107 protein-coding genes (1 of these 107 running past the window's edge) are annotated in these 115343 nt (G+C 59.8%); 46 read left to right on the plus strand and 61 right to left on the minus strand.

Translation table 11 applies throughout. The features are described from left to right. Window positions 1–199 precede the first annotated feature (199 nt). On the minus strand, window positions 200–1420 hold the full coding sequence (locus tag HB675_RS09250) for a CaiB/BaiF CoA-transferase family protein (RefSeq protein ID WP_213877934.1): 1221 nt from the start codon (window positions 1418–1420) through the stop codon (window positions 200–202). A gap of 13 nt (window positions 1421–1433) precedes the next feature. Next, the gene (locus HB675_RS09255; protein WP_213877936.1) at window positions 1434–2615 is read right to left on the minus strand and encodes an acyl-CoA dehydrogenase; all 1182 of its coding nucleotides are present in this window, start codon (window positions 2613–2615) and stop codon (window positions 1434–1436) included. A gap of 151 nt (window positions 2616–2766) precedes the next feature. Between HB675_RS09255 and HB675_RS09260 the strand changes: the two genes are divergently transcribed. The 10 genes from HB675_RS09260 to HB675_RS09305 all read left to right on the plus strand — a co-directional run bounded on the left by HB675_RS09260 (window position 2767) and on the right by HB675_RS09305 (window position 12597). Beyond that, on the plus strand, window positions 2767–3723 hold the full coding sequence (locus HB675_RS09260; protein WP_213877938.1) for a LysR family transcriptional regulator: 957 nt from the start codon (window positions 2767–2769) through the stop codon (window positions 3721–3723). Window positions 3724–4099: 376 nt separating this feature from the next. After that, window positions 4100–5221, plus strand: coding sequence for a Re/Si-specific NAD(P)(+) transhydrogenase subunit alpha (locus HB675_RS09265; protein ID WP_213877940.1), 1122 nt, complete (start codon window positions 4100–4102; stop codon window positions 5219–5221). Between the two features lie 11 nt (window positions 5222–5232). Then, a complete protein-coding gene (locus HB675_RS09270; RefSeq protein ID WP_213877942.1) occupies window positions 5233–5559 on the plus strand; it encodes an NAD(P) transhydrogenase subunit alpha in 327 nt (108 codons plus the stop codon). Continuing rightward, window positions 5556–7004 carry an NAD(P)(+) transhydrogenase (Re/Si-specific) subunit beta gene (locus HB675_RS09275; RefSeq protein WP_213877944.1) on the plus strand — a complete coding sequence of 483 codons (1449 nt, stop codon included), beginning with the start codon at window positions 5556–5558 and terminating at the stop codon, window positions 7002–7004. The genes HB675_RS09270 and HB675_RS09275 overlap by 4 nt, the downstream gene beginning before the upstream one ends. A gap of 223 nt (window positions 7005–7227) precedes the next feature. Beyond that, complete coding sequence (locus HB675_RS09280; RefSeq protein ID WP_213877946.1) at window positions 7228–8721, plus strand: acetyl-CoA hydrolase/transferase family protein; 1494 nt, start codon at window positions 7228–7230, stop codon at window positions 8719–8721. Between the two features lie 318 nt (window positions 8722–9039). Further along, window positions 9040–9255 carry a DUF1127 domain-containing protein gene (locus HB675_RS09285; protein WP_213877948.1) on the plus strand — a complete coding sequence of 72 codons (216 nt, stop codon included), beginning with the start codon at window positions 9040–9042 and terminating at the stop codon, window positions 9253–9255. A gap of 318 nt (window positions 9256–9573) precedes the next feature. Beyond that, the gene (locus HB675_RS09290; RefSeq protein WP_213877950.1) at window positions 9574–9891 is read left to right on the plus strand and encodes a DUF2388 domain-containing protein; all 318 of its coding nucleotides are present in this window, start codon (window positions 9574–9576) and stop codon (window positions 9889–9891) included. Window positions 9892–10001: 110 nt separating this feature from the next. Beyond that, window positions 10002–10292: a DUF2388 domain-containing protein gene (locus HB675_RS09295; protein ID WP_213877952.1), complete on the plus strand. Its 291-nt coding sequence runs from the start codon at window positions 10002–10004 to the stop codon at window positions 10290–10292. 26 nt (window positions 10293–10318) lie between these two features. Beyond that, a complete protein-coding gene (locus HB675_RS09300) occupies window positions 10319–10639 on the plus strand; it encodes a DUF2388 domain-containing protein (protein ID WP_213877954.1) in 321 nt (106 codons plus the stop codon). Beyond that, the gene (locus HB675_RS09305; protein WP_213877955.1) at window positions 10636–12597 is read left to right on the plus strand and encodes a DUF4105 domain-containing protein; all 1962 of its coding nucleotides are present in this window, start codon (window positions 10636–10638) and stop codon (window positions 12595–12597) included. The genes HB675_RS09300 and HB675_RS09305 overlap by 4 nt, the downstream gene beginning before the upstream one ends. A gap of 120 nt (window positions 12598–12717) precedes the next feature. Here the strand turns inward: HB675_RS09305 and HB675_RS09310 are convergent, their stop codons facing one another. The 3 genes from HB675_RS09310 to HB675_RS09320 all read right to left on the minus strand — a co-directional run bounded on the left by HB675_RS09310 (window position 12718) and on the right by HB675_RS09320 (window position 13860). Then, on the minus strand, window positions 12718–13098 hold the full coding sequence (locus HB675_RS09310; protein WP_213877957.1) for a helicase: 381 nt from the start codon (window positions 13096–13098) through the stop codon (window positions 12718–12720). Window positions 13099–13202: 104 nt separating this feature from the next. Continuing rightward, entirely contained in the window at window positions 13203–13475 is a 273-nt protein-coding gene (locus HB675_RS09315; RefSeq protein ID WP_213877959.1) for an HU family DNA-binding protein, read from the minus strand. A gap of 217 nt (window positions 13476–13692) precedes the next feature. Further along, a complete protein-coding gene (locus HB675_RS09320; RefSeq protein ID WP_002555879.1) occupies window positions 13693–13860 on the minus strand; it encodes a rubredoxin in 168 nt (55 codons plus the stop codon). 199 nt (window positions 13861–14059) lie between these two features. On the opposite strand from HB675_RS09320, the gene HB675_RS09325 reads away from it, so the two are divergent. Both HB675_RS09325 and ubiA read left to right on the plus strand, forming a co-directional pair. Then, on the plus strand, window positions 14060–14617 hold the full coding sequence (locus HB675_RS09325; protein ID WP_213877960.1) for a chorismate lyase: 558 nt from the start codon (window positions 14060–14062) through the stop codon (window positions 14615–14617). After that, complete coding sequence (ubiA, locus tag HB675_RS09330; RefSeq protein ID WP_213877963.1) at window positions 14617–15507, plus strand: 4-hydroxybenzoate octaprenyltransferase; 891 nt, start codon at window positions 14617–14619, stop codon at window positions 15505–15507. The genes HB675_RS09325 and ubiA overlap by 1 nt, the downstream gene beginning before the upstream one ends. A 52-nt stretch (window positions 15508–15559) precedes the next feature. On the opposite strand, the gene HB675_RS09335 is transcribed toward ubiA, so the two are convergent. Further along, window positions 15560–15934: a hypothetical protein gene (locus tag HB675_RS09335; protein WP_213877965.1), complete on the minus strand. Its 375-nt coding sequence runs from the start codon at window positions 15932–15934 to the stop codon at window positions 15560–15562. 188 nt (window positions 15935–16122) lie between these two features. On the opposite strand from HB675_RS09335, the gene phoB reads away from it, so the two are divergent. The 3 genes from phoB to HB675_RS09350 all read left to right on the plus strand — a co-directional run bounded on the left by phoB (window position 16123) and on the right by HB675_RS09350 (window position 19654). Next, window positions 16123–16812, plus strand: a complete 690-nt coding sequence (gene phoB / locus HB675_RS09340; protein WP_213877967.1) for a phosphate regulon transcriptional regulator PhoB — start codon at window positions 16123–16125, stop codon at window positions 16810–16812. Window positions 16813–16850: 38 nt separating this feature from the next. Next, a complete protein-coding gene (phoR, locus tag HB675_RS09345) occupies window positions 16851–18212 on the plus strand; it encodes a phosphate regulon sensor histidine kinase PhoR (RefSeq protein ID WP_213877969.1) in 1362 nt (453 codons plus the stop codon). Between the two features lie 101 nt (window positions 18213–18313). Next, window positions 18314–19654 (plus strand): hemolysin family protein, encoded by a 1341-nt coding sequence (locus tag HB675_RS09350; protein WP_213877971.1) that lies wholly within the window; start codon window positions 18314–18316, stop codon window positions 19652–19654. Between the two features lie 11 nt (window positions 19655–19665). Here HB675_RS09350 and HB675_RS09355 read toward each other — a convergent pair whose 3' ends face one another. The 8 genes from HB675_RS09355 to HB675_RS09390 all read right to left on the minus strand — a co-directional run bounded on the left by HB675_RS09355 (window position 19666) and on the right by HB675_RS09390 (window position 29679). Beyond that, window positions 19666–20544 (minus strand): M23 family metallopeptidase, encoded by an 879-nt coding sequence (locus HB675_RS09355; RefSeq protein WP_256737513.1) that lies wholly within the window; start codon window positions 20542–20544, stop codon window positions 19666–19668. A gap of 25 nt (window positions 20545–20569) precedes the next feature. Then, window positions 20570–21466, minus strand: coding sequence for a response regulator (locus tag HB675_RS09360; RefSeq protein WP_213877975.1), 897 nt, complete (start codon window positions 21464–21466; stop codon window positions 20570–20572). Window positions 21467–21637: 171 nt separating this feature from the next. Next, window positions 21638–22396, minus strand: a complete 759-nt coding sequence (gene phoU / locus HB675_RS09365) for a phosphate signaling complex protein PhoU (protein ID WP_213877977.1) — start codon at window positions 22394–22396, stop codon at window positions 21638–21640. Between the two features lie 118 nt (window positions 22397–22514). Continuing rightward, window positions 22515–23330 carry a phosphate ABC transporter ATP-binding protein PstB gene (pstB, locus tag HB675_RS09370; RefSeq protein ID WP_213877979.1) on the minus strand — a complete coding sequence of 272 codons (816 nt, stop codon included), beginning with the start codon at window positions 23328–23330 and terminating at the stop codon, window positions 22515–22517. After that, complete coding sequence (gene pstA, locus HB675_RS09375; RefSeq protein ID WP_213877981.1) at window positions 23330–25000, minus strand: phosphate ABC transporter permease PstA; 1671 nt, start codon at window positions 24998–25000, stop codon at window positions 23330–23332. Before pstA ends, pstB begins: the two co-directional genes overlap by 1 nt. Window positions 25001–25014: 14 nt before the next feature. After that, window positions 25015–27288, minus strand: coding sequence for an ABC transporter permease subunit (locus tag HB675_RS09380; RefSeq protein WP_213877982.1), 2274 nt, complete (start codon window positions 27286–27288; stop codon window positions 25015–25017). A gap of 45 nt (window positions 27289–27333) precedes the next feature. Beyond that, window positions 27334–28293, minus strand: a complete 960-nt coding sequence (locus HB675_RS09385) for a phosphate ABC transporter substrate-binding protein PstS family protein (protein ID WP_213877984.1) — start codon at window positions 28291–28293, stop codon at window positions 27334–27336. 96 nt (window positions 28294–28389) lie between these two features. After that, a complete protein-coding gene (locus HB675_RS09390; RefSeq protein WP_213877986.1) occupies window positions 28390–29679 on the minus strand; it encodes an MFS transporter in 1290 nt (429 codons plus the stop codon). 229 nt (window positions 29680–29908) lie between these two features. On the opposite strand from HB675_RS09390, the gene HB675_RS09395 reads away from it, so the two are divergent. Together HB675_RS09395 and HB675_RS09400 are read left to right on the plus strand one after the other, a co-directional pair. Then, window positions 29909–30310, plus strand: coding sequence for an acyl-CoA thioesterase (locus tag HB675_RS09395; protein WP_213877988.1), 402 nt, complete (start codon window positions 29909–29911; stop codon window positions 30308–30310). Window positions 30311–30370: 60 nt separating this feature from the next. Further along, on the plus strand, window positions 30371–31282 hold the full coding sequence (locus HB675_RS09400; RefSeq protein WP_213877990.1) for a D-hexose-6-phosphate mutarotase: 912 nt from the start codon (window positions 30371–30373) through the stop codon (window positions 31280–31282). Window positions 31283–31384: 102 nt separating this feature from the next. On the opposite strand, the gene HB675_RS09405 is transcribed toward HB675_RS09400, so the two are convergent. From HB675_RS09405 to HB675_RS09420, 4 genes are all read right to left on the minus strand, one after another. After that, complete coding sequence (locus tag HB675_RS09405; RefSeq protein ID WP_213877992.1) at window positions 31385–31633, minus strand: GlsB/YeaQ/YmgE family stress response membrane protein; 249 nt, start codon at window positions 31631–31633, stop codon at window positions 31385–31387. 109 nt (window positions 31634–31742) lie between these two features. Beyond that, window positions 31743–32825 carry a 5-(carboxyamino)imidazole ribonucleotide synthase gene (locus HB675_RS09410; protein ID WP_213877994.1) on the minus strand — a complete coding sequence of 361 codons (1083 nt, stop codon included), beginning with the start codon at window positions 32823–32825 and terminating at the stop codon, window positions 31743–31745. Window positions 32826–32834: 9 nt separating this feature from the next. Further along, window positions 32835–33326, minus strand: coding sequence for a 5-(carboxyamino)imidazole ribonucleotide mutase (gene purE, locus HB675_RS09415; protein WP_213877996.1), 492 nt, complete (start codon window positions 33324–33326; stop codon window positions 32835–32837). Window positions 33327–33529: 203 nt separating this feature from the next. Then, window positions 33530–34435 carry a LysR substrate-binding domain-containing protein gene (locus tag HB675_RS09420; RefSeq protein ID WP_213877998.1) on the minus strand — a complete coding sequence of 302 codons (906 nt, stop codon included), beginning with the start codon at window positions 34433–34435 and terminating at the stop codon, window positions 33530–33532. 169 nt (window positions 34436–34604) lie between these two features. On the opposite strand from HB675_RS09420, the gene HB675_RS09425 reads away from it, so the two are divergent. From HB675_RS09425 to HB675_RS09435, 3 genes are all read left to right on the plus strand, one after another. Beyond that, window positions 34605–36029, plus strand: coding sequence for an aspartate ammonia-lyase (locus HB675_RS09425; RefSeq protein ID WP_213878000.1), 1425 nt, complete (start codon window positions 34605–34607; stop codon window positions 36027–36029). A 248-nt stretch (window positions 36030–36277) separates the two neighbouring features. Next, on the plus strand, window positions 36278–37672 hold the full coding sequence (locus HB675_RS09430) for an alanine/glycine:cation symporter family protein (protein ID WP_213878002.1): 1395 nt from the start codon (window positions 36278–36280) through the stop codon (window positions 37670–37672). 15 nt (window positions 37673–37687) lie between these two features. Continuing rightward, window positions 37688–38665, plus strand: a complete 978-nt coding sequence (locus HB675_RS09435) for an asparaginase (RefSeq protein ID WP_213878004.1) — start codon at window positions 37688–37690, stop codon at window positions 38663–38665. A 28-nt stretch (window positions 38666–38693) separates the two neighbouring features. Here the strand turns inward: HB675_RS09435 and HB675_RS09440 are convergent, their stop codons facing one another. Together HB675_RS09440 and HB675_RS09445 are read right to left on the minus strand one after the other, a co-directional pair. After that, entirely contained in the window at window positions 38694–39593 is a 900-nt protein-coding gene (locus HB675_RS09440; protein WP_213878006.1) for a bestrophin family ion channel, read from the minus strand. 80 nt (window positions 39594–39673) lie between these two features. Beyond that, window positions 39674–41203: a PLP-dependent aminotransferase family protein gene (locus HB675_RS09445; protein ID WP_213878008.1), complete on the minus strand. Its 1530-nt coding sequence runs from the start codon at window positions 41201–41203 to the stop codon at window positions 39674–39676. A 94-nt stretch (window positions 41204–41297) separates the two neighbouring features. Here HB675_RS09445 and HB675_RS09450 point away from each other — a divergent pair, with 94 nt between their 5' ends. Genes HB675_RS09450 through HB675_RS09460 form a run of 3 tightly spaced genes read left to right on the plus strand, consistent with a single transcriptional unit; the run spans window position 41298 to window position 43069 of the window. After that, window positions 41298–41927 (plus strand): FMN-binding negative transcriptional regulator, encoded by a 630-nt coding sequence (locus HB675_RS09450; RefSeq protein ID WP_213878010.1) that lies wholly within the window; start codon window positions 41298–41300, stop codon window positions 41925–41927. A gap of 9 nt (window positions 41928–41936) precedes the next feature. Beyond that, complete coding sequence (locus HB675_RS09455; protein WP_213878012.1) at window positions 41937–42395, plus strand: GNAT family N-acetyltransferase; 459 nt, start codon at window positions 41937–41939, stop codon at window positions 42393–42395. Beyond that, window positions 42392–43069 (plus strand): GNAT family protein, encoded by a 678-nt coding sequence (locus HB675_RS09460; protein ID WP_213878014.1) that lies wholly within the window; start codon window positions 42392–42394, stop codon window positions 43067–43069. Before HB675_RS09455 ends, HB675_RS09460 begins: the two co-directional genes overlap by 4 nt. A 110-nt stretch (window positions 43070–43179) precedes the next feature. On the opposite strand, the gene oadA is transcribed toward HB675_RS09460, so the two are convergent. Together oadA and HB675_RS09470 are read right to left on the minus strand one after the other, a co-directional pair. Next, window positions 43180–44988, minus strand: coding sequence for a sodium-extruding oxaloacetate decarboxylase subunit alpha (gene oadA / locus HB675_RS09465; protein WP_213878016.1), 1809 nt, complete (start codon window positions 44986–44988; stop codon window positions 43180–43182). Window positions 44989–44999: 11 nt separating this feature from the next. Continuing rightward, window positions 45000–46415, minus strand: coding sequence for an acetyl-CoA carboxylase biotin carboxylase subunit (locus tag HB675_RS09470; protein WP_213878018.1), 1416 nt, complete (start codon window positions 46413–46415; stop codon window positions 45000–45002). Window positions 46416–46570: 155 nt separating this feature from the next. Between HB675_RS09470 and HB675_RS09475 the strand changes: the two genes are divergently transcribed. After that, entirely contained in the window at window positions 46571–47533 is a 963-nt protein-coding gene (locus HB675_RS09475; RefSeq protein WP_213878020.1) for a LysR family transcriptional regulator, read from the plus strand. Here HB675_RS09475 and HB675_RS09480 read toward each other — a convergent pair. The 3 genes from HB675_RS09480 to HB675_RS09490 all read right to left on the minus strand — a co-directional run bounded on the left by HB675_RS09480 (window position 47475) and on the right by HB675_RS09490 (window position 51668). Further along, on the minus strand, window positions 47475–47684 hold the full coding sequence (locus tag HB675_RS09480) for a hypothetical protein (protein WP_213878022.1): 210 nt from the start codon (window positions 47682–47684) through the stop codon (window positions 47475–47477). The two genes, HB675_RS09475 and HB675_RS09480, sit on opposite strands and share 59 nt — an antisense overlap. A gap of 97 nt (window positions 47685–47781) precedes the next feature. Next, the gene (gene hexR / locus HB675_RS09485) at window positions 47782–48648 is read right to left on the minus strand and encodes a transcriptional regulator HexR (RefSeq protein ID WP_213878024.1); all 867 of its coding nucleotides are present in this window, start codon (window positions 48646–48648) and stop codon (window positions 47782–47784) included. Window positions 48649–48773: 125 nt separating this feature from the next. Beyond that, on the minus strand, window positions 48774–51668 hold the full coding sequence (locus HB675_RS09490; protein ID WP_213878026.1) for an EAL domain-containing protein: 2895 nt from the start codon (window positions 51666–51668) through the stop codon (window positions 48774–48776). Between the two features lie 139 nt (window positions 51669–51807). Here HB675_RS09490 and uvrD point away from each other — a divergent pair, with 139 nt between their 5' ends. The 3 genes from uvrD to HB675_RS09505 all read left to right on the plus strand — a co-directional run bounded on the left by uvrD (window position 51808) and on the right by HB675_RS09505 (window position 55547). Next, a complete protein-coding gene (uvrD, locus tag HB675_RS09495; protein WP_213878028.1) occupies window positions 51808–53988 on the plus strand; it encodes a DNA helicase II in 2181 nt (726 codons plus the stop codon). Between the two features lie 188 nt (window positions 53989–54176). Beyond that, on the plus strand, window positions 54177–55031 hold the full coding sequence (locus HB675_RS09500; RefSeq protein ID WP_213878029.1) for a TIM44-like domain-containing protein: 855 nt from the start codon (window positions 54177–54179) through the stop codon (window positions 55029–55031). Between the two features lie 108 nt (window positions 55032–55139). Beyond that, entirely contained in the window at window positions 55140–55547 is a 408-nt protein-coding gene (locus HB675_RS09505; RefSeq protein WP_213878031.1) for an SMI1/KNR4 family protein, read from the plus strand. On the opposite strand, the gene HB675_RS09510 is transcribed toward HB675_RS09505, so the two are convergent. Then, complete coding sequence (locus HB675_RS09510; RefSeq protein ID WP_213878033.1) at window positions 55544–57292, minus strand: cation:proton antiporter; 1749 nt, start codon at window positions 57290–57292, stop codon at window positions 55544–55546. The two genes, HB675_RS09505 and HB675_RS09510, sit on opposite strands and share 4 nt — an antisense overlap. A 228-nt stretch (window positions 57293–57520) precedes the next feature. Between HB675_RS09510 and HB675_RS09515 the strand changes: the two genes are divergently transcribed. Together HB675_RS09515 and HB675_RS09520 are read left to right on the plus strand one after the other, a co-directional pair. After that, on the plus strand, window positions 57521–58006 hold the full coding sequence (locus tag HB675_RS09515; protein ID WP_213878035.1) for an acyl-CoA thioesterase: 486 nt from the start codon (window positions 57521–57523) through the stop codon (window positions 58004–58006). Between the two features lie 100 nt (window positions 58007–58106). Further along, window positions 58107–58499: a DUF3301 domain-containing protein gene (locus HB675_RS09520; protein ID WP_213878037.1), complete on the plus strand. Its 393-nt coding sequence runs from the start codon at window positions 58107–58109 to the stop codon at window positions 58497–58499. 6 nt (window positions 58500–58505) lie between these two features. Here the strand turns inward: HB675_RS09520 and HB675_RS09525 are convergent, their stop codons facing one another. Further along, window positions 58506–59477, minus strand: coding sequence for a CobW-like GTP-binding protein (locus HB675_RS09525; RefSeq protein WP_213878039.1), 972 nt, complete (start codon window positions 59475–59477; stop codon window positions 58506–58508). Between the two features lie 28 nt (window positions 59478–59505). On the opposite strand from HB675_RS09525, the gene HB675_RS09530 reads away from it, so the two are divergent. Beyond that, window positions 59506–59898, plus strand: coding sequence for an NADH:ubiquinone oxidoreductase (locus HB675_RS09530; RefSeq protein WP_213878041.1), 393 nt, complete (start codon window positions 59506–59508; stop codon window positions 59896–59898). Here HB675_RS09530 and HB675_RS09535 read toward each other — a convergent pair. Together HB675_RS09535 and HB675_RS09540 are read right to left on the minus strand one after the other, a co-directional pair. After that, on the minus strand, window positions 59862–60989 hold the full coding sequence (locus HB675_RS09535) for a GTP-binding protein (RefSeq protein WP_213878043.1): 1128 nt from the start codon (window positions 60987–60989) through the stop codon (window positions 59862–59864). The genes HB675_RS09530 and HB675_RS09535 overlap by 37 nt on opposite strands. A gap of 86 nt (window positions 60990–61075) precedes the next feature. After that, a complete protein-coding gene (locus HB675_RS09540; RefSeq protein ID WP_213878045.1) occupies window positions 61076–61603 on the minus strand; it encodes a DUF3617 domain-containing protein in 528 nt (175 codons plus the stop codon). A 154-nt stretch (window positions 61604–61757) separates the two neighbouring features. On the opposite strand from HB675_RS09540, the gene cls reads away from it, so the two are divergent. Together cls and HB675_RS09550 are read left to right on the plus strand one after the other, a co-directional pair. After that, a complete protein-coding gene (cls, locus tag HB675_RS09545) occupies window positions 61758–63197 on the plus strand; it encodes a cardiolipin synthase (protein ID WP_213878047.1) in 1440 nt (479 codons plus the stop codon). A 137-nt stretch (window positions 63198–63334) separates the two neighbouring features. Further along, window positions 63335–63646 (plus strand): hypothetical protein, encoded by a 312-nt coding sequence (locus HB675_RS09550; protein WP_213878049.1) that lies wholly within the window; start codon window positions 63335–63337, stop codon window positions 63644–63646. An 8-nt stretch (window positions 63647–63654) separates the two neighbouring features. Here the strand turns inward: HB675_RS09550 and HB675_RS09555 are convergent, their stop codons facing one another. From HB675_RS09555 to HB675_RS09650, 20 genes are all read right to left on the minus strand, one after another. After that, entirely contained in the window at window positions 63655–66852 is a 3198-nt protein-coding gene (locus HB675_RS09555) for a transporter substrate-binding domain-containing protein (RefSeq protein WP_213878050.1), read from the minus strand. Then, a complete protein-coding gene (locus tag HB675_RS09560; protein WP_213878052.1) occupies window positions 66852–67478 on the minus strand; it encodes a response regulator transcription factor in 627 nt (208 codons plus the stop codon). Before HB675_RS09560 ends, HB675_RS09555 begins: the two co-directional genes overlap by 1 nt. A gap of 68 nt (window positions 67479–67546) precedes the next feature. Then, window positions 67547–69382, minus strand: coding sequence for a glutamine--fructose-6-phosphate transaminase (isomerizing) (gene glmS, locus HB675_RS09565; RefSeq protein WP_213878054.1), 1836 nt, complete (start codon window positions 69380–69382; stop codon window positions 67547–67549). Between the two features lie 2 nt (window positions 69383–69384). After that, window positions 69385–70161, minus strand: a complete 777-nt coding sequence (locus HB675_RS09570; RefSeq protein WP_213878056.1) for a DeoR family transcriptional regulator — start codon at window positions 70159–70161, stop codon at window positions 69385–69387. A 100-nt stretch (window positions 70162–70261) separates the two neighbouring features. Then, window positions 70262–71629 (minus strand): bifunctional UDP-N-acetylglucosamine diphosphorylase/glucosamine-1-phosphate N-acetyltransferase GlmU, encoded by a 1368-nt coding sequence (gene glmU, locus HB675_RS09575; RefSeq protein WP_213878057.1) that lies wholly within the window; start codon window positions 71627–71629, stop codon window positions 70262–70264. A 128-nt stretch (window positions 71630–71757) separates the two neighbouring features. Continuing rightward, window positions 71758–72183 carry a F0F1 ATP synthase subunit epsilon gene (locus tag HB675_RS09580; RefSeq protein ID WP_213878059.1) on the minus strand — a complete coding sequence of 142 codons (426 nt, stop codon included), beginning with the start codon at window positions 72181–72183 and terminating at the stop codon, window positions 71758–71760. Window positions 72184–72227: 44 nt separating this feature from the next. Then, complete coding sequence (gene atpD / locus HB675_RS09585) at window positions 72228–73607, minus strand: F0F1 ATP synthase subunit beta (protein ID WP_213878061.1); 1380 nt, start codon at window positions 73605–73607, stop codon at window positions 72228–72230. A 27-nt stretch (window positions 73608–73634) separates the two neighbouring features. Beyond that, window positions 73635–74495: a F0F1 ATP synthase subunit gamma gene (gene atpG, locus HB675_RS09590; protein ID WP_213878063.1), complete on the minus strand. Its 861-nt coding sequence runs from the start codon at window positions 74493–74495 to the stop codon at window positions 73635–73637. Between the two features lie 50 nt (window positions 74496–74545). After that, the gene (gene atpA, locus HB675_RS09595; RefSeq protein WP_213878068.1) at window positions 74546–76090 is read right to left on the minus strand and encodes a F0F1 ATP synthase subunit alpha; all 1545 of its coding nucleotides are present in this window, start codon (window positions 76088–76090) and stop codon (window positions 74546–74548) included. Window positions 76091–76111: 21 nt separating this feature from the next. Further along, window positions 76112–76648: a F0F1 ATP synthase subunit delta gene (locus HB675_RS09600; protein ID WP_213878069.1), complete on the minus strand. Its 537-nt coding sequence runs from the start codon at window positions 76646–76648 to the stop codon at window positions 76112–76114. Window positions 76649–76660: 12 nt separating this feature from the next. Beyond that, window positions 76661–77131 carry a F0F1 ATP synthase subunit B gene (locus HB675_RS09605; protein WP_213878070.1) on the minus strand — a complete coding sequence of 157 codons (471 nt, stop codon included), beginning with the start codon at window positions 77129–77131 and terminating at the stop codon, window positions 76661–76663. A gap of 57 nt (window positions 77132–77188) precedes the next feature. Next, the gene (gene atpE / locus HB675_RS09610) at window positions 77189–77446 is read right to left on the minus strand and encodes a F0F1 ATP synthase subunit C (protein WP_002555987.1); all 258 of its coding nucleotides are present in this window, start codon (window positions 77444–77446) and stop codon (window positions 77189–77191) included. 140 nt (window positions 77447–77586) lie between these two features. Beyond that, window positions 77587–78456 carry a F0F1 ATP synthase subunit A gene (gene atpB / locus HB675_RS09615; RefSeq protein WP_213878071.1) on the minus strand — a complete coding sequence of 290 codons (870 nt, stop codon included), beginning with the start codon at window positions 78454–78456 and terminating at the stop codon, window positions 77587–77589. Window positions 78457–78472: 16 nt separating this feature from the next. After that, window positions 78473–78880 (minus strand): F0F1 ATP synthase subunit I, encoded by a 408-nt coding sequence (locus tag HB675_RS09620; protein WP_213878072.1) that lies wholly within the window; start codon window positions 78878–78880, stop codon window positions 78473–78475. A gap of 147 nt (window positions 78881–79027) precedes the next feature. After that, on the minus strand, window positions 79028–79900 hold the full coding sequence (locus HB675_RS09625) for a ParB/RepB/Spo0J family partition protein (RefSeq protein WP_213878073.1): 873 nt from the start codon (window positions 79898–79900) through the stop codon (window positions 79028–79030). Window positions 79901–79908: 8 nt separating this feature from the next. Continuing rightward, complete coding sequence (locus HB675_RS09630) at window positions 79909–80700, minus strand: ParA family protein (RefSeq protein ID WP_213878074.1); 792 nt, start codon at window positions 80698–80700, stop codon at window positions 79909–79911. 18 nt (window positions 80701–80718) lie between these two features. Beyond that, window positions 80719–81357 (minus strand): 16S rRNA (guanine(527)-N(7))-methyltransferase RsmG, encoded by a 639-nt coding sequence (gene rsmG / locus HB675_RS09635; RefSeq protein WP_213878312.1) that lies wholly within the window; start codon window positions 81355–81357, stop codon window positions 80719–80721. 5 nt (window positions 81358–81362) lie between these two features. Then, a complete protein-coding gene (gene mnmG, locus HB675_RS09640) occupies window positions 81363–83255 on the minus strand; it encodes a tRNA uridine-5-carboxymethylaminomethyl(34) synthesis enzyme MnmG (protein WP_213878075.1) in 1893 nt (630 codons plus the stop codon). A gap of 409 nt (window positions 83256–83664) precedes the next feature. After that, window positions 83665–84351, minus strand: a complete 687-nt coding sequence (gene msrA / locus HB675_RS09645) for a peptide-methionine (S)-S-oxide reductase MsrA (RefSeq protein WP_213878076.1) — start codon at window positions 84349–84351, stop codon at window positions 83665–83667. A 62-nt stretch (window positions 84352–84413) separates the two neighbouring features. Further along, window positions 84414–84689, minus strand: coding sequence for a pentapeptide MXKDX repeat protein (locus HB675_RS09650; RefSeq protein ID WP_213878077.1), 276 nt, complete (start codon window positions 84687–84689; stop codon window positions 84414–84416). Between the two features lie 161 nt (window positions 84690–84850). Between HB675_RS09650 and HB675_RS09655 the strand changes: the two genes are divergently transcribed. Continuing rightward, a complete protein-coding gene (locus tag HB675_RS09655; RefSeq protein WP_213878078.1) occupies window positions 84851–85573 on the plus strand; it encodes a response regulator transcription factor in 723 nt (240 codons plus the stop codon). Beyond that, window positions 85570–87027: a HAMP domain-containing sensor histidine kinase gene (locus HB675_RS09660; protein WP_213878079.1), complete on the plus strand. Its 1458-nt coding sequence runs from the start codon at window positions 85570–85572 to the stop codon at window positions 87025–87027. The genes HB675_RS09655 and HB675_RS09660 overlap by 4 nt, the downstream gene beginning before the upstream one ends. A 15-nt stretch (window positions 87028–87042) precedes the next feature. Here the strand turns inward: HB675_RS09660 and mnmE are convergent, their stop codons facing one another. The 5 genes from mnmE to rpmH form a co-directional block, all read right to left on the minus strand. Then, a complete protein-coding gene (gene mnmE, locus HB675_RS09665; protein ID WP_213878080.1) occupies window positions 87043–88413 on the minus strand; it encodes a tRNA uridine-5-carboxymethylaminomethyl(34) synthesis GTPase MnmE in 1371 nt (456 codons plus the stop codon). Between the two features lie 108 nt (window positions 88414–88521). Next, a complete protein-coding gene (gene yidC / locus HB675_RS09670) occupies window positions 88522–90201 on the minus strand; it encodes a membrane protein insertase YidC (protein WP_213878081.1) in 1680 nt (559 codons plus the stop codon). A gap of 2 nt (window positions 90202–90203) precedes the next feature. After that, window positions 90204–90449, minus strand: a complete 246-nt coding sequence (gene yidD / locus HB675_RS09675; RefSeq protein WP_213878082.1) for a membrane protein insertion efficiency factor YidD — start codon at window positions 90447–90449, stop codon at window positions 90204–90206. Continuing rightward, a complete protein-coding gene (gene rnpA, locus HB675_RS09680; protein ID WP_213878083.1) occupies window positions 90442–90843 on the minus strand; it encodes a ribonuclease P protein component in 402 nt (133 codons plus the stop codon). The genes yidD and rnpA overlap by 8 nt, the downstream gene beginning before the upstream one ends. Before the next feature lie 16 nt (window positions 90844–90859). Continuing rightward, entirely contained in the window at window positions 90860–90994 is a 135-nt protein-coding gene (gene rpmH / locus HB675_RS09685) for a 50S ribosomal protein L34 (protein ID WP_043192020.1), read from the minus strand. A 608-nt stretch (window positions 90995–91602) separates the two neighbouring features. Between rpmH and dnaA the strand changes: the two genes are divergently transcribed. The 6 genes from dnaA to HB675_RS09715 all read left to right on the plus strand — a co-directional run bounded on the left by dnaA (window position 91603) and on the right by HB675_RS09715 (window position 99608). Continuing rightward, on the plus strand, window positions 91603–93108 hold the full coding sequence (gene dnaA / locus HB675_RS09690; RefSeq protein WP_213878084.1) for a chromosomal replication initiator protein DnaA: 1506 nt from the start codon (window positions 91603–91605) through the stop codon (window positions 93106–93108). 38 nt (window positions 93109–93146) lie between these two features. After that, the gene (gene dnaN, locus HB675_RS09695) at window positions 93147–94250 is read left to right on the plus strand and encodes a DNA polymerase III subunit beta (protein WP_213878085.1); all 1104 of its coding nucleotides are present in this window, start codon (window positions 93147–93149) and stop codon (window positions 94248–94250) included. Between the two features lie 19 nt (window positions 94251–94269). Beyond that, window positions 94270–95373 (plus strand): DNA replication/repair protein RecF, encoded by a 1104-nt coding sequence (recF, locus tag HB675_RS09700; RefSeq protein ID WP_213878086.1) that lies wholly within the window; start codon window positions 94270–94272, stop codon window positions 95371–95373. 4 nt (window positions 95374–95377) lie between these two features. Beyond that, a complete protein-coding gene (gyrB, locus tag HB675_RS09705; protein ID WP_213878087.1) occupies window positions 95378–97795 on the plus strand; it encodes a DNA topoisomerase (ATP-hydrolyzing) subunit B in 2418 nt (805 codons plus the stop codon). 171 nt (window positions 97796–97966) lie between these two features. Next, window positions 97967–99019: an AAA family ATPase gene (locus HB675_RS09710; RefSeq protein WP_213878088.1), complete on the plus strand. Its 1053-nt coding sequence runs from the start codon at window positions 97967–97969 to the stop codon at window positions 99017–99019. Next, window positions 99012–99608 carry a hypothetical protein gene (locus tag HB675_RS09715; protein ID WP_213878089.1) on the plus strand — a complete coding sequence of 199 codons (597 nt, stop codon included), beginning with the start codon at window positions 99012–99014 and terminating at the stop codon, window positions 99606–99608. Before HB675_RS09710 ends, HB675_RS09715 begins: the two co-directional genes overlap by 8 nt. Before the next feature lie 239 nt (window positions 99609–99847). Here HB675_RS09715 and HB675_RS09720 read toward each other — a convergent pair whose 3' ends face one another. Beyond that, window positions 99848–100732 (minus strand): LysR family transcriptional regulator, encoded by an 885-nt coding sequence (locus HB675_RS09720; protein WP_213878090.1) that lies wholly within the window; start codon window positions 100730–100732, stop codon window positions 99848–99850. A 126-nt stretch (window positions 100733–100858) separates the two neighbouring features. Here HB675_RS09720 and HB675_RS09725 point away from each other — a divergent pair, with 126 nt between their 5' ends. Together HB675_RS09725 and HB675_RS09730 are read left to right on the plus strand one after the other, a co-directional pair. Next, window positions 100859–102517: a GMC family oxidoreductase N-terminal domain-containing protein gene (locus HB675_RS09725; protein WP_213878091.1), complete on the plus strand. Its 1659-nt coding sequence runs from the start codon at window positions 100859–100861 to the stop codon at window positions 102515–102517. Between the two features lie 96 nt (window positions 102518–102613). Next, complete coding sequence (locus HB675_RS09730; protein ID WP_213878092.1) at window positions 102614–104236, plus strand: MFS transporter; 1623 nt, start codon at window positions 102614–102616, stop codon at window positions 104234–104236. Window positions 104237–104410: 174 nt separating this feature from the next. On the opposite strand, the gene HB675_RS09735 is transcribed toward HB675_RS09730, so the two are convergent. From HB675_RS09735 to glyQ, 4 genes are read right to left on the minus strand one after another with little or no spacing between them, the layout of a single operon-like run. Next, window positions 104411–105196, minus strand: coding sequence for a lysophospholipid acyltransferase family protein (locus tag HB675_RS09735; RefSeq protein ID WP_213878093.1), 786 nt, complete (start codon window positions 105194–105196; stop codon window positions 104411–104413). 15 nt (window positions 105197–105211) lie between these two features. After that, window positions 105212–105745 (minus strand): D-glycero-beta-D-manno-heptose 1,7-bisphosphate 7-phosphatase, encoded by a 534-nt coding sequence (gmhB, locus tag HB675_RS09740; RefSeq protein WP_213878094.1) that lies wholly within the window; start codon window positions 105743–105745, stop codon window positions 105212–105214. A 3-nt stretch (window positions 105746–105748) separates the two neighbouring features. Continuing rightward, a complete protein-coding gene (glyS, locus tag HB675_RS09745) occupies window positions 105749–107803 on the minus strand; it encodes a glycine--tRNA ligase subunit beta (RefSeq protein ID WP_213878095.1) in 2055 nt (684 codons plus the stop codon). After that, complete coding sequence (gene glyQ, locus HB675_RS09750; protein ID WP_213878096.1) at window positions 107800–108747, minus strand: glycine--tRNA ligase subunit alpha; 948 nt, start codon at window positions 108745–108747, stop codon at window positions 107800–107802. Before glyQ ends, glyS begins: the two co-directional genes overlap by 4 nt. Before the next feature lie 82 nt (window positions 108748–108829). Between glyQ and HB675_RS09755 the strand changes: the two genes are divergently transcribed. From HB675_RS09755 to HB675_RS09770, 4 genes are all read left to right on the plus strand, one after another. Continuing rightward, entirely contained in the window at window positions 108830–109381 is a 552-nt protein-coding gene (locus HB675_RS09755; protein WP_213878097.1) for a DNA-3-methyladenine glycosylase I, read from the plus strand. A 39-nt stretch (window positions 109382–109420) separates the two neighbouring features. After that, complete coding sequence (locus HB675_RS09760) at window positions 109421–110308, plus strand: lysophospholipid acyltransferase (protein WP_213878098.1); 888 nt, start codon at window positions 109421–109423, stop codon at window positions 110306–110308. Window positions 110309–110787: 479 nt separating this feature from the next. After that, a complete protein-coding gene (locus HB675_RS09765; RefSeq protein ID WP_213878099.1) occupies window positions 110788–111273 on the plus strand; it encodes a type VI secretion system tube protein Hcp in 486 nt (161 codons plus the stop codon). Window positions 111274–111282: 9 nt separating this feature from the next. Then, window positions 111283–112260 carry a hypothetical protein gene (locus tag HB675_RS09770; protein WP_213878100.1) on the plus strand — a complete coding sequence of 326 codons (978 nt, stop codon included), beginning with the start codon at window positions 111283–111285 and terminating at the stop codon, window positions 112258–112260. A 1365-nt stretch (window positions 112261–113625) separates the two neighbouring features. Here HB675_RS09770 and rsmB read toward each other — a convergent pair. Then, window positions 113626–114933, minus strand: a complete 1308-nt coding sequence (gene rsmB / locus HB675_RS09775; RefSeq protein ID WP_213878101.1) for a 16S rRNA (cytosine(967)-C(5))-methyltransferase RsmB — start codon at window positions 114931–114933, stop codon at window positions 113626–113628. Next, on the minus strand, window positions 114930–115343 hold the final stretch of the coding sequence (gene fmt / locus HB675_RS09780) for a methionyl-tRNA formyltransferase (RefSeq protein WP_213878102.1). 519 nt of this gene lie beyond the right edge of the window; 414 of the gene's 933 nt are visible here — the last part of the coding sequence; its start codon lies beyond the right edge, outside the window; it ends in the stop codon at window positions 114930–114932. Before fmt ends, rsmB begins: the two co-directional genes overlap by 4 nt.

Genomic DNA, 115343 nt, shown 5'->3' on the forward strand with positions numbered 1-115343 from the left:
GACTTCGGACTGAACCGACATCGAAACCCTACCTCGCTGCTTACTTCGGTTAACTTCTTGATTTACAAGAGGTTTTCCGTTTCGTCTGCGCCGGAAGTGGGGCGAATTATAGAGAGATCTACAGGGCCGTCAACCCCCTGTTTCCGTTATTTGGCAAATCGGCCGGAAATGTCATTTTCCCTCTCTATATAGGTAGCCCTCAGACCACCCCGGCCTCCCGCAATTGCACCACCTGCTCGCCAGTCAAGCCCAGCAGCTGCGCCAGCACCACCTCGGTGTGCTCACCGAGCAAAGGTGGCGCGCTGCGATATTCCACCGGACTCTCGGAGAGCCGCAACGGGCTCGCCACCTGCGGCACACTCCCCGCGAGCCCATGGGGAAGCTCCACCCGCAATCCTCGCGCCAGCACCTGGGGATCTGCAAACACTTGGGCAAGGTCATTGACCGGTCCGCACGGCACCCCTGCCGCCTCCAACTGACTGACCCATTGCGCTGTAGTCTTGAACACCGTGGCCTGGCGAATCAGCGGTATCAACGCCAGCCGGTTCGCCACCCTTAACCCGTTGGTACGGAAGCGCGGATCGCCAGCCCAATGTGGGTGGCCCGCCACTTCGGCAAAACGCCGAAATTGAGCGTCATTGCCTACCGTAAGAATGAAGTCACCGTCGGCCGTGGGGAAGTCCTGATAAGGGACGATGTTCGGGTGCGCGTTACCCAGCCGCTGGGGTGCGATGCCCGTGGTCAGGTAATTCATTGCCTGATTGGCCAGGCAGGCCACCTGGACGTCCAGCAACGCCATGTCGATGTGCTGCCCCTCTCCAGTCCGATCTCGATGAGCGAGTGCTGCCAGCACGGCCACACTGGAATAGAGCCCGGTCAGGATATCCGTCAATGCCACCCCCGCCTTGACCGGCCCGCTGCCGTCCTCGCCATCGGCACGCCCGGTCAGGCTCATCAATCCGCCGAGCCCCTGGATCATGAAGTCATAGCCGGCGCGCTTTGCATAGGGCCCCGTCTGACCAAAGCCGGTGATCGAGCAATAGATGAGCCGCGGGTTGATTACCTTGAGCGCGGCATAGTCCAGCCCATAGGCCGCCAGCCCGCCCACCTTGAAGTTCTCGATCAGAATGTCCGACTGCAGGGCCAAATCACTTACCAACCTCTGACCCGCCGCCTGAGTGAAGTCGATCGTCACCGAGCGCTTGTTCCGATTGGCCGACAAGTAATAAGCCGCCTCAGTGGTGTCCTCGCCATCGGCACCACGCAGAAAAGGCGGCCCCCACTCACGGGTATCATCCCCCTTGCCTGGCCGCTCGATCTTTATGACGTCGGCACCCAGGTCGGCCAGAATCTGCCCTGCCCAAGGACCCGCCAACACCCGGGACAAATCCAGCACGCGAAGATGCGACAGCGCTCCCATACCTTACCGCCTATTAATAGAAGGCCTGCAGACCGGTCTGTGCGCGCCCCAGAATCAAGGCATGGACATCGTGGGTACCCTCATAGGTATTGACCACTTCCAGGTTGACCAGATGGCGAGCCACACCGAATTCATCGGAGATACCGTTCCCGCCGAGCATGTCCCGCGCCATCCGCGCGATGTCCAAGGACTTGCCGCACGAGTTGCGCTTCATGATCGAAGTGATCTCCACCGCCGCCGTCCCTTCATCTTTCATCCGCCCCAGGCGCAGGCAACCTTGCAGCGCCAGAGTGATCTCGGTCTGCATGTCGGCGAGCTTCTTCTGGATCAATTGGGTCGCCGCCAACGGACGGCCAAACTGCTGACGATCCAAGGTGTACTGGCGAGCGGTGTGCCAGCAGAATTCCGCCGCTCCCAGCGCCCCCCAGGAAATCCCGTAGCGCGCCGAATTGAGGCAGGTAAAGGGCCCCTTCAAGCCGCGCACGTCAGGGAATATGTTTTCTTCCGGCACAAAGACGTTGTCCATGACAATCTCGCCAGTGATAGACGCCCGCAAACCAACCTTGCCATGGATCGCCGGAGCGCTCAGTCCCTGCCAGCCTTTTTCCAGCACGAAGCCGCGAATGTCGCCGGCATCGTCCTTGCCCCACACCACGAACACATCGGCGATGGGACTGTTGGTGATCCACATCTTGGTGCCGTTCAGACGGTAGCCGCCATCGACCTTGCGCGCCCGAGTGAGCATGTTGCCCGGGTCTGAGCCATGGTCAGGCTCGGTCAGGCCGAAGCAGCCAACCCATTCGCCCGACGCCAGCTTGGGCAGATACTTCTGTTTCTGCGCCTCGGTTCCGAACTCGTTGATGGGAACCATCACCAGCGACGACTGCACGCTCATCATTGAACGGTAGCCAGAGTCTACCCGCTCGACCTCACGTGCAATCAGCCCGTAGCAGACGTAGTTCAGGCCGCTGCCGCCATATTGTTCGGGGATGGTTGCACCCAGAAGCCCAACCTCACCCATCTCGCGGAAAATCGCCGGATCGGTGTGCTCATGGCGAAAGGCTTCCAGCACACGGGGCGCCAGCTTATCAGCGGCGAACTGCTCGGCACTGTCGCGCACCATGCGCTCTTCTTCCGTGAGTTGCTGATCAAGCAGCAGGGGATCAATCCAATTGAAGCGGGCCTTGTCACTCATGAGCGAATCCTCGGATCGGGGCAGACAGTCTCTAAATGCTAGGCCCGCTCCGGAGATCACACAAACGAGGATTTCGCACCCACTTGTGCTAGTTTCTCACTCGATAACAACTATTTCGCCGCTTGCACGTCGGCTGGAGTGAGGTCCACACATGCGTCGCAAGATCCCCAGCACGACTGGCCTGATCTGTTTCGAAGCCGCTGCACGCCACGAAAGCTTCACTAAGGCAGCCCAGGAGCTTTCCTTGACCCAAGGTGCCGTGTGTCGACAGATCGCCAGTCTTGAAGAGTTCCTCAACGTGGACCTGTTTCGACGCTCACGCCGCGGAGTGGTCCTGACCGAGGCGGGCCTGTCCTATAGCCGTCGCGTCGCGGCTCAACTGGATGCCGTGGAGCGCGACACCTTGTCGGTCATGGGACAGCAAGGGGCCAGTACCCTGGAATTGGCAGTCGTTCCTACCTGGGGTACACAGTGGTTGCTCCCACGCCTGAGGGATTTTCAGACGCTGCACCCCGACGTCACCATCAACCTGACCAACCGCACCCGGCCCTTTCTGTTTGCCGACACCGAGTTTGACGCGGCTGTCTATTTTGGCGATGCCGACTGGTCGGGTACCCAGTCCTGGCGGCTGATGGACGAGAGCCCGGTTCCGGTGTGCAGTCCCAGCCTGCTGGGAGAACAGACGCTCCTCTCACCCCAGGCATTGGCAGCACTGCCATTGCTGCAGCAGAGCACCCGCCCCTATGCCTGGCGCCAGTGGTTCGGAGCCCAGGGAATCAGCGTCCCCCGCGACATGACCGGCCCGCGACTCGAACTTTTCTCGATGCTGGCGCAGGCGGCGATGCACGAAATGGGCGTGGCGCTGATCCCGCCCTTCCTGATTTTCGAGCCGCTGGCCGTAGGGCGACTGGTGATCGCCAACCCCCAGCCACTGCACAGCGACAAGGCGTATTACCTCATGGTGCCTGACCGCAAGGTCGAATCTGCCTCTCTGGCCGCATTCCGGCAATGGCTGCTCGTTCAGGCAGCGGCCTATTTGCCCGGATTTACCGGGGGACAAGCGTTACCTGACCCTGTAGTCAGAATAAAAAACAACCTACAGATATAACTTTATGGCGCATACAGGAAAACTGTATTGCATGTGTTCGAAATTCGCTACAGGCACCAGTGGGCGGGCTCTGTAGCCATTTCCCAGGTACTTGGGCGGCCAAGTTGTAACAAACCACGGAAATTTATTTATACCACCATCGAGGCACTCAAAGCCTTACAGTACAGGGGTTTGAGCGCTCATTGTGCGTCAAAGGGTCACAGGGTGACTTGTAGTTAATTATCCGTCACGCGTCATATCTTCTTGAACCCCCCCGTAAAAGGCCTGCAAAATGCCGCGCCCCGCCTGTAGTCAGGCGGTGTCGTGCTGATCGGCGCCCCAGCGAACCATCCGCAGCTCGCTGGTTAATTCAACAAGATCACGCAGGAGAATTGACGTGCACATTGGTGTTCCTCTCGAAACACAAACGGGCGAGACACGGGTTGCCGCCACCCCGGAAACCATCAAGAAATTGATCGGCCAAGGGCACAAGGTCACTGTCCAGAGTGGCGCAGGCGTACTCGCCAGCGTGACTGACAGCGCCTATGAAGCGGCCGGAGCTACCATCGGGAGCGCCAGCGATGCATTCGCGGCCGAACTGGTCCTCAAGGTCAACGCACCCTATGAAAACGAGCTGAGCTTGATCAACCCCGGCACTGTGCTGGTGGGCATGCTCAACCCGTTCAACAACGACGTGATTGCCCGGATGGCCGAGCGCGGTATCACCGCCTTTGCCCTCGAAGCCGCGCCGCGGACATCCCGCGCGCAGAGCCTCGACGTGTTGTCGTCGCAAGCCAACATTGCCGGCTACAAAGCCGTGCTGCTTGCCGCGCACCACTATCCCCGCTTCATGCCCATGCTGATGACCGCCGCCGGCACCGTAAAGGCCGCTCGCGTCCTCATTCTGGGTGCCGGCGTAGCGGGCCTGCAGGCCATCGCCACGGCCAAGCGCCTGGGCGCAGTCATCGAAGCCTCGGACGTGCGTCCGGCGGTGAAGGAGCAGATCGAATCCCTTGGCGCCAAGTTTCTCGACGTCCCTTACGAGACCGATGAAGAGCGCGAGTGCGCCGTCGGTGTCGGCGGTTACGCGCGCCCCATGCCAGCCACCTGGATGCAACGCCAGGCACTGGCCGTACACGAGCGCGCCAAACAGGCCGACATCGTCATCACCACCGCGCTGATCCCCGGCCGCAAGGCGCCGACGCTGCTCAGCGCCGACACCGTGGCACAGATGAAGCCGGGCTCGGTGGTCATCGACCTGGCCGCCCTGCAAGGTGGCAACTGCCCACTGACCGTGGCTGATGAAGTGGTTGTCAGCAACGGCGTGACCATTGTCGGCCCGACCAACCTGCCAGCTCAGGTCGGTGCAGACGCCTCGGCGTTGTATGCCCGCAACCTGCTGGACTTCATGAAGCTGCTGTTCGACAAGGACGCGCAGTTCCAGATCAACCTTGAAGACGACATCGTCGCCGCATGCTTGATGTGCCGCGACCATCAGGTCATCCGCAAGAACGGCTGAGGATAACAACAATGGAAGACATGCTGATTTCTCACGGCATCTACAACCTGATCATCTTCGTGCTGGCCATCTATGTTGGCTACCACGTGGTCTGGAACGTGACACCCGCGCTGCACACTCCGCTGATGGCCGTGACCAACGCCATTTCGGCCATCGTCATCGTCGGCGCGATGCTGGCGGCGGCGCTGACCGTGACGCCGCTGGGCAAGACCATGGGCACCCTGGCGGTCGCGCTGGCGGCGGTCAACGTCTTCGGTGGCTTCCTGGTCACCCGGCGGATGCTGGAAATGTTCAAGAAAAAAGCTCCAAAAGTGAAGGATGAGGCGGCCAAACAATGAGCATGAACCTGGTTACTCTCCTTTATCTGATCGCCTCCGTGTGCTTCATCCAGGCGCTCAAGGGGCTGTCGCACCCGACCACATCGCGGCGCGGCAACCTCTTCGGCATGATCGGCATGACGTTGGCGGTGCTGACCACTGTCGGCCTGATCTACAAGTTGGCGGCTATGTCCGTCGGCGCTGGTGGTGCCACGGCCGGCATCGGCCATGTCATCGTCGGCCTGCTGGTGGGCGGCACCGTGGGCTCGATCATGGCCAAGCGTGTCGAAATGACCAAGATGCCCGAGCTTGTGGCCTTCATGCACAGCATGATCGGCCTGGCCGCCGTGTTCATTGCCATCGCTGCTGTGGTTGAACCGCAGTCCCTGGGGATCGTCGCGCAACTGGGCGACGCCATCCCAACCGGCAACCGCCTGGAGCTCTTCCTGGGGGCGGCCATTGGCGCGATCACCTTCTCCGGTTCGGTCATCGCCTTCGGCAAGCTCTCGGGCAAGTACAAGTTCCGCCTGTTCCAGGGTGCACCGGTACAGTTCGCAGGCCAGCACAAGCTGAACTTGGCGATTGGCCTGGGCGCGTTGGTGTGCGGGCTGACCTTCATGTTCACCGGCAGCTACGAGGCCTTCGGCATCATGCTGGCGCTGGCCTTCGTACTGGGCGTGCTGTTGATCATCCCGATCGGTGGTGCCGACATGCCGGTGGTGGTGTCGATGCTCAACAGCTACTCGGGCTGGGCAGCAGCCGGCATCGGCTTTTCACTCAACAACTCGATGTTGATCATTGCAGGCTCCCTGGTCGGTTCGTCCGGTGCCATCCTCTCGTACATCATGTGCAAGGCGATGAACCGCTCGTTCTTCAACGTGATCGGCGGCGGTTTCGGTGCCGTGGCCGATGCTGGCCCCGCAGGCGCGAAAGAGGCCCGTCCGGTAAAATCCGGTTCGGCTGACGACGCCACCTTCCTGCTGACCAACGCTGACACCGTGATCATCGTGCCTGGGTACGGCCTGGCCGTGGCCCGAGCGCAGCATGCGCTCAAGGAGCTGACCGAGAAGCTGACCCATGCGGGCGTGACAGTGAAGTACGCCATCCACCCCGTCGCAGGTCGCATGCCCGGCCACATGAACGTGCTGCTGGCCGAAGCCGAGGTGCCTTACGATCAGGTGTTCGAAATGGACGACATCAATTCCGAGTTCGGCCAGGCCGATGTGGTGCTGGTGCTGGGCGCCAACGACGTGGTCAACCCGGCGGCAAAGAACGATCCGAAGTCGCCGATTGCCGGCATGCCGATCCTGGAAGCCTTCAAGGCCAAGACCATCATCGTCAACAAGCGCTCCATGGCCAGCGGCTATGCAGGGCTGGACAACGAACTGTTCTATCTCGACAAAACCATGATGGTGTTCGGTGACGCCAAGAAAGTGATCGAGGACATGGTCAAGGCAGTGGAATAACGCCTCGACAGCCACACACACGCGAAGCCCGCGATGGCATACCCCTTCTTGATGAGGGGTGATGTTTTCGCGGGCTTCGCGCGTTCTCACAGTGCTGTTTTCTTACGGTATCCGTAAAACTGTTTTACCCCCTGCCCCCCGCCGTTACGACCTTGGTCCAAGGCCCCGCCCCGCTCGAACTCTCTAGACTCTCCAGCTGGCTTCCTGAGACCGAGACACTCCCATGTATCAAGACCGTATTCGCCTCGCATCCCTGCACAGCAAAATCATGACGGCAGCTGATGCCGCCGCACTGATCGAAGATGGCATGACTGTCGGCATGAGCGGCTTCACTCGCGCGGGCGAAGCCAAGGCCGTGCCTCAGGCCCTCGCCGTCCGTGCCCGACTGCATCCGCTGCAGATCAGCCTGATGACCGGCGCCAGCCTGGGCAACGACCTGGACAAGCAGTTGACCGAAGCCGGGGTTCTCGCCCGGCGCATGCCGTTCCAGGTGGACAGCACACTGCGTCGCGCCATCAACGACGGTCAGGTCATGTTCATCGACCAGCATTTGTCCGACACCGTGGAGCAACTGCGCAACCGACAGATCAAGGCGGTGGATCTGGCCGTCATCGAATGCGTGGCCATCACTGCGGAGGGCCATCTGGTACTCAGCACCTCCGTCGGCAACTCGGCGAGCTTTGCCATCCTTGCCAAACAGGTCATCGTCGAGATCAACCTGGCCCAGCCGCTGGAGCTTGAAGGTCTGCACGACGTCTATATCCCCAGCTACCGGCCCACGCGCTTGCCTATCCCGGTGCTCAAGGCCGACTCACGGATCGGCAACACTGCAGTACAGATCGACCCGGCAAAAATCGTTGGTATTGTCATCAGCAATCAAACCGACTCGCCCTCGACTGTACTGCCGCCGGACGCAGATACGCAGGCCATCGCCGGTCATCTGGTGGAGTTTTTCAAGAGCGAAGTCAGCGCCGGACGCCTGGAGAACAACCTGATGCCGTTGCAGGCCGGCATCGGCACCATCGCCAACGCTGTGATGCACGGCCTGCTGGACTCGCCCTTCCACGATATGACCATGTATTCCGAAGTCCTCCAGGACTCGACCTTCGACCTGTTCGACGCCGGCAAGTTGAGCTTCGCTTCCGGCAGCTCGATGACCCTGTCAGCCAGCAAGCATGCCGAAGTGTTCGCCGATTTCAGCCGCTACAAATCCCGGCTGGTGCTGCGTCCCCAAGAGATCTCCAACCACCCCGAAGTGATTCGCCGGCTGGGCATTATCGGTATTAACACGGCCTTGGAGTTCGACATCTATGGCAACGTCAATTCCACGCATGTATGCGGTACTCGCATGATGAACGGCATTGGTGGCTCGGGTGACTTCGCCCGCAACGCCCACCTGGCGATTTTCGTCAGCAAATCCATCGCCAAGGGCGGTGCGATCTCCAGCGTGGTGCCCATGGTCAGCCACGTCGACCACACAGAGCATGACGTCGACATCCTCGTGACCGAACAGGGCCTGGCCGATCTGCGCGGCCTGGCCCCCCGAGAGCGGGCGCGGGTGATCATCGACAACTGTGTGCACCCCAGCTATCGCACAGCCTTGCAGGACTACTTCGAGGCCGCCTGCGTCCGTGGCGGGCACACACCACACCTGCTGCGTGATGCACTGGCCTGGCACAGCAACCTCGAAGAAACCGGATATATGCTTGCCCTGTAATCTCGCCGATGGACAGATCGCTGCAATACAGTTTGTGACGACGGACGGCTCATGGCTGAATTTTTATAAAACTGTACTTCTGTACTGGTGAAAACCTGAGTTTTCCCCTCATCGTTCTAACGCCACTCAGCAAAAATGCACCACTTGGGCGCAGACCCATACAGTTTGGTCAATAACAGGTCAAACAGTGGTGCAAAACACTTAACTGGAGCATCGCAATACAAGTGAACTGTGTATAGGGAAAAGCTCGCTTGAGGAGGATCATTAGCTCCAGACAAACCACTCCTCAATCCCGCCATAAGCGGAAGGATGTACACCATGGAACGTACCCTCAGTTCCGACTCGCTTTTTCAAGACAGCTCTGTTTCGTCAAAATCCGCTCTGCCGCTGCGCGTTCTGGCCAACTTGATGCTTTGGCAGCGCCGCCTCTCCAGCCGCCATCAACTGGCGCGTCTGGATGCTCGCCTGCTGGCAGATGCCGGTATCAGCGAATCGCAGCGTTTCGAAGAGCTGAGCAAGCCGTTCTGGCGCTAAGGCACGTCGCTGTAGCAAAACGTGTGGAAACACCTGCAACACCCCGCTGGCTTTAGGCTACGTGCTTTACCGCCAGCAACCGAATTCAAGAAACCCGTCGTGGCAACGCTGACGGGTTTTTTTTCGTGTCGGGCTCAGACAAGCGCGGCGGGTCAAATCAAGACCATTACAGTTATAAGAATTTTTATTTCGACAGGTACAGCTTGAGTAGAGGGGAACTTCGCTTCATGACATTGTCTGAACTCGGTTGCCCAAGACGGACAAGCGCACCTATGGCGCTGTACCATCACTCTTTGTCCTTAGAATCCAGGAGTTTCCATGCGTCGTTCCCGCCTGTTCGGCACAGCATTGCTGCTTGCCCTGGCCTCTAATGCCCATGCATCCAGTTTCGTCGTGACCACCAACGCCATTGTCGACGCCGTGGATGCGTCGAGCCGCGCCACCTCGAAGGCTTCGTCGTCACTGCACGACAACAAGATCGTCCAGGCCGCCAAAGACGATGCAGCCAGTTTCGTCGCCAGCAATGGCGAGATCCGCGGCGCCAAACTGGAAAGCGCGCTGGCCTACCTGCGTCAGCAGATGCCGCAGAGCAAAGCCACCGACGGCCAACTGGCTCAGGCTATTCTCGCGAGCTGATCAGGCTTCGCACGTATTTGTATGAAAATTGCGACATCTGGCACAGCGCTATAGTCCTGACCGGGCGGTTCCGCTAGCCTTGGCCGCTGGTTTTTTCGGCCGGACGTATCATGCGCTATTTGCCTTTGCTGTTTGTCATCTGCTGGACCGGGCCAGCCTTGGCCTTCGACCTGAGTACTCAGAGTCTTGTGGCAACTGGCTACGTCACCAGCCAGGTGACGACGGCCCCCTTCGACAGAAAGTTAGTACTTGCCGCACAGGACGATGCGGCGGCGTTTGTGGCCAGTGACGGTCAGATGCGCTCGGCACGACTGGAGTCGGCATTGGCTTATCTGCGCAATGCCCATCCAGGTCTGCAAGCCAGCGATCTTGAGCTGGCCCAGGCAATCCTCGTTCAATAAACCTACGTTCCTTCTGGAGACATGCAATGCGTACCCCGCTGATCGCCGCCGCTCTCGGCCTGTTAGTACTGACCGACGTGGCCCAGGCGCACACCCTGGAGCAGACCAGTAACATTATCGTTCGCGCATTCGGCCGCTCGATCAATTTCACCTCCGACACCACCACTTCGGTACGCGACTCCAAGGTCGTACGCGAAGCCCATGACGACGCCGCCAGCTACGTCGCCAGCGCCGGTGACATCCACGGGGCGCAACTGGACGCCGCGTTCAACACCCTGCGTGCCCGCCTGCCCGAAGCTCGCAATGCCAGCGATCAGGATCTCGCCGAAGCCATCCTCGCACTGTGAGGCCATGGCGTGCCTGGCTGCTTGCCTGCAGTCTACTGCTGACCGGCAGCCCGGCGTTCGCCGGGTTGCAACTGGATCTGCAAGGCAGCGACCTCAGCCCGGCCCAGCGCCAGGCCAGCCAGGCATTGCTTGACGAAGCCATGACCCGCCTGCCGCCCAGCTTCGTCGCGCGGCTGGACCGGCGCATCGCCGTCAACTGGTCCAGCAATATGCCGGACAACGCCTATGGCGAAGCCTCACCCGTGTCCAGCCTTGAACTCAACCGCAAGCTCCTCGGCAGCCTCACGGATGGCAGCGCGGCCAGCACCCTCACCCATCGACCCCACGGCACGGTGCGCGCAGAGCTGCTGGCGACGGTGCTGCACGAAGTCACCCATATTTACGACCGCGCTCGCCTGTGGCCCGAGGACCAGCGTCGGCTGATCGCCCGTTGCACGCGGCAGGCCTCCAATACCGGACTGGTCGGCTTGCCCGACAACTGCCGCGGGCAGGTCGATCGGCAATTTACCCTCAGTGATGACCCCCGCTTGCTTGACCTCGCCGGTTGGCCACAACGTGTGGGCAAACGGGGCGAACGCGAAGAGCAGAATCGTCAGATCGTGCGCAGCCCGGACATCTACGAGATCACCAATCCACTGGAGTTCGCCGCGGTCAACATGGAGTACTTTCTCCTCGACCCTGCCTACCCGTGCCGACGTCCCGGCCTGTACGCCTATTACAAGAACCACTTCGGCTGGGCGCCTCCCAACCCGCAGCAATGCCCTCACGAGCTGCCCTTCGTCAATGCCGGCAGCGACTTCGGCAAGACACCGCTGGGCAAGATCGACCCCGAGCGCGTCTATGAAGTCGACTACCTGCTGGCCGAGGCCAACCAGAACTGGGTCAGCCGCTGGGGCCACTCGATGCTGCGTCTGGTGATCTGTGCACCGGGCCGGCCGCGCGGCCCGGACTGCCGACTGGACCTGGACCAGAGCCTGGTGCTGTCCTATCGCGCCTTCGTCAACGATGTGCAGCTCTCGACCTGGGGTGGGCTGAACGGCGCCTATCCATCGCGATTGTTCGTGCTGCCCCTGAGCCAGGTCATTGACGAGTACACCAAGACCGAGCTACGTGGGCTGGCCTCGGTGCCGCTCAAGCTGACTCGCGAGCAGATCGAGTCACTGGTGCGCCATTCGGCGGAAATGCACTGGAGCTATGACGGCAGCTACTACTTCGTATCCAACAATTGCGCGGTCGAAACCCTCAAGCTGCTGCGTGCCGGGACCGACGATCCGCGCCTGCAAGCACTGGACAACATCACCCCTAACGGCCTGCTCGAGGTCCTTGAGGCCCGAGGGCTGGCCGACGGCAGCGTGCTTGATGATCACCGCGAGGCGCTGCGCCGCGGCTACCATTTCGATTCCTACCGGGACCGCTACCAGGCCATGTTCGAGATCGTCAAACAGCGCCTGCCGGTCAAGCAGAAGACCGTCGAGGACTGGCTGGGGCAGACACCCGAAGAGCGCCGCCCCTGGTTTGCCCAAGCCGATCTGCGAGCCAGCGCCGCCTTGTTGCTGTTGGAGCAGGCCAGTTTCCGGCGCCAACTGCTGCTGGCTCAGGAAGAGGTCAAGCAGAAGTACCTGGGGGCGCGCGGCCAAGCCAACGGCGGGATGGCCAACGCCAACAAGACCTTGCAGGCGCTGTTGGCCAACAGCGGTTTCCTCAGTCGCCCTGCCGAACTGCTCGACAGTGGGGGTTACGGTCTGCCGCAGGCCAACGAGTGGCATCGCCTGGAATCGGAAAGCACGTCCCGGCAGGCAACCCTGCAGAAATTGAGCGTGGAGCTGGACAAGGAAGTGCGTGCACTGCTGACGCCTGCGCGGGCCCGGGAGATGGCCGCCAACGAAGAAAACATCACGCTGGTAGGCGACCATCTGCGGGCGCTGCACAAGGCGGCGGGTGGCTTGATTCTGCCTTGATCGATGCGATGTCTGCCAGGCCCTTCAGAACCGAGCGTGCTCGGGAAAGGGCCTCCTTGATTGCCCGGCTGAACGGTGGGGCGACCCGTTTGCCAACAAGCTCGGCCCTGCAGTGAACTGTCAGGCGCTCTTCGGTTTCTTCGGCTTCAGGTACTTGGTCAACCCCTGAAACCAGATCACCAGTGCCGGATTGCCCTTGATCTGGATGGTCTTGTCCTGAATGCCCTGCATGAACGCCAACTGCTTGTTTTTGGCCTGCAAGGTTTCAAAACCGAAGGCGGCATCCTTGAAGGCAATCGCAAAAGCGGGCTGGGGAACGGTGCCGCTGCGGCTGCGAATGCGCATGTCCTTGACGACGAAATGTCGAGCGACCTTGCCATCCAGGGTCTGCAGCTGGAACACCAGGTCGCGATCCACCAGTTGTTGCTGAAATGCAGGGTTTTGACGACTGGCTCGGGCCATCAGCCAGCCCATGGCCCACAGCAATAAGCGGAACTTCATGTACACCCCTCGAAAAAGCTCGGATGTTAGCAGCCCCGGACAACAAAATGGGCGCTGCCGTCTGGCGCGCCCATTTCGGTGAAACCGGTGATGCGTGGAGTCGATCAGTTCACGCTGTCTTTCAGGAATTTTCCGGGCTTGAACGCAACGGTGTTGCTCGCCTTGATCTTCACCGGCTCGCCGGTCTGCGGGTTTTTCCCGGTCCGAGCACCGCGGTGGCGCTGGAGGAAGGTGCCGAAGCCGACCAGCGTCACACTGTCCTTGCGGTGCAGCGCGCCCGTGATTTCTTCCAGTACGGCGTTGAGCACTCGGTTGGCCTGATCCTTGGTAAGATCCGCTTTTTCAGCGATTGCAGCGGCGAGTTCTGGTTTACGCATGTGAGAGAACCTCTTTGACGGTTTTTTGTTTTTATGTCCGCACTGCTCTTCCCAGCAGGGCTTGACGCTCCGCAGGCTCTAACCCGCGGCAGACCGAGTGAGAATGGCACGCCGACAAAGCCGGCGCCAGTAGCGGGGAGGCGTTTGTATCAAGCCTGTAAGGGGGATTGCGACAGAAGGCCGGTTATTTACGCCAAATGGCCGCAGGAAGGGGCGATCAGCCGATCTCGATCATCTCGAAGTCCATCTTGCCGACGCCGCAATCGGGGCACAACCAATCTTCCGGCACGTCCTGCCAGAGCGTGCCCGGGGCAATGCCGTCGTCCGGCCAGCCATCGGCCTCGTTATAAATCAGACCGCACACAATGCATTGCCACTTTTTCATTACACACTTCCTCAAACGTATCAGGCAGGACGGCGGTCGATCATGGATACAGCGCTGTCGACCGGCTCAGCGCGTTTTGTACTGATCGCACACTCAGGATGCAAGTCACACGTCATTCAGGCTTGCCAGTCACGGCTCAAAACCACGCGCCAACCATGATAAGCTCTTCGCTCCTTTGGCCACAAAATGCCTAATTACCGTGCCAGCAGAATTCTTCGAAACGTCCTCGCCCCTGTGGCTCGAGCAAAACGACACCACGGTTCATCGCGGTGCCCGTGACTGGTTATTCGACGAGGGTTCTTTGACGAGGCGGCTGACGGATCTGGCCGGTGGCCGATTCGCAATCCAAGTACTGGAAGAAGGCTTCGAGGTGTTGCGCGCAGACGAGTGCGAAGCCCTCGAACTGCCCGCCGGCAGCACGGGCTGGGCCCGGGAAGTGCTGTTGTGCGGCGTCGATACGCCGTGGGTATTCGCCCGCACCGTGACCGCTCGGCAAGCTGCGGAGGCCACTGATCTGGAACTGCCCGCGCTCGGCAACCGCTCCCTGGGCGATTTATTGTTCGACAACTCGGCGTTTCTCCGCGGCCCCATCGAAATCTGCCAATACCCTTCACAATGGTTGCCCGAGACCCATCAGGTCGAAGGGCTGTGGGCTCGGCGCTCGCGCTTCGATCGCGACGAGACCCATCTGCTGGTGGCCGAAGTCTTCCTGACGGGCTTTTGGGGCGCCCTGATGTTCCCGCCGGCCAAGCCCTGATGTACCAGCGGGTCCTCAAGTCGCTCAACCGCCTGCATCCCAGGGCGTGGGACTTTGTCCAACTGACCCGGGTGGACAAGCCAATCGGTATCTACCTGCTCCTGTGGCCCACGCTGTGGGCTCTGTGGGTCGCCGGTGCGGGGCATCCGAGCCTGGCCAATGTGATCATTTTCGTGCTGGGCGTGATACTGATGCGCGCGGCCGGCTGCGTGATCAACGACGTGGCCGACCGCAAGGTCGATGGTCACGTCAAGCGCACCGAGCAGCGTCCCTTGGCCAGCGGACGGATCACCACCCGCGAAGCCTTGGTCTTCTTTGCCGTGCTGGTGGCTATGAGCTTTGTGCTGGTGCTCTGCACCAATGCCGCCACTATCGGCCTGTCCCTGGGCGGCCTGATCCTGGCGGCCAGTTATCCGTTCATGAAGCGCTATACCCATCTACCCCAGGTGGTGCTGGGTGCCGCGTTTTCGTGGGGGATGCCCATGGCGTTCACCGCTCAGACCGGCCACCTGCCCGCAGTGGCCTGGTTGCTGTACATCGCCAATCTGCTGTGGACGGTGGGTTACGACACCTATTACGCCATGGTCGACCGCGACGACGATCTGAAGATCGGCGTCAAGTCCACGGCCATCCTGTTCGGCCGCAATGACCGTCTGATTATCGCCATGCTGCAAGGGCTGGCACTGGTCTTCCTGTTACTGGCCGGGAACAGCTTCGGGCTGGGCGGCTGGTACCACTTGGGCCTGCTGGGCGCAACGCTGTGCTTTGCCTGGGAGTATTGGCAGACTCGCAACCGTGAGCGCATGGCGTGCTTCAAGGCCTTCCTGCACAACCATTGGGCGGGGCTGCTGATCTTTCTGGGGATCGTCGCGGATTACGCGTTTCGGTGAGTCTGCTCGTGGGCTCCTGCGCGCTGTTGGCAGGAGCCCGCGATCGGGGTCCCTACATCCCCTTCAACACATGCCACACATCCTTCATCCCATCCCCTTTCATATCGCCAGGCGAGGCATCCTTTGCGAAGGTGTAGACCGGCTTGCCGCCGTATGCCCACTGCATCATGCCGTCGTCCCGTTTGACAATGGTCCACATGCCGGTGGGGTGGTCCGTGGACATGGCCATCAAGGGTGGCCAGTTATCGGCGCAGGTGGTGTTGCAGTTCGATTTGCCCGGAGCATCCTTGTCGAAGGTATAGAGCGCCATGCCTTTGTGGTCCACCATGGCATCGCCGCTCATCATCGCGGGGCCGTCTGCAAGAGCCATACTGGGTAAAGCAAGGGCAGCAGCGAGGGTCATCCAGGTCAGCGTGTTGCGAGTCATTGGATATTCCTGTTCTTGTGTATGAAGGCAAAAGCTTAGTCCACAGTGCGTTACTTGATAGGCTGCGCGACAGTTGTCACACGACTGCAATAATTCCGTTATCTAATGCGGCGCAAGCAAACGATTCCCGGGCCTCATTTTTCACAGGAACCTGGAACCGCAGCACTCTCGATCCACAGGAGCTGAGCATGGTTGGCAGAAACATTCTGATCGTTGACGACGAAGCGCCCATTCGCGAAATGATCGCCGTCGCGTTGGAAATGGCTGGCTATGACTGCCTGGAGGCCGAAAACTCGCAGCAGGCCCACGCCATCATCGTCGACCGTAAACCGGACCTGATCCTGCTCGACTGGATGCTGCCCGGCACCTCGGGTATTGAGTTGGCCCGGCGGCTCAAACGTGACGAGCTGACGGGGGACATCCCCATCATCATGCTCACTGCCAAGGGCGAGGAAGACAACAAGATCCAGGGCCTGGAAGTGGGTGCCGATGACTACATCACCAAGCCGTTCTCGCCTCGTGAGCTGGTTGCACGGCTCAAGGCCGTGCTGCGCCGGGCCGGCCCCAGCGACGGTGAAGCGCCGATCGAGGTCGGCGGCCTGTTGCTGGACCCAATCAGCCACCGCGTGACCATCGACGGCAAGCCCGCTGAAATGGGCCCGACCGAATATCGCTTGCTGCAATTCTTCATGACCCATCAAGAGCGCGCCTACACCCGTGGCCAGTTGCTCGACCAGGTGTGGGGTGGCAATGTCTACGTCGAAGAACGCACCGTTGACGTGCACATCCGCCGCCTGCGCAAGGCTTTGGGCGATGCCTACGAGAGCCTGGTACAGACGGTACGCGGCACTGGCTATCGTTTCTCCACCAAAAGCTGACACGGCGCAGGCGGTCAGCGGCCTGATGCTGTCAGTGGATGTTATCTGGAAAGGACGCGGGTCAATTGAATCGAAACTGGCGAGGCACCCTGATTCGCCATCTGGCGTTGCTGGTCGGCGCCTGCCTGCTGGTGGGCCTGATCAGCGGGCATTACGGCGCCTGCCTGGCGATCGGCCTGGGCCTTTACCTGGCCTGGACCCTGAAACAGTTGCTGCGCCTGCATGACTGGCTGCGTGAACGCAAACCCGATGAGCCGCCCCCTGACGGCCACGGTCTGTGGGGCGATGTCTTCGATAGCATTTATCACCTACAACGTCGCGACCAACGGGTACGGGGCCGGATGCAGGCGGTGATCGACCGCATCCAGGAGTCCACCGCCGCCCTCAAGGATGCGGTGATCATGCTCGACACCGACGGTAACCTCGAATGGTGGAACCGCGCCGCCGAAACCCTGATGGGCCTCAAGTCCCCTCAGGATGGGGGTCAACCGGTGACTAACCTGGTCCGCCATCCGCGCTTCAAGGAATACTTCGAGCAAGAACATTTTCTCGAACCGCTGGAAATCCCCTCGCCCACCAACGACCGTATCCGCCTGCAGTTGCACATCACTCGCTATGGCAACAACGAACACCTGATGCTGGTGCGCGACGTCACACGCATCCATCAGCTGGAGCAGATGCGCAAAGATTTCATTGCCAACGTCTCCCATGAGTTGCGTACGCCGCTGACAGTGATCGCCGGCTACCTGGAAACACTGTTGGACAACGTCGAAGACGTCAATCCGCGCTGGGTCCGCGCACTGACGCAGATGTCGCAGCAGGGCAATCGCATGCAGTCCCTGCTCAACGACCTGCTGCTGCTGGCCAAGCTCGAAGCCACGGACTACCCCTCCGACAATCAGCCAGTGGCCATCGATCGACTGCTGGCCACGGTGGTCAGCGACGCCCAGGCGCTTTCGGCTGCCGGCAACCATGAGATAGCGCTGGAGGCGGCCCCTGGGGTACGCCTCAAGGGCAGCGAGTCAGAGCTGCGCAGTGCATTCTCCAACCTGATCTTCAATGCGGTGAAATACACCCAGGCCGAAGGGCGGATCCGTATTCGCTGGTGGGCCGACACTCAAGGCGCCCATCTCAGCGTGCAGGATTCCGGCCCTGGGATAGAGGCGCGGCATCTACCCCGCCTGACCGAGCGTTTCTACCGCGTCGACTCCAGCCGCGCCTCCACCACCGGAGGCACCGGGCTGGGCCTGGCCATCGTCAAACACGTGCTGATGCGCCACCGCGGGCGACTGGAGATCAGCAGCGTGCCCGGCCACGGCAGCACCTTTACCTGCCACTTCGCGACCGCGCAATTGGCCAGTCGGACATATCCTGTTACCCAGGATGGCGCACTGGACTAGGCAATCGACGATGCAATCGCTACATTGCATGACCATTGCCTACAACTCAGGCAGCGAAATCCTTCTTGTCTCTCAGTAAACGGAACCCGTAAAACTCCATCATGGACCCTTCCCCTGGCTATACCCTCGCGTCGTTCTTCGCCGACTTCGGCATGATTCTCTTTGCTCTGATCCTGGTCTTGCTCAACGGCTTCTTCGTTGCTGCCGAGTTCGCCATGGTCAAGCTACGCTCGACACGAGTCGAGGCCATCGCCAAGAAGAACGGCTGGAGCGGCCGTATTCTGCGGACCGTTCATAGTGAACTGGACGCCTATCTCTCGGCGTGCCAGCTGGGTATCACCCTCGCCTCCCTTGGCCTGGGCTGGGTCGGCGAGCCCGCGTTCGCTCACCTGCTGGCACCGTTGCTGGAAACCCTCGGCGTGCAGTCGGCAGAAGTGGTCAAGGGTGTTTCGTTCTTCAGCGCCTTCTTCGTCATCTCCTACCTGCACATCGTGGTCGGCGAGCTGGCACCCAAGTCGTGGGCGATCCGCAAACCCGAACTGTTGTCATTGTGGACGGCGGTGCCGCTGTACCTGTTCTACTGGGCGATGTACCCGGCCATCTACCTGCTCAACAGCAGCGCCAACGGCATTCTGCGCATCGCCGGCCAAGGCGAGCCCGGCCCTCATCACGAGCACCACTACAGCCGCGACGAGCTGAAACTCATCCTGCACTCCAGCCGTGGCCAAGACCCCAGCGACCAAGGAATGCGCGTATTGGCGTCGGCGGTGGAGATGGGTGAACTTGAAGTGGTCGACTGGGCCAACTCCCGTGAAGACCTGGTGACCCTGGAGTTCAATGCGCCGCTCAAGGAGATCCTCGCCAAGTTCCGTCGGCACAAATTCAGCCGCTATCCGGTGTATGACACCGAGCGCGGCGAGTTCGTCGGCCTGCTGCACATCAAGGACCTGCTCCTGGAGCTGGCCGCACTGGATCACCTGCCCGAGTCGTTCAACCTGGCCGAGCTGACTCGTCCCCTGGAGCGTGTCTCGCGCCATATGCCGCTGTCCCGGCTGCTGGAGCAGTTCCGCAAAGGCGGCGCACACTTTGCGCTGGTCGAGGAAGCCGATGGCAAGATCATCGGCTACCTGACCATGGAAGACGTGCTGGAAGTACTCGTGGGCGATATCCAGGACGAGCACCGCAAGACCGAGCGCGGCATTCTCGCCTACCAGCCCGGCAAGCTGCTGGTGCGCGGTGATACCCCGCTGTTCAAGGTCGAGCGGTTGCTGAGCGTCGACCTGGACCACATCGAGGCCGAAACCCTGGCCGGCCTGATCTACGACACCCTCAAGCGGGTGCCCGAGGAAGAAGAGGTGCTGGAGGTCGAAGGCCTGCGCATCATCATCAAGAAGATGAAGGGCCCGAAAATCGTGCTGGCCAAGGTGCTGAAGATCGACTGACCGAACCAGCGCTATTTCTTGCCCAGCGCGACGCCGGGCAAGCTGCCTATCGGCTGGTTGAAGTCGTACGGAATAGACTCCAGCGCCAGGCCGACGTTGCGCTGAATGACGAAATGCAGGTGCGGGCCGTTGCTGTTCCCCGTATTGCCTGACTGCGCGAGCGGCGAGCCTACCTCGACCCGCTGGCCTTCACTGACATGCACAGAGCCCTGTGACAGGTGCAGATAGACGCCCATGGTGCCGTCGTCGTGCAGCACCCGGACGAAGTTTCCTGACGCCTCACTGGCCCCTTCCGGCTGATTGTTCTCGACCTTGACCACTACCCCGGCTCGCGCCGCGATGATCGGCGTGCCTCGGGGCATGGCGATGTCGATGGCATAGCGGGACTTGGGCGTAAAATGACTGAACTTGCCGTTCGGCCCCTGACTTTCACGGAACGGCCCACCCACCCACGGTAACGGATAAGCATAAGCCGTCGGCTGTTGGCCGGGGTCGCCGAGGGCATAGCGAAATTGCTGGCTATAACCAACCGGCTGGCCTGGCTTCTCGGCGGTGAGCCTGGTCAGGTCCAGGCTGGAACGGGGCGCGACCACTCGGCGGATATTGGCGACCGCGATGCTTTGCGCGTTCTTCACCCCTTTGAGGTCGAGCTCGACCTCCACCGGCGCATACAGCTCGTTGCGGGCGGTAAAGACCGTGTCCGAGCCGTTGCGCTTGATGTCCAGGTGCACCTGTTGCTCCAGGTGCTCGACCATTCGGTCCTGAAAGATCAGGACCTTCGCACCAGGGGTCGGCCGGTCGGTGTAATTGACCACGCCGTTGGCGTCGGTGAACTTGTAGATCGGCGCGGCGTAGAGGTGGCCCGCAAAAAATCCGCAGACCAACACCAGTGCCCGCCCTCTTTGGGAGGTAACCCTAGGCACCCGGCACAAAGTGCTTCTGCGCCGTGCCACGGGCGATCAACCGGGAGATGTAGTCCAGTTTCTGCGCATCTTGATCGACAAACTTGAAGGTCAGTTGCAGCCAGTCACTGTCCGGCTTGGCCTCGAACGCCGAGATGGCGTGCAAGTAGCCGTTGAGGCGTGCGGTTTCGTCGTTCTCGCCCTGCTCCAGGTCCAATACCGCAGCGTCGAGAATCTGCGGCAAGACTTCACCGCGCTTGACCACCAACAACGCCTCCTTGAGGCTCAGAGCCTTGATGACGCAAGCCTGGGTGCCGCTGGACAGACGCAGCTGGCCTTGACCGCGACCCGTTGGGCTCGCTGAAGCCGGGGCGGCAGGGGCGGCCCGTGTCGGCGCTGGCGCAGCGCCGGGGGTCGGCCGCGAAGCCGCCGCCGTCTGCGGCTTGCCACCGGTCAGAGCGCTCAGGGATTCGTTAGCCAGGCCGGTCTGGGTGCGTACCGGCGCGCCGGCCATGGCGGCTTCCAGCTTGCCGACCTTGTGCAGCGCCTTTTTGACCTTGGTCAGCAGCTGCTCGTTGGTGAACGGCTTGCCCACGAAGTCGGAGACACCGGCCTGGATGGCCTGCACCACGTTCTCCTTGTCGCCGCGGCTGGTCACCATGATGAACGGCAGGGTTTTCATGTGATCTTGCTGACGCGTCCAGCTGAGCAACTCGAGACCGGACATTTCCGGCATTTCCCAGTCGCAGAGAACCAGATCAAAGGTTTCGCGCATCATCAGCGCCTGAGCCTTGCGACCATTGACGGCGTCTTCGATCTGCATGCCCGCAAAGGCATTACGCAGGCCCTTTTTCACGAGATCGCGAATGAAGGGCGCATCATCCACCACCAATACACTGATCTTGCTCATCGACCACTCCTGAAGTTCCCGGCCAGCATACCGCCAACGGATCGCTCTACGCCAAGCTTCACCGGGAATGTTTCTCCCTCGCTGCTGCTGTCAGCGCGCGGGCCACGAAAATTCGTACCCGCGAAAACGCAAATGCCCGGCTGAGCCGGGCATTTCTTTCTCGGGGCAGTCTTATTTATCGTCCGCCTGCGGGAGAACATTAGCGCTATCGCTGAAGCCTTGCACTTCTTCTTTCATGCGCTTGAGGCCCAAGTGACGGACGTCAGTACCGCGCACCAGGTAAATCACCAGCTCGGAAATGTTGCGGGCGTGGTCGCCGATGCGTTCCAGCGAGCGCAGAACCCAGATCACGTTCAATACGCGAGAGATCGAGCGCGGGTCTTCCATCATGTAGGTAACCAGCTCGCGCAAGGCGGTCTTGTATTCCCGATCGATGGTCTTGTCGTACTGCGCCACCGACAGCGCCAGGTCGGCATCGAAGCGGGCGAAGGCGTCCAGTGCATCGCGGACCATGCTGCGGACCTGATCGCCGATGTGACGAACCTCGACATAGCCACGGGGAGATTCGCCCTCTTCGCACAACTGAATAGCGCGGCGAGCAATCTTGGTCGACTCGTCGCCGATGCGCTCCAGATCGATGACCGACTTGGAGATGCTGATGATCAAGCGCAAGTCCGAAGCCGCTGGCTGGCGGCGAGCGAGGATGCGCAGGCACTCCTCGTCGATGTTACGCTCCATCTGGTTGATTTCGTCATCCACGTCCCGCACCTGCTGAGCCAGGCCCGAGTCAGCCTCGATCAGTGCGGTCACTGCGTCGTTGACCTGTTTTTCGACCAGCCCGCCCATCGCCAGCAGGTGGCTGCGCACCTCCTCGAGTTCGGCGTTGAATTGCTGCGAAATGTGATGGGTGAGGCTGTCTTTATCGATCATGGTCGCTCCGCAACAGCGTTGAGCTACAAGCTTCACGCTGCAAGTTGATATAAGTTGATCAAAACTCACCGCCAACCCGTTCAGTCAGCGGTTTGAAGCTCACAGCTCACCGCTGCTTCTAGCCATAGCGACCGGTGATGTAATCCTCGGTCTGCTTGAGCGTCGGGTTGGTAAACAGGGTGTCGGTATTGCCGTACTCCACCAGCTTGCCCATGTGCAGAAAGGCCGTGTAATCAGATACGCGCGCCGCCTGCTGCATGTTGTGAGTGACGATCACAATGGTGTACCTGGATTTCAATTCGTAGATCAGCTCTTCCACTTTGAGGGTGGAAATCGGATCAAGGGCCGAGCACGGCTCATCGAGCAGCAGCACTTCGGGCTCCACCGCAATGGTGCGAGCGATCACCAGGCGTTGCTGCTGGCCACCGGAAAGGCCCAACGCCGAGTCGTGCAGACGGTCCTTGACCTCATCCCACAGCGCTGCAGCCCGCAACGCCCACTCAACGGCTTCGTCCAGCACGCGCTTCTTGTTGATGCCCTGGATACGCAGGCCGTACACCACGTTCTCGTAGATGGTCTTGGGAAACGGGTTGGGCTTCTGGAACACCATGCCCACGCGGCGACGCAACTCGGCGACATCTTCACCGCGGGCATAGATGTTACGGCCCTCAAGGTTGATGGCGCCTTCCACCCGGCAGTCATCCAGCAGGTCATTCATGCGATTGAAGGTGCGCAACAGGGTCGACTTGCCACAGCCAGAGGGCCCGATAAACGCAGTCACGCGCTGCTTGGGGATATTCAAGGCGACATCGAACAAGGCCTGCTTGGCCCCATAGAACAGGTTCAGGCCGGGCACCTCGATGGCCACAGTCTCCTCTTCCATGCTGCGGACCGGCTTGTAGCGCCCGATACCACGGGCTCGGTTGATGTCCATCAATCCTCCAACGTCTTGTACTTTTCACGCAGGTGGTTGCGCAGGGCCACCGCCGACAGGTTGAGCAGGGCAATCACCAGCACCAGCAGCAACGCGGTGGCGTACACCAACGGTCGTGCGGCCTCGACGTTCGGGCTCTGAAAGCCCACGTCGTAGATGTGAAAGCCCAGGTGCATGATTTTCTGGTCCAGGTGCAGATACGGGTAATTGCCGTCCACCGGCAGTGACGGCGCCATCTTCACCACGCCCACCAGCATCAGGGGAGCCACTTCACCAGCCGCCCGGGCCACAGCCAGAATCATGCCCGTCATCATTGCCGGACTGGCCATGGGCAGGACGATTTTCCACAGTGTCTCGGACTGCGTGGCGCCCAGCGCCAGCGAGCCTTCGCGCAGCGAGCGCGGGATACGTGCCAGGCCCTCCTCCGTCGCCACAATGACCACCGGCACCGCCAGCAGGGCGAGGGTCAACGACGCCCATAGCAGACCCGGGGTACCAAAGGTCGGCGCCGGCAGGGCCTCGGGGAAAAACAGCCGGTCCAGCGAACCGCCCAGAACGTAAACGAAAAAACCAAGACCAAACACGCCGTAGACGATCGCCGGCACACCCGCCAGGTTATTCACGGCAATGCGGATCAGCCGCGTGACCAGGCCCTGGCGGGCGTACTCGCGTAGGTAGACCGCCGCAAGCACGCCAAACGGGGTGACGATCATGGCCATGATCAGGGTCATCATCACCGTGCCGAAGATGGCCGGGAACACGCCGCCCTCGGTGTTCGCCTCCCGCGGATCTTCGCTGAGAAAGGCCCAGATATTGCGCCAGTACTGCACCGATTTCGTCCAGGTGCTCATGGCATTGGGCCGTGTCGCGCGTACCACTTTGCCCAGTGGAATCTCGATCGCGCGACCGTTGGCGTCCTGGGCGGTCAGGCTGTCACGGTTGATCTGGGCATGCAGCGCCACCAATTGCGTCTCGACATCGCGATACCGCCCTTGCAGTTCACCACGCTCGGACTCCAGATCCGCCTGGGCGGCGGCATCCAGCTTGCCGGCCATTTCCAGCTTGCGGCCCTGCAGGCGCAAGCGTTCGAGCTGCGCGTTGATGCCTCCGATCTCGTTCTTCTCCAAGTGCTCGAGCTCATCGCTCAAGGCCCGGACACGCTCGATGCGTTGCTGCAACTGCGGCCAGGCCTCGGCCCCCTGGGCGACGGTTTGGCCGCCTTCCTTGACGTCGAGCAGACGGCCGTAAAAGTTGCCCCACTCCCGGCGCTCCAGGGTCATCAGTTCCGGTGGCGTGCGCTTGTGCTCCAGCCAATCGCCAACGATCCACTGGAAATCACTGCCGTTGATGTCACGATTGCCGACCTTGATCAGCTCACGGGTCAGGAATTCCGCTCCCGTCCCCGCGACGGGAAGCCCCGCGCTCTTGAGACGCTCGCGCGGCACCTGTTCGTGCTCGACCACCTCGCCGATGACCGTTTCTACCGGCTGGCCCGGCACGCTGTACACGCCTTCCACCAGTTCAGCCGGCCAGAAGTGACCCAGCCCACGCACGCCGATGATCACCAGCAGCCCCAGGGTCATGATCACGGCCAGCGACACCGCCCCGGCACTCATCCATACCCCGGGCGCACCGCTCCTACACCAGCGAGTGAGCGAGTGCGTCTGCACTTTTTCTCCGGCCTTCACAGCGAGGAATACTGTTTGCGCAAGCGCTGACGGATCAGTTCGGCTGCGGTATTCATGACAAAGGTAAACAGCAGCAACACCAGCGCCGACAGAAACAGCACTCGGTAGTGGCTGCCGCCGACTTCCGACTCGGGCATTTCCACCGCGACGTTGGCCGCCAGGGTGCGCAGCCCTTCAAACAAGTTCATGTCCATGACGGGGGTGTTGCCGGTGGCCATCAGCACAATCATGGTTTCCCCCACCGCACGGCCCATGCCGATCATCAGGGCCGAAAAAATCCCCGGGCTGGCGGTGAGAATGACCACTCGTGTCAAGGTCTGCCAGGCCGTGGCACCCAGGGCCAGCGAGCCCAGGGTCAGGCTGCGGGGCACGCTGAATACGGCGTCCTCGGCAATGGAGTAGATATTAGGTATCACCGCGAAGCCCATGGCCAGCCCCACGACCAGGGCGTTGCGCTGATCATAGGTGATGCCCAGATCATGGCTGATCCACAAGCGCATATCGCCGCCGAACCACCAGCTTTCCACAAACGGGCTCATGTACAGGGCGAAAGCACCGGTCAACAAGATGACGGGCAGCAAAATCGCCGCCTCTGCGCCATCGGGCAGACGCCTGCGCCACGGTTCCGGCAAGCGACTCCAGCCGTAGCCAGCCAGCAGGATCCCCAGGGGCAACAGAATCATCAGGCTGAGAACACCCGGCAAGTGCCCCTCGACGTAGGGCGCCAGAAACAGCCCGGCAAAGAAACCAAGAATCACCGTCGGCATGGCTTCCATCAACTCGATCACCGGCTTGACCTTGCGGCGCATGCCCGGAGCCATGAAGTACGCGGTGTAGATAGCGGCGGCCACTGCCAGCGGAGCGGCCAGCAGCATGGCGTAAAACGCCGCCTTGAGGGTGCCGAAGGTCAGCGGCGCGAGGCTCAGCTTGGGTTCGAAGTCGGAGTTGGCAGCGGTGGACTGCCACACATATGCCGGCGCGTCATAGTTTTCGTACCAGGTCTTTTCCCACAGCGCACTCCAGGATACCTCCGGGTGTGGGTTATTCAGGCTCATTGACTGCAGTTGGCCCCCCGAGGCGACCACCAGGCGATTGGCCCGGGGCGACAGCGAGAATAACCCCGGACCGCTGGCCACCGACTGAATCAGCAGGGTGCGGTGCGCCGTACTGTGGAAAATCCCCAGCGAGCCCTTGGCATCCAGTGCGAGGAAGCCCTTGCGGCGCTGTTCGGCGCTGATTTCGATAATGGGTGCGTGGCCCAGCTGGAAACTGCGGATCAGCTTGAGGCGCATTTCGCCGTCGGTGTCCCGAGCCATGAACCACTGCGCCAGGCCACCCATGGAGTCGCCCACCAGCAGCGAAATCCCACCCACTAACTGCGCGCTGGCAGTGACTTCGGTGTCGGCGTTCTCGGTCAGTTTGTAGCGGCCGTTGAGGCTGCGGTCAGTCAGGCTGAACACATCAGCCTGGGCGCGACCATTGATGACGTAGATCCATTGCTGACGGGGGTCGATGAAAATGCTTTTTACCTGCTCGGTCATCTGCGGCAATTCGATGCGCGACTGCACCAGCGCGGTGTCGCTGTCATTACCGTGGTTCAGTGCCACCACATGCAGCTGCGAGCCCGTGGAGCCGGCAACGATGAGGTTGTCGTCGCCGGCGTCCACCGCCACGTGCTCCAGCGCTCGGCCTTGCGGGTCGAGCAAGATAGACGCGCGGCCATAGGGAAACTCCAGCGCCGGCGTGATGGTTTTGCGGCCTTCGGGGAAGCTCACCCGGTAGTCATGCTGCACCACCAGGGCTCTGCCGTCGGACAGCCCGACAATGATCAACGGACTGCCCGGCTCGGCGCGGGCCACCGAGGCCACATGAACGCCCACCGGCAGCGGCAGATGGGTACGGGACAACAGTTGCCCCGAATCGACACCGAAGAACACGGCATCACCTTGGTCAGTGATGCTCAGGCCCACCTGGTTCTGCTCCTCGATGGCCATGAGCAACGGCTTCGCTTCCTGCATCCACGCCGGCCGGACCGCTGCGCCGGGGGTCAGGCTCGCGCCCTGAAACAAGGGTACGACGACATAGGCCAGAAAGAAGAAAATCAGGGTGATCGCCGCCAATACGGCGAATCCGCCGACCAGAACGGTCCAGCGAGTCAGTCGATCTCGGAGCGCGCGCAGGCGGCGCTGGCGTTGCAAGGCCGGCGTATTGAAATCGATTCGCCGAGGCTGAGCATGGCTCGGCGGTGGCGAACGGGGGAGGTCGTTCATGCGCACAAATTAGCGATCCAGTATGACAAAAAGATGGCAGAGGTATTACAAACCAAGATCGGCCCTTACCTTGGCCACCACCTTGGCTGGCAAGGGAATATAACCGTCTCGGACTACCACCTCTTGACCCTCGCGGGACAGTACCAGTTTGACAAACTCGGCCTCCAACGGCGCCAACGGGGTATTCGGCGCCTTGTTCACGTAAATATAGAGATAGCGCGACAGCGGGTACTTGCCGCTCAGGGCGTTGTCCTCAGTGTCCGCATAAAATTCGTTGCCGCCTTTTTTTGCCAAGGGCACGGTCTTGACGCTGGCGGTCCGGTAGCCAATCCCCGAATAGCCGATGCCGTTCGGCGAACTGCTGATGGACTGTACCACCGAGGCCGAGCCCGGCTGCTCGTTGACGTTGGGCTTGTAGTCGCCCTTGCACAGCGCCACTTCCTTGAAATAGCCGTTGGTACCCGACACCGAGTTGCGCCCGAACAGCTGGACAGGCTGGCGGGCCAGATCGCCGCTCACGCCAAGGTCAGCCCAAGTCTTCACGTCGCTTTTGGCCCCGCACAAGCGCGTCACCGAAAAAATCGCATCGACCTGCTCGACGGTCAGGTGCTGGATGGGGTTGTCCTTGTGCACGAAGACCGACAGCGCATCCACGGCCACGGGAATCGCCGTAGGCTTGTAGCCATAACGTTGTTCAAAGGAGGAAAGCTCTGTGTCTTTCATCTTGCGGCTCATCGGCCCCAGGTTGGAGGTACCCTCGGTGAGTGCTGGAGGTGCTGTGGCCGAGCCCGCCGCCTGTATCTGAATATTTATGTTGGGATACTGATTCTTGTAAGCCTCGGCCCAAAGCGTCATCAGGTTGGCCAGGGTGTCGGAGCCGACACTCGACAGGGTGCCCGATACCCCAGTGGCCTTGGTGTACAGGGGAATGTCCGGATCGACAGCAGCCTGACCGCTGGCAGCCACCCACCACAGCAGTGCCGCCAACAAACACTTCAACTTCATGCAGGCTCCTGACAACGGGGGACTTTCCAGTTCGGATGGACACTCTATGTAAGGAATATGACAAACATGTGACCATTTAGCGGCTGTGCGTCGCCCTCATCGCTTGCGAGCCGTCAGATAGAGCCCCACTGCCACCCCCAACAGGCAAATCCCGGCCACGTAATACGCCGCTCCCATGGGGTTGGACTTAAGCATCAAGGTCACCGCCATCGGCGTCAGCCCGCCAAATACCGCGTACGCCAGGTTGTAGGAAAACGATAGACCGGTGAAGCGCACCACGGGTGGAAAGGCGGTCACCATTACATAAGGCACCGCACCAATCACCCCGACAAACAGCCCGGTCAGGCCATATAAAGGCAGCAGCCACTGCGGATGTGCCTGCAGGCTGTGATAAAGCGCCCAGGAACTGAGCAGCAACAGCACGCTGCCGACCACGAACACCCGCCCGGCACCGATCCGGTCGCACAGGGCGCCAGCACCGATGCAACCCAGACTGAGAAAAACAATGGCCAGGCTGTTGGCCTGCAGTGCCGTGGCCGGGCTGAAGCCATATAGCGTCTGCAACAGGGTCGGGGTCATCAGGATGACCACCACCACGCCACCGGAGAGCATCCAGGTCAGCAGCATCGAGATCACGATGGCACTGCGGTGCTCGCGCAAAATAGTACGCATCGGCACCTCTGCCGCCAACGCTTTGCGCTGCTGCAATTCGGCAAAGACCGGGGTTTCGTGTAGCCAGCGCCGCAGGTAGACCGAGGCCAGGCCGAATACGCCGCCCACCAGGAACGGAATCCGCCAGGCAAAATCAGCCACTTCGACGGGGCTGTACAGGCTGTTGACCAGCGTGGCTACCAGCGAGCCGAACAGGATTCCCGTCGTCAGCCCGCACGTCAAGGTACCGCAGGCATAGCCAATGTGCCGCTGTGGCACGTGTTCGGAAACGAACACCCACGCCCCCGGCACCTCACCACCGATCGCCGCGCCCTGGATGATGCGCATCAACAGCAACAGCAGTGGCGCCCACAGGCCGATCTGCGCGTAGGTCGGTAGCAGGCCCATGATCAGGGTCGGTACGGCCATGAGAAAAATGCTCAAGGTGAACATTTTCTTGCGCCCCAGCATGTCGCCGAAATGGGCGATGACAATACCGCCCAGCGGACGAGCCAGGTACCCGGCGGCGAAGATGCCGAAGGTCTGCATCAGTCGCAGCCATTCGGGCATGTCAGCCGGGAAGAACAGCTTTCCGACCACAGCGGCGAAAAACACAAAAATAACGAAATCGTAGAACTCCAGGGCGCCGCCCAGGGCAGACAAGGATAAGGTCTTGTAATCGTTACGGGTCAGCGGTCGCGAAGAGTGCGCGGGACTCGAAGGCACAGAGCTCATAGAACAATACTCACTTGAATCGGCAGCTGTACTGGCTGCGTGCGGCTTGGCAGGTGGGGCAAGATAGCAAATTGCCCGAAAAAGCACAGTCTTCACGCCGTTTGGGGTCATTTTCAGAACCGAACGGTCGTGCTGGCGCGCAGGCGTCTATATACTCGGGCTTCTCTTGGGAAATTTCCCACAAGTGCGCCAACCAATTTAGCGTCACGGGCCAGAGGCACCCCCCGGCATGATTGAACTCGAACAAGAAGATCCCATCCCACAGGGCGACCTGGCCCTGCAGATCACGGCGCTGCCCCGCGAGACCAACGGGTTCGGCGATATCTTTGGCGGGTGGCTGGTGTCCCAGATGGACCTGGCCGGCACGGCAATGGCCACCAAAGTCGCCGGCGGCCGTGTCGCCACCGTGGCAATCGACCGCATGACCTTTTTGGTACCGGTGCCGGTAGGTGCGCAATTGTCCTTCTATACCCAGGCGCTGGAGATCGGCCGCAGCTCGATCCAGATGATGGTCGAAGTCTGGAGCGATGATCCGCTGTCCAGCGAATGGCGCAAGGTGACCGAGGCAGTGTTCGTCTTCGTTGCCATCGACAGCAGCGGGCGCACCCGCTCCGTACCGCCTCGGCGCTGACAAAGAACTGCACGGCGTTTTGGCGGTCCACTTCCCACTACGAGCAAAAGTGAGCAGCACATGTCCAACTCATCGGTCGAATCGGTCAAATTGGGTGATCTGAACTGCTGGAAAGTGACCGTCGGCAAGGATGAATTGCTGGTGACTCAACAAGGCGCCCAAGTACTCAGCTATCAGCGCGACGGTGAAACGCCGCTGATCTGGCTCAACGAACACGCCAACTTTACTGCCGGCAAAGCCGCACGCGCCGGGGTCCCGGTGTGCTGGCCGTGGTTCGGCAATCTGGCCCGCAACCCGGCGCAGGTTCAAGCCATGCGTACCGGTGGCAGCGAAGGCGCCCCCGCCCACGGCTTGGTGCGTGCGCTGAGCTGGCAGCTGCTGGGCATTGATGATCACGAGGAAGGCAGCGTGCGGCTTTCCTTCGATGTGCCGCAGGCGGCTAAAGGCGTTCTGCCGGACTGGCCTCACAAGGTCTCGGTGACCCTGTCCATCGTGCTTGACAAAGAACTGCATATCAGCCTCACCAGCACCAACCTGGACCAGCATCCGGTCAGCCTGTCCCAGGCCCTGCACAGCTACTTCGCCGTGAGCGACGTGTATCAAGTCAGCGCCCAGGGCTTTTCCGGTCTGACCTACAAGGATACCACCACCCCGGACTGGGACGACGTCAGCCAGAACGGCGATATAAAGTTCGAAGGCGAGACCGATCGCATCTATCTGAACACGCCCAACGAGTTGAGCATCGCCGACGGTAATTGGAAACGCCAGATTCGCCTGACCAGCACCGGCTCGAACAACACAGTGGTCTGGAACCCTTGGACGGAACGTGCCGCCCAATTGGCAGACATGGCAGACGATGGCTGGCAGCGCATGCTGTGCATCGAAACCGCCAATGTGCTGGACGACGTGGTCACCCTGGCGCCGGGTGACAGCCACGTGATGGCCGTGACCATCGGCGCTCAGCCGCTCTGACCCACCCCTGCAGGAGCGAATTTGCTCGGGAATGAACAACGCCGTCTTTCAGACAGACCGCGCCGCGCCGTTCCCGAGCAGCTCGGTCCTACAGTGCCGTGCTCAGTTGCGCTTGGTGATCAGACTGTACAGCACCAGCAACACGATGGCCCCGACCAGCGCGCCAAGGAAGCCGGCGCCCTGACCTGCTTGGTAGATGCCCAACGCCTGACCGCCATAAGTGGCCGCGATGGAACCTGCGATCCCCAACACGATGGTCATGATCCAGCCCATGCTGTCGTCACCTGGCTTGAGGAAACGCGCCAGCAGGCCCACGATCAAGCCGATGAAGATAGTTCCGATGATGCCCATGATGCTTCCCTCCCAATGATGTCAAAACCAGAGCACACCCTGAAGGGCCTGCTCTGGCGCACTGCATTCAGAGGTTTGGCCATGGGCATTGGTTCCATGCCCCGTTCAATCAGGCCTTGATCAAGGCTTGAACCTTGGCTACCTGCCGCTCAAGGGTAGCCATATCGTGGCTGCGCACAGTGGCATGACCGACTTTGCGGCCCACTTTGAACGCCTTGCCATAGTGATGCAGATGGCAATTGTCGATGGCGAGCACGTCGGCCACCGCCGGCACTTCACCGATGAAGTTGAGCATGGCACTTTCGCCGATCTTGGCCGTCGACCCCAACGGCAAGCCCGCCACCGCCCGCAGGTGGTTTTCGAACTGGCTGCACTCGGCGCCTTCGGTGGTCCAGTGCCCGGAATTGTGCACGCGTGGCGCGATCTCGTTGGCCTTGAGGCCGCCGTCCACTTCGAAAAATTCGAAAGCCAGCACGCCGACGTAATCGAGCTGCTTGAGCACCCGCGAGGCATAGTCTTCTGCCAGTGCCTGCAAGGGGTGATCGGTGCTGGCGATGGACAGGTGCAGGATGCCGCTCTGATGAGTGTTGTGCACCAAAGGATAGAACTTCGTCTCACCATCGCGAGCGCGCACTGCAATCAGGGACACTTCGCCAGTGAACGACACGAAGCCCTCCAGCAGGAGCGGAACGCTGCCCAACTCGGCGAAGGTACCCGCCACGTCGGCGGCACTGTGCAGCACTTTCTGGCCCTTGCCGTCGTAGCCCAAGGTGCGGGTCTTCACCACCGCAGGCAGGCCGATGCTGACCACGGCGGCGTCCAGGTCTGCCTGGGACTGGATGTCGGCGAAGCTGGGGGTCGGCACGCCCAGGTCCTTGAACATGCTTTTTTCGAACCAGCGATCACGGGCGATGCGCAGGGCTTCGGCACTGGGATAGACCGGGACGAACTGGGACAGAAACGCAACGGTTTCCGCCGGTACGCTTTCGAATTCGAACGTGACCAGGTCGACTTCGTCGGCCAACTGACGCAGGTGCGCCTGATCACCGTAGTCGGCACGCAGATGCTCACCCAACGCGGCAGCGCAGGCATCCGGTGCCGGGTCGAGGAAAGCGAAGTTCATGCCCAGCGGAGTGCCCGCCAAGGCCAGCATGCGGCCCAGCTGGCCGCCACCGATTACACCGATTTTCATGAAAGGTCCTCAGGCCTGGCGCGGGTCTGGATTGTCCAGCACGCTGTCTGTCTGGTCGGCCCGAAATTGCTTGAGCACGGCGTGGAACTGCGGGTGCTTGGCGCCCAGGATGCTCGCCGACAGCAGCGCGGCGTTGATGGCCCCGGCTTTGCCGATGGCCAGGGTGGCGACCGGGATACCCGCCGGCATCTGCACGATCGACAGCAGCGAATCGACACCCGACAGCATGGACGACTGCACGGGGACACCCAGCACCGGCAGGTGCGTCTTGGCTGCACACATGCCAGGCAGATGTGCCGCACCGCCCGCACCGGCGATGATCACTTCGAGGCCGCGAGCTTCGGCTTCCTCGGCGTACTGGAACAGCAGGTCCGGGGTACGGTGGGCGGAAACCACCTTCACTTCGTACGGGATACCGAGCTTTTCCAGGGTGTCGGCGGTGTGGCTAAGGGTGGACCAATCGGACTTCGAGCCCATGATCACGCCAACCAATGCACTCATCGTCGTGCCTCTTCTCTTGGGCGCCCGCGGGCGCGTCAAAAAATAACGAGCCAGACGCGTGGGCGACATGGCTCGCTATACGGAATGAAGGCCGGCTGAGACCGGCCAAAGGCCGCGCAGTATAACGCAAACTCGGTGCTGAAATGCATTGCCGACAGGCGGATGACAAATAGCCGAAAGCCCCGTATTTACTGACTTTAAGGTCAGCTCTGCGCGGCCGTGCCGGTGAGCTTGCGCCACAGCAGACGGACATTCGCTTTGCGCACCAGCGCGCAGCGGTAAACGCGTATTTCCAGCGGAACAAACCACTGCGGGCCACCGCAGATCACCAGCTCACCGCGGGCCAGCTCCGCTTTGACGCTCAGGCGCGGCACCCAGGCAATCCCGAGGCCTTCCAGTGCCATGCTCTTCAGGCTGTCGGCCATGGCTGTTTCGTAGACCGTGGTATAGCGCAGGCTGCGCTGGCGCAAGAGATGGCTGACCGAACGGCCGAGGAACGCCCCGGCGCTGTAGGCCAGCAGCGGTACGCTGGCTTCGCCTTCGACGTCGAACATCGCCGTGCCATCGGCATTCGCTGCGCACACAGGGAGCATTTCGGTGTCGCCCAGATGCAGCGATGGAAATATCTCGGCATCCATCTGCATGGCCGAATCCGGGTCATAGAAGGCCAGCATCAAATCGCAGCCCCCCTCGCGCAAGGCATGCACGGCTTCGCCGACGTTGGTTGCCACCAGCCGCGTGGCAATCGGCAGGCCGTCGTTGCGCAGCTGGGCGATCCATCCAGGAAAAAACCCCAAGGCCAGCGAGTGTGCGGCCGCCACTTGCATCACTTCACCCTGCCCGCCTTCAAGGTGGTGCAAATGGCGCAGCACCTCACCCAGCTGATCGACCACGGTACGCGCGGTCACCAGAAAAAGCTGGCCGGCCTCCGTCAATTCGATGGGCGTGCGCGAGCGGTTGACCAGGGTCAGCCCGAGGGCGGCCTCCAGACTGCGAATACGGCGGCTGAACGCCGGCTGAGTGACAAAGCGGCGCTCGGCCGCCTGGGAAAAGCTGCGCGTGGCAGCCAAGGCGCTGAAGTCTTCCAGCCATTTGCTTTCGAGGTTCATCGGTATTCCTGCGGGGGCATATACGCTCGGCAATGAAATGGCGTCACACTGAACATTATGCCGATTCTGCATACCCCAGCAAGCAACAGCATTAGCCACAATCGGCCTGCAACCCTAGTATCAGCAGTGTTCCGGCACTGGCCGGCTCCACCATGAGAAGACCTCTATCATGTCCTCGGCTGCATCATCGCGCATCGAAAAAGACCTGCTTGGCGTACTCGAAGTCCCGTCCCATGCCTATTACGGCATCCAGACCCTGCGAGCCGTGAACAACTTTCACCTCTCCGGCGTGCCGATTTCGCACTACCCCAAGCTGGTCGTGGCCTTGGCCATGGTCAAACAGGCCGCCGCCGATGCCAACCGCGAGCTGGGCCACCTCAGCGCAGCCAAGCACGCAGCCATCAGCGAAGCCTGTGCCCGTCTAGTGCGTGGTGATTTTCACGATGAGTTCGTGGTGGACATGATTCAAGGCGGTGCCGGCACCTCCACCAACATGAACGCCAACGAGGTCATCGCCAACATCGCCCTCGAGGCCATGGGCCACAACAAGGGCGAATACCAGTATCTGCACCCCAACAATGACGTGAACATGGCGCAGTCCACCAACGACGCGTACCCCACCGCCATTCGCCTGGGTCTGCTGCTGGGCCACGACGCCTTGCTGGCCAGCCTGGACAGCCTGATTCAAGCCTTCGCCGCCAAGGGCGAGGACTTCAGCCATGTGCTGAAGATGGGCCGCACTCAGTTGCAGGACGCCGTGCCCATGACCCTGGGCCAGGAATTCCGGGCCTTTGCCACAACCCTGACCGAAGACCTCAACCGCCTGCGCAACCTGGCCCCGGAGCTGCTCACCGAGGTTAATCTGGGCGGTACCGCCATCGGCACCGGGATCAACGCCGACCCGCGCTATCAGCACCTGGCCGTCGCACGCCTGGCTACCATCAGCGGCCAGCCGCTGGTGCCCGCCGCCGACTTGATCGAAGCCACCTCCGACATGGGCGCCTTCGTGCTGTTTTCCGGCATGCTCAAACGCACCGCAGTCAAACTGTCGAAGATCTGCAACGACTTGCGTCTGCTGTCCAGCGGCCCACGCACCGGGATCAACGAGATCAACCTGCCTGCCCGTCAGCCTGGCAGCTCGATCATGCCGGGCAAGGTCAACCCGGTGATCCCGGAAGCCGTCAACATGGTGGCCTTTGAAATCATCGGCAATGACCTGGCCTTGACCATCGCCGCCGAGGGCGGGCAGTTGCAACTCAACGTCATGGAGCCCCTGATCGCCTACAAGATCTTCGATTCGATCCGCTTGTTGCAGCGGGCCATGGACATGCTACGCGAGCATTGCATCGTCGGCATCACCGCCAACGAGAAACGCTGCCGCGAACTGGTCGAGCACTCCATCGGCCTGGTCACCGCCTTGAACCCCTACATCGGCTACGAAAACGCCACCCGCATTGCCCGCACGGCTCTGGAAACGGGGCGCGGGGTGCTGGAACTGGTCCGAGAGGAACAGTTGCTGGACGACGCCATGCTCGACGACATCCTGCGTCCGGAAAACATGATTGCACCGCGCCTGGTCCCGCTGAAGGCCTGACCTTCTGCCCCATCGCAGCACACGCTCACCAGGTCGAGGGACTAGACACCTCTCACCTTTTGAGGGCTCGGAGAATAATCTTCTTTGGGCCCTTTTTTTTATCTTCATGATTGCTGAAACGTTATATCCCTAGCCGTTCCGCGGACCGGTCCGGACAATCTAACCATGATTTGTTGTACCAAAAAGCTGCGTCGTCCTTACGGCATGGGTATAGTGCCGCCCTTTTGAAATCTAGCGAGGTAACTCCCATGCTCGAAGTCATCAACGACTTCCTCTCGGGCAAAGTGCTGATTGTGCTGATTGTCGGCCTCGGCGGGTACTTCACCGTCCGCTCGCGCTTTGTCCAGCTGCGGCACTTTTTCCACATGTTCACCGTGTTCGGCGAAAGCCTGCGCAGCAGCAGTGGCCAGCTCAGCTCGTTTCAGGCGCTGATGCTCAGCCTGGCCGGACGGGTGGGCGCCGGCAACATCGCCGGGGTCGGCATCGCCGTGACCCTTGGCGGTCCGGGTGCCGTGTTCTGGATGTGGGTCACCGCACTGGTGGGCATGGCCAGCAGCTTCTTCGAATGCACCCTGGCACAGACCTACAAGCGCGTCGGCGCCGACGGCCAGTACGTGGGCGGGCCTTCGTTCTACATGCAATACGGCCTGGGCAGACGCGGGCTGGGCATGTTCATGGCAGCCCTGTTGCTGGTGACTTTCGGTTTTGCCTTCAATGGCCTGCAATCCCATGCCGTCACCAGTTCGCTGAAAGACGCCTTCGGCTTCGATCCGCACTGGAGCGGCCTGGCGCTGGCGGCCCTGCTTGGCGTGGTGTTCTTCGGCGGTATCAAGCGGATCGCTTCGGTGGCTGACCTGCTGGTACCGGTCAAGACTCTGATCTACATCGCCGTCAGCCTGTACGTGATCGTCCTGCAATTCGACCAGGTGCCGCACATGCTGGCGACCATCGTGCGCAGCGCCTTCGGCCTCGATCCGGTCTTCGGCGGTATGGTCGGCAGCGCGATCGTGATGGGCGTCAAGCGTGGCGTGTTCGCCAACGAAGCCGGCCTGGGCAGTGCGCCCAACGTGGCCGCTGTCGCTCAGGTCGAGCACCCGGTGGCGCAAGGCGTGGTCCAGGCGTTCAGTGTGTTTCTCGATACCTTCGTCATCTGCACCTGCACCGCGCTGGTGATCTTGCTGTCGGGCTTCTACAACGTGCACTTCGAAGGCGACGGCATTGCCCTGACCCAGAACTCCCTGGCGGCGGTCGTCGGGCCGTGGGGCCGAATCTTCGTCAGCGTGGCCTTGGCGTTGTTCGTTTTCACTTCGATCCTCTATAACTACTACCTGGGCGAAAGCAGCCTGCGCTTCCTGCTGGGAGAGAACCGCAAGGCCGTGCTGACGTTCCGTGCATTGGTCGTGGCCCTGATCTACTGGGGTGCAGTGGAAGACCTGGGCACAGTGTTCGCCTTTGCTGATATCACCATGACCCTGTTGGCGTTCACCAACCTGTTCACCTTGGCGTTCCTGTTCAAGATCGGCCTGCGCTTGCTGCGCGACTATGATGATCAACGTTCGGCCGGTATCAAGACGCCGGTTTTCGACGCCAGCAAGTTTGCTGACCTGGACCTTGACCCGAAGGCCTGGCCGAAAAAAGGCTGAGTGCTGGAGAACCCCATGACCGCAACTCACATCAAGGTGCTGTACACCGGCGGTACGATCGGCATGCAGGCCAGTGCCAACGGCTTGGCCCCCGCCTCCGGTTTCGAGGCGCGCATGCGCGCGCACTTGCATCCGCTGGCCGATCTGCAATGGAGCTTTCGCGAGCTGCTCCCACTGATCGACAGTGCCAACATGACCCCGGCCTACTGGCAGCGCCTGCGTGCGGCCATCGTCGAGGCGGTGGATGTCGAGTGTTGCGACGGTGTGCTGGTGCTGCACGGCACCGACACCCTGGCCTACAGCGCGGCCGCCATGGCGTTCCAACTGCTGGGCGTGACCGTGCCGGTGTTGTTTACGGGCTCCATGCTCCCCGCCGGTGTGGCTGAAAGCGATGCCTGGGAAAACCTTGACGGCGCCTTGCGCGCCTTCGCCGCCGGCGTAAAGCCAGGGGTTCAGCTGTTCTTCCACGGAGAACTGCTGGCACCGACCCGCTGCGCGAAAATCCGCAGCTTTGGCCGTCATCCGTTTGCCCGGCTCAAGCGCAATTCGAGCGCGGGCAGCCGCAGCGAGATACCGGCCGCCCTGCACTACCGTCAGCCGTTGCAGCTGGCGCAGGTGGCCGTGCTGCCACTGGTTCCGGGCTATGCCGCGCAACCGGTCGCAGCCTTGATAGCCAGCGGTGTCCAAGGGCTGGTGCTGGAATGCTTCGGCAGCGGTACCGGTCCCTCTGATGACCCGGCCTTTCTGGCAGCCCTGCAAACGGCGAAAGACCTTGGCGTCGTGGTCGTGGCCGTCACCCAATGCCACGAGGGCGGTGTGGAGTTGGATATCTACGAGGCCGGCAGTCGCTTGCGTGAAGTGGGCGTAGTGTCCGGTGGCGGGATGACGCGGGAAGCGGCGCTGGCCAAGCTGCATGCCTTGCTGGGTGCCAGCCTGGGGTACGACGAAGTGCGCCGGTTACTGACGCTCGACCTGTGTGGCGAGTTGGCCTGAGGCTTGCTCGGATGCTCGAACAGCCCTCCTAAATGACTACCGCCCCCGATCGCGAAGTTACCTGCGCATCGCGCAACATCGAATCCAGATTCTTCTCGATGTTCTCGCACAGCGCCGTCATCTGAATCTCATGTTCGCTGGCCAGAAACGGACTCTGCAGATCCGTGCCGATCTTTTCGATGGCCAGCAGCATGAAGCCCACCACCGTGGACGCCAGCGGCGTAAACCAACCAAGGTCTTCGACCAGTCCGATCGGCACGATGAGGCAGAACAGCGTGATGAACAGCCGTGGAAACGATACGTAGGGGTATGGCAGGGGCGTATTGGCGATGCGCTCCATGCCCCCTTGGCAATTGGATATTTCCACCAGCGTTGACTCCAGACGCGCGAAGCGGATGCTGTCGAGCCTCCCTGCCTGATACTCGCGGCTGAGCAGCGCCGCTGAGCCATTGAGCACGTCATTGGGGAAGTTGTTGGTGTCATGGCGCCGCGCAAAGGCTGACTCGCCAATCAGCTCCACCACTCCCACGGAACACTCCTCCTTTTTCAGGTGCGCCGACAGGCATTTGACGAACGCCACGTGGCGCCGCAACAGCACCGCCTTGACTGGATTCAGCGAATCGCCATCGCTCACCAACGTCAGCACTTGCCGCGCATAACTGCGTGAGTTGTTGACCAGTGCACCCCATAAGGTCCGGGCCTCCCACCAGCGGTTGTAGGCACTGGAGTTGCGAAAGCTGGTGAGCACCACCAGCGCCGAGCCCAGCAAGGTCAACGGCATCGACGGCAGCGTCACCCGGCGCTCCAGGAACAGCATGAAATCAACGGTCACGACGATGTCCCAGATCAGCAGCCAGAACAGCGACCAGCCTACATAGGTAACGGTCTTGAGCAGGAATCGGTACTTGCGCAGGATTGCGTTCCGCATAAGAGCTCACTCGTAGTTGGGCACTTCGCTTGGAATGCGCGGACTGCTTTTGGTTGCCTGACAATATGTTTCAGAATGCCTCAAAACCAGGCCCGAGCCAGACGCTTCGCCGCCTGTTCGATGACCTGCTCGTCCACGGCCGCAAAACCCAGCACCAACCCTGCCGATTGCTGTGTGCCGGCCAGCCAATAATCGCTGAGGGGATTGATCTCGACATCCACCGTGTCGGCCAGACGCACCAGTTCTGCCTCTCGCTCAGGGTTATCCACAGCGATTGTGACGTGCAGTCCAGCGTCAATCGGGGGCATCGGCGAACAGCCGACGACGCCCGCAGGCCAGTGCTGGAGCAGCGCATCGCGGCGCTTCAGGGCCGCCCGGCGCATGCGGCGAATGTGTCGCTGGAAGTGGCCCTGGGCAATGAATTCCGCCATCACCGCCTGGGTCCCCACTTCCGAGCTGCGCACGTCCACGGCACGCCGGCGACGGAAGGGTTCGACCAGCTGCTGCGGCAACACCAGGTAACCCAGGCGCAGGGCCGGGAACGCGACCTTTGCGAAGGTGCCCACGTAGATCACCCGGCCACTGCGATCCAGTGCTGCCAAAGGCGCCAAGGGCGCGCCGGTGTAACGGTACTCGCCATCGTAATCGTCCTCTATGATCCAGCCCTGACGCCGTTCGGCCCAGGCCAGCAACTCCAGGCGCCGGCCCAGGCTCATGGTGACGCCGGTGGGGTACTGATGGGCAGGCGTTACGTAGGCCAGCCGGCAGGCCTCGGCCTGCTCGAGTTCCGCGCAGGCCATACCATGGTTATCCACAGGCACGCCAAGCAATTGAGCACCGGCGTTGGCAAAGGCAAATCCGGCTGCTCGATAGCCGGGATTTTCCACCGCAACAGCCTCGCCGGGCTCCAGCAGCAGCTGTGCACAAAGCCCAATAGCCTGCTGTGCGCCACAGGTGATCACAATTTGTTCAGCACTGCATGAAAGCCCCCGCGAGCTACGCAAGTAGGCCGCAATCAGTTCACGCAAACGCGGGTCGCCCTCCGCCTCGCCATAACCTAGCCTGCCAATGTCGGGGTTACGCCAGAAAGCCGCGTGCAGCTTGCTCCAGACGTGAAATGGAAACAGATCGAAAGCAGGAATACCGACCCTGAAAGCCTTCGGCGGACCGGCTTTTGGTACGGGCAGGTGGTATTGTTGCAGCCGACCAAAAGCGCTGTTTACCCATACAGGACTGACCATATCATCAGTAGATTGGATGGGTTTTGTGGATAAACTTGTGGATAAACCGGCACCCAAACCTGTGGGTAACTTGGTGGATAATTTTTCCGGCAGGGGCAATTTTTCGGGAAGCGTCACAAAGGTCCCGGCACCGACGCGGCCGTGAATAAAACCCTCGGCGTAGAGTTGGTCATAGGTGCGCACCACGCTGTTGCGCGATATGCCCAGCACCGAGGCCAGGTCACGGCTGGCCGGCAGGCGTGTGCCGGAGCTGATGCGTCCGTCCAGAATCCGGCAACGCAACTGCTGGTAGAGCTGGCGACTTAGCCCCTGACGGCGATCAAGCACGATCCCGGAGGGATCAAATGGCAAGCCGGGTTGCGCGAGCATGGCGATTGGACCTGTAAAAATGATCAGAGGTGGATCTTACAACAGTCCAATGGCCGGCCTAGGATGGTCACAAATGACCTGCGGATGCCTCCCCATGTACAACCCACGCGCCTTTATCGACGACGATCTGCCCCGCTTGCACAAGGTGATCGAGCAAACCCGCCTGGCCATTCTCGTTACCCATGGCGCCAGCGGCCTCAGCGCCAGCCATGTGCCGTTGCTGCTCGACCGGAAGGCCGGCCCCTTCGGCACTCTGGAAGGCCACCTTGCCAAAGCCAACGACCAATGGCGCGATCTGGCCACCGGGGCGCCGGCGCTGGTAATTTTCGCGGGGGCCGATGCCTACGTCAGCCCCAGCTTCTATCCGGCCAAGGCCGAGCACGGCAAGGTAGTACCGACCTGGAACTATGTGGCGATACACGCCCATGGCCAGGCGCAGGTCTTTCACGACGCCGGGCCATTGCTTGCGATAGTGACTGCCTTGACCGCCCGCCACGAAGGTCTGCGGGAGAAACCCTGGGCCGTCAGCGATGCCCCCGCCGACTATATCGACGGCATGCTCAAGGCCATCGTCGGTATCCGCTTGCCCATCGAGCGCCTTGAAGGCAAGCGCAAGCTCAGCCAGAACCGCGCCCAGCCGGACTTCGACGGCGTGCGCGACGGCCTCGCCAACAGCCCGGACCTGCGCGATCAAGCGCTGGCCGAACTCATGAAATCCCTTTGAGGCCTGACCATGAACGCCATCGACATTCGCACTGTGACCGCTGCCGACCACGCTGCCTGGCTGCCGCTGTGGAAGGCCTATCAAGCCTTCTATAACACCGAAATCGCCGACCGTGTCAGCGCCGTGACCTGGCAGCGCATGCTCGATCCGGCCGAACCCATCAATGCCGCACTGGCCTGGCGGAACGGTGAGGCGGTGGGCATGGTCCATTACATCTATCATCGTTCATGCTGGACGGTGGAAAACGCGTGCTACCTCCAGGATCTGCTGGTGGGAGCCGAGCAACGTGGCCTGGGCATTGGCCGCCAGTTGATCGAGTTCGTCTACACCACTGCCCGCCAGGCCGGCTGCACCAAGGTGCACTGGCTGACCCATGAGACCAACGCCACGGCCATTGTTCTGTATGAGCGCATTGCCGAACGCCCCGGCTTCATTCAATTTCGCCAGGCTTTGCAGGAGCTTTCATGACCACTCAAGTAGTAGATTGGCAAACCGCTCAACCCCCTTCCCGCGAGACGCAAACGGGCCGCTACATCCGCCTGGAAAAGCTCGAACCCGCACGCCACAGCGAGGACCTGTGGGAAGCGTTGCAAGGCCCCGAAGCCGACCAGGCACTTTGGGACTACCTGCCCTACGGCCCTTTCACTGACCGCGAAAAGTTCGATATCTGGCTCGATGGCTATGCCACCAGCGCTGACCCACTGGGCTTTTGCGTGGTCGATCTGAAAACTGGCAAGGCCCAGGGCATTCTCAGCCTGATGTCCACCGTGCCCCTCCACGGCCGCGTTGAGATCGGGCACGTGGCGTTTGGCGCCGTCATGCAGCGCACGCCCAAAGGCACTGAAGCCGTATATTTGCTGGCCAAGCTGGCATTCGCCCAAGGTTATCGCCGGGTGGAATGGAAGTGCGACGACGCTAACGCCCGCTCCAAGCGGGCCGCGTTGCGTTTTGGCTTTACCAGCGAAGGCGTGTTCCGCCAGCACATGGTGGTCAAGGGCCACAACCGTGACACGGCATGGTTCTCGATTCTGAACAGTGAATGGCCGGCCATTGCCTTGGCTTTCGAGGCGTGGCTGGCGCCGTTGAACCAGCCTGTCGGTGGGCAGGTGAAGACGCTGGAAGAATTCCGCGTCGTTCACTGAGCCAAGCCTTTGCAGGACCGAGCTTGCTCGGTCCTGCCAGGGAACCATCAGGTCAGGTGAAAAAAAGGAAGGCCGAAGCCTCCCCGAGGTAAACCTTGATCCGGTTCGAATCAGCCTTCGATCTCGACCAGAATCTCGCCCGGGTTGACCCGATCACCTTTGGCGACATGAATGGTGACCACCCTACCGGCAATCGACGCTTGCACTTCGGTTTCCATCTTCATGGCCTCGGTGATCAACACCGCCTGGCCGGCCTTGACCGTGTCGCCTTCCTTGACCAGCACATCGACAATGTTGCCCGGCATCGTCGTGCTTACGTGACCCGGGGCGGTGGCCTGGTTGCGCTTGCTGCCGCCGCTGGTGGCGACGAACTCGTTGAGCGGTTCGAACACCACTTCTTCTGGCATGCCGTCGATGGACAGGTAGAAATGGCGCTTGCCCTCGGCCTTGACGCCCACGCCGGTGATGTCGACCCGGTAGCTCTCGCCGTGCACGTCGATGATGAACTCGGTGGGCACACCTTCGCCGCCCGCCTTGGCGACACTGCCCGGTTCGGGAATCGGCAACAGCACTTCCGGGTTCAAGGTCCCCGCCGCACGTTCTTCGAGGAACTTGCGCCCAATGTCCGGGAACATGGCGTAGGTCAGCACGTCTTCTTCAGTCTTGGCGAGGGTGCCGATTTCGCCGCGCAGCTTGACCATTTCCGGCTTGAGCAGGTCCGCCGGGCGCACGTCGATCACGTCTTCGTTGCCGATGGCCTGGCGCCGGAGTTTTTCGTCGACCTTGCCCGGTGCCTGACCATAGCCGCCCTGCAGGTACAGCTTCACCTCGTTGGTGATGGTCTTGTAGCGCTCGCCGGCCAGCACGTTGAAGAACGCCTGAGTGCCGACGATCTGCGAGGTCGGCGTGACCAGCGGCGGAAAGCCCAAGTCTTCGCGTACCCGCGGAATTTCTGCCAGCACTTCGCTCATGCGGTTCAGTGCGCCCTGTTCCTTGAGCTGGTTGGCCAGGTTGGAAATCATCCCGCCTGGCACCTGGTTGACCTGAACCCGGGTATCGACCGAGGTGAATTCGCTTTCGAACTGGTGGTATTTCTTGCGTACGGCGTAGAAGTACAGGCCGATCTCCTGCAAAAGCTCCAGACTCAAGCCGGTGTCGAACTCACTGCCCTTGAGAGCTGCCACCATGGACTCGGTGCCGGGGTGGCTGGTGCCCCAGGCGAAGCTGGAAATGGCGGTGTCGATGTGATCGGCACCATTTTCTACCGCTTTGAGCTGGCACATGGCAGCCAGGCCGGCCGTGTCATGGGAATGGATAAACACTGGCAGCGACTGTTCGGCCTTGAGCGCCTTGACCAGCTCGCCCGTGGCATAGGGGGTCAACAAGCCAGCCATGTCCTTGATCGCCACTGAGTCGCAACCCATGGCTTCCATCTGTTTGGCCTGCTTCACGAAGGCGTCGATGGTGTGCACCGGGCTGGTGGTGTAAGCGATGGTGCCCTGGGCATGTTTACCCGCTGCCTTCACCGCTTCGATGGCCACCCGCAGGTTTCGCACGTCGTTCATGGCATCGAAGATGCGGAACACATCGATGCCATTGGCGGCGGCTTTAGCCACAAACGCGCGGACCACGTCGTCGCTGTAGTGCCGATAGCCCAGTAGGTTCTGGCCGCGCAGGAGCATCTGCAGGCGGGTGTTGGGCAATGCGGCACGCAGCTGGCGCAAACGCTCCCACGGGTCTTCCTTGAGAAAGCGCACGCAAGCATCGAAGGTCGCGCCGCCCCAGACTTCCAGCGACCAGTAGCCCACCTTGTCGAGCTTGTCGCAGATCGGCAGCATGTCCTCGGTGCGCATACGGGTGGCCAGCAGGGACTGGTGAGCGTCACGCAGGATTGTGTCGGTTACAAAAATCTTCTTCATCGTCGTATTCCTTACAGGCCTGCGTGGGCGGCAATGGCAGCGGCGATGGCCAGGGCCAGCTCTTCGGGTTTGCGCTTGATCGAGTACTGGGTCAGTTCGGGATGGCTTTCGACAAAACTGGTGTTGAACTGGCCGCTGCGAAACTCCGGGTTGCGCAGAATTTCCTGGTAATACGCGGCCGTGGTCTTCACCCCCTGCAGGCGCATGTCGTCCAGGGCGCGCAGGCCGCGGTCCATGGCTTCTTCCCACGTCAACGCCCAGACCACCAGCTTGAGACACATGGAGTCGTAGAACGGTGGAATGGTATAGCCGGTGTAGATCGCCGTGTCGGTGCGCACACCCGGGCCGCCCGGTGCGTAGTAGCGAGTGATCTTGCCGAAGCTGGGCAAGAAGTTGTTTTTCGGGTCCTCGGCGTTGATCCGGAATTGCAAGGCGAAACCGCGATGCTGGATGTCTTCCTGCTTGACCGACAACGGCAGGCCCGAAGCGATGCGGATCTGCTCACGGACAATATCGATACCGGTGATTTCTTCGGTGATGGTGTGCTCCACCTGCACCCGAGTGTTCATTTCCATGAAGTACACCTGGCCCTCGGCGAGCAGGAACTCCACAGTGCCAGCATTCTCGTAGCCCACCGCCTTGGCGGCCCGCACCGACAGGTCACCAATGTAGGCGCGCTGCTCCGGGGTCAGTTGGGGGCTGGGGGCAATTTCAATGAGCTTTTGGTTGCGACGCTGAATCGAACAGTCGCGCTCGAACAAATGCACGACGTTACCGAAGCTGTCGCCCAGCACCTGCGCTTCTATGTGCTTGGGGTTGACGATGCACTTTTCCAGAAATACTTCCGCCGACCCGAAGGCTTTAGTGGCTTCGGAGATGACCCGTGGAAACGCCTGCTCCAGCTCCTCTCGGCTGTTGCAGCGACGAATGCCGCGGCCGCCGCCGCCCGAAGTGGCCTTGAGCATCACCGGGTAACCGATGCGGTCCCCCTCCACCAGGGCTTCGTGGATATCCGCCACGTTGCCTTCGGTGCCCGGAGTGACCGGTACGCCGGCCAGGATCATGCTGCGCCGCGCCTCGGTCTTGTCGCCCATGCGGCGAATGACTTCGGCGGACGGGCCGATGAACTTGACCCCACGCTCGGCACAGATCTCGGCCAGTTCGGCATTCTCGGAGAGAAAGCCGTAGCCGGGGTGCAAGGCGTCACAGCCGGTTTCCACCGCCAGATTCACCAGTTTGCGCGGGTTGAGGTAGCCGGCCAGCGGCTCGGCGCCAATGCTGTGGGCTTCATCGGCACGTTTGACGTGCAGCGCATGACGGTCGACTTCCGAGTAGATGGCCACCGAACGGATGCCCATCTCGGCGCAGGCCCGCACAATTCTCACGGCGATCTCGCCCCGGTTGGCGATCAGGATTTTTCTTATCACTTGGACGTTCCTCGACCGAATCAATCGAACCGGGCTCAGCCGGTTGCCTAGTCACCATAGTCCTGGCCAGCAATTAACAAAAATCAATATTTATTAGGGTACGCATTAGCTAAAGCTTATAGTTGCTTAAACGTGCTGCTAACTTGCGAGAAAATATGCGTAAATCCCTGATGCGAATGACGCTGCGCCAGCTTCAGGTTTTCAACGAAGTGTGCGATTTACGCTCGTACAGTCGAGCAGCGCAGGAAATGTCGCTGACGCAACCGGCGGTCAGCTTGCAGATACGCCAGCTGGAGGAATTGGTGGGGCAGCCGCTTTTCGATTATGTCGGCAAAAAGCTGTACCTGACCGAGGCGGCCGAAGCCCTGCAACGTGCCAGCCGTGACATCTTCGGCCGCCTTGAAAACCTCGACATGCAGCTGGCGGACCTGCAGGGCTCACTTCAAGGTCAATTGAAGCTGGCGGTGGAGTCCAGCGCCAAGTATTTCGTCCCCCACCTGTTCGCCGCCTTCAAGCGCCAGCACCCTGAGGTCCAGCTGCAACTGACGGTGGTCAACCGCGCCCAGGTGATACGTCGCCTGGCGGACAACCGCGACGACCTCACGGTGATGTCCATGGTGCCCCAGGACATGGGCCTGGATTTCCTGCCGTTTCTGAACAATCCGATCGTTGCCGTGGCCACCCCGGATCATCCGTTGAGCCAGCAGAGCCCGCTGCGCCTGCAGGATCTGGAGCCCTATACGCTGCTGGTACGCGAGCCAGGGTCAGGCACGCGCATGGCTTGCGAGGAGTATTTCAAAGAGAAACGCGTGCACTTCAACCAGACGCTGGAAGTGGCGTCGGCCGAGGCGCAACGTGAGTGCGTGAGTGCCGGGCTGGGCGTCGCGTTGCTGACTCGCCATGCGGTGAGCCTGGAATTAAGCAGTGGCCTGCTCAAGGAGCTGGCAGTGGACGAGCTGCCGCTGTACCGCAGTTGGTGCGTGGTGCAAGCCAAGGCCCGGCAACAATCACCGGTGGCCTTGGCCTTTCAAGCGTTCATCCGCGCCGAGCGTGCACAGATCAGTGCGCTGGCGACACGCTTCGACGGTCTGCCGAAGGGGCTTCCTGCCAATACTTGAGGTCGGGAAAGTCTGCCGTTTCACTGTCCAGTCGGCGCGCTTCACAGCGATTCTCGATCGCCCGGCGGAACGCCATGCGCCGCTGGTCTTCCTGCTGACGCCGGGTCTTGCTGTTGGACGGTTGCTGCGAGTCTTCGTGATTACGAGCCATGCCCTGTCTCCCAGTTCGATTTCCGAGTGCTTGGTTAGGAGCATCTAGGGTGCCGAGACTGGATGACGATTTGAGGGCAAGTTGGTGAAGATCTGGCTCAGTCGTCCAGCGACTTGTGCGATTTGGGCGACAGGCGCAGGCTGCGAAGGCTGCGCTTGACGCTTTTCAAGTGATTGACCAAGGTCGGCCCGCGCGCCATGGCCACGCCCATGGCCAGCACATCGATCACCACCAGGTGGGCGATGCGCGAGGTGAGCGGAGTGTAGATCTCGGTGTCTTCGTGAACGTCGATGGCCAGGTTGACCGTGGATAACTCCGCCAGCGGCGTCTGGCTCGGACACAGGGTGATCAGCGACGCGCCGCTCTCGCGCACCAGGTTGGCGGTAATCAGCAAGTCCTTCGAGCGACCCGACTGGGAAATGCAGATTGCCGCGTCGGTGGGCTTCAGAGTGACCGCCGACATGGCCTGCATGTGCGGGTCGGAATACGCTGCCGCTGTCAGCAGCAAGCGAAAAAATTTGTGCTGGGCATCGGCGGCGACCGCGCCGGAGGCACCAAAACCATAGAATTCGACGCGCTGTGCGGCTGCCATGGCCGTCACCGCTCGTTGCAAGGCCTCCGGATCAAGCTTTTCGCGTACTTCGATCAGGGTGTGCAGGGTGGTGTCGAAGATTTTCAGGCTGTAGTCGGCGACCGAGTCGTCTTCGTGAATCGCGAATTGGCCGAAACTGGCACCCGCCGCCAGACTTTGTGCCAGCTTGAGCTTCAGATCCTGAAACCCCGTGCAGCCGATGGCTCGGCAAAAGCGCACGATGGTCGGTTCGCTGATGCCTACCTGATGTGCCAGATCAGCCATGGAACTGTGCATGACCGCAGCCGGATCAAGCAGCACCCGGTCTGCGACCTTGAGTTCCGATTTGCGCAGGAGATGGCGCGACTGGGCAATGTGTTGCAAGAGGTTCAAGGGCAGGACTCAGTTATTATTGGCGGAACGGGCTGTAGCATTCTTGTAGTTATACTACATGACCTTGAATCCGCCCAGTCAAAACACCGGCGCGCCGATGGATTCTGACGGTCTTGTGGCGCGGCTCAATGCCACACTTCCCGGCGCTCTCCCTGCAGTTCGCTGGCCAACAATCGGCTCAGGTCGTCGGCGGAAATCGGTTCGCTGATCAGGTAGCCTTGCACTTCGTCGCAGCCGTGCTCGCGCAGAAAGCTCAATTGCGCCTGGGTCTCGACCCCTTCGGCAACCACCTGCAATTTCAATTGGTGAGCCATCGAGATGATTGCCTGGATGATCGCGGCGTCCTGCTCGCCCTCTTCCAGGCCGCGGATGAAGGCCTGGTCGATCTTCACGTAGTCGACCGGAAAGCGCTTCAGGTAGCTCAGGGAAGAGTAGCCGGTACCGAAGTCGTCGATGGTCATCTTCACGCCTAACATCTGCAATTGCCGGAAGATCGAAATGACATGCTCGACGCTGTCGAACAGCCGTGTTTCTGTTAGCTCCAGCTCCAGCAGGCGGCCCGACAGGCCTGTGTCCTCCAGCACCTGGCGGACCATGCTGAGCAGCTTGCCCTGGCGCAGTTGGTACACCGACAGATTCACCGACACCCGCACGTCCGGCAGGCCCGCCCGCTGCCACTCGCAGACTTGCCAGCACGCCTGGCGCAGGACTTTCTCGCCGATCTGGTTGATCAGACCGGTCTCTTCGGCCAAGGCGATGAATTCCCCCGGCCCGATCAGCCCGCGCACCGGGTGGCGCCAGCGTACCAAGGCTTCGGCAGCGTCAAGGCGCTGCAGGCGCAGGTTGAGTTTGGGTTGATAGAAGACCTCCAGTTGGTCTTCCTCGATCGCTTTGCGCAACTGGTTTTCCAGCTGCAGCCGTTCGACATTGGTGGTGCGCAGGTTTTCCGTGAAGAACTCGAAGGTGTTGCCGCCCAAGTGCTTGGCCTGACGCATCGCCATGTTCGCCTGACTGAGCAGTTCCGGGACCTCACGGGCGTTTTCCGGCAGCAGGCTGATCCCCACCGAGGCGGCCACCACCACTTCCTCGTCATCGATCCAGTGCGGCGCACGCAGCTTGCCCAGCAGGCGGTCGGTGACTCGCGCCAGGCTCGATACACTGGCGTAGGCATCGAACAGCACGGCAAACTCGTCACCCGACAGCCGGGCGATGGCGACCGCCTCGGGCAAAGCGCTGCCGATTCGCCTGGCCACCTCGCGCAAGACTTGATCGGCGCTCTCGTGGCCAAAACCGGCGTTGATGACCTTGAAGCGGTCCAGGTCGATATGCAGCAGCGCGAGGCTCCGCCCACCTTGGCGAACCCGCTGGTGGGCTTCGCGCAAGCGTTCGCGAAACAAGGTGCGGTTGGCCAGCCCGGTCAGCTCGTCGAAGTGACTGAGGTAGCGCATGCGCTCCTCGGACTCGCGGCGCTCGGAGAGATCGGCGAAGTACGCCACTATGTTCCATATCTTGCCTTGGTTATCGCGCACGGTATTGAGTTGCAACCACTGCGGGTAGAGCTGGCCGTCCTTGCGTGTCTCCATCAATTCGCCCTGCCAGGCGCCCTGCTGCGACAGTGCCCGCTGGATTTGCAGGAAGTGGCGACGGGCATCATGGCTGCTGGGTAGTTCTGCTACATTTTTGCCGATCACGTCGTCGGCCGAGAAGCCCGTCACCCGCGTGAAGGCCTGGTTGACGGCGAGCATGCGGTAATCGGCATCCAGTACCGCAATGCCCTCGCTGGCGGCCTCGAAGACCGTGGCGGCCAGCCGTTGCTGTTCTTCCAGGACCTTCCTGGCGCTGATATCACGGCGGGTACCGAGCATCCGGGTAACCCGGCCAAACGGCCCGTGTTCCACGGCACGGCCCCGGTCTTCGAGCCAAAGCCAACGACCATCGCTGTGACGAATGCGGTATTCGACGCGATAGCTTTCCGAGCGCCCGCGCAAATGTTCCAGCAGGGTCTTCTTGAGGGTTGGCAGATCTTCGGGATGCAGCAACGGCGCCAGATGCTTGAGCATCGCCCCCGATTGCTCCGGCTCGAACCCCAACAACTGCTTGAGTTGCGTGTGGTGAACCTCGTCGGTCAGCAGATTCCAGTCCCACAGCCCCAAGGCGCTGGCTTCCAGCGCAAGGGCCAGACGCGCCTCGCTTTTGCTCAGGGCGCGGTTGGCGTGATCGAGATCGGCACTGCGCGCAGCCACACGCTCCTCCAGGCTGATCTGCACTTCGCGCAACTCGGCCTCGACGCCACGGCGATGATCGATCTCCTCAGCCAGTTCGCGGTTGAGCTGCTCGCTGCGGCCCTGCGCCTGCTGCAAGTGATCGATCAATTGCTGGTTGTGGAAACGGCGCAACAGGCTGCGCTCGATCAGCCGGTGCACCTGCCAGGCCACGACAAACAGCGCCACCAGGAAAATCAGGCCCAGCCAGCCCCAGCCCCTATGATGGGAATCGTCGATGACCAGGAAGGAATAGAAAATCGGCGGGACCAGGCAGGGCAGCGCAAAACTCAGGAACCCGGGCAGGCTCACCGCATAGGCCACACTGGCCGACAGGGTGGCTGCGCCCAGCAGGCCGAAGACCCAGGCCTGCTGGGCAAAATCCTCGGCCGGCACCAGGGCGATGGCCGCGCCTCCCAGGGTCAGACCACTGGCCGCCGAACCCAGCATGAACATCCGCAACCAGACCGGGTTGGCTTGGCGATGGGGCATGGCCGAATCGAACGCTGCCACCTGGATCACCCGCAGGGCGGTCAAGGCCATCAGCCACACCAGCCATACGCTGACCACCAGATAATGACGGGGGGCAGCGAGCAACCAAGCGCACAGCAGCCCGTTGACCAACATGAACAGCGTCGGCAGCAGTGACCCTTGATAGAGCATGCGCGTGCGTTCGAGCGCCAATTGCTCGGAAAAGGCGCTGCCGCTGCTGTCAGCGAGGGGATCGGATGTATCTGGCACGCGGGTTTGGCGAGTCATCGGCAATAGTCTGGTTGTCTGCGTCTGTGCCTTGCAAGGAGCATACACAAGCGGGCCATGGGACCAAAGCGGCCATTTATTAGCAACCAAATGAATGCGGCGTTTGCTCCCGAGTCACCGAGCACCCTAAAATGCGGCGATGCGCGATGACCTCTCCCTTTTGCTGAACTCCCTCAACGACGCCCAACGCCAGGCCGTAGCGGCTCCGCTCGGACGTCAATTAGTGCTGGCCGGTGCCGGCTCGGGCAAGACCCGAGTGCTGGTGCACCGAATTGCCTGGCTCATCCAGGTCGAGAATGCCTCGCCCCACTCGGTGCTGTCGGTGACCTTCACCAACAAGGCCGCTGCCGAGATGCGCCAGCGCATCGAGCAGCTGATGGGCATCAACCCGGCCGGCATGTGGGTCGGCACCTTCCACGGTCTGGCCCATCGGCTGTTGCGCGCCCATTGGCAGGAAGCCGGGCTCAAGCAGAACTTCCAGATTCTTGACAGCGACGACCAGCAACGCCTGGTCAAGCGGGTGATGCGCGAGCTGGGTCTGGACGAGCAGCGCTGGCCGGTGCGCCAGGCTCAGTGGTTCATCAACGGGCAAAAAGACGAAGGCCTGCGGCCGCAGAACATTCAAGCCGGTGGCGATCTGTTCCTGGCCACCATGCGCTCGATCTACGAAGCATACGAAGCCGCCTGCGACCGCGCCGGAGTCATCGACTTCTCGGAGCTGTTGCTGCGGGCACTGGATCTCTGGCGTAACAATCAAGGGCTGCTGGAGCATTACCAGCGGCGCTTCCGCCACGTGCTGGTGGACGAGTTCCAGGACACCAACGCCGTGCAGTATGCCTGGCTGCGCCTGCTGGCCAAAGGGGGGGACAGCCTCATGGTGGTGGGCGATGACGACCAGTCGATCTACGGCTGGCGCGGTGCGAAGATCGAGAACATTCACCAGTACTCTGCCGACTTCCCTGACTCGCAGATGATCCGCCTGGAGCAGAACTACCGCTCTACCGCCGGCATTCTGAAAGCCGCCAACGCCTTGATCGCCAACAACAGCGGGCGCCTGGGCAAGGAGCTGTGGACCGAGGACGGCGATGGCGAGCCCCTTAGCCTGTATGCCGCCTTCAACGAGCATGACGAAGCGCGCTATGTGGTCGAAACCATCGAAAGCGCACTGAAGACCGGACTGGCCCGCAGTGACATCGCTATTCTCTACCGCTCCAACGCCCAATCCCGCGTGCTGGAAGAAGCCTTGCTGCGAGAGCGCATTCCGTACCGGATCTACGGCGGCCAGCGCTTCTTCGAGCGTGCCGAAATCAAGAACGCCATGGCCTATCTGCGCCTGCTGGATGGCCGTGGGAACGATGCCGCCCTTGAACGGGTGATCAATGTCCCGCCACGCGGCATCGGTGAAAAGACCGTCGAGGCCATCCGTGATCACGCCCGTCATTCCCAGCTATCGATGTGGGAGGCCATGGAGCAACTGGTGGCCAACAAGGGCCTGAATGGCCGTGCGGCCAATGCCATCGGCGCCTTCACCGCGCTGGTCGAGGAGTTGACCACCCGCACCGCTGAATTGCCGCTGCACAGCATGACCCAGTGGGTAATCGAGCACTCCGGACTGATCACTTATCACCAGGAAGAAAAAGGCGAGAAAGGCCAGGCTCGGGTAGAAAACCTCGAGGAATTGGTCAGCGCCGCGCGCAACTTCGAAACCACCGATGAAGACGCGGACCTTACGCCGCTGGCCGCCTTCCTCGGCCACGCCTCACTGGAGGCCGGCGACACTCAGGCCGACGAGCACGAGGACAGCATTCAGCTGATGACGCTGCATAGCGCCAAAGGCCTGGAGTTTCCTTATGTGTTTCTGGTGGGTATGGAAGAAGGCCTGTTTCCGCACAAGATGAGCCTGGAGGAGCCTGGTCGTCTCGAAGAAGAACGCCGTCTGGCCTATGTGGGCATCACCCGGGCCATGCAACAGCTGGTCATGTCCTACGCCGAGACGCGTCGCCTGTATGGCAGCGAGACCTATAACAAGGTGTCGCGTTTCGTCCGCGAGATTCCGCCAGGGCTGGTTCAGGAGGTGCGCCTGTCCAACAGCGTCAGCCGCCCGTTCAGCTCACCCCAGCAACAGACGTCGAGCCTGTTCGGTGGCGCCGCCATTCCGCAGACCGCCTTCAGCCTTGGCCAGCGCGTGCAGCACTCGGTCTTCGGCGAAGGCGTGATCCTCAACTTCGAAGGCTCCGGCGCCCAGGCGCGGGTCCAGGTCAACTTCGCCGAAGGCAGCAAGTGGCTGATGCTGGGTTATGCCAAGCTCGAGGCTTTGTAAAACCTCCGCCGGCCTCACTCGCAGGACCGAGCAAGCTGGGTCCTGCGAGAGCCAGACTGTACTGCCCATCGGTAGGACATTTCTCGGATTCCTGTAGTCCTATGTAACGGCTAGAAACACTCTGTTGCTGGTCATGTTCACAACACCTGTGCAACATGACGTGCGTGCAATCACCTAGGAACCCCCTTATGCAACGTTTTCTCAGCATCGCCCTGGCGCTGATCATCGGTCTGACGATGAGCCTTGATGCCCAGGCCAAGCGCTTCGGCGGCGGCAAGAGCTTCGGCGCTGCACCGACCCACCAGACCCGCCAGGCGGCGCCCACCTCGCCATCGGCCGGCCCGGCCGCCGCCGGCGCTGCAGCGCCAGCCGCCGCAGCAGCAGGCGGCGCTTCCCGTTGGCTCGGCCCTCTGGCCGGCATCGCCGCCGGCGGCCTGCTGGCCTCGATGTTCATGGGCGGCGGGTTCTCGGGCGGCGGGTTCCTCGACATCCTGATCATCGGCATCATTGCCTTCATGATCTTCCGTTTCATCGCCGCTCGTCGCCGCAAGCAGCCTGAGATGGCCGCTGCGGGGGCGCCCTACCAGCGTGAAATCAACCCACAAGCGCCCCAGGCATCCCTCTTCGGTGGCGCCGCCCCCGTTGCCAGTGCCCGCCCGGTGATCAATGCGCCTGCATGGTTCAACGAGCAGAACTTCGTCGCGGCCGCCCGTAACCATTTCCAGTCGTTGCAACAACACTGGGACGCCAACGAAATGGACAAGATTGCCGAGTTCGTCACGCCGCAAATGCTGCAGTTCCTCAAGCAGGAGCGGGCCAACGAGGGTGATGGCTTTCAGTCCACCTACATTGATGATCTGACGGTGGTACTGGACGGCGTCGATGACCGTGCAGACAAGACAGTTGCGACCCTCACCTTCAGCGGTGTCTCCAAGACCTCGCGTTTCGACAAAGGTGAAGCCTTCAGCGAAAGCTGGAACATGGAGCGCTCTCAGGGCGACAATCAGCCTTGGCTGGTAGCGGGCATCCGCCAGAACGCCTGAGACTGAGGCGTTGCACACAAAACCCCGGACTCGTTCCGGGGTTTTGCATTTTTGCCATTGCAGCTAATGTATAAAGCGCTACGCGTACATTTGTCAGAGGATTCAATCGTGGAAGAAGTCATCGAGCAACTCCGGGAAGCCAACGAACCGGTGCCGGTACCGTTGGAGCTGCCGGACGAAGATCAATTGGTGGAGATCGAAGAGCAGTTGTTCATCAACATCCCCTTCGTCTTCAAGGAGTTCCTGCTCACCGTCAGCGATGTGGTGTATGGCAGCCTGGAGCCGGTGACCGTCACCGACCCGCAATCCCATACCTACCTGCCGGAAGTCGCGGCGACGGCCTGGGACCTGGGTGTGCCCCGTGAGCTGATCCCTATCTGCCAGGACGGTGACGACTACTATTGTGTCGAAGAGGACGGCACCGTGCTGTTGTGGTCCGGTGAAGAAGAGCTGGTCACCGAAGACAGCTGGGAATCAGTCTGGCACTGGGCCCGGGACGTTTGGCTGGAAAGCTAGTCCGACGCCTGCAGAGTCTCTATCAGCGCCAACTGCATCCGCGTGTGCACGCGGATGAGCCAGCGCCACAACAGGGCTGCGACTGCCACGGCGCTCAGTGTGATAACGACGAGCAATTCTACCGTTGGCAGAATGCTCGCCGACAGCGCAGACAGCAGCAGGAAGATGACCAGAAGCGACAGCAACGGGATCACTTCGGCCACCACCCGGCGCACCCGCCGGGTGTGGCGCCCCGCCTGCTCGGGCGTAACACTCATTTCCGCCAGCAACATCGAGAGCGCCTTGAGCTTGCGATAGGCGGCCACCAGGAACGGGAGTGAAACCATCAACGCGGCTCCCCAGATGACGGCCTTCTGACTGCCGAGATCACCGATCCAAAGGTGGAGGTAACGACTCAGGCCTTCAACGAAATAGGCGCCGCAAAAGAACACCCCCGCCACCAGTGCCAGGTTGATCAGTATCTGCAGCAGAATCCGCCGGATCATGGCGGCCAGCGCGGCACTCTCGCCTTGAGGTTGAATACTGCGCAACCATTCGCCATACATCATCAATACCCGCGCTACCCGGTGGGGCATCCAGCGCGCCAGCAGCAACGAGAAAGGGTCGGCTGCCCGAATGAGATAGGGCGTAGTCAGCGTGGTGAGCACTGAAACCGCCACCGCCACCGGGTAAAGAAAGCTGCTGGTTACCTGCAGGCTGACACCCAACGCCGCAATGATGAACGAGAACTCGCCAATCTGAGATAAGCCCATACCCACACGCAACGACGTCCGTCCATCGTTGCCGGCCATGAACGCGCCGAGCCCGCAGGACACTACCTTGCCGACAATGACCGCTACGCTGATTACCGCGATCGGCCAGGCGTAATCCACGAGCACGCCGGGGTCGATCATCAAGCCGATGGCCACGAAGAAGATGGCGCTGAACAAGTCCCGGATCGGCGCCACGAGCTTTTCGATCTGATGCAACTGACGGGCTTCAGCCATGATTGCACCGATCAGGAAGGCACCCAGCACCATGCTGTACTCCAATTTCACCACCAGCAAACAGAAACCAAAACACAACCCCAGAACGGTCACCAGCAGCATCTCGTCGCTCTTGAAGCGGGCCACATAGGCCAGCAATCTGGGCACTAGCACGATACCGATCACCAAGGCGACGATCATGAACAGCGACAGCTTGCCCACGGTGGCTGCGACGTCCGAGGAACTCACCGAACCACTTACGGCGATGCCCGACAACAGCGCGATCAGCCCAATGCCCAGAATGTCCTCGACGATCAACACGCCAAAGATCAATTGGGCGAAGCGCTGATCCTTGAGCTTCAGGTCGTTGAGCGCCTTGACGATGATGGTGGTAGAGGAAATGGCCAGAATGGCGCCCAGAAACAGTGAATCCATGGTGCCCCAGTCGAACCATCGACCGATTTCATAGCCCAGCCAGATCATCAGTACGATTTCGAGAAAGGCGGCGATAAAAGCCGTGGCACCGACCTTGAACAGCTTGCGCAGGCTGAATTCCAGCCCGAGACAGAACATCAGGAAAATCACCCCGAGTTCAGCCAGGGTGCGAATGGTCTGCTCGTCGTGGATCAGGCTAAAGGGAGGTGTATGCGGACCAATGATGAAGCCAGCTACGATATAGCCCAGTACCACCGGCTGCTTGAGGCGGTGAAACAAGATGGTAACGATGCCCGCAATCAGCATGATGACCGCCAGGTCCTGGATGAAACTGATGGCGTGCATGAAAAACTCCTTTTAATGCGGGCTCTGGAAGGTTAACACCGAGACAGCGCAAGAAGAGGCGGTGCAATATATGGAAACAGAACGACTGATTTAGCCGCCTTAATGGCCGGACAGTCGTGACCTTAGAGGGCGGCGGTACGTCCGCTGCTTGTGATACTGCTGTAAAAAGCCAAAGCGCCAGCATTCGGCGCGGCTTCTCTTCCACGCAAACCGATCGTGAGCCCTGATATGGAACCCGGAAACGCCCAGTTGTCGATGACTGTCCTGATGACACCGGACATGGCCAATTTCTCCGGCAATGTCCATGGCGGCACGTTGCTCAAATACCTTGATGAAGTGGCTTACGCTTGCGCCAGCCGTTATGCCGGGCGCTATGTGGTAACCCTGTCGGTCGATCAGGTGATCTTTCGCGAGCCTATTCACGTCGGCGAACTCGTGACCTTCCTCGCTTCGGTCAACTACACGGGCAATACGTCGATGGAGATCGGGATCAAGGTGGTAACCGAAAACATCCGTGAGCGCTCGGTGCGTCACACCAACAGCTGCTTTTTCACCATGGTGGCCGTGGATGATCAGCGCAAGCCTGCGCAGGTGCCGCCGCTGCAGCCCCAGACCAGTGAAGACAAGCGCCGTTTCATTCAGGCCCAGCAACGTCGAGAGATCCGTCAGGAACTGGAAAAACGTTATCAGGAAATTCGCAAAGAGGCGCTCTGAAATGCCAACAGCGAGCCATACTGTTGCCTGAGTAAAGTCATCTGTACGACCGCCGGGGCAGACGGTTAAGCTGAGCGCAATCAGTTGGAGCACCCCCTCGATGTTGACCCTCGGAAATATGTTTGTGCTGATGGTGCTGGCCACGGTCTGTGCGTGGCTATGGCACAACCACGGCCTGCGTGAAAAGGCACTGGAAAAGGTCAAGCAGCACTGCGCCAGGCTAGACCTGGAGTTGCTGGACGAGAACGTCGCGTTCAAGCGGCTGCGCTTTACGCGTGATGCCAACGGCCGCAAGCGTCTGGCGCGCATCTACGACTTCGAGTTCACCGTCACCGGCGAGCAGCGCCATCCGGGCACCATTACGCAGTTTGGTGCCCATACGGCCATCATCGAGCTGGCGCCCTACCCGTTCTCGATCAAACCGGCCCCGCCCACAGCCGAGATCATCGAAATGAGCCAGTGGCGCCAAGAGCACAAACGCTGGCGTCCCTGAGTCCGCTCATCCAAGGCGACAAGCCGCCAAGCCGGCCTGCAGTGCTGCCGTCTGCTGGGCGGCGCTGAAGATCAGCTCAAGCCGGGAATCGCGCCGCCATTCGCTGGTCTGCCACCTCAAGCGTTGGTTATCCACAGCGTTGGCCGATAGCCACCCTTCATCACTGTGGATAACCAACTTCGCTCGCTTGGCGCCCAGTTGCTGGACAAACGTGGTCAACGCTTGCCGATCAAATTCGACGCTCGGGTGCCAGCGCCAACCTATACTCCAGGCGTGTGCCTGATCGTTGATTTCAAAGATAGGAACTGCAGGGTCCAGCCACATCGTGGGCAAAATGGGCGCAGAAGCCGGGGCCGCCAGGATGTGACCCACCGGTGCATCGGACGCCGGGGCGCCCCGAGGCAAATCAGCCAGCGAGACGTGATCGGCATCGGTCCACAGCACCCGACCCGTTGCCCGCCATGTTTCGCTTATCCAGAGGCGCTGCTGCCCGTTCAGGGCGCAAGCCTTGTTCATCACCACACCTTCGGCATGAGCCAGTGCATCCGCCTGACTCGGCGCCAGGCGCTGCTCGGTGATGAGAGCGGCCGCGTCCAGAACCATGACCAGTGGCTGCACATCCAGTACGCCCAGCCAGGGCGCCTGGCGCAGTTGCTGCAGCAATTGCACCGGATGGCCCAGGCCTGATGGCTCTATAAAGAGCCGGTCTGGTTTTGCGTGGCGCAGCAGGCGCGCGAGCCCCACCTGGAACGGGGCGCCATTGACGCAACACAGGCAGCCGCCTACGACCTCGCCGAGTGCGATACCATCGTCCGCAGTAGCCAACAGTGCGGCATCCAGGCCGATCTGGCCGAATTCGTTGATCAGTACGGCCCAGCGTTCGTTCGCCGGTCGTTGCTGCATCAAGTGTCGAATCAACGTTGTCTTGCCTGCCCCCAGGGGCCCGGCGATGACATGGGTCGGAATGTGCTGCAACATGGCGTGATATCTGACCGGAGACTGTGGAATGCGTGGGTGGTGGTGGTTACTTCTGTGGGCGGCCAGTGGCCAGGTTCTAGCTCAGGCCTGTGTGGTGCACAGCCAGAGTGAACGACTGAATGTGCAGGTCTGCCAGCAAAATGACAACATTCCCGAAAAGTTATTCCACGACGGGTTTTGCCAGCCCAACCTGCCGGGTGAAAAAGTCGACGTGCAGTTTGTCGACGAGTGCCCCGCCGGGGCGTTTGGCGTCTGCCACGGTGCGCAGGTTCAGAATATGCCTTACCGCCAGGACATTCATTATTACGACGTCGCCAGTGATGCTGCGTACCTGCGGCCCTTCTGCGAACAGAAAAGTCGCGGGCAGTGGCAGGTGCCGGGCATTCAGTCCAACAGAGCGCCCCAGGGATCCGGCAACTGACACCATGCCCCCTGGCCCCCCTGCATTTCCATATCGCTCAGCAGGCACTGGTCCAATTGCGCATGCAAGCGCACAGAGTCGATGTGCTGGCCGATGAATACCAACTCCTGGCGGCCATCTTCAGTATCGGCCTGCCAGCGTCCGGCAAGACCATGACGAAGGATCCCTCCAGCCTGTGACCAACTGAGCGCATCTTCTGGCCGGCTGGCCAGCCAGAAGAAACCCTTGGAGCGCAGCAACCGCCCATTGCGCCAGGGCTGGTTGATGAATTGATGGAAACGCTCAGGGTGAAACGGTCGGCGAGCACGATAAAGCGTCGAATCGATCGCATATTCATCGCTTTCCGGGACTTCGGCGCCACGCAGGACCTGCAGCCAACCCGGTGCCTGAGCGGCCTGCTGGAAATCGAACAGGCCAGTGTTCAGGATGCGCTCCAAAGGCACCTCGCCCATGACCATGGGAATGACCTGAGCTCGACTGTTCAGGCGCTGCAAAATGGCGCTCAGTTCTTCACGCTCGTCGCGGCTTATCAGATCGATCTTGCTCAGCAGGATAACGTCGGCAAACTCCACCTGCTCGATCAGCAGCTCGGTGATGCTGCGCTCGTCTGCCTCCTCCATGCTGGCCATAGGGGTGCTGAGGTCCTCGGCAGCAAAGTAGTCGGTCAGAAAGTTGACCCCGTCCACCACGGTCACCAAGGTGTCGAGGCGCGCATTATCCGCCAGGCACTGCCCCAGCTCATCACGGAAAGTGAAGGTTTCTGCTACCGGCAAAGGCTCGGAAATGCCAGTGGACTCGATCAACAGGTAATCGAAGCGCCCCTCGGCCGCCAGGCGCCCGACTTCGATCAGCAAGTCCTCTCGCAAGGTGCAACATATACACCCGTTGCTCATCTCCACCATTTTTTCTTCAGCTTGGTTGAGGGTGACGCCGCGCTGTACCAAGGCCCCATCGAGGTTCAACTCACTCATGTCATTGACGATCACCGCCACCCGCAGGTTTGCGCGATTACGCAGGATGTGATTGAGCACGGTGCTTTTTCCAGCACCGAGGAAACCGGAAAGTACGGTGACGGGGAGAGGTGTGGCCATGGCAAATCGGGCTCCGCAAAAGTTAATTGTTATACTATAACATAACTTATTGCAGAGCTATCCTTCGCGACGTTCCACGTGGAACATCAGCTGCGCGGTTTGACCGTACCGCAGTTGGCCCCGAGCCAGACTGCCCGAGTGTTCATGCTCCCTTTCTGTGGGGTGCCGGAAGCGTTGAAGGTCCCGCTCACCTTGGTCAAAAATTCTCGATCACTGAGAAATTGCGCCTGTCCCGATCCGCTGGCTCGAGGGCAACTGAATTGAAAGTTCCACACCTTGCCGTTACGCGCGGTGATCTTTTGGGTGCACCCCGATTGCGGGTCCTGGAGAGGGATATCGTCAGACTTGACCTGAGCCGGAGTCAGGCACGAGCGGATACCCTGGTCGCCAACAGTGATACCCTGCTTGGCCAGCATCTGCTCCATCAGGGCTCGCTGTTCCGGGGCGAGAAGCTTCAATTGGGCCAGCATGATCTGCATATCCGGCATGGCGTTGCCGTCGACCTGCATGTTACTGGTGGTCATTTCCCACAGGCCAGGTTGGAGCATCTGCGCTTGGGCATTCGAAGCGACAAAGGTCACTCCCAGGACGATGGCAGACAAGCGAATTTTCATAACAACTCCTGATCTTATGGGTACCTGACTTGGACTCACGCAGCGTCACTACGTTGCCTGCCAATGTGATGCGAAACCCGCACCTTGCTGTGCGGTCTGTTGTACTGCCCGCAGTGGGCGCTAGACGCAGGTTATCAAAGGAGCAATCACCCGCATGGATTTTCACAGTCCTTATCTGTTGGGCTATTTTATCGGGTTGATGCATTTGCTGGGGTTGGTGGCAGCCACACATGCGGTACTCACCGTGCGCACCGCGCAGGGCTCGATCGCCTGGGCGCTGTCGTTGCTCTTCGTGCCTTATCTGACTCTGATCCCGTATTTGGTGTTCGGCCGACGCACCTTTGACGCTTACATCGAGGCGCGCCGCCAAGCCAACCGAGAGATGCATACCGCCATTGCCGACCTGAACTGGCGCCCCTGGGTAGAGGAAGCGCTCGCAGCCCGTGGTTCCGCTTCCTACGCTTCATTGCGCGCAATGCCCAAGCTGGGACGTATGCCGTGCCTGGCCAATAACAAGGTGAGCCTGCTAATCAACGGCAAGGAAACCTTTGACGCTATCTTTGCCGCGATGCGTGCGGCAAAGGACGTGATTCTTGTGCAGTTTTTCATCATCCATGACGACCATATCGGGCGACAGCTGCAAGCACTGTTGTTGGAGAAAGCCGCTCAGGGTGTGCAGATTTATGTCCTCTACGACAGGGTCGGCAGCCATGCGCTCCCACGCAGCTACAACACCCGACTGCGTGAAGGCGGCGTGCATATCCGTGCCTTTGCCACCCGAAGCGGTCTTTTCAATCGATTTCAGGTCAACTTCCGCAACCACCGCAAGATCGTGGTGGTGGATGGCGTGGTCGGCTTTGTCGGCGGCCATAACGTTGGAGACGAGTACTTGGGCGGTGAGCCCAAGCTCTCGCCGTGGCGCGATACCCACGTGCAAGTGGCCGGGCCGGTCATCGCCTGCCTTCAGGAATCCTTCGCCGAAGATTGGTTCTGGGCATCGCGTCAGCTTCCACCGCTGATGCTACCTGATACCTACGACGACCACGGCGTTTTGTGCCAGGTACTGGCCACCGGACCCGCCGATGCACAAGAGACCTGCTCACTGTTTTTCGTCGAAGCCATCCACGCGGCCAATGAGCGGGTGTGGATTACCACGCCCTATTTTATCCCCGATGAGGCGGTCTTCGCCGCTTTGCGTCTGGCGGTGTTGCGAGGTGTGGATGTGCGCATCCTGTTACCTTCAAGGCCTGACCACCGGGTCGTTTACGCCGCTTCCAGTCTGTTCGCGTTCCAGGCGGTCAAAGCGGGTGTGCGCATGTTTCGTTACACGCCGGGCTTTCTGCATCAAAAGGTCGTACTGGTAGACAGCGAAATCAGTGCGATCGGTAGCGCCAACATGGACAACCGTTCTTTCCGCTTGAATTTCGAGATCATGTTGCTGACCGTGGACAGCGACTTCGCGAGCCAGGTTGAACAGATGCTGGAAGCAGACTTCGCCCTTAGCCAGGAAATATCGATAGAGGACAGCCGCCAGACCAATAGATGGTTGCAAGTCGGCATGCGGGTCGCCCGCCTGGTCTCGCCGATTTTGTAACGGGGTAAACAACGAATAGGCCAAGTCCTACAGAGTTTTCGGACGCTTCCAATGGTTTTGCTCAGGATAATGTTAATACTAATAAGCCGAAACAAATCGGTGCATAACGCCCCGTGACGGACTGCAGGGAATCAATCATGCGAACCTATCGTCTGCCTCAATCGGCTGGCCAGCGCTCTCCCCAGCGCGAGAATCCAAGCCAGCTAACGCTGAACATCGCCCATCTGCAGCTTGGGCTGATCAACCTTCTGGATCTGCGCAGCCATGAGATCCAGAGCCGTGACGGCCTGAGTATTCATTGTCTGACCTTTCACAGTGGAGAAAGCCTGCGCATTGAGTGTGATGGTCGTACCGTGCACGTCGAGGGTCGTCACATCCATTATGAGTGCAGCCAACAGCCACCTTACTCGACATGGCTGGGGGATCCATCCAAGACCAGAAACATCTGAATGCGGCCTTATGCTCGGTACAGCAGGATCGCGGTACCCAGCTCGGACACCGCCTGGAGCAAGTCATCCACTGCCCGGTCGACCCGGTCCACCTGACCTTGAGCGATCACATCTTCCAGCGCCTCGCAGCAATCCACCAGCGCTGTAGCCCGAACGATCCGGGCGCCGCCTTTGATCCTGTGAGCGACGTGATTCAACCCGGCTGAGTCATTGCGTTGCCAGAGGTCGCGCAAGTCCCTGCCGTCCTGGTCGAGACTGACCCGCAACTCTTCCAGCAAGGTATCGACAATGTCCCGATTGCCCCCCGCCAGTTGTTCCAGCACCTCGGGCAGCCACACAGAAGACGTGCGGTCCGTCGGCGGCATCGAGGCGCGGGCGCTGGACAATGGGTGCAGTGCCTGGCGCAGCCGCTCAAGTCCTAATGGTTTGAACAGACAGTCATTCATTCCGGCGTCCAGACAGCGTGCCTGCTCTTGGGGCTGGGCATTCGCCGTAAAGCCGAATATCAACACGGGGGCTTCGTTGGTGAGGGTCTCTCGTCGGCGGATTTCGCGGGTCAGTGCATAGCCGTCCATTCGCGGCATATTGCAGTCGGTAATCACCGCATCGAATTGCCCCGGCTGCCAGACGGCCAAGGCGGCTTCGCCGTCATCGACCACGACTACCTGGTGCCCCATCCATTCCAGTTGTCGAGCCAGCAACAAGCGGTTGGGGGCATAGTCATCCACCACCAAAACGCGCAGCTGTGCCACCACCGCCACCACAGGCAGCGCCTGCGCATGGACCTCGGGCCGCTGCACGATCGGGACGGGCAATTCGACCGTCACTTCGGTGCCGCTTCCGGGTGCACTGACCAATTCCAGATGGCCCCCCATCAATTCGCAAAGGTGGCGACTGATCATCAGTCCAAGCCCGGAGCCGCCGGCTTGTTGCTGCGAAACCTGGGCGAATGGTTGGAACAGCAACGCCTGACTCGCCGCGTCGATCCCGATGCCCGTGTCCTTGACCCGGCAGTGGAGCCAGCATTGTCCGGCCGTCTTTTCGGCAGCCAGCGACAGCGAGAGACTGACGCTGCCGCGCTCGGTGAACTTGATACCATTGCCCAGCAGGTTGGAGAGCACCTGCTTGAAGCGCAGCGGATCAAGCAGCACATGGACATCCCCCAGCCCATCATCGCTCAGGTCGAGCGCGATGTTCTTTTGCCGCGCCAACCCCTCGAAGGCCCTGATGACGCTGGCGGCCAGCTCCCGCAGAGCGACAGGCTGGGGACGCAATGCCAGCTGCCCGGATTCGATACGCACCACATCGAGAATATCGCCAATCAACTCCAGCAGGCTATGGGCCGAGGTGCTGGCCACCTCGATTGCAGCGCGGTCGAGCACGCCTTTCTCAGCTTGCTGGCTAGCCATTTCCAACATGCCGAGCACCGCGTTCATGGGCGTGCGAATCTCGTGGCTCATGGTTGCCAGAAAAGTCGTCTTGGCTCGGTTCGCCGCATCGGCTTCCAGCTGCGCGGCATGCAACTTCGCCATCAGGCGACGCTGCCAAGCCAACGCGGCTGCGCTGAGCAGCAACAAGACCAGCAATATGGAGCCGCCGACCATGATCAGGTGACGGTGTCGCTGCCAATAATTTTCCCTCTCCACGCGATCCCCACGCCAGCGATTGATCAAGGTCTGGAAATCCGCGGGCGGCATGCTCAACAGCACCTTGTCCAGAATGGACTGCAACTGCCAAGCCTCCGGCCGTACAGCGAACGCTAATTGTGCCGGCGCATCGGCAAGGGTCGCGACAACGTGCCAAGGCTCATCGTCACGGCGGCGAGCGATCCGATAGCGGGCGGCCATCAGCGAAGTAATGCCGGCACTGGTTACACCTCGCTCCACCGCATCGAAGACGTGCTCGGTATTGATCACAGGCACCAGCCGCACCCGTGGATAGCGTTGCTGCAAGTCGGCATTCCTCGCATCGCCTGCGACCACCGCGAGTGCCTTGCCTGTCAGATCCTCAAAGTCGGAGACAGTTGCCGAGGGGCTGATCAATACATTGGGCGTGCTCAGATAAGGCCGGGTAAAGCTCAACGTGCCGTTGTGCAAGCCACTGGGGGTCAGGGCGCCAATCAAATCGACAGAGCCTCGCCCCAGCGCGCCGATCATGGCGACCACCCCGGACTCACGGACGATGTCGAACTGTAACCCGGTCAATTGGGTGACCCGGGCCAGAACATCGGCGCTCAGCCCGCGTAGCTGGCCTTGCTGATCGAAAAACGTAAAGGGAACAAAGGAGGGGTCGACCGCCAGCTTTACCCGAGGATGGTCCGTCAGCCATGCCTGTTCTTGATCGCTGAGTTGCAGTGTGCGCTGGTCGGGCATGCCCTTGGCATCAGCGTTCCACCGATGTAGCAGGGCCATGCGTTCGGTGGCAGGCACGCTCTCGATGGCCGCGCGGATGATCCGGGCAAGGCGAGCATCCTGAGCGCTGGTGGCGAAAGCGAAACCGCTGCTTTCCAGCCGCGAAAAATCCGCGAGTTGCAGGTTGTCAAAGGCATTGCTGGCGATCTGATAATCGGCGGTGATGGCGTCACCGAGATAGACATCGGCACGCCCGAAAGCCACCGCACTCAGTGCATCCAGGACAGACGGGTAACCCTGCAGGCTGGCCCGGGGATACAACGCGGCAAATGCTGCAGCGGGTCGATAGTGGTCGAGCATCGCCACGCGCACGTTGGCCATTTCTCCTTCGGCCTTGGCTTTCTGGTCCGGGCGGGTGACCAGTACTGGCTGATCCTCGGCATAGTCACCGGCCCGTATAAGGGTTGGGTCCTGAAACTCATACTCGTTGGCACTGCCCAGCAGATCGATGTCGCCGTTGTGCAACGCCTGCACGGCATCGCCTCGGTGCCCGTAGCGCCGCACATGCACCGCCACCCCCAGCAACTCGCCCAGCAGTTGCGCGTAGTCGGCGGTCAAGCCTTCGTAGTCCAGGCCGTTATGGCTGATGTCGAACGGCGCATAATCGGGTGCCGACGTTCCCAGCGTCAGTGTGCCCCGAGCCCGCAGCCACTCACGATCGTCAGGGCTCAAGGCCAGCTCGTAACCTTCGACATGGGAGCGGCCCAGCAAGTGCAGGGTTTGGGGCGTGACAGGCGCTGCCAGTGCGTGCAGGGACCACACACTTACCCACAGCCACAGCCACAGGCGTTTCATCAGATCAGATTGTTGCGCTTGGCAAAATCGGCCAGATAGATGACGGAGGACAGCTGCAACTTTTCCAACAGTCGCGTCTTGTAGGTACTGATGGTCTTGGAGCTCAACAACATTTCCTGGCTGATCATCTTGTTGCTCTTGCCCAACGCCAACTGCTGGAGAATGACCAACTCCTTATTGGACAGCTGCTTGATCAGCGCCATGTCGGCCGACTGCACGTCCGGGCCCACCACAGAGCTGGTGGCCAGCCGAGGGTAATATTCCTTGCCCGCCAAGACTGTCCTGAATGCCTTGGTCAGATCGGTGAGCTCGCCGGTCTTGGAGAAGTAACCGTCCACCCCTGCCCGACGGCAGCGCTCGGCATAGACTTCAGCCGGTTGAGAGGTGAGCACGAGGATACGGCTGCGCAGCCCCATGGTGTTCAGGCGATGGATGACCTCCATGCCGTCCAGCCGCGGTATGGCGATGTCGAGGACGATCAGGTCCGGGAGATGGTCGCGGGCCAGAGCGATCGCCTGAGGCCCGTTGTCTGCCTCGCCAATGACCTCCACCTTGGCTCCGGCAAGCAACATCCTGACGGTGGCGCGGATGAACGGGTGGTCGTCGACGATAAGCGCCTTGTGCATAGAGTCCTCTTGGGGTGGCAGCGGATCCAATCAAGCATCATAGCGGCCCACCCGATGAGGTTACAGGCCTATTCCACTGTCACTGACTTGGCAAGATTGCGCGGCTGGTCGACGTCAGTACCACGCAGGACGGCGACGTAGTAGGACAGCAGCTGCAAAGGCACGGTGTACAGGATAGGTGCCAATGCGTCGATGATGTGCGGCATCGCGACAACATGCACCCCCACTTCGTCTGTAAAATTTGCTTCAGCATCAGCAAAGACGATCAATTCACCGCCACGCGCACGGACTTCCTGCAAGTTGGACTTGAGCTTTTCCAGCAATTCGTTATTGGGTGCAACCGTGACCACGGGCATGTCGCTGTCCACCAGGGCCAGGGGACCGTGCTTCAACTCGCCTGCCGGATAAGCCTCGGCATGGATGTAGGAAATCTCCTTGAGCTTGAGCGCTCCCTCCATCGCCACCGGGAACTGCGCTCCCCGCCCCAGGAACAGCGTGTGGTGTTTCTCGGCGAACAGTTCGGAGATGTGTTCCACGGTGGTGTCCATGGCCAGTGCCTCGCCCAGACGGACTGGCAGGCGGCGCAGTTCTTCAACCAGCAATGCTTCCTGCGCTGGCGCCAGCGTGCCATGCACTTGACCCAGCGACAGGGTCAACAGCATCAACGCAACCAGCTGGGTGGTGAACGCCTTGGTGGACGCGACACCGATCTCCGGTCCGGCCTGGGTCAGCAGGGTCAGGTCGGATTCGCGCACCAGCGAGCTGATGCCGACGTTGCAGATCGCCAGACTGCCCAGGTAGCCCATTTGCTTGGCATTGCGCAAGGCGGCCAGGGTGTCGGCGGTCTCGCCGGACTGGGAGATGGACACGAACAATGTATCGGGCTGCACCATGACCTTGCGGTAACGGAACTCGCTGGCGACTTCAACTTGGCATGGGATCGAGGCCAGCTCTTCGAGCCAGTACCGGGCTACCATGCCGGCATGGTAGCTGGTCCCGCACGCGACGATCTGTACGTTGCGAACCTTGGCGAACAACTCGGCCGCCTGAGGGCCGAATGCCTGGACCAGAACTTGGTTCTGGCCCAGGCGTCCTTCCAGGGTGCGCTGCACGACTTTGGGCTGCTCGTGGATTTCCTTGAGCATGAAGTGGCGATAGATACCTTTGTCGGCCGCTTCGGCACCCTCGTGATACTGCACATTTTCACGCTGGACCACGGCACCGCTGGCGTCCCAGATCTGCACGCTTTCGCGACGGATCTCGGCAATGTCACCCTCTTCAAGGTAAACGAAGCGATCGGTGACCTGACGCAAGGCCAGTTGATCGGACGCCAGGAAGTTCTCTCCCAGGCCCAGACCGATGACCAGCGGGCTGCCGCTGCGCGCCGCGACCAGGCGATCGGGCTGGGCCATGCAGATGGCTGCCAGGCCATAGGCACCGTGCAACTGTTTCACCGTGGCCTTGAGCGCATCGGCAATATCCGGCAGTTCCTTGAGGGTGTGGTGCAACAGGTGAGCGATGACCTCGGTGTCAGTCTGCGAGGTAAACACATAACCCAGACCAATCAAGCGCTCGCGCAGCACTTCATGGTTCTCGATGATGCCGTTGTGTACCACCGCGACTTGCTCGCCAGAGAAATGTGGGTGCGCATTCGCCTCGCTCGGCGCGCCATGAGTCGCCCAGCGCGTGTGGGCGATACCCAGCTTGCCAGCCAGTGGCTGTTCTTGCAGCGCATGCGCCAGTTCGCTGACCTTGCCCAAGCGCCGACGGCGCTCCAGGCGGCCGTGGTTGTCCAACAGAGTAACACCGGCGCTGTCGTAGCCACGGTATTCCAGGCGCTTGAGGCCTTCGACCAGAATAGCGGTGACGTTGCGTTCAGCGATCGCGCCAACGATTCCACACATAATCAAATCTCCTGACTGAGGGCGGCGCAGACCACATTGATGCCGCGCGCCTGAATCTGATCGCGTTCAGCCTGGGGCAGGCGATCATCGGTAATAAGGGTATGGATGCTGCTCCAAGGCAGCTCCAGATTGGGTATTTTGCGGCCCAGCTTGTCCGATTCCAGCATGACAATCACTTCACGCGCCGCCTCGGCCATGACGCGGCTCAGACCCAGCAACTCATTGAACGTCGTGGTACCACGCTGAAGATCCAGGCCATCGGCTCCGATAAATAATTGGTCAAAGTCATAGGAACGCAGGACCTGCTCGGCCACTTGGCCTTGGAACGATTCGGAATGGGGGTCCCAGGTGCCACCTGTCATCAGCAGTACAGGTTCATGCTCCAGTTGGCTGAGCGCATTGGCGACGTGCAGGGAATTGGTCATGACCACCAGGCCAGTTTGCTGGCCCAACCGAGGGATCATAGCGGCGGTGGTAGTGCCGCTGTCGATAATGATCCGCGCGTGCTCCTTGATCCGCTGCACAGCCGCAGCGGCAATTGCCTGCTTGTAGCAGGAAACCGGGATGGCCGTTTCGTTGATCAATTCCTGGGGCATGGTGATCGCCCCGCCGTAGCGGCGTAACAAAAGCCCGTTGCTCTCCAGCGCGGCCAGATCCTTGCGGATGGTCACTTCGGAGGTCGCAAACTGTCTGGCCAATTCATCCACAGTGACTTCGCCCTTCTCGGCGAGCAGGGCGAGGATGTTATGGCGACGCTGGGGTGTATTGCGTTTCGACATGGCGGTTTAAGTTTCGATTCGAAATTTAATGCCGGCAATCAAAACTCAAACGAAGGTTAGAGTCAAGCCTATTGATGAACTGCTGACAGCGATCCCCACCTCAAGGCTTGATGATCTTCTCCGGTCGTTTCCAACCTTCGATATTCCGCTGTCTCGCTCGTCCAACCGCCAACTGCGCGGCCGGCACATCCTGAGTGATAGTCGAGCCCGCCGCCGTGGTTGCACCGGCGGAGATATCCACAGGCGCCACCAACGAATTGTTTGATCCGATGAACACGTCCTCGCCCAGCACCGTGCGGTGTTTATTGACGCCGTCGTAATTGCAGGTGATGGTGCCCGCGCCAATATTGGTGCGCGCGCCGATGGTGGCGTCTCCCAGATAGGCCAGATGGCCAGCTTTGGCCCCCTCTCCCAGTTGGGCATTCTTCAGTTCGACAAAGTTACCCACATGGGCCCTCGGCCCCAAGCTGCTGCCCGGCCGCAACCGCGCAAACGGTCCGGCATCGCTGCCCTCACCGAGTACGGCGCCATCGAGATGGCTGTTGGCCTTGAGCACAACGCCTCGACGCAGGATGCTGTCTTTGATGTAGCAGTTCGGCCCGATGACCACGTCGTCTTCGATCACCACTTGGCCTTCCAGAATCACGTTGACATCAATCGTGACATCTCGTCCTACGGTGATATCTCCGCGCACGTCAAAGCGCGCCGGATCACGCAGCGTCACACCGGCCGCCATGACCCGCAGCGCCTCGCGCCATTGGTAATGACGCTCAAGCTCGGCCAGTTGGCGGCGATCGTTGGCGCCCTGCACTTCCATTGGGTCCCGTGCTGTTTCGGTATCGACTACCAGCCCATCGGCCACGGCCATCGCGATTACATCAGTCAGGTAATACTCGCCCTGGGCGTTATGGTTCGACAGACGCCCCAGCCAATCGGTCAGACGCTGGCCAGGCACGGCGAGAATCCCCGTGTTGCCTTCGCAAATGACGCGCTGTTGTTCAGTCGCGTCCTTGTGTTCGACGATGGCCGTGACAGCACCGGCAGCGTCGCGCACGATCCGGCCGTAACCCGTCGGATCGGCCAGATTGACCGTCAACAAACCCAGGCGATCCGGCGTGACGCGCGCCAGCAGGCGTCGCAAAGTGGCGGTCTCGATCAACGGGACGTCGCCATAGAGGATCAATACCGTATCGGCCGTCAGCCCTGGCAGTGCCTGAGCCACCGCGTGACCGGTGCCCAGCTGGCGATCCTGCCGCACAAAGCTCAGGTCTTCGGCACCTAGCCGTTCGCGCACAGTCTCGGCACCATGGCCGATCACCACATGAATGCCCTGCGGATCCAGCTGCCGAGCGCTGTGGATAACATGGCCAAGCATCGACCGGCCAGCGACCGGATGCAGAACCTTGGGCAGCGCCGAACGCATGCGCGTCCCTTGGCCGGCGGCGAGAATGACGATATCGAGAGACATACAGGCTTCCAATGCTGGGCGTGCGGAGGGCCGCGAGGGTCGGCGCTTGCGACGTCGGGCTACAGGGGCGGAAAAAGAAAAAGGGTAGCCGAGGCTACCCTTTAACTCAATCGCAGAGAGACAGCGGCTTAGCCACCGAATTTTTTGCGGATCTGCTGGACCGTGCGCAGCTGAGCTGCGGCTTCGGCCAGGCGTGCAGTGGCGGCTCCGTAATCGAATTCCGCACCGCGTTCATTCAGGGCCTGCTCGGCCGCCTTGACGGCTTGCTGAGCGGAGGCTTCGTCCAGGTCGGCAGCACGTTGCACGGTGTCGGCAAGAACCTTGACCATGTTCGGCTGAACCTCGAGGAAACCACCGGAGATGTAAAACACCTCGGCGTCCCCACCCTGTTTGATCAGGCGGATCGGACCTGGCTTCAAGTCGGTGATCAGCGGCGCGTGCCCCGGAGCGATACCAAGATCACCCAGGTTACCGTGCGCAATCACCATCTCGACCAGACCGGAGAAAATCTCTCCTTCCGCACTGACGATATCGCAATGGACTGTCATAGCCATTAGCTTGCCTCAACCTGATTAGCGCCCGTTGCCGGGCGCCGGGATTACAGTTTCTTGGCTTTCTCGATCGCTTCTTCGATGGGGCCGACCATGTAGAACGCTTGTTCTGGCAGGTGGTCGTAGTCACCGTTGAGGATGCCTTTGAAGCCAGCAATGGTGTCTTTCAGGGAAATGTATTTACCTGGGGCACCGGTGAAGACTTCAGCCACGAAGAAAGGCTGCGACAGGAAGCGCTGAATCTTCCGCGCGCGCGATACGAGTTGCTTGTCGGTTTCCGACAGCTCGTCCATACCCAGGATCGCGATGATGTCTTTCAGCTCTTTGTAGCGCTGCAACACGTACTGCACACCCCGGGCGGTGTCGTAGTGTTCCTGGCCGACCACGTCCGGGTCCAGTTGGCGCGAAGTCGAATCCAGTGGATCGACCGCCGGGTAGATACCCAGGGAGGCGATGTCACGGGACAGTACGACGGTGGCGTCCAAGTGGGCGAAGGTGGTAGCTGGCGACGGGTCGGTCAAGTCATCCGCAGGTACATAAACAGCTTGTACCGAAGTGATCGAACCGGCCTTGGTCGAAGTGATGCGCTCCTGCAGCACGCCCATCTCTTCAGCCAGCGTCGGCTGGTAACCTACTGCCGAAGGCATACGACCCAGCAGTGCGGATACTTCGGTACCGGCCAGGGTGTAGCGGTAGATGTTGTCGACGAACAACAGAACGTCGTTACCTTCATCACGGAATTTCTCGGCCATGGTCAGACCGGTCAGCGCGACGCGCAGACGGTTTCCCGGTGGCTCGTTCATTTGACCGTAGACCAGTGCAACCTTGTCCAGAACGTTGGAGTCCTTCATCTCGTGATAGAAGTCGTTACCTTCACGAGTACGCTCACCCACACCGGCGAACACGGAATAACCGCTGTGTTCCATCGCGATGTTACGGATCAGTTCCATCATGTTGACGGTCTTGCCGACACCGGCACCACCGAACAGACCGACTTTACCGCCCTTGGCGAACGGGCAGATCAGATCGATGACCTTGATGCCGGTTTCCAGCAGGTCGTTGCCGCCCGCCTGCTCTGCAAAGGTCGGCGCGGGACGGTGGATGCCCCAGCGCTCTTCGGTGTCGATCGGGCCAGCTTCGTCGATCGGGTTACCGAGGACGTCCATGATCCGGCCCAGGGTCGCTTTACCGACAGGTACGGAAATGGCAGCGCCGGAGTCGGACACTTCCAGGCCACGCTTGAGGCCTTCAGTGGAACCCATGGCAATGGTACGAACCACGCCGTCGCCCAGCTGTTGCTGAACTTCGAGGGTCGTGCCAGCAGCGCTTTTTACCAACAGCGCGTTGTAGATGCTCGGTACGCTGTCGCGTGGAAATTCCACGTCGATGACGGCGCCGATGATTTGAACGATACGTCCGCTACTCATAGCAGGATCCTCTGAATATTTGAACCGTTAAACCGCGGCAGCACCGCCGACGATTTCCGAGATCTCTTGGGTGATCGCAGCCTGACGTGCCTTGTTGTAGACCAACTGGAGATCCTTGATCAGGTCGCCGGCGTTGTCGGTTGCATTCTTCATCGCGATCATCCGCGCCGCTTGTTCTGCAGCGTTGTTCTCGACCACCGCCTGGTACACCTGCGATTCCACGTAACGCACCATCAAGCCGTCCAGCAGCTCTTTGGCGTCGGGTTCGTAGACATAGTCCCAGTGGTGCTTGAGTTCCTGTTGCGGTGTGGCCACCAACGGAATCAATTGCTCGACCGTGGGCTTCTGAGTCATCGTGTTGACAAACTTGTTGGACACCACGGACAGACGGTCAATACGGCCTTCCAGGTAAGCATCCAGCATCACCTTGACGCTGCCGATCAGATCATTGATCGATGGCGCTTCGCCCAAGTGACTGATCGCTGCCACGACGTTGCCGCCAAAGCTGCGGAAAAATACCGCGCCCTTGCTGCCGATCACACAGATATCGATGTCGATGCCGTGCTCACGGTTTTGCGCCATATCCTTGACCAGTGCCTTGAACAGGTTGGTGTTCAAGCCGCCGCACAGACCACGGTCACTGCTCACCACGATATAACCGGCGCGTTTGACTTCGCGGTCGATCATGAAAGGGTGACGGTATTCCGGGTTGGCGTTGGCCAGGTGACCAATCACCTGACGGATACGCTCGGCGTAGGGACGGCTGGCTGCCATGCGCATTTGTGCCTTGCGCATTTTGCTGACCGCCACTTTTTCCATGGCGCTTGTAATCTTTTGCGTGCTTTTGATGCTCGCAATCTTGCTGCGAATCTCTTTTGCGCCTGCCATGTAACACCTATCGGGTTAGCAAGCGGGAGCCTCGCGGCTCCCACTGCGGCTTACCAGGTTTGGGTGGCCTTGAACTTCTCGATACCGGCTTTCATGCCTTTATCGATGTCGTCATTGAAGTCACCCTTCACGTTGATCTTCGCCATCAAATCGGCGTGATCGCGGTTGAAGTAAGCAATCAGGGCCTGCTCGAAGCTACCGATTTTCGGGATCTCGATATCGGTCAGGAAACCACGCTCGGCGGCATACAGCGACAGGCCCATGTCCGCGATGGACATTGGCGCGTATTGCTTCTGCTTCATCAGTTCGGTAACACGTTGACCGTGCTCGAGCTGCTTGCGAGTGGCTTCGTCCAGGTCAGAGGCGAACTGGGCGAATGCCGCCAGTTCACGGTACTGAGCCAGCGCGGTACGGATACCGCCGGACAGCTTCTTGATGATCTTGGTCTGAGCGGCGCCGCCCACACGGGATACCGAAACACCGGCGTTCACAGCCGGGCGGATGCCGGAGTTGAACATGGCCGATTCCAGGAAGATCTGACCGTCGGTGATCGAGATCACGTTGGTCGGAACGAACGCGGAAACGTCGCCAGCCTGGGTTTCGATGATCGGCAATGCGGTCAGGGAACCGGTCTTGCCAGTCACTGCGCCATTGGTGAACTTCTCTACGTACTCTTCGGAAACACGCGATGCGCGCTCCAGCAGACGGGAGTGGAGATAGAACACGTCACCTGGGTAGGCTTCACGGCCTGGCGGACGGCGCAGCAGCAGGGAAATCTGGCGGTAAGCCACTGCTTGCTTGGACAGATCGTCATAGACGATCAGCGCGTCTTCACCGCGGTCGCGGAAGTATTCACCCATGGTGCAGCCGGAGTACGGAGCCAGGAACTGCAATGCAGCCGATTCCGAGGCGCTGGCAGCGACCACGATGGTGTTGGCCAGAGCGCCGTTCTCTTCCAGCTTGCGAACCACGTTGGCGATGGTCGATTGTTTCTGACCCACAGCCACGTAGACGCAGAAGATACCGGAGTTCTTCTGGTTGATGATGGCGTCGATCGCCATGGCGGTCTTGCCGATCTGACGGTCACCGATGATCAGCTCGCGCTGGCCACGGCCTACCGGGATCATGGCATCGACAGCCTTGTAGCCAGTCTGTACAGGCTGGTCTACCGATTTACGCCAGATCACGCCTGGAGCGACTTTCTCGACCGCATCGGTCTCGGTGTGACCCAGTGGACCTTTGCCGTCGACAGGGTTGCCCAGCGCGTCGACGACGCGACCCAGCAATTCCTTGCCCACCGGAACTTCCAGGACGCGGCCAGTGCACTTGGCGCTCATGCCTTCGGCCAGCGACTGGTAAGCACCGAGAATAACGGCACCTACGGAGTCCTGCTCCAGGTTGAGAGCCATGCCGAAGACGCCACCGGGAAACTCGATCATTTCGCCGTACATGACGTCGGCCAGACCGTGAATCCGCACAATACCGTCAGACACGCTGACGACGGTGCCTTCGTTACGGGCTTGAGAGGTCACATCGAGGTTTTCGATGCGGCCCTTGATAATTTCACTTATTTCGGAAGGATTGAGTTGCTGCATTGCTCTGCTGCCCCTTCAAACTCAAGATTTCAATGCTTGGGCCAGTTGCGCGAGTTTGCCACGCACTGAACCATCGATAACCAGGTCGCCGGCGCGAATGACAACACCCCCGATCAGGGCGGCGTCCTCCGCAGCGTGCAGGCGCACTTCCCGGCCGAGCCGTGCACTGAGAACCTTGGCGAGTTTGTCTTGCTGTTCTTGGTTCAACGCGAAGGCACTGGTGACTTCCACGTCCACGGATTTCTCTTGCTCGGCCTTGTACAGGTCGAACAGAGCCGATATCTCCGGCAACAACTGGAGACGATCGTTTTCCGCGGCCACATGAATGAAATTCTGTGCCTGCTTGTCAAACTGGTCACCGCACACTTCGATAAAAGTGGCGGCCTTTTGTGCGCTCGTCAGTCGCGGGGCCTTGAGCATGCGCTGCATGGTGTCGTCTTGCGACACCGCTGCAGCCAGGCCGAGCATGGCTGACCAACCGGCCAGTTGCTGGTGGGCCTGCGCAAGCTCGAAGGCCGCCTTTGCGTAAGGTCGGGCCAACGTGGTCAGTTCTGCCATGATCGCCCTCGCTTAAATTTCAGCAGCCAGTTTGTTAACCAGCTCCGCGTGCGCGTTTTGATCGATAGTGGCGCCCAGGATCTTCTCGGCACCGCCTACGGCCAGCAAGCCCACTTGGGCCCGCAGCGCGTCTTTGACGCCGTTCAGTTCCTGTTCGATCTCGGCCTGAGCCTGAGCCTTCACACGGTCAGCTTCGAGACGGGCCTGTTCACGGGCCTCCTCTACGAGTTGCGCACCGCGTTTCTTGGCCTGCTCGATGATCTCGGCTGCCTGAGTCTTGGCATCGCGCAGTTGTTGACCCGCTTTATCTTGGGCCAACTCCAGGTCGCGAGCCGCTCGGCTGGCAGCGTCCAATCCGTCCGCGATCTTCTTCTGACGTTCGTGCAAAGCCGCGATGACCGGAGGCCACACGAACTTCATGCAAAACAGTACAAAAATGAAGAACGCAACGGACTGGCCAATCAGGGTTGCATTAATGTTCACGCCAACACCTCGCTCGTTCTTTGTCCATCACACCCGATCACTCGAAAATTCGAGTGATCAGCCAGCGAGTTGGCCAACGAAGGGGTTCGCGAAGGTGAAGAACAGAGCGATACCAACACCGATCATGGTCACAGCGTCGAGCAGACCGGCGACGATGAACATTTTGACTTGCAGCATCGGAACCATTTCTGGCTGACGCGCAGCGCCTTCCAGGAATTTGCCGCCGAGCAGGCCGAAACCAATGGCAGTACCCAAGGCACCCAGGCCGATCAGCAGTGCAACAGCGATAGCGGTTAGACCAACTACAGTTTCCATCTTTCCTCCCGACTTTTAACGTCGTATTGGTTAGGTTTTCTTAGATTTTAAAGCGGTGTAACAAATCGTCGCTTCGGCCCGCGAAGGCCTCCCCCAGCCACCGAAGCGGCTGGGGCATCAGATACGCCCTAGAGCAGATCTTAATGATTGTCTTCGTGTGCCATCGAAAGGTAGACGATGGTCAGCATCATGAAGATGAACGCCTGCAAGGTGATGATCAGGATGTGGAAGACTGCCCACGCCCATTGCAGGACAACCCCCAGGCCACTCAGCCAGAGCAGACCGCTGCCGAACATCACGGCGATCAGGATGAACACAAGTTCGCCAGCATACATGTTGCCGAACAGCCGCAGTGCCAGCGAAATAGGCTTGGCGATCAGGGTCACGAATTCCAGCAGGAAGTTGACCGGGATCAGCAGGATCTGCAGGAAAATGTTCTTGCTGCCGAACGGGTGCAGAGTCAGTTCGCCGATGAAACCGCCCAGGCCCTTGATCTTGATGCTGTAGAAAATGATCAGAGCAAACACGCAGAAGGCCATGGCCAGCGTGGCGTTCGGGTCAGTGGTGGAGACCGCACGGAACGGAATCTCGTGGTCGCCGCTGATTTTCGCCGCCAACTGGGGAATCCAGTCCACGGGCACCAGGTCGATGGCGTTCATCATGAACACCCAGACGAAGATAGTCAGGGCCAGAGGGGCAATCACGGCGCTGCGGCCATGGAAGCTGTCCTTGACGCTGCCATCGATAAACTCGACCAGCACTTCCACGAAATTCTGCAACGGGCCCGGTACGCCGGAAGTGGCCGCCTTGCCTGCCATGCGGAAAATCAGCACGAAGATCAGGCCCAGGGCAACAGACCAGCCCAAGGTGTCGACGTGGAAGGCCCAGAAGCCCATTGCCTTGGCTTCTGCTGCGGAGTGGGCAAAGCCCCAGCCGCCGCCGGGTATCTGACCGAAGGTCAGGTTCTGCAAGTGGTGCTGGATATAGCCCGAAGCGGATTCTGCTGCCATGGTTGCCTCAAACGCCCTAAGGTCTCGAAAGTCTTGTTCTCATTAGCAGGGGAGCAAACCAGCTGACCGCCTGGGTCAGCAGGAAAACGCCGAATACTGCCAATGGCATCAACGGCTTCACGCCTGCAAACGTAAGTGCAAAGAGCACTGCCGTCAAAATCAGTTTGCCCGCCTCGCCGGCATAAAAAGACCGGACGATGGCTTGAGCGGCACGGGCCCCGGTAAACCGGAATGCCTTGTGTGCAAAATAAATATTAGGTAGCAAAACTATCAGCCCTCCGCAGAGGCCTGAGTACCCGGCTACGACTCCTCGCCATTGCCACAGCGCCACGGCTGCAATCAATAACACGATCAATTGAGCCAGCAGTACCGGAAAAACCGCCAGGCGATGAAACGGCAAGCGGTTTGGCGTGCGGGTTTCCATCGCAATTGCTCCTGAAGCATCGGCACGCCAAAAACAATAACTTGGCATAATTTGTGCCGACAAAATGCGCGCAGAGTATAGGGGCGGTTAAGCCCCTATTCAACTGTCGGATATTGATTTCCGACTGCTCGCCGTAATTAGATTGTTTCAACGAATGTGCGCAAGCACACCTTGGAGCTCGTCAAGGGAATTGTAACGAATTACGAGTTGCCCTTTGCCTTTCTGCCCATGGCGAATCTGCACCGCAGAGCCCAGCCGCTCTGCCAAGCGCTGCTCAAGGCGAGTGATGTCCGGATCGGCCTTGACCGGTTCCGCCACCTCCGGTTTGCCGCTCAACCATTGACGCACCAAGGCCTCCGTCTGACGAACCGTCAGGCCCCGTGCGACAACGTGTCGCGCACCTTCAACCTGCTGGTCTTCAGGCAAACCCAGCAATGCACGGGCATGTCCCATTTCCAGGTCGCCATGGCTAAGCATGGTCTTGATCACTTCGGGCAGGGCAATCAGACGCAGCAGGTTGGCCACCGTCACGCGGGACTTGCCCACTGCATCGGCGACCTGTTGCTGGGTCAGCTGGAACTCCTGCTGCAAGCGCTGCAGGGCCACGGCTTCTTCCACCGGGTTGAGGTCTTCGCGCTGGATATTCTCGATCAACGCCATGGCAATCGCGGTCTCGTCCGGCACATCGCGCACCATGGCCGGAATGGTTTCCAACCCGGCTTGCTGCGAAGCGCGCCAGCGCCTTTCACCGGCAATGATCTCGAAACGATTGCCAGCAATCGGGCGTACCACGATCGGCTGCATCACACCTTGGCTCTTGATCGAATGCGCCAACTCTTCCAGCGCCTGCGGGTCCATGTCGCGGCGCGGCTGATATTTGCCGCGCTGGATGACGTCCAGCGGCAGATGCTGCAGCTCTTTCTGGTCGATCTGAACAGCCTGCTCTTCCAGAGAGCTGACGGTGGGCCCGCTGAGCAGGGCGTCCAGTCCACGTCCTAGACCTCGTTTCTTGACGGCCATGGGATTCCTTAAGTTGCCGCTGCAGTGCGGAGTTGACGACGTTGACGCCGAACCATTTCGCCGGCCAGGGCCAGATACGCCAGGGCACCACGGGATTGCTTGTCGTACGCCAGAGCGGGCATGCCGAAGCTTGGCGCCTCGGCCAGACGGATGTTGCGCGGGATCACCGTGTCGTAAAGCTGATCGCCGAAATGCTCCTTGAGCTGGGCCGAGACATCGTTGATCAAGCTCAGACGTGGATCGTACATGGTCCGCAACAGCCCTTCGATCTGCAGCTTGGGGTTTAGCAGCTCGCCAATGCGCTTGATGTTATCCACAAGGTCGCTCAGCCCTTCAAGGGCGAAGTACTCACACTGCATGGGGATGATCACGCCATCGGCCGCGACCAACGCGTTGAGCGTGAGCATGGACAATGACGGCGGGCAGTCAATCAGGATGTAGTCATAGTTCTCGCGAATCGGCTCCAGCGCGCTGCGCAGACGGCTTTCCTTCATCTGCATTTCCAGCAGCACCACTTCGGCCGCCGTCAGGTCACGGTTGGCCGGCAGCAGCTGGTATCCGCCGTGCTCGGAAAAGTGCATGGCCTGGGCCAGATCGCACTCTCCGATCAAGACGTCGTAGATGGAGTTTTCCAGCGCGTGCTTGTCCACACCACTGCCCATGGTGGCATTGCCCTGGGGATCAAGGTCGATCAGCAGCACACGGCGCTTGGTCGCCACCAGCGATGCTGCGAGGTTGATGCAGGTGGTCGTCTTGCCGACGCCACCCTTCTGGTTCGCTATCGCGAATACCTTAGCCATTCTTGCGTGTGTTCCCAATCATGCCGTGCGGCGCAGTATCAGCAGATGCCGTTGGCCTTGGCAACCGGGTACGGTCAGTGCCTGCGCGCTGTCGAGGTGAAAATCTGTCGGCAATGCTACCAGTTCGTCGGCAGGATGCAGCCCTTTCATGGCCAACCAGCGTGTTTGCTGGTCACCAAGGTGGCGAGTCCAGTTGCTGAAATCTTCCAGGCTGCTGAAAGCCCTGGAGACAATACCGGAGAATGGCTGCTCCGGTTGCAAGTCTTCGACCCGACTGTGGATAACTTGCAGGTTGGCGAGCTTGAGCTCCAACTTCACCTGGGTCTGAAAGCGGGTCTTCTTGCCGTTGCTGTCCAGTGTGGTTATCTGCTTCTCGGGAAACAGGATCGCCAGCGGGATACCGGGCATGCCGCCACCGCTGCCGACGTCCAGCCATCTGGCACTGTCGCCGATGTACGGGACGATGCTTAAGCTATCGAGCAGATGCCGCGAGACCATTTCGTCCGGATTGCGCACAGCCGTGAGGTTGTAGGCCTTGTTCCACTTGATCAGCAGCGCCAGGTAGGCAAGGAGCTGGGCATGCTGCTGCTCACTCAACGTTATCCCCAGCTGCTGCGCGCCCTGGGCCAATTCCTGCGAATGCTGCTCGGTAACCATGGAACTCAAGCGCTTTGCTCCAGCTCGCGGCCAGCGCCGCGTTTTTTCAGGTGGATCATCAGCAGGGAAATGGCTGCCGGCGTGACACCGGGAATGCGCGAGGCTTGCCCCAAGGTCTGCGGACGCGTGGCGCCCAGCTTGCTCTGGATCTCCTTGGACAGCCCGGTGATCGCCAGGTAATCGATATCCACAGGCAGCGGTGTGTTTTCACTGGCGCGCAGACGAGCGATTTCATCCTGCTGACGGTCGATGTAACCCGCGTATTTGGTTTTGATCTCGACCTGTTCAGCGACCTGTTGATCATCCGCTCCGCCGCCGGTGATTTCCACCAGCGCAGCGTAGTCGATCTCCGGCCGGCTTAGCAGGTTCATCAGGTTGTATTCGTGGGCCAGCGGAGTGCCGAACTTCGCGCCAATGGCATCGCCCAACGGCGTGTTCGGCCGTACCCAAGTGCTTTTCAGACGCTGCTCTTCCACGGCGATGGCATCGCGCTTGATGCAGAACGCCGCCCAGCGCTGGTCATCGACAAGCCCCAGTTCCCGGCCTTTTTCAGTCAGACGCAGATCGGCATTGTCTTCACGCAGGATCAGCCGGTACTCCGCACGGGAAGTGAACATCCGGTACGGCTCCTGGGTGCCCAGTGTGATCAGGTCATCCACAAGCACACCGATGTACGCTTCATCGCGGCGTGGGCACCAGCTTTCTCGACCCTGGGCACGCAACGCGGCGTTGGCACCCGCCAACAGACCTTGCGCACCGGCTTCTTCGTAACCGGTCGTACCGTTGATCTGCCCAGCAAAGAACAGGCCGCCGATGACTTTGGTTTCCAGGCTGTATTTCAGGTCGCGCGGGTCGAAGTAGTCGTACTCAATGGCGTACCCGGGTCGCACGATATGGGCGTTTTCCATCCCGCGGATCGAGCGCACGATCTGCAACTGCACGTCGAAGGGCAGCGAGGTGGAAATGCCGTTGGGGTATAGCTCATGGGTGGTCAGGCCTTCCGGCTCGATGAACACCTGATGGCTTTCCTTGTCGGCGAAGCGATGGATCTTGTCTTCGATCGACGGGCAATACCGTGGTCCCACGCCCTCGATCACCCCGGAGTACATCGGCGACCGGTCCAGGTTGGCAGCAATGATTTCGTGGGTACGCGCGTTGGTGTGGGTAATCCAGCAACTGACCTGGCGGGGGTGAAGTTCCTTGGAGCCCATGAACGACATGACCGGGATCGGTGTATCGCCCGGCTGTTCGGTCATCACCGAGAAGTCCACGGATTTTCCGTCGATGCGCGGCGGCGTGCCGGTCTTCAGGCGACCCACTCGCAAAGGCAGCTCGCGCAAACGGTGGGCCAGGGCAATCGACGGCGGATCACCGGCACGTCCGCCGGAATAGTTCTGCATGCCGATGTGGATAAGTCCCCCGAGGAAGGTCCCGGTGGTCAACACCACAGCGTCTGCGAGGAAGCGAAGACCCATCTGGGTCACCACGCCACGCACCTGATCCTGTTCGACAATCAGATCATCACAGGCCTGCTGAAATATCCACAGGTTCGGCTGATTCTCGAGGATTTCCCGTACCGCCGCCTTGTACAGAATACGGTCGGCCTGGGCGCGAGTCGCCCGCACCGCCGGGCCCTTGCGGTTGTTCAGTACACGAAACTGGATACCGCCCTTGTCGGTGGCCAGCGCCATGGCACCACCGAGCGCATCGATCTCTTTGACCAAATGGCTCTTGCCGATGCCGCCGATGGCCGGGTTGCAGCTCATCTGCCCCAAGGTTTCCACATTATGTGTCAACAGCAGGGTTTTTGCGCCCATGCGTGCCGACGCAAGCGCAGCCTCGGTTCCGGCATGGCCGCCGCCGATGACGATCACTTCAAAACGGGAAGGGTAATCCACCACGCACCTCGTGCCTGTTGATAGGGATTAATTGGATAGCCGACAAGTATAGGGACTTCACCCCCTCGAAAGGAACCGTCTGGCCAAAAAATAGCCAGCTGCGAGGACGGGTGGAAAACCGACGGGATAAAAGAAATAAAAAAGAGAGAAATTTATTAAAGCTTTATTTTTATGTTTATATTTATAGAGGCACATTTCTGTGGATAGATCTATACAGGCCTTTATTTGTCTAATGTACAGAGAAATTAAAGGTTGTGCTCATGTGCCTCTGAGGGCTCTTGATAACCGAGCTAAGCCTGTGGATTAAAGTGATGGTTATGCACAGGGTGGGTTGTCTTCAGCTTTCAAGCCCGGTTATCAACCGAGCTGAAGGCTAGTTTTCCACAGGGCTTATTTTGGCTTGGGGACATCATTCCTTCACCAATACCGGCTTTTGTTCGTAATGACTGGCGAATACCTTGGCCAGATTGGCGACTTTAGGTTGGTCATTGATGGCGATATAGGGTGCGTCGGGGTGCAGGGTCAGGTAATTCTGGTGGTAGCCTTCGGCGGGGTAGAAGGTCTTGTTGTCTTCGATGGTGGTGGCCAGCGGCTTCGAGTACACCCCGGTGCCATTGAGCTGACTGATGTACGCTTGAGCCACCTGATGCTGCTCGGGTGTCTGGGCGAACACCGTCGAGCGGTATTGGCTGCCACTGTCGGGGCCCTGCCGGTCACGCTCGGTGGGGTCATGCACCACTGAAAAGTAGATCTGCAGCAGTTGGCCATAACTCACCTGACTGGGGTCGAAGGTGACTTGCACTGATTCGGCATGCCCGGTACCTCCTTCACCAACCTGTTCGTAGTGGGCGGTCTGCGGCTGACCACCGGTGTAGCCAGACACCGCTTGGCTTACGCCTTTGACATGTTGGTAAACGCCCTGAACGCCCCAGAAGCAGCCGCCGGCGAACACGGCGGTCTCTGTGTGGGCCGTTGTCACCGGTTCATCCACAGTTGGCGCCGGAATCACGAATACTTCACCGGCTGCCTGCGCACAGCTGGCGCAGATGCCGACCGCCAGTGCCATCAGCGCACTCGTCCATCCTGTCTTGATCATCTTCAACCTCGTCGGTGGATAAGACCGGTCGCCGAGTGTTCAGCACCGGTCACAGGTAGTGATTATTTGGCGGTGTCGTCCTTTTTCATCATGTCGTCCTTGCCCATGGTGTCCTTGGTCATGCCATCTTTCTTCATCATGGTGCCGTTGCTCATCGCGCCTTTGCTCATGGTGTCTTTGGACATGGCGTCTTTCTTGGTCATGCTGTCCTTGCTCATGGCGCCCTTACTCATGCTGTCATTGGACATCGAGTCGTTGCTCGTGGTGTCGGCGGCCCAAACGCTGCCCGCACCGACGGCCAGACAGAGGGACATGACAGCGGCAGATAGAGTTTTCATGGTAGTGCTCCTTGGTTGGTCACTCGCCAATGCGGCGACTGGCAATGAGTATTGGCCGCCTGCGGTCGCCAAGTCCTCACGCACATTTAAATTAAATGTGATAACTCCCCTCTCGGTATTTGGCGACAATGAGCCTTCGTTCACTGCCAGGAACTGCCCTCATGGATCGGCTGAAACACGTACTGATCGTCGAAGACGATGCGCATATCGCCGATCTGCTGCGCCTGCACCTGCGCGATGAAGGGTATGTGGTCGAACACGCTGCGGACGGTAACGAAGGCGTGCGCATGCTTGAGCAGGGCAACTGGGATGCACTGATTCTCGACCTGATGCTGCCGGGCGTGGATGGTCTGGAGATCTGCAAGCGCGCTCGAGCGATGGCGCAGTACACGCCGATCATCATCACCAGCGCCCGATCCAGTGAAGTGCACCGTATTCTGGGGCTTGAGCTGGGGGCCGATGACTACCTGGCCAAGCCGTTCTCCATGCTGGAACTGGTGGCCCGGGTGCGTGCATTGCTGCGCCGCACCGATGCCCTGGCGAAAAATGCGCGCATGGAATCGGGGCAGTTGATGATCAACGGGCTAAGCATTGATCCGCTGGCCCGTGAAGCGAACCTGCTGGGCAAGCCGCTGGGGCTGACGCCACGAGAGTTCGATCTGCTGTATTTCTTCGCTCGTCACCCCGACAAGGTGTTCTCCCGCATGGACCTGCTCAACGAGGTCTGGGGTTATCAACATGATGGCTACGAACACACGGTGAACACCCACATCAATCGCCTGCGTACCAAGATCGAGGACGACCCGGCCGCGCCCACCCGGATTCTCACGGTCTGGGGCAGAGGCTATAAATTCACCGCAGCGGCCGCCGGGGCGCAGACATGAAGCGCCTGAGCCTCAGCCAGCGGCTGTCGATGGTCTTCGCTGTGCTGCTGCTGGCATGCAGCGGTGTATCCGTGTGGCTGCAGGTGCAAGCCAACACCCGTCACGACCAGGAAATGGTCCAGCGATTGTCGGCCGGGCTGGCGGGTCATATCGCCGGGACCGCGCAACTGATGGACAGCGCCGGCTGGCGGCCGGACGCGGTGCGGGCGCTCTTCGACCAACTGATGGCGGTGAATCCGGCCGTGGAAGTGTACCTGCTCTCCAAGGATGGCCATGTCGTCGGCAACGCAGCTCCGGAAGGCCATCTGCAGCGGGACCAGGTGTCGCTGGGTCCGGTGCGCGAATTGCTGTCGGGGGCCAGCCTGCCGATATTTGGTGATGATCCACGCAGCCGCGATGGTCTGAAGGTATTCAGCGTAGCGCCCGTACAGGTCAATGGTCATGAAGGCGGTTACGTCTATGTGATCCTCCAGGGCGAGGCTCGGGATGCCTTGGCGGCCAATGTCTCGGGCAACGGAATATTGCGCACGACGCTGTGGGCCATGGGCATCATGGCGGCCTTGAGCCTGGTGATGGGGCTGGTGGCTTTTCGCCTGATTACTCGGCCACTGCGTGCGTTGACCGGTGAAGTGCGGTCGTTGAGCGTCGACGGTCAATCGATCGCCGAAGCGTCCCATGAAACGGTGAACGGTGATGAAATTGCCACCCTGCGCGGCGCATTCGCGCAGATGCGCTTGCGGATTTCCGAGCAGTGGGCCGAGTTGACCCGTCAGGATCAACAGCGTCGAGACATGCTGGCAAACATTTCCCACGATTTGCGTACGCCCATGACGTCACTTCATGGCTATCTGGAGACCCTGAGGCTCAAGGACCACCTGCTGACCAGTGAAGAGCGTCGGCGTTACCTCGATGTCGCCTTGGGGCAAAGCCGCAAGGTGGGTCGGTTGGCCCAGGAGCTGTTCGAATTGGCGCGGCTTGAGTCCGGGTTAGTGCAACCGGAAGCCGAAAATTTTGCCTTGCCGGACCTGGTCCAGGACGTCCTGCAAAAATTTGAACTGGCTGCCGAGGCCCGTCGCCAGCAGTTGCTTGTGGATATCCCCACAACACTGAACGTCGTGCGCAGTGATCTGGGCATGATTGAGCGAGTGCTCACCAACCTGCTGGACAACGCCATTCGCCATAACCCGCCTGGCACGCAGATTCGTTTGCGATTGATTCAGGAAAACAGTCGGGTGCGGGTGGAGGTCAGCGACAATGGCAGCGGTATTGCCCCCGAGTTGCGCGAAGGTCTGTTTTCCCGAGTTTCGGCACTGCGTCGGCCGGTTTCCAGCGAGAGCGGCGGATTGGGGCTGATCATTGTGCAGCGGATGCTGCAGCTCAATGGCAGCGAGATTCGGCTTGTGGACAAAACAGCATCAGGTACGACCTTTCAGTTTGATCTTGCCTGTGCATAACTGGACAGTCTCGCTTCACTTACCAATGCAGAAGCTCGAAAAAATTCGTCCCAGCAGATCATCCGAGCTGAATGCGCCTGTGATTTCACCCAAGACCTGCTGCGCCATGCGCAAATCCTCTGCCAGCAACTCCCCTGCCCCGGCCAACGTCAGCTGGTCGCGGCCATGCTGAAGATATCCACAGGCCCGCTGTAAAGCATCCAAGTGACGCCGGCGCGCGCTGAAGCTGCTTTCGGCGGTCTGTTGATAACCCATGCAGGCTTTCAAGTGCTCGCGCAGTAGCTCAAGGCCCTCGCCAGTCGATTTGGCACTCAGGCTGATAGTGACATGACCGTCTTCACTCTGCTGCAGGCTCACGGCCTCTCCCGTCAGGTCCGCTTTGTTGCGGATCAGCGTAACTTTTCCAGCATCCGGCCGGTTTTCGAGGAATTCCGGCCACAGTGCGAAAGGATCATCGGCCTCTGGTGCCGTCGCATCCACCACCAGCAATACACGATCAGCTTCACCAATGGCCTTGAGTGCTCGCTCCACACCGATTTTTTCGACCTGGTCATCGGTGTCGCGCAGCCCGGCGGTGTCCACTACGTGCAACGGCATGCCATCAATGTGGATATGTTCCCGCAGCACATCTCGAGTGGTCCCGGCGATATCGGTGACAATGGCCGCTTCACGCCCCGCCAACAGGTTCAGCAAGCTCGACTTGCCGGCGTTAGGGCGCCCGGCGATCACTACGGTCATGCCATCGCGCAGCAATGCGCCCTGCCCGGCTTCGCGCTTGACTGTGGATAAATCACTGCGCACTTGGTCGAGCATGCTCAAGACTTTGCCGTCGGCGAGAAAGTCGATTTCCTCCTCAGGAAAGTCGATCGCTGCTTCGACGTAAATACGCAACCCGATCAGTTGCTCGGTCAAGTGATGCACACGCCGGGAAAATTCGCCCTGCAATGAGCGCAAGGCATTGCGCGCGGCTTGGGTCGAACTGGCTTCGATCAGGTCGGCAATCGCTTCGGCCTGGGCCAGGTCGAGCTTGTCGTTGAGGAAAGCGCGTTCGCTGAATTCCCCGGGGCGTGCCAGCCGGCAACCCAGTTCGATGCAGCGCTGCAACAGCATGTCCAGCACGATCGGGCCGCCGTGCCCCTGAAGTTCGAGCACATCTTCACCGGTGAACGAGTTAGGGCCAGGGAAATAAAGAGCCAGTCCTTCATCGAGCACCTCGTTTTCGGCGGCTTTCATCGGACCGTAATGAGCATACCGAGGCTTGAGATTCCGGCCGGTGATCGCCAACGCAGCCTTGCTGGCCAGCGGTCCGGACAAGCGGACGATACCCACCCCACCGCGGCCTTGGGCGGTGGCGATGGCAGCGATGGTGTCACGAGCAGTGTTCATGGGAGGTCCTCGGCGTGTATCGGCAGTATGAAACATCAGGCAGCAAAACGCCCCACGAGGGGGCGTTTTATCCACAGGCAGGATCAGGTGGGCACCTGATTTATCCCGTCAGGCGGCGGCTTTCTTCTTGGCGGCGTTCTCGATGCTGCGCGTAATGTACGCTTGTTGCAGGATCGACAACGTGTTGTTGGTGATCCAGTACATCACCAGACCCGCAGGGAACCACAGGAAGAAGAAGGTGAAGACGATTGGCATCAACTTCATTACCTTGGCTTGCATCGGATCCGGGGGTGCCGGGTTCAGACGCTGCTGGATGAACATGGTCGCCCCCATGATGATCGGCAGGATGAAGAACGGATCCTTGATCGACAGGTCGGTGATCCACAACAGCCAAGGTGCCTGGCGCATTTCAACGCTTTCGAGCAGTACCCAGTACAGTGAAAGGAAGACCGGCATCTGCACCACGATCGGCAAGCAGCCACCGAGGGGGTTGATCTTCTCTTTCTTGTACAGCTCCATCATGGCTTGCGACATTTTCTGCCGGTCATCGCCATGTTGTTCCTTGAGCTGTGCCACTTTCGGCGCCACACCGCGCATCCGCGCCATGGACTTGTAGCTGGCCGCCGAGAGTGGGAAAAACAGCATTTTGATCAGGAAGGTCAGGCAGATAATCGAGAAGCCCCAGTTACCGAGGATCGCGTGAATGTGCTTGAGCAACCAGAAGATCGGTTGGGCAATGAACCACAGGTGGCCGTAGTCGACCGTCAACTCCAGGCCTGGGGACAACGCGGCCAGTTTGTCCTGGATTTTCGGACCGGCATACAGCGTGCTCGACGTCTCGACCTTGGCACCCGGTGCGGCAGTCAGAGTAGGCCCTGTAAAACCGATGATGTAGTTGCCTTGACTGTCCTTGCGGGTCGACATGACGTTGCTGTCGGACTTCTGTGGAATCCAGGCAGTTACAAAATAGTGCTGCAACCAAGCTACCCAGCCACCTTGTTCGGTTTCTTTCAGGTTGCCTTTGTCCATGTCTTTCATGGATACCTTGGTGTACGGCTGGTTGGCCGTCCACAAGGCCGCGCCCAGGAAGGTAGCGGTGCTGGTGGCGGTGCTGGCCGACGGATCGGCGCTGGCGTCACGCTTGAGCTGGGCAAACAGGTTACCCGACCAAGGCTGAGCGCTCTGGTTGTCGATCAAGTAAGAGACGACCAGGTCGTATTCGCCGCGCTTGAAGCTGAAACGCTTGATGTAGTTGACGCCGGCGTCGGTGAACTTCAGGTCCACCACCAGTTGATCCTGGCCATCGACCATCTGATAGCTTTTCTGTGCCGAAGTGAACAGGGGGCGGCCGGTACTGCGCGCATCGGGGCCGTTGGCGCCGATCAGACCACTTTGCGCTTCATAAACACGCTCGCCGCCGTTATCGAACAGCTGGAACGGAACGTCCGGATGGTCTTGGCGGCGTGGGTATTTGGGCAGCGTCAACTGCACAACATCACCACCCACAGGGTCGATAGCCAGATCGATGACGTCGGTGTTGACCCGGATCAGGTCTTTGCTGACCGCGACAGGCGCGGCAACTGCGGCGGCGTTGGGCTCCGGATTGGCGCTCGGGACGTCAGTATTGGCTGGCGTAGACGGGCTTACGCCTGGCACATCCGCAGGGGAATTGCTGGCAACATTCTGAGTCGGCATGGGCGCCTGACCATAGTCCTGGTTCCATTTCAGGACCATGACGTAGGCCACGATTGCCAGTGCGACGATCAGGATCGTGCGTTTAATATCCATGATTACTCGGCTATCGAAGAAATACGGGGTGATGGAGCTGTCGGAACCGGATCGTAGCCTCCGGCGTTCCATGGGTGGCAACGCCCGATGCGACGCAGGGACAGCCAGCCGCCGCGCAGAATGCCATGAACTTCGATGGCTTCCAACGCGTAGCAGGAACAAGAGGGGTAGAAACGACAGTGATTTGCCATTAACGGGCTAATGGCGTAGCGATAGAACTGGATCGGCAGGATCACCAGTTTACGCATCTTGACTGCCCACCCCTTCAGATACGGCGTTGACCGTCGGAACGGGCCGACTGCGTGCGAGGCGCTTCCAGAGTTTGCCAAAATGCTGGTGCAACTCCGGGTTTTCAACGTCGCCCAAACCCTTTCGCGCGACAATGACGATGTCCCAGCCCACCAGAATCTCCTGGTGAAGACGAAACGAGTCACGCATCAGGCGCTTCAGACGATTGCGCTCAACGGAGAGCTTGACGCTTTTTTTCCCGATGACCAGCCCGAGACGGGGATGATCGAGACCGTTTTCACGCGCAAGGAGCAGGAGGTTTTTCCCTGGAACCTTGCCGGATGGGGAGTCGAAGACTGCTTTGAAGTGCCGGGCGGTCAGAAGACGCTTTTCCCGACTGAAGTCCTGACTCACCCCCTGTGCCGAATGATCAAACTGCCAGACGCTTACGGCCCTTGGCGCGACGACGCGACAGGACGGTACGGCCGTTTTTGGTGGCCATGCGAGCACGGAAACCGTGGGTGCGGGCGCGCTTGATGGTGCTGGGTTGGAAAGTACGTTTCATGGCGTGTTACCTGGTTCGTCCACAACGGGCCGGAATGGCCCCCGTTTTAAGAGACCGGCGATTCTAGTGAATGCAGGGGCTCAGGTCAATTTCCAACCCCCTATTACTTTGCAAGCCGGTTACCGCCGGTCTGGTAACCCCTGCCGTCGTTTCTATCAAATGACTGGATTTGATGGACGCTCAACATAAAATTAAGGAAGAACCTTTTTTAAAGCTTTTTTGTAAAGCTTATAGATATTAAGCAGGCGAATTTCTGTGGATAAGTCTCTACAGACCTTATTTTACCTCATGTACAGAGATGGGGTAGCTTGTCGAGAAGCGGTGCTGCGGCTGTGTGGCACCTTCGGATAAGCTGTGCATGAAAGCGTCACTTATCAACAGCCTGTTTATCCACAGGTTTCCACCCCCGGTTGTGCAGAACCCTCATGCATGGTTATGCACAGGGTTTATCCACACGGCTTCGGCGCGTTATTTCGTCATCCATGACGCCCTTGCCACCTATTCAGTAGGTGCTGCGTGTGGATAAGTCCTGCGCACGCCGGTACAATGGCCGCTGTTTTTGCCTCCCGGCTTTTCACCATCCCGGCTTTCGATATCAGGGGAACTCCGTGTCAGTGGAACTTTGGCAGCAGTGCGTAGAACTTCTGCGCGATGAACTGCCTGCCCAGCAATTCAACACCTGGATCCGTCCGCTACAGGTCGAAGCCGAAGGCGACGAGTTGCGTGTCTATGCACCCAACCGGTTCGTTCTGGACTGGGTAAACGAGAAATACCTGAGTCGGTTGCTGGAACTGCTGGGTGAGCATGGGGGTGGCTTGGCGCCAGCGTTGTCGTTGTTGATCGGCAGCCGGCGCAGTTCGGCGCCGCGTGCGGCACCCAATGCGCCGTTGGCTGCCTCGGCGGCGGCTCAAGTTCAGCAGACGCCGCCGGTCTCCGTAACGATCGAACCCGCGGCCAATGCTGTCTATACCCCGGCAGTCGTTGATGCCGAGCCCTCCCGAGACAGTTTCGACTCGATGGCCGGTGCCAGCTCGCAGCCGGCCCCGGTGCGTGCCGAGCAGCGCAACGTTCAGGTTGAAGGCGCGCTCAAGCACACCAGTTATCTGAATCGAACGTTCACCTTCGAGAACTTTGTCGAAGGCAAGTCGAACCAGCTGGCGCGGGCTGCCGCCTGGCAAGTGGCCGACAACCCCAAGCATGGCTACAACCCGCTATTTCTTTACGGCGGCGTTGGCCTGGGTAAAACCCACTTGATGCATGCGGTGGGTAACCATCTGTTAAAGAAGAACCCGAACGCCAAAGTCGTCTACCTGCACTCCGAGCGCTTCGTTGCGGACATGGTCAAGGCGTTGCAGCTCAATGCCATTAATGAGTTCAAGCGTTTCTACCGTTCGGTGGATGCACTGCTTATCGATGACATTCAGTTTTTTGCCCGCAAGGAACGTTCCCAGGAGGAATTTTTCCACACCTTCAATGCGTTGCTCGAAGGCGGTCAGCAGGTCATTCTGACCAGCGACCGATACCCCAAGGAAATCGAGGGTCTGGAAGAACGCCTGAAGTCTCGCTTCGGCTGGGGTCTGACGGTTGCCGTCGAACCGCCCGAGCTTGAGACCCGTGTCGCGATCCTGATGAAGAAGGCCGATCAGGCCAAGGTCGAGCTGCCTCACGATGCGGCGTTCTTCATTGCCCAGCGTATCCGTTCGAACGTCCGTGAACTTGAGGGCGCGCTCAAACGTGTCATCGCTCACTCCCACTTCATGGGCCGCGACATCACCATCGAATTGATCCGTGAGTCGCTCAAGGATCTACTGGCCTTGCAGGACAAGCTGGTGAGTGTGGATAACATTCAGCGCACGGTGGCCGAGTACTACAAGATCAAGATTTCCGATCTGTTGTCCAAACGTCGCTCGCGTTCGGTGGCGCGGCCGCGTCAGGTGGCCATGGCATTGTCCAAGGAACTGACCAACCACAGCTTGCCGGAGATCGGCGACGTGTTTGGTGGGCGCGATCACACCACCGTGCTGCACGCGTGCAGAAAGATCAACGAATTGAAAGAATCCGATGCGGACATCCGCGAGGACTACAAGAACCTGCTGCGTACTCTGACCACGTGATGATGTCGATGCAGCTTATCAAGGCAAGGGACTAGACCATGCATTTCACCATTCAACGCGAAGCCCTGTTGAAGCCACTGCAACTGGTCGCCGGCGTCGTCGAGCGCCGCCAGACCCTGCCGGTGTTGTCCAACGTATTGCTGGTTGTCGAAGGCCAGCAGTTGTCATTGACCGGTACCGATCTTGAAGTCGAACTGGTAGGCCGCGTGCAATTGGAAGAGTCCGCCGAGCCGGGTGAAATCACCGTACCTGCGCGCAAGCTGATGGACATCTGCAAAAGCCTGCCCAACGACGCGTTGATTGACATCAAGGTCGATGACGCCAAGCTGGTGGTCAAGGCCGGGCGCAGCCGCTTCACCCTGTCCACGCTGCCGGCAAACGATTTTCCCACCGTGGAAGAAGGTCCAGGCTCATTGACCTGCAGCCTGGCGCAGAGCAAGCTGCGCCGCTTGATCGAGCGCACCAGCTTCGCCATGGCTCAACAGGACGTGCGTTACTACCTGAACGGCATGTTACTGGAAGTTTCTGCGGGAATCATGCGTGCGGTCGCTACCGACGGTCATCGCTTGGCCATGTGTTCCATGCAGGCGGATATCGGTCAGCCGGATCGCCATCAGGTCATCGTGCCGCGCAAAGGGATTCTGGAACTGGCGCGGTTGCTCACCGAGCCGGATGGCCTGGTCAGCATCGTTCTGGGTCAGCACCACATCCGTGCGACGACCGGTGAATTCACGTTCACTTCGAAATTGGTTGACGGCAAATTTCCCGACTACGAGCGCGTGCTGCCCAAAGGCGGTGACAAGCTGGTGCTGGGTGATCGTCAGGCGTTGCGCGAAGCCTTCAGCCGTACTGCCATTTTGTCCAACGAAAAGTACCGCGGCATTCGTCTGCAATTGGCAACCGGCCAGCTGAAGATCCAGGCCAATAACCCCGAGCAGGAAGAGGCCGAGGAGGAAATCGGCGTCGACTACACCGGCGGTGATCTGGAAATCGGTTTTAACGTCAGCTATTTGCTCGACGTGCTGGGGGTGATGACCACTGAACAGGTACGCTTGATCTTGTCCGATTCCAACAGCAGCGCGCTGGTTCAGGAGTCCGACAACGACGACTCGGCCTACGTTGTCATGCCTATGCGCCTATAGTCCGGCCAGTAGACTCCAGATGTCACTCAGCCGTGTTGCTGTCACCGCGGTGCGTAATCTGCACCCGGTGACCTTCTCCCCCTCCCCCCGCATCAACATCCTCTACGGTGACAACGGCAGCGGCAAGACCAGCGTGCTTGAAGCGATTCATTTACTTGGACTGGCGCGTTCCTTTCGCAGCGCGCGCCTGTTGCCCGTCATCCAGCATGAGCAGTCCGCGTGCACCGTGTTCGGCCAGGTGGAACTGGCCGAGGGCGGTCACAGCAGCCTGGGGGTTTCCCGCGATCGGCAAAGCGAGTTCACCATTCGCATCGATGGCCAGAATGCCCGCAGTGCGGCTCAACTGGCCGAAATTCTGCCCTTGCAACTGATCAATCCAGACAGCTTCCGCTTGCTCGAAGGTGCGCCGAAGGTGCGCAGGCAGTTCCTGGATTGGGGAGTGTTCCACGTGGAACCTCGTTTCATGTCGACGTGGCAGCGCTTGCAGAAGGCGCTCAAGCAACGGAACTCGTGGCTTCGGCATGGTACACTTGACGTCGCGTCTCAAGCGGCCTGGGACAGAGAACTGACCTTGGCCAGCACCGAGATCGACGAGTTTCGTCGGGCCTATATCAAGGCGTTGAAGCCGGTGTTCGAGCAGACGCTCAGCGAGCTCCTCGACCTGGAAGGTTTGACGCTTAGCTATTACCGAGGATGGGACAAGGACCGCGAATTGTCGGAAGTACTCGCGACGTCCTTGTACCGTGACCAGCAGATGGGTCATACGCAAGCTGGCCCTCAACGCGCTGATTTGCGCCTCCGGATGGGGACGAACAACGCGGCCGATATACTTTCCCGCGGCCAACAGAAACTGGTGGTGTGTGCGCTGCGAATTGCCCAAGGGCATTTGGTCAGCCAAGCCAAACGCGGTCAGTGTATCTATCTGGTCGACGACCTGCCCTCCGAGCTGGATGAGCAGCATCGTCGATCGCTATGCAGATTATTGGAAGACTTACGCTGCCAGGTATTCATCACCTGTGTAGATCATGAATTGTTGCGGGATGGCTGGCAGATGGAAACGCCAGTTGCCTTGTTCCACGTGGAACAAGGCCGTATTACCCAGACCCACGACCATCGGGAGTGAAGGCATGAGCGAAAATCAAACGTACGATTCCTCCAGCATCAAGGTGCTGAAAGGGTTGGATGCCGTACGCAAACGTCCCGGTATGTACATCGGCGACACTGATGATGGTAGCGGCTTGCACCACATGGTGTTCGAGGTTGTCGACAACTCCATCGACGAAGCCTTGGCGGGTCACTGCGACGACATCACCATTATCATTCACCCGGATGAATCCATCACGGTACGCGACAACGGCCGCGGCATCCCGGTCGATGTGCATAAAGAAGAAGGCGTTTCGGCAGCCGAGGTCATCATGACCGTGCTGCACGCCGGCGGTAAGTTCGACGACAACTCCTACAAAGTCTCCGGTGGCCTACACGGCGTGGGCGTCTCGGTCGTGAACGCATTGTCCGAAACCTTGGTGCTCACGGTGCGCCGCAGCGGCAAGCTGTGGGAACAGACCTATGTGCACGGCGTGCCTCAGGCGCCCATGGCGATCATTGGCGAAAGCGATCACACCGGTACACAGATTCATTTCAAGCCATCGGACGCGACGTTCAAGAATATCCACTTCAGCTGGGACATTCTGGCCAAGCGGATTCGTGAACTGTCTTTCCTCAACTCGGGTGTCGGCATCCTGTTGAGGGATGAGCGTTCGGGCAAGGAAGAGCTGTTCAAGTACGAAGGTGGATTGCGCGCGTTTGTCGAGTACCTCAACACCAACAAGACGCCGGTCAACGAGGTGTTTCACTTCAACGTCCAGCGTGAAGATGGCGTGGGTGTCGAAGTTGCCCTGCAATGGAACGACAGCTTCAACGAAAACCTGTTGTGCTTTACCAACAACATTCCTCAGCGGGATGGTGGTACCCACTTGGTGGGCTTCCGTTCGGCACTGACCCGCAACCTGAACAACTACATCGAGCAGGAAGGTCTGGCGAAGAAGCATAAGGTCGCCACCACTGGTGATGATGCGCGAGAAGGCCTGACCGCGATTATCTCGGTCAAAGTACCGGACCCCAAGTTCAGCTCGCAGACCAAGGACAAGCTGGTTTCCTCGGAGGTGAAAACTGCCGTCGAGCAAGAGATGGGCAAGTATTTCTCCGACTTCCTGCTGGAGAACCCCAACGAAGCCAAGGCCGTGGTCGGCAAGATGATCGATGCTGCGCGTGCGCGTGAAGCTGCCCGCAAGGCTCGCGAGATGACTCGTCGCAAAGGCGCACTGGACATCGCTGGTTTGCCCGGCAAACTGGCCGACTGTCAGGAGAAGGATCCTGCCCTTTCCGAACTGTACCTGGTGGAAGGTGACTCCGCCGGTGGCTCTGCCAAACAGGGCCGGAACCGTCGGACTCAGGCTATCTTGCCGCTCAAGGGCAAGATCCTCAACGTCGAAAAAGCGCGCTTCGACAAGATGATCTCGTCTCAGGAAGTCGGCACGCTGATCACCGCGCTGGGCTGTGGCATCGGTCGTGAGGAATACAACATCGACAAGCTGCGTTACCACAACATCATCATCATGACCGATGCCGACGTTGACGGTTCGCACATCCGTACCTTGCTGTTGACCTTCTTCTTCCGCCAGTTACCCGAGCTGATCGAGCGTGGCTATATCTATATTGCCCAGCCGCCGCTGTACAAGGTCAAGAAAGGCAAGCAAGAGCAGTACATCAAGGACGACGAGGCCATGGAAGAATACATGACCCAATCGGCCCTGGAAGACGCCAGCTTGCACCTGAATGACTCGGCTCCGGGCATTTCCGGCGAGGCGCTGGAGCGCCTGGTCAACGACTTCCGTATGGTCATGAAGACCCTCAAGCGCCTATCACGCCTGTACCCACAAGAGCTCACCGAACACTTCGTGTACCTGCCAGCGGTGTCGCTTGAACAGCTTTCCGATCACGCTGTCATGCAAGGCTGGCTGGACAAGTTCGATGCCCGCCTGCGCAACACGGAAAAATCCGGTCTGGTCTACAAGGCAAGTCTGCGTGAAGACCGCGAGCGCAACGTCTGGCTGCCAGAAGTGGAGATCACTTCACACGGTCTCGCCAGCTACGTTACCTTTAACCGTGATTTCTTTGGCAGCAACGATTACAAGACCGTCACGGCCTTGGGGGCGCAGCTCACCAGTCTGCTGGACGAGGGTGCTTACATCAAACGCGGCGAGCGCAAGAAAGCGGTAGTCGAGTTCAAGGAAGCCCTCGACTGGCTCATGGCCGAAAGCACCAAGCGCCATACCATCCAGCGCTACAAAGGGCTGGGCGAGATGAACCCCGACCAGCTGTGGGAAACCACCATGGACCCGGCGGTCCGTCGCATGCTCAAGGTCACCATTGAAGATGCCATCGGTGCAGACCAGATCTTCAACACCTTGATGGGCGATGCGGTGGAACCTCGTCGCGAGTTCATCGAGAGCAACGCATTGGCGGTGTCGAACCTGGATTTCTGATTCATGTCGATGGGCACATCAAGTGTCGCAAGTGGGCGGATTATTGTCGCCTGGTTATAAAAAACCCCAGCCTCAAAGGCTGGGGTTTTTGTTTTGGGTACTAATCATGAGTGATACTATTTCTGGAAAGGGAATATCTATGAAATCTCCGCATGAGGAATTGCCGCTCCTATGCTGAAAAAAATCAGCGTCAAAAATTTCACAGTTTTTCGTGAGTTGAGCCTGAATTGTTGCTCAGGACTGAACATCGTCGTCGGCGAAAATGGCATGGGGAAGACGCATCTGTTGAAAGCTGCGTATGCCCTGATTGCTACTGCTGCTGAAGCTGCCAAAAAGCCAAACTCAGCTGATCCTACCAAAACGCATTTACAAAAAGCCTATGCCGAAAAGTTGATTGGGGTCTTTAGGCCTGAATCGGTAGGTAGGCTTGCTCGACGAAAACAAGGTCGAGATCGCTGTGAGATTTCGCTTTCGTTCGATGAAGTGGCCTTTGACACCACGATTAGCTTTGCCACCAGCGCCAAAACCGATGTTCAGATCGAAAAGCTGCCTTCCCGTTGGGACAAGCAAAGCCCGCTGTATATCCCTACTAGGGAGCTACTCACGATTTTTCCTGGTTTTGTTTCGGTGTATGAGGGGCACTATCTAGAGTTCGAAGAAACGTGGCGTGATACGTGTATTCACTTAGGTGCTCCGACATTGAAAGGCCCTAGAGAAAAGCGCGCAAGCGAGCTACTGAAGCCTATTGAGCAGGCTATGGGCGGGAAGGTCATTTTAGATACAAACGGGCGTTTCTATCTGAAAATTCCCGGCAGTGGCACCATGGAGATGCCTCTGGTAGCCGAGGGACTAAGGAAACTGGCAATGCTTGCCCGCCTGATCGCAACAGGGTCGGTGCTCGACAAAGGATATCTATTTTGGGATGAGCCTGAGGCCAACCTTAACCCACGCTTGATTCTTTTGGTTGCCACAGTCATCCACACGCTTGCGAAACAAGGGGTACAGGTTTTCATTGCTACACACAGCTTCTTTTTACTTAAGGAGCTAGACCTGTTGGCGCGCCAAGACCCCTACCCCCTTCGTTTTTGGGGGCTGCAACGCGAAGAAGCTTCAGAAGGAGTTTTTGTTGAAGAGGTCGAGTCCTTGAAGGAGTTGACGAATCTCGTGGCCCTTGATGAAGAGCTTGCTCAGTATGACCGCGAACTGAGCCTCGCCAATGGTTGATATCGTAGAAGGAGGGCTGACTTTTTCATTTGGGGCTGGCTGGCAGGCAATCAAATATGATGAAACGGCTTGGTACGCCAATCAGATGAGGAGCGGAGGTAGCGGGCTTAAGGCCATGGATATTCTGGCGTGCAAGCAAAACAGCCATTGGTGGATAGAAATAAAAGACTGCGATGGGCACGAGACAGCAAGCACCCCTAGGATTTCTCCTGCTGATCCAGTCGGGGTAGATCAGACAAGGGCCTGGATCAATACTCAGAACTTTGCAGGGTCAGTCAAAGCTCAACGAAAGAAGCTGTTTATCATCGATGAGGTGATGCAGAAATTTCGGGATACCCTGACCAGCGCTGTTGTGGCTCAAAGACTTCGGAGTGCCGAGTTGCACCCGTTCATTGCGCCCTCTCACACCAATGAATCGCTTGTTATTGTTCTTGTTCTTACGTGGGGGCTTCCCGATTACGCTCGCCTAGCTTCGCGGTTGCAGCAAAAGCTGAACACAGCACTTGTGCCCTACGGCATGACCGGATTTGTGGTTAATCAAAACTGCCAAGTGCCTGGGCTTGATCCTGCGATAACCCGAACGGTTTGAGTATTGTTCAGCCCCTGCTCAACCAGACGAACATAGCTGGAATTTTGGAAACGTCAATAATTCTGGCTGCAAATCAGGCAAACGACTTTTTATCTGGCACAATTGCGACAGGAATGATGGCCATTTTCGTTCCCAGCCTGAGATTTCGCAAGGTCGAGAAACGACACTTAATGTGCCCATCGACATTCAGCGTTCCAGCCAAAAAAAAGCCCGGCACTGAGTGCCGGGCTTTTTGTTGCTTACCCCGCCAACTCCTCCCGTGCGCCCTCGCACAGCGCCACCAGATAATCCCAGACCACCCGTAGCCGCACCGACTTGTGCAGCTCGCGGCGGGTACTGATCCAATAGCTCCTCTGAATGGTCTCCTGCGGTAGTACCCTCACCAAGACGGGGTCAGGGCGCGCCATGTAGTTGGGGAGCACTGCAATCCCCAGCCCCGCCCTCGCCGCCTGCTGCTGGGCAATCACACTGGTGCTGCGAAACACCACATTCGGATTGCGACAGAAGCTGTTGAGAAACAGCAGTTCTTCACTGAACAACAGATCATCCACGTAACCGATCCAATCATGTCGGGCCAGGTCTTCGCGATGCTGCAAGGGTGACGAGCGCACCAGATAGTCCGGGCTGGCGTACAGCGCCAGTTTGTAATCGGTCAGTTTGCGGGTGATCAGTTGATCAGCTGTCGGGCGATCGAGATGGATGCTGATTTCAGCTTCGCGGTTAAGAATACTGACGAACCGAGGCACAGCCACCAGCTCCACCTCCAGACCGGGATAGCGTTCATAGAGACTGCGAATCCGCGGCGCGATAAACATGATCCCGATGCCCTCGGTCACCCCCAGGCGAATCTTGCCCAAGGGTGCAATGGACTGGGTGATTTCTTCCTGGGCCAACAGTGCCACGTTTTCCATAGCCTCCGCATGTTTGAGTAATGCGTGTCCTGCGGGTGTCAGCTCGTGTCCTTGGGCATGCTGTATGAATAGCGCCGTTCCCAGGTGTTGCTCGATGGATTCTATGTGCCTGGCCACTGTGCTGTGGGTGGTGCCCAGGCGCTTGGCCGCCGTGAGCAAGCGGCCACTGCGTTGAAGTTCGAGAAAGTATTTGAGGTCGTTCCAATCGAACATGCTGCACCTCTAGATAATACAGGTGTGCGAAAACGCACAGCCCATGGGTGAAAACACTCGTTTCGCTCTCGAAGTTAAGCACTACCATGAGGAGGTACAAAAATAATAAACAGGCGTGAGGTCATCATGTCGATCGAACAACCCTACGATTACATCATTGTCGGTGCCGGGCCTGCTGGCTGCCTGCTTGCCAACCGCCTGTCTGCCGATCCTGCTGTGCGTGTGCTGCTGCTTGAAGCCGGCGGCCGCGACAACTATGCCTGGATACATATTCCCGTGGGTTACCTCTACTGCATCGGTAACCCGCGCACCGACTGGTGCTTCAAGACCGAATCGCAACCCGCTTTGCAGGGCCGCAGCCTGAACTACCCGCGGGGTAAAGTGCTGGGTGGTTGTTCCTCCATCAACGGCATGATCTATATGCGCGGGCAGTCGGCCGATTACGACAGCTGGGAAGCCCAAGGCAACCCTGGATGGGGCTGGAAACAGGTGCTGCCAATGTTCAAGCGCAGTCAGCTGCACTTCTCCGGCAATGGCGAGTTACATGGCGGTGACGGTGAGTGGCGGGTCGAGCAGCAACGCTATCGCTGGCCGATTCTCGATGCCTTTCGGGTGGCTGCAGCGCAAAGCGGTATCAAGTCCGTGGAAGACTTCAATGGCGGAGACAATGAAGGCTGTGGATATTTCCACGTCAATCAGCGTGCAGGCGTGCGCTGGAATTCAGCCAAGGCATTCCTCAAGCCGGTGCTCCACCGCCCAAACCTAACGGTGATGACCGATGTGCGGGTCGATCGTGTGCTGGTGCAAAACAAGCGCGCAGTGGCCGTAAAGGCCCTTTGGCAAGGCGCTCAGCATTCGTTCAAGGCTCGCCGCGAGATCATTCTGAGTGCAGGTGCCATCGGCTCGCCCAGCATCCTGCAACGTAGCGGCATCGGCCCCAGACCGTTGCTGGAACGACTTGGCATCTATGTGGAACACGAGCTGCCCGGCGTCGGTGGCAACTTGCAGGATCACCTGCAGTTGCGCTTGGTTTATCAGGTCACCAACACCCGAACCCTCAACGTTGTGGCCAACAGCCTCTGGGGCAAGTTCGGCATGGGCGTTCGTTATCTGTACGATCGCAGCGGGCCTCTGGCCATGGCACCCAGTCAGCTGGGTGCATTTGTGCGCTCGGGTCCGGAACAGGCCACGGCGAACCTGGAATACCATGTGCAGCCCCTTTCCCTGGACAAGTTCGGCGAACCGCTGCATCGCTTTCCGGCATTCACCGCATCGGTCTGCAACCTGCGCCCCAAGAGTCGCGGCCGGGTGGATATTCGCTCAGCCGACCCGGATGTGTCGCCCATCATCGATCCCAACTACCTCAGCGATCCTGAAGACTTGCGCATCGCCGCCCAGTCAATCCGGTTGACCCGCGAGATTCTTGCGGCGCCGGCCTTGCAGCGTTTCTCGCCGGTTGAATACCTGCCAGGCGCAGCGCTGCGGACCGAGGAAGAGTTGCGTGACGCGGCTGGGCGTATCGGCACCACGATTTTCCATCCAGTGGGGACCTGCCGGATGGGCCACGATGCCCTCGCCGTGGTCGATGCGCAGCTGTGCGTCCACGGTATCGCCGGGTTACGCGTCGCTGATGCGTCGATCATGCCGACCATTACGTCGGGCAACACCTGCTCACCTACACTGATGATTGGCGAGATGGCCGCCCAGTTCATTCGTGAACACAGCGAGCGTGAGGGCGCCCGTAGCCAAGGCAATATCCGCGAGCCCGCCTTGCCTGCTATCTGAGGCGGGGCTCGCTTGAATGCAAGGGTCGTCAGCGACGACCGACAGTGGAACAACAACAATAATCACTGTGCCCATCTGGGCCGAAGGACTTCAGCGATGACCGACTTGATACACCCCCACTCCCCCGCCACCGTTGCTATCACCGGCAAGGAAGAGCGCAAGATCATTTTCGCGTCATCCCTCGGGACCGTGTTCGAGTGGTATGACTTTTTTCTCTACGGTGCCCTGGCGGCGGTGATCAGCAAGCAGTTCTTCGCTGGCGTTAACGACACCACGGCCTTTATCTTTGCCCTCATGGCATTTGCCGCCGGGTTTCTGGTCAGGCCTTTTGGCGCGTTGGTGTTCGGTCGGCTCGGTGACATGATCGGGCGTAAATATACGTTCCTCATGACGATCGTCTTGATGGGGCTGTCCACCTTTGGCGTCGGGTTGTTGCCGACCTACGCCAGCATCGGTATTGCCGCCCCGATTATCCTGATTTGCCTGCGCATGCTTCAGGGCCTGGCGCTGGGGGGCGAGTATGGCGGCGCGGCGACCTATGTTGCCGAGCATGCGCCGGCGGATAAGCGCGGCTCCCATACTGGGTGGATTCAGTCCACGGCGACGCTGGGCCTGTTGCTGTCCCTGGTGGTGGTTCTGGCCACCCGCTACCTGACCGGGGATCAGTTTGAAGTCTGGGGCTGGCGCATTCCCTTTTTGGGTTCCATCGTGCTCCTGGCCGTTTCCACCTGGATCCGGATGAGCCTGCATGAGTCACCGTCCTTCAAAAAAATGAAGGCTGAAGGCAAGGCCAGCAAGTCGCCCATACGCGAGTCCTTCGGTAATTGGGAGAACCTCAAGATCGTCCTGATTGCGCTGTTCAGTATCAACGGTGGCCAGGCAGTAACCTTCTACACCGCGCAGTTTTATGTGCTGTTCTTTCTCACCCAGATCCTCAAGATGGACCCTGCCCAGGCCAACACCTTGCTGATCATCAGTGTGGTACTGGGCGCGCCATTCTTCGTGTTCTTTGGCTGGCTGTCCGACCGAATCGGGCGCAAACCGATCCTCATGGCCGGCTTGCTGCTCGCCACCGTGTTTTATTTCCCGCTGTTCAAGGCGCTCAGCCACTACGCCAATCCGCAGATCGATCAGGCCAGCCGGCAAGCGCCGGTGGTGGTGATGGCGGATCCCAAGGCGTGTACCTTCCAGTTCGATCCCGTGGGCAAGGCAAAATTCGACAGCCCTTGCGACAAGGTCAAGACGCTGCTGGTCAAGCAAGGCGTGCCCTACAGCTCCGAGGCTCAGGTTGCGGGCAGCGACGTGGTGGTGACCGTTGGCGAGACCCGCATCAACGGGTATGACGAAGCCGCGCTGCGGGCGGCCGTGACCCAGGCCGGCTATCCCACCAAAGCTGATCCTGGGGCCGTCAACCAGCCGATGGTGGTCGCCGTGATCTTCGCCCTGATCCTCATCGCGACCATGACCTACGGGCCGCTGGCGGCCGTGATGGTGGAGCTGTTTCCAACGCGGATTCGCTACACGTCGATGTCCCTGCCGTATCACATTGGCAATGGCTGGTTCGGTGGTTTCTTGCCCACCGTGTCGTTCGCATTGGTGGTGTACACCGGGGATATCTTCTACGGGCTGTGGTACCCGGTGCTGGTCACGGGAGGCAGTTTGATCGTGGGCCTGCTGTGCTTGAAAGAGACCCGGCAGGTGGACCTCGATAACGTCTGAGGCAAAGGCCAAGCAAAAAAAACCGGCGCTGAGGAGCGCCGGTTTTTTGTTGTTCGAAAAACTTATGCACGGAACGCAGTGAATTTTTCTAATAAGTTATTTCTTTGTAGATCAATAAGTTGCTTGAGTATTCGAGAAGCTCCAAGAAAAACAATACACAAGTTATCCACAGAATCAGGCGGCGCTTTCGGCATCGTTTCGTGCGGCAGGTGGCAACGACCCCAGGCTGCGTTGGGCATCCTCGTTCCATTTGGCAAAACGGTCGTTCAACTCGGCAACGGCCCGCGGCCCGGTGCCTTGTGCGAACATGGGTTCGCCGATGATGACCTCGATCACCCCGGCTCGTTTGCCCCAGCCTTCCTTGGGCCAGTATTTGCCGGCGTTATGGGCGATGGGCAGGACCGGCAGTTCGGCATTGACCGCCAGGGCAGAGCCGCTTCGGGTGAATTTGCCGATCTGGCCGAACGGCACACGGGTGCCTTCGGGGAAGATCAGCACCCAGACTCCGTCCTTCAAAAGCTCGTCACCCTTGCTGGCCACTTGCTTGAGCGCCACCTTGGGATTGTCGCGGTTGATGGCGATCGGACGCAGCATTGCCATGGCCCAGCCGAAGAACGGCACGTAGAGCAGCTCACGCTTGAGCACTTGGCTCAGCGGCTGAAAGTAGGCCGAGAGAAAGAAGGTCTCCCAGGTGCTTTGGTGATTGGAGAGAATCACACAGGGACGCTGCGGAATATTCTCGGCACCGGTCACGTTGACCTGGATATCGAGGATGTTACGCGTCAGCCACAGCGCGCAGCGACACCAGTACACGTTGATGAAGCGATAGCGCGCAGGGAAGCTCAGAAACGGCGCGATAAAAAAGCTCAGGGAACACCACAGCAGACAGCTGGTGCCCAGCAACAGGTAATAGAAAAAAATCCTGATAGCCCGCAGGGTCGACATAACGGCTTTTACCATGACGGACAAAACGTCCTATTTGTGAGTAAGTTCTCTGGCGATCGCCGCCAGATCCTCGAAAATCAAAGTGCCAGAAGGCAGCGGCTTGCCCAGGGTCTTGCGACCTTTCCCAGTCTTGACCAGAACAGGCTGACAATTTGCGGCCAAGGCCGCCTCCAGGTCACTGCTACTATCGCCGACAAACCATACGCCCGACAATTCACAGCCGTAGTGCTGACCGATGGTACGCAGCATGCCCGGCTTGGGCTTGCGGCAATCACAGCCCGCATCGGGGCCGTGGGGACAGAAAACGATCAGGCCGACCTCGCCACCCTCTTGCGCCACCCGCTCGCGCAAACCCGCATGCATGGCATCGAGGGTGGCCAGATCGTAATAGCCTCGGGCAATGCCGGACTGGTTCGTGGCAACCGCCACCGTCCAGCCAGCACGGCTCAGCTGCGCGATAGCGGCAATCGCGCCGGGGATCGGAATCCATTCTGCGACCGACTTGATATAAGCGTCGGAGTCTTCATTGATGACCCCGTCGCGGTCCAGTATCAGCAGCTTCAAGGCTTACCCCAGCAACGAAATGTCAGCGACACCGAGAAACAGGCCACGCAGACGTGCCAGCAGCGCGTAGCGGTTGGCGCGCACCTTGGCATCGTCAGCGTTGACCATGACCGCCTCGAAGAAGGCATCCACGGGCTCGCGCAATGCCGCCAGGCGCGCCAGGGTTTCCGCATAGCGGCGCTCGGCAGCCAAGGGTTGCACAGCCTGATCGGCCTGCTGGATCGCCGAGTACAGCGAGAACTCGTTGGCGTTGTCGAAGTACTTGGGCTCGACGGTCTGGGCAACCTGCCCGTCCGCCTTGCTCAGCAGGTTCGACACGCGCTTGTTCACGGCGGCCAGGGCCGCGGCTTCAGGCAGCTTGCGGAACGCTTGCACGGCTTGCACACGCTGGTCGAAGTCCAATGCCGAGCCCGGCTTGAGCGCACGCACCGACAGGTAAGTGGCGACGTCGGTGCCTTCGTCTTCGTAGCGGGCTCGCAGGCGGTCGAAGATGAATTCCAGCACCTGATCAGCGAGACCCGGTGCCTTGACCTGAGTACCAAACTCCGAAACAGCGAACGCCACGGCCTGGGTCAGGTCCAGATCAAGGTCTTTTTCGATCAGGATGCGCAGCACGCCCAAGGCGGCACGGCGCAGTGCATAGGGGTCGCGGCTGCCGGTGGGCAGCATGCCGATGCCGAAGATACCCACCAGGGTGTCCAGTTTGTCGGCGATGGCCACCGCCGCGCCGGTCAGCGAGGTCGGCAGTTCGGCACCCGCGCCGCGGGGCATGTACTGCTCGTTCAGCGCCAGCGCGACGTCCTGTGCCTCGCCGTCGTTGATCGCGTAGTAGTAACCGGCCACACCTTGCATCTCGGGGAACTCGCCGACCATCTCGGTGGCCAGGTCGCACTTGGACAGCAGACCGCCACGGGCGGCACGTTGAGCATCGCCGCCGATGCGCGGGGCAATGAAGGCGGCCAACTTGGAAACACGCACGGCCTTGTCGTAGACACTGCCTAGTTTTTCCTGGAAAACCACGTTCTTCAGGCGCTCGTTGAAGGTTTCCAGCGGCTGCTTCTTGTCCTGCTTGAAGAAGAACTCCGCGTCGGTCAAGCGTGGGCGCACGACTTTCTCGTTACCCTCGACGATCTGGCGCGGGTCCTTGCTCTCGACGTTGGCCACGGTAATGAAACGCGGCAGCAACTTGCCTTCGGCATCGAGCAGGCAGAAATACTTCTGGTTGTCCTGCATGGTGGTGATGAGGGCTTCCTGAGGTACTTCAAGGAAACGCTCCTCGAACGAGCACACCAGCGGTACAGGCCACTCCACCAGCGCGGTCACCTCGTCCAGCAGGCTGGGCGGCACGATGGCGGTACCTTCCTGTTGCAGGGCCAACTCGGCGGTGCGCTTGCTGATCAGCTGACGACGCTCCTCGAAATCGGCGAGTACGTACGCCTGGCGCAGGTCTTCCTGATAGTTGGCCGGCGAGGTGATGCGCACCGGTTCCGGATGATGGAAGCGATGACCGCGCGATTCTCGGCCGGCGTTCTGGGCGAGGATGGTGCAGTCCACCACCTGATCACCCAGCAGCATGACCAGCCATTGGGTCGGACGCACGAACTCGACCTTGCGCGAACCCCAGCGCATGCGCTTGGGAATCGGCAGGTCGTTGAGCGAATCTTCGACGATGGTCGGCAACAGGCTGGCGGTCGGCTTGCCTTTGATGCTCTGGCTGTAGCGCAGTTTGGGGCCGCTTTGATCGATTTCGCTCAGGTCGACGCCGCACTTCTTGGCAAAACCCAGGGCGGCCTGGGTCGGCTTGCCTTCGGCGTCGAACGCCGCTTGCAGGGGCGGGCCGTCGAGATTGATGCTGCGATCAGGCTGCTGGGTGTCCAGCGAGGTGACCAACACCGCCAGGCGGCGCGGCGCGGCGAAGTAACGCTTGGTGGTGAAGGTCAGACCAGCGGCCTGCAGGCCTTTTTCAATGCCGGCCAGAAAGGCTTCGCCCAGGCTGTCGAGGGCCTTGGGTGGCAGTTCTTCGGTGCCCAGTTCAACCAGGAAATCTTGCGCACTCATTGTGCCGCCTCCAGCTTGGCCAACACTTCATCACGCAGATCAGGGGCCGCCATTGGGAAGCCCAGCTTCGCGCGGGCCTGTAGATAACTTTGTGCGACGGCACGTGCCAAGGCACGCACGCGCAGGATGTATTGCTGGCGCGCGGTGACCGAGATGGCGCGGCGGGCATCCAGCAGGTTGAAAGTGTGCGAAGCCTTCAGGACCATTTCATAGGTCGGCAGCGGCAGTTCCAGTTCGATCAAGCGATTGGCTTCGCTTTCATAGAAGTCGAACAGTTCGAACAGCTTGTCGACGTTGGCGTGTTCGAAGTTGTAGGTCGACTGCTCCACTTCGTTCTGGTGGAACACATCGCCATAGGTGACCTTGCCGAACGGGCCGTCGGTCCAGACCAGGTCGTAGACCGAGTCCACGCCCTGCAGGTACATGGCCAAACGCTCGAGGCCGTAGGTGATCTCGCCGGTGACCGGGTAGCACTCGATGCCGCCCACTTGCTGAAAGTAGGTGAACTGGGTCACTTCCATGCCGTTGAGCCAGATTTCCCAGCCCAGGCCCCAGGCCCCGAGGGTTGGCGATTCCCAGTTGTCTTCGACGAAACGAATGTCGTGGACCAGCGGATCGAGGCCGATGTGCTTGAGCGAGCCCAGGTACAGTTCCTGGAAGTTTTCCGGGTTGGGCTTGAGGACCACCTGGAACTGGTAGTAATGCTGCAGGCGGTTCGGGTTTTCGCCGTAGCGGCCATCAGCCGGACGACGGCTGGGCTGCACGTAAGCGGCGTTCCAGGTTTCCGGGCCGACGGCCCGCAGAAACGTGGCGGTGTGGAACGTGCCGGCGCCTACTTCCATATCGTAGGGCTGAAGTACCACGCAACCTTGCTCGGCCCAGTATTGTTGCAGAGCGAGGATCAAGTCTTGGAAGGTACGCACGGCTGGCGTAGGCTGGCTCACGAAATTCACCTGTATCTGGGGCTGCGAATATAAAGAGCGGGAGTATACCGCGATTCGGCGGCGCCTCTACCCATGGAGCCCTATGCCTCGCTGCTTTTGGTGTACTCAAGACCCCCTCTACCAGGACTACCACGATCATGAATGGGGCGTGCCGCTGCGCGAGGCGGGCGCGTTGTTCGAGTTGCTTTTGCTCGAAGGGTTCCAGGCCGGTCTGTCGTGGTTCACCATCCTGAAAAAGCGGCAGCGGTATCGCGAAGTCATGTTCGGTTTCGATCCGCGCCAGCTCGCCGACATGAGCGACGACTACATCGAGCGCCTCATGCAGGACCCCGGCATCGTGCGCAACCGCCTCAAACTCCACGGCGCCCGGCGCAATGCCCAAGCCTGGCTCAAGCTCGACAAACCCGTCGACTGGCTGTGGTCCTTCGTCGGCGGCCAGCCGAAAATCAACGACTTCACTGACCGCAGCCAGGTGCCCGCCGTCACTGCGCAAGCCCAGGCCATGAGCAAGGCCCTGCAAAAGGCCGGCTTCACCTTCGTCGGGCCCATCATCTGTTACGCCTTCATGCAGGCCTCGGGGATGGTCATGGATCACACACGCGATTGCGATCGCTATGGGGCCCTGCAGCCGTGACGGTTACAATGGCCGGCTTGTGCCAAGAGGAACGCTTCTGTGGATAAGTTCAAAGGTGCGCTGATGGTCGGCGTATTGCGGTTGTTTGCCCTGTTGCCGTGGCGCGCGGTGCAGTGGGTGGGGGGCGCCATCGGCTGGATCATGTGGAAACTGCCCAACCGCTCCCGGGAAATCGTACGGATCAACCTGAGCAAATGCTTTCCCGAGATGGCACCCGAGGCCCGGGAACACCTGACCGGCCAGGCCCTGATGGACATCGGCCGCTCTTTCACCGAAAGCGCGTGCGCCTGGATCTGGCCGGCCCAGCGTTCGCTGGATTTGGTGCGCGAAGTCCACGGCCTCGAAGTCCTCGAGCAAGCCCTCGCCACCGGCAAGGGCGTGGTCGGCATCACCAGCCACCTGGGCAACTGGGAAGTGCTCAACCACTTCTATTGCAACCAGTGCAAACCCATCATCTTCTACCGCCCGCCCAAGCTCAAAGCGGTGGATGACCTGCTGCGCAAACAACGGGTACAAATGGGCAACCGCGTGGCCGCCTCGACCAAGGAAGGCATCCTCAGCATCATCAAGGAGGTCCGCAAGGGGGGCCAGGTCGGCATCCCGGCAGACCCCGAGCCGGCGGAATCGGCAGGGGTCTTCGTGCCCTTTCTGGGCACCACCGCGCTGACCAGCAAGTTCGTGCCGAACATGCTCACCGGCGGCAAGGCGGTCGGGGTCTTCCTCCATGCATTGCGCTTGCCGGATGGCTCGGGTTATCGGGTCATCCTGGAAGCAGCGCCGGAGGCGATGTACAGCAGCGATACGCCCACGGCGGTGGCCGCCATGAGTGGGGTGATCGAGCGGTATGTGCGGGAATACCCGAGCCAGTATATGTGGAGCATGAAGCGGTTCAGGAAGCGGCCCGAAGGGGAAGCCCGGTGGTATTGATGTGCAGGCAACCCGCCTAACCGCCACCGCAACCCAGGCGTCCCCTGTAGGACCGAGCCGGCCGCCGTAGCGGTTGCTCGGGAACCGAGCGCCGCGGCATGTCTTGTCAATGGCGTCGCCTGGTTCCCGAGCAAGCTCGGTCCTACAGATGGGTGTTGCCCAAAAGGCCGCGCATCTGCCAGGAATCATTTATTTTCTCTGCGTCCGGGTAGGTCAGTTCGCCGCCCCCGTAGGACCGAGCTTGCTCGGGAACCAGGCGACGCCATTTCCAAGATACACCGCAGTGCAAGCCCCGCCGGACGCATCGCCCTCCCCCCTTTCGTACAACTTTGTATAACTCTGAGTGTTGCGCGTCAGAATTTTTGTAGGAAAACTTACCGATGTGCGTAGGAAAGATCTAATTTTCTTGCGAGCCGATGACATGCCGTCTGAGTCGACATAACGTCCTTCTCCCCATGCACTGGAAAAGGATCCACTCAATGGCGCTCGACGGTTTCATCAGCATCTCGGACATCCCCGGCGAATCCAAGGATGGCGCACACACCGGCTGGATCGAGATCACCGGCTACAACTTCGGTATGCATCAGAGTACCTCAGCCACCGCCAGCTCCGCCGGAGGCGCTGCTTCTGGCCGGACGTCGGTGTCCTGCTTCGTCTTCACCAAGTTTCTCGACAGCGCCAGCACCAAGCTCATGGTCTCCTGCTGTGCCGGTACCCACCTCAAGGAGGTCAAGCTCTCGCTTTGCCGTGCGGGTGGCGACAAGCTCAAGTACTACGAGGTCGTGCTCGAGGAAGTTATCGTTGCGGACTATGCGCAAAGCGCCATCGACGGAGTACCGGTCGAGACGGTGCAACTGGATTATGGCCGTATCAAGACGACCTACACGCAACAGAAACGCAGCGACGGATCAGGCCAAGGCAATAAACTTGGCGGTTGGGACCGTATCGCCAACAAAGCGATATGAGGGACGACCATGGCCAAGCCCTACGCTTTCATCAATGAACACATGCAGACCTTCATGGCCATTCAGGATCGGCTGCGCCTGAACCGCCAAGGGTTGGCCAAGCTGAATACCCTGAATGGGCATCTGCTCAATACTGTCGTGATGCCCGGTCAATTGGTCGTGGTGGGCGATGACAGCACGAACTCATGCAGCTCAGAAGAAACGGAGTTGCAGCGCATGGGGCTGCAGGCCAGACAAAGTCTCAGCGCCCACCAAGCGGGCGGCGATGGGTTCATTCTGAAGAATTATGACCTCTTGCAGTCGCTGCTGGGCTACACCTCGCTGGGCGTCGGCAGCGTAACCAGCGCTTGGAGTAAGCATCTGGAGGGGGTGAAGCAGACGCTTGAAGAGATTGACGTCTTGCACAAAAACGCGCTCAAGCGCGGCACACCGATTGCGCGGCATGAGTTTCATGAGCACCGCAAGATACTATTTAAAAAATTGGATGTTCAGCTAGAGGGTATTGCTAGATTTGGGACGGGCTTGCGGAATCATGGCTCGATCAGAAGAATGCTAGGTATTTCGACTAAAAGCTATCTCAGTACCGGTGAGATAAAAGGCTATTCCGATAAATTGGCGAGGGTAGCTAAGACGGCTCGTATTTTGAGTAAGGGTACTTATGTAGGTTTGGCGCTTGATATTTCTGCAGGTGCGCTTGAAATCGTAGAGGCTTGCTCTTCCGGCAGAAGTGCGGAGTGTCGTAGGGCTGGGTATGTTGAAACCAGTAAGACGGCATTTAGCATATTGGGCAGCACTGCGATTGGTGGTATCGTCGGTTATTATGCGGTAGGAGTCTGCATGTCGACGTTCGGCCTAGCCACGGGCGGCGTTGGCGTATTAGGCTGCGCAATTATCGGGGGGGCTGGAGGTGGATGGGCTGGAGGTCTCGGTGGAGAGATAGCCGGAGAAAAGATGGGCACTATCGTTTATGAGCATTTAGGTAGTTAAACGGAATGGAAACTTTTATTGTCATATTCTTGTGTTGTTGGTTACTCTTCAATTTTGTGGTTTTCTTGTGGGTACTCTATACAAAGCTTGAAGGGTACGAGAAAGCGCTGTCTAAATGCAGTTTCGTTGAAATCAACAGGAAAATTTGGCGCGGCGATCGAATCGGACGAATGTATCGACTAAATTTTATACGTCTTGTGTTAGGCAATCCTAGTCTGTTCCATCGTCGAGGTGACATTGATCTCGACCAGGTTCTTGCTTTCCCGAGATCCCAGTTCTGTTTTCTACGGGCCATCTATCTCTCGTTAAGTATGCAGGCAGTAGCGCTGGGCATTTGGTGTTTAATCGAAACTTATTGGTAGCTGCCTTTAATGTAAAGCGGGTTGTGTGATGGTGTTTTTATAACGGCTGGTATTTGGCTCTGCCGACGCTCTCGCAACGGGTGAATTATAGTTCGAAACAGTGGAGCAGGATAGGTTGCTATCCATATGGAATGCGCTGTATTGAGGTAGTTCAGTGGTGACAGAGGAAGAGCCGACTATCAGTATATGGATTATATCAATGGGCATGTGGATACTAAGATACAGCATCGTTGGAAATAACAAACCTATTTGGTGCGGTGATCCGAGAGGTCGGGTCTATCGACTCAACTTCATCAGTCTGGTTTTAGCCATTCCAAATATTTTTTATCGGCGAGGCGAGGTGATATTGCGCTAGTCTGATCGTTCACGAGGCGCTATCTAATTTTATCTAAGGTATCTATGTTTCCGATGATCTAAATTTTGGGTACTAGGGTGTGATGTATCTTTGCACATTTTTATGCTGCTCATGCGTTGATAGAGAGGTTTAATGAAACCGGGAGACTTTTTTGTCGTGTTTTTATCTTTTTGGCTATTGCTGAATTTCGTGATTTTTCTATGGGTTCTCTATGCACGGCTTGAACAGATCGAGATAACGCTTTCAAAATGCAGCTTCATTCATATTAACAGAAGGATTTGGCGTAGCGATCCGATCGGCCGACTGTATCGCCTTAATTTTATAAATCTCGTGTTATTGGCTCCCAATTTTTTCCATCGGCGGGGTGACATTGATATTGATCAGGTTCTTTCCTTTCCGAGATCCCAGTTGTATTTTATACGGACTATCTATCTTTCTAAATTCATGAGTGTATTAGCGCTGGGCATTTGGTATGTAGTCGAAACGTATTGAATTGCTGGATGTCGTGGTTTTTCTAAAGGTGCTCTATGGAAAGCTTCAAAAGTGACCTCAGGTCCTACAAGGTGAGGTCAGATCTGAGGTTGCTCTGCAGCGCAGCTGATGAGGTAGACCGCGGCCTACCGCTCTCACTGTGTCCGGGAATTGAAGTCACCGGCCCGCTGCAATCTTGATCAATTTCGCATAATAAAACCCATCATGCCCACCCTCTTGCGCCAGCAACTGCCGGCCGTGGGGCTGTTTGATCCCGGCGGCGGTGGCGAGGTCCAGTTCGCGGGCTCCCGAGGTCCGGGCGAGGAACGCGTCGATCACTTCGGTGTTCTCTGTCGGCAGTGTCGAGCACGTGGCGTACAACAACACCCCGCCCACTTCCAGTGTCGGCCACAGGGCATCCAGCAATTGGCCCTGGAGCACCGCCAACGCCTGGATGTCATCCGGCTGCCGGGTGAGCTTGATATCCGGGTGCCGCCGAATCACGCCGGTGGCCGAGCAGGGGGCGTCCAGGAGGATGCGGTCGAAACGTTTACCGTCCCACCAGGCGGCGGTGTCGCGGGCGTCGGCGGCGATGAGTTGGGCGTCGAGGCCCAGGCGGTCGAGGTTTTCTCGAACGCGCACCAGGCGTTTGGCTTCCAGGTCCACGGCGACCACGGCGTCCAGGCCGGGTTGGGCCTCGAGCAGATGGCAGGTCTTGCCGCCGGGCGCGCAGCAGGCGTCCAGCACGCGCTGGCCGGGGCTCAGGTCAAGGAGGTCGGCGGCCAGTTGCGCGGCTTCGTCCTGGACGCTGATCCAGCCGTCACTGAAGCCTGGCAGCTCGCGTACGTCCATGGCCTGTTCGAGGACGATGCCATCGGTGCTGTAGGCGGTCGGCACGGCAGCGATGCCCTGCTCGCCCAGTAATGCCAGATAGGCGTCGCGGCGGTGATGCCGGCGGTTGACCCGCAGGATCATCGGCGGGTGGGCGTTGTTGGCGGCGCAGATGGCTTCCCATTGTTCTGGCCAGGACGCCTTGAGGGCTTTCTGCAACCAGCGTGGATGCGCAGTGCGGACCACGGGGTCGCGTTCGAGCTCGGCGAGGATTTCGCTGCTTTCGCGTTGGGCGCGGCGCAGGACCGCGTTGAGCAGTGCCTTGGCCCAAGGTTTTTTCAGTTTGTCGGCGCAGCCCACGGTCTCGCCGATGGCGGCATGGGCCGGAATGCGGCTGTAAAGCAGCTGATAAAGGCCCACCAGCAGCAGCGCGTGGACATCGGCGTCGGCGGCCTTGAACGGTTTTTGCAGCAAGCGTTCGGCCAATGCCGACAACCGCGGTTGCCAGCGCGCGGTACCGAAGGCCAGGTCCTGGGTCAGGCCACGGTCGCGGGCTTCAACCTTTTCCATTTCGCGAGGCAGCGAACTGTTCAGCGAGGCCTTGCCCGTGAGGACGGCGGCCAGGGCGCGGGCGGCGGCGAGGCGCGGGTTCATTGGCCCAGTACCGTGCCGAGGGCGAACTTCTCGCGGCGGCTGTTGAACAGGTCGGCAAAGCTCAGCGGTTTGCCGCCAGGCAGTTGCAGGCGGGTCAGGCGCAGGGCCTGTTGGCCACAGGCCACGGTCAGGCCCTCCTTGCTCGCGACGATGATGGTGCCAGGTATGCCCTCGCCTGGCGCCCATTCAGCGGCCAGCACCTTGAGGGCTTCGCCGCTCAACAGGCTGTGGCTGACGGGCCATGGGTTGAAGGCGCGGATCTGGCGCTCCAACTCGACGGCCGGACGTGTCCAGTCCAGTCGGGCTTCGTCTTTGTTGAGCTTGTGCGCGTAGGTCGCCAGGCCGTCGTCCTGGACCTCGCCTGGCAAGGTACCTGCCTCCAGGCCATCAATAGCCTTGAGCACAGCCGG

Origin of the sequence: Pseudomonas sp. dw_358 (assembly GCF_018449655.1) — a bacterium.
In the GTDB taxonomy this organism is placed as follows: Bacteria; Pseudomonadota; Gammaproteobacteria; order Pseudomonadales; family Pseudomonadaceae; genus Aquipseudomonas.

Bases quoted from the DNA above. Each gene is read 5' to 3' on its own strand.
- HB675_RS09525 (WP_213878039.1), bottom strand. From the start codon at position 59,477: ATGTTGCAGCACATTCCGACCCATGTCATCGCCGGGCCCCTGGGGGCA.
- HB675_RS09625 (WP_213878073.1), bottom strand. From the start codon at position 79,900: ATGGCCGTCAAGAAACGAGGTCTAGGACGTGGACTGGACGCCCTGCTC.
- HB675_RS09285 (WP_213877948.1), top strand. From the start codon at position 9,040: ATGGAACGTACCCTCAGTTCCGACTCGCTTTTTCAAGACAGCTCTGTT.
- HB675_RS09460 (WP_213878014.1), top strand. From the start codon at position 42,392: ATGACCACTCAAGTAGTAGATTGGCAAACCGCTCAACCCCCTTCCCGC.
- HB675_RS09410 (WP_213877994.1), bottom strand. From the start codon at position 32,825: ATGAAAATCGGTGTAATCGGTGGCGGCCAGCTGGGCCGCATGCTGGCC.
- HB675_RS09435 (WP_213878004.1), top strand. From the start codon at position 37,688: ATGACCGCAACTCACATCAAGGTGCTGTACACCGGCGGTACGATCGGC.
- glyS (WP_213878095.1), bottom strand. From the start codon at position 107,803: ATGAGTGCGCAAGATTTCCTGGTTGAACTGGGCACCGAAGAACTGCCA.
- yidD (WP_213878082.1), bottom strand. From the start codon at position 90,449: ATGCGTAAACTGGTGATCCTGCCGATCCAGTTCTATCGCTACGCCATT.
- HB675_RS09580 (WP_213878059.1), bottom strand. From the start codon at position 72,183: ATGGCTATGACAGTCCATTGCGATATCGTCAGTGCGGAAGGAGAGATT.
- HB675_RS09405 (WP_213877992.1), bottom strand. From the start codon at position 31,633: ATGGGCATCATCGGAACTATCTTCATCGGCTTGATCGTGGGCCTGCTG.
- HB675_RS09725 (WP_213878091.1), top strand. From the start codon at position 100,859: ATGTCGATCGAACAACCCTACGATTACATCATTGTCGGTGCCGGGCCT.
- HB675_RS09320 (WP_002555879.1), bottom strand. From the start codon at position 13,860: ATGAAAAAGTGGCAATGCATTGTGTGCGGTCTGATTTATAACGAGGCC.
- HB675_RS09310 (WP_213877957.1), bottom strand. From the start codon at position 13,098: ATGAAGTTCCGCTTATTGCTGTGGGCCATGGGCTGGCTGATGGCCCGA.
- HB675_RS09255 (WP_213877936.1), bottom strand. From the start codon at position 2,615: ATGAGTGACAAGGCCCGCTTCAATTGGATTGATCCCCTGCTGCTTGAT.
- HB675_RS09350 (WP_213877971.1), top strand. From the start codon at position 18,314: ATGGACCCTTCCCCTGGCTATACCCTCGCGTCGTTCTTCGCCGACTTC.
- phoU (WP_213877977.1), bottom strand. From the start codon at position 22,396: ATGATCGATAAAGACAGCCTCACCCATCACATTTCGCAGCAATTCAAC.
- pstB (WP_213877979.1), bottom strand. From the start codon at position 23,330: ATGGACATCAACCGAGCCCGTGGTATCGGGCGCTACAAGCCGGTCCGC.
- msrA (WP_213878076.1), bottom strand. From the start codon at position 84,351: ATGATCAAGACAGGATGGACGAGTGCGCTGATGGCACTGGCGGTCGGC.
- HB675_RS09520 (WP_213878037.1), top strand. From the start codon at position 58,107: ATGTTGACCCTCGGAAATATGTTTGTGCTGATGGTGCTGGCCACGGTC.
- HB675_RS09315 (WP_213877959.1), bottom strand. From the start codon at position 13,475: ATGCGTAAACCAGAACTCGCCGCTGCAATCGCTGAAAAAGCGGATCTT.
- HB675_RS09755 (WP_213878097.1), top strand. From the start codon at position 108,830: ATGCCTCGCTGCTTTTGGTGTACTCAAGACCCCCTCTACCAGGACTAC.
- atpG (WP_213878063.1), bottom strand. From the start codon at position 74,495: ATGGCAGGCGCAAAAGAGATTCGCAGCAAGATTGCGAGCATCAAAAGC.
- HB675_RS09270 (WP_213877942.1), top strand. From the start codon at position 5,233: ATGGAAGACATGCTGATTTCTCACGGCATCTACAACCTGATCATCTTC.
- HB675_RS09550 (WP_213878049.1), top strand. From the start codon at position 63,335: ATGCGAACCTATCGTCTGCCTCAATCGGCTGGCCAGCGCTCTCCCCAG.
- mnmE (WP_213878080.1), bottom strand. From the start codon at position 88,413: ATGAACACTGCTCGTGACACCATCGCTGCCATCGCCACCGCCCAAGGC.
- HB675_RS09275 (WP_213877944.1), top strand. From the start codon at position 5,556: ATGAGCATGAACCTGGTTACTCTCCTTTATCTGATCGCCTCCGTGTGC.
- HB675_RS09300 (WP_213877954.1), top strand. From the start codon at position 10,319: ATGCGTACCCCGCTGATCGCCGCCGCTCTCGGCCTGTTAGTACTGACC.
- cls (WP_213878047.1), top strand. From the start codon at position 61,758: ATGGATTTTCACAGTCCTTATCTGTTGGGCTATTTTATCGGGTTGATG.
- HB675_RS09395 (WP_213877988.1), top strand. From the start codon at position 29,909: ATGATTGAACTCGAACAAGAAGATCCCATCCCACAGGGCGACCTGGCC.
- HB675_RS09390 (WP_213877986.1), bottom strand. From the start codon at position 29,679: ATGAGCTCTGTGCCTTCGAGTCCCGCGCACTCTTCGCGACCGCTGACC.
- HB675_RS09620 (WP_213878072.1), bottom strand. From the start codon at position 78,880: ATGGAAACCCGCACGCCAAACCGCTTGCCGTTTCATCGCCTGGCGGTT.
- HB675_RS09540 (WP_213878045.1), bottom strand. From the start codon at position 61,603: ATGAAAATTCGCTTGTCTGCCATCGTCCTGGGAGTGACCTTTGTCGCT.
- HB675_RS09450 (WP_213878010.1), top strand. From the start codon at position 41,298: ATGTACAACCCACGCGCCTTTATCGACGACGATCTGCCCCGCTTGCAC.
- HB675_RS09360 (WP_213877975.1), bottom strand. From the start codon at position 21,466: ATGAGCAAGATCAGTGTATTGGTGGTGGATGATGCGCCCTTCATTCGC.
- HB675_RS09445 (WP_213878008.1), bottom strand. From the start codon at position 41,203: ATGCTCGCGCAACCCGGCTTGCCATTTGATCCCTCCGGGATCGTGCTT.
- HB675_RS09440 (WP_213878006.1), bottom strand. From the start codon at position 39,593: ATGCGGAACGCAATCCTGCGCAAGTACCGATTCCTGCTCAAGACCGTT.
- uvrD (WP_213878028.1), top strand. From the start codon at position 51,808: ATGCGCGATGACCTCTCCCTTTTGCTGAACTCCCTCAACGACGCCCAA.
- HB675_RS09430 (WP_213878002.1), top strand. From the start codon at position 36,278: ATGCTCGAAGTCATCAACGACTTCCTCTCGGGCAAAGTGCTGATTGTG.
- HB675_RS09715 (WP_213878089.1), top strand. From the start codon at position 99,012: ATGGTTGATATCGTAGAAGGAGGGCTGACTTTTTCATTTGGGGCTGGC.
- rpmH (WP_043192020.1), bottom strand. From the start codon at position 90,994: ATGAAACGTACTTTCCAACCCAGCACCATCAAGCGCGCCCGCACCCAC.
- phoR (WP_213877969.1), top strand. From the start codon at position 16,851: ATGTTATCTGGAAAGGACGCGGGTCAATTGAATCGAAACTGGCGAGGC.
- HB675_RS09280 (WP_213877946.1), top strand. From the start codon at position 7,228: ATGTATCAAGACCGTATTCGCCTCGCATCCCTGCACAGCAAAATCATG.
- HB675_RS09480 (WP_213878022.1), bottom strand. From the start codon at position 47,684: ATGGCTCGTAATCACGAAGACTCGCAGCAACCGTCCAACAGCAAGACC.
- phoB (WP_213877967.1), top strand. From the start codon at position 16,123: ATGGTTGGCAGAAACATTCTGATCGTTGACGACGAAGCGCCCATTCGC.
- HB675_RS09260 (WP_213877938.1), top strand. From the start codon at position 2,767: ATGCGTCGCAAGATCCCCAGCACGACTGGCCTGATCTGTTTCGAAGCC.
- dnaN (WP_213878085.1), top strand. From the start codon at position 93,147: ATGCATTTCACCATTCAACGCGAAGCCCTGTTGAAGCCACTGCAACTG.
- HB675_RS09735 (WP_213878093.1), bottom strand. From the start codon at position 105,196: ATGGTAAAAGCCGTTATGTCGACCCTGCGGGCTATCAGGATTTTTTTC.
- gyrB (WP_213878087.1), top strand. From the start codon at position 95,378: ATGAGCGAAAATCAAACGTACGATTCCTCCAGCATCAAGGTGCTGAAA.
- yidC (WP_213878081.1), bottom strand. From the start codon at position 90,201: ATGGATATTAAACGCACGATCCTGATCGTCGCACTGGCAATCGTGGCC.
- HB675_RS09560 (WP_213878052.1), bottom strand. From the start codon at position 67,478: ATGCACAAGGCGCTTATCGTCGACGACCACCCGTTCATCCGCGCCACC.
- HB675_RS09385 (WP_213877984.1), bottom strand. From the start codon at position 28,293: ATGAAGTTGAAGTGTTTGTTGGCGGCACTGCTGTGGTGGGTGGCTGCC.
- HB675_RS09570 (WP_213878056.1), bottom strand. From the start codon at position 70,161: ATGTCGAAACGCAATACACCCCAGCGTCGCCATAACATCCTCGCCCTG.
- HB675_RS09770 (WP_213878100.1), top strand. From the start codon at position 111,283: ATGGCCAAGCCCTACGCTTTCATCAATGAACACATGCAGACCTTCATG.
- oadA (WP_213878016.1), bottom strand. From the start codon at position 44,988: ATGAAGAAGATTTTTGTAACCGACACAATCCTGCGTGACGCTCACCAG.
- atpD (WP_213878061.1), bottom strand. From the start codon at position 73,607: ATGAGTAGCGGACGTATCGTTCAAATCATCGGCGCCGTCATCGACGTG.
- HB675_RS09555 (WP_213878050.1), bottom strand. From the start codon at position 66,852: ATGAAACGCCTGTGGCTGTGGCTGTGGGTAAGTGTGTGGTCCCTGCAC.
- HB675_RS09530 (WP_213878041.1), top strand. From the start codon at position 59,506: ATGCGTGGGTGGTGGTGGTTACTTCTGTGGGCGGCCAGTGGCCAGGTT.
- glmU (WP_213878057.1), bottom strand. From the start codon at position 71,629: ATGTCTCTCGATATCGTCATTCTCGCCGCCGGCCAAGGGACGCGCATG.
- HB675_RS09730 (WP_213878092.1), top strand. From the start codon at position 102,614: ATGACCGACTTGATACACCCCCACTCCCCCGCCACCGTTGCTATCACC.
- HB675_RS09475 (WP_213878020.1), top strand. From the start codon at position 46,571: ATGCGTAAATCCCTGATGCGAATGACGCTGCGCCAGCTTCAGGTTTTC.
- ubiA (WP_213877963.1), top strand. From the start codon at position 14,617: ATGTACCAGCGGGTCCTCAAGTCGCTCAACCGCCTGCATCCCAGGGCG.
- HB675_RS09500 (WP_213878029.1), top strand. From the start codon at position 54,177: ATGCAACGTTTTCTCAGCATCGCCCTGGCGCTGATCATCGGTCTGACG.
- rsmB (WP_213878101.1), bottom strand. From the start codon at position 114,933: ATGAACCCGCGCCTCGCCGCCGCCCGCGCCCTGGCCGCCGTCCTCACG.
- purE (WP_213877996.1), bottom strand. From the start codon at position 33,326: ATGAGTGCATTGGTTGGCGTGATCATGGGCTCGAAGTCCGATTGGTCC.
- HB675_RS09250 (WP_213877934.1), bottom strand. From the start codon at position 1,420: ATGGGAGCGCTGTCGCATCTTCGCGTGCTGGATTTGTCCCGGGTGTTG.
- HB675_RS09290 (WP_213877950.1), top strand. From the start codon at position 9,574: ATGCGTCGTTCCCGCCTGTTCGGCACAGCATTGCTGCTTGCCCTGGCC.
- atpE (WP_002555987.1), bottom strand. From the start codon at position 77,446: ATGGAAACTGTAGTTGGTCTAACCGCTATCGCTGTTGCACTGCTGATC.
- HB675_RS09650 (WP_213878077.1), bottom strand. From the start codon at position 84,689: ATGAAAACTCTATCTGCCGCTGTCATGTCCCTCTGTCTGGCCGTCGGT.
- HB675_RS09535 (WP_213878043.1), bottom strand. From the start codon at position 60,989: ATGGCCACACCTCTCCCCGTCACCGTACTTTCCGGTTTCCTCGGTGCT.
- HB675_RS09380 (WP_213877982.1), bottom strand. From the start codon at position 27,288: ATGAACGACCTCCCCCGTTCGCCACCGCCGAGCCATGCTCAGCCTCGG.
- HB675_RS09490 (WP_213878026.1), bottom strand. From the start codon at position 51,668: ATGACTCGCCAAACCCGCGTGCCAGATACATCCGATCCCCTCGCTGAC.
- recF (WP_213878086.1), top strand. From the start codon at position 94,270: ATGTCACTCAGCCGTGTTGCTGTCACCGCGGTGCGTAATCTGCACCCG.
- HB675_RS09335 (WP_213877965.1), bottom strand. From the start codon at position 15,934: ATGACTCGCAACACGCTGACCTGGATGACCCTCGCTGCTGCCCTTGCT.
- glmS (WP_213878054.1), bottom strand. From the start codon at position 69,382: ATGTGTGGAATCGTTGGCGCGATCGCTGAACGCAACGTCACCGCTATT.
- rsmG (WP_213878312.1), bottom strand. From the start codon at position 81,357: ATGGTTACCGAGCAGCATTCGCAGGAATTGGCCCAGGGCGCGCAGCAG.
- HB675_RS09425 (WP_213878000.1), top strand. From the start codon at position 34,605: ATGTCCTCGGCTGCATCATCGCGCATCGAAAAAGACCTGCTTGGCGTA.
- HB675_RS09515 (WP_213878035.1), top strand. From the start codon at position 57,521: ATGGAACCCGGAAACGCCCAGTTGTCGATGACTGTCCTGATGACACCG.
- HB675_RS09710 (WP_213878088.1), top strand. From the start codon at position 97,967: ATGCTGAAAAAAATCAGCGTCAAAAATTTCACAGTTTTTCGTGAGTTG.
- HB675_RS09510 (WP_213878033.1), bottom strand. From the start codon at position 57,292: ATGCACGCCATCAGTTTCATCCAGGACCTGGCGGTCATCATGCTGATT.
- atpB (WP_213878071.1), bottom strand. From the start codon at position 78,456: ATGGCAGCAGAATCCGCTTCGGGCTATATCCAGCACCACTTGCAGAAC.
- HB675_RS09655 (WP_213878078.1), top strand. From the start codon at position 84,851: ATGGATCGGCTGAAACACGTACTGATCGTCGAAGACGATGCGCATATC.
- HB675_RS09600 (WP_213878069.1), bottom strand. From the start codon at position 76,648: ATGGCAGAACTGACCACGTTGGCCCGACCTTACGCAAAGGCGGCCTTC.
- HB675_RS09420 (WP_213877998.1), bottom strand. From the start codon at position 34,435: ATGAACCTCGAAAGCAAATGGCTGGAAGACTTCAGCGCCTTGGCTGCC.
- HB675_RS09400 (WP_213877990.1), top strand. From the start codon at position 30,371: ATGTCCAACTCATCGGTCGAATCGGTCAAATTGGGTGATCTGAACTGC.
- HB675_RS09765 (WP_213878099.1), top strand. From the start codon at position 110,788: ATGGCGCTCGACGGTTTCATCAGCATCTCGGACATCCCCGGCGAATCC.
- atpA (WP_213878068.1), bottom strand. From the start codon at position 76,090: ATGCAGCAACTCAATCCTTCCGAAATAAGTGAAATTATCAAGGGCCGC.
- HB675_RS09295 (WP_213877952.1), top strand. From the start codon at position 10,002: ATGCGCTATTTGCCTTTGCTGTTTGTCATCTGCTGGACCGGGCCAGCC.
- HB675_RS09455 (WP_213878012.1), top strand. From the start codon at position 41,937: ATGAACGCCATCGACATTCGCACTGTGACCGCTGCCGACCACGCTGCC.
- HB675_RS09720 (WP_213878090.1), bottom strand. From the start codon at position 100,732: ATGTTCGATTGGAACGACCTCAAATACTTTCTCGAACTTCAACGCAGT.
- HB675_RS09660 (WP_213878079.1), top strand. From the start codon at position 85,570: ATGAAGCGCCTGAGCCTCAGCCAGCGGCTGTCGATGGTCTTCGCTGTG.
- HB675_RS09630 (WP_213878074.1), bottom strand. From the start codon at position 80,700: ATGGCTAAGGTATTCGCGATAGCGAACCAGAAGGGTGGCGTCGGCAAG.